General features: G+C 58.9%; 113 protein-coding genes and 1 tRNA gene (2 of these 114 cut by a window edge). 67 read left to right on the forward strand and 47 right to left on the reverse strand.

The window, feature by feature from the left end; genetic code table 11:
* Positions 1–166, forward strand: partial view of a hypothetical protein gene (locus AB7M22_RS02940; protein ID WP_454185192.1) — the 3' portion only. Its footprint begins 278 nt before the window's first position; the window shows 166 of its 444 coding nt (coding positions 279–444); the start codon falls outside the window, past its left edge; it ends in the stop codon at positions 164–166.
* 74 nt (positions 167–240) lie between these two features.
* Here the strand turns inward: AB7M22_RS02940 and AB7M22_RS02945 are convergent, their stop codons facing one another.
* Genes AB7M22_RS02945 through AB7M22_RS02965 form a run of 5 tightly spaced genes read right to left on the reverse strand, consistent with a single transcriptional unit; the run spans position 241 to position 5615 of the window.
* The gene (locus AB7M22_RS02945; protein WP_454185193.1) at positions 241–1281 is read right to left on the reverse strand and encodes an AbrB family transcriptional regulator; all 1041 of its coding nucleotides are present in this window, start codon (positions 1279–1281) and stop codon (positions 241–243) included.
* Positions 1274–2788 carry a tripartite tricarboxylate transporter permease gene (locus AB7M22_RS02950; RefSeq protein ID WP_253437722.1) on the reverse strand — a complete coding sequence of 505 codons (1515 nt, stop codon included), beginning with the start codon at positions 2786–2788 and terminating at the stop codon, positions 1274–1276. Before AB7M22_RS02950 ends, AB7M22_RS02945 begins: the two co-directional genes overlap by 8 nt.
* A 1-nt stretch (position 2789) precedes the next feature.
* Positions 2790–3248 carry a tripartite tricarboxylate transporter TctB family protein gene (locus AB7M22_RS02955; protein WP_454185194.1) on the reverse strand — a complete coding sequence of 153 codons (459 nt, stop codon included), beginning with the start codon at positions 3246–3248 and terminating at the stop codon, positions 2790–2792.
* A gap of 58 nt (positions 3249–3306) precedes the next feature.
* Complete coding sequence (locus AB7M22_RS02960) at positions 3307–4284, reverse strand: Bug family tripartite tricarboxylate transporter substrate binding protein (RefSeq protein ID WP_007898608.1); 978 nt, start codon at positions 4282–4284, stop codon at positions 3307–3309.
* Between the two features lie 38 nt (positions 4285–4322).
* A complete protein-coding gene (locus AB7M22_RS02965; RefSeq protein ID WP_427627286.1) occupies positions 4323–5615 on the reverse strand; it encodes an OprD family porin in 1293 nt (430 codons plus the stop codon).
* A gap of 235 nt (positions 5616–5850) precedes the next feature.
* Between AB7M22_RS02965 and AB7M22_RS02970 the strand changes: the two genes are divergently transcribed.
* Positions 5851–6522 (forward strand): response regulator, encoded by a 672-nt coding sequence (locus AB7M22_RS02970; RefSeq protein ID WP_007898613.1) that lies wholly within the window; start codon positions 5851–5853, stop codon positions 6520–6522.
* A complete protein-coding gene (locus AB7M22_RS02975; RefSeq protein ID WP_454185195.1) occupies positions 6515–7903 on the forward strand; it encodes a sensor histidine kinase in 1389 nt (462 codons plus the stop codon). Before AB7M22_RS02970 ends, AB7M22_RS02975 begins: the two co-directional genes overlap by 8 nt.
* Before the next feature lie 91 nt (positions 7904–7994).
* Here AB7M22_RS02975 and AB7M22_RS02980 read toward each other — a convergent pair whose 3' ends face one another.
* Together AB7M22_RS02980 and ygfZ are read right to left on the reverse strand one after the other, a co-directional pair.
* A complete protein-coding gene (locus AB7M22_RS02980; RefSeq protein ID WP_008014843.1) occupies positions 7995–8816 on the reverse strand; it encodes an HDOD domain-containing protein in 822 nt (273 codons plus the stop codon).
* Between the two features lie 35 nt (positions 8817–8851).
* Positions 8852–9793 (reverse strand): CAF17-like 4Fe-4S cluster assembly/insertion protein YgfZ, encoded by a 942-nt coding sequence (gene ygfZ, locus AB7M22_RS02985; protein ID WP_454185196.1) that lies wholly within the window; start codon positions 9791–9793, stop codon positions 8852–8854.
* Positions 9794–9941: 148 nt separating this feature from the next.
* On the opposite strand from ygfZ, the gene AB7M22_RS02990 reads away from it, so the two are divergent.
* Complete coding sequence (locus AB7M22_RS02990; protein ID WP_007898624.1) at positions 9942–10196, forward strand: FAD assembly factor SdhE; 255 nt, start codon at positions 9942–9944, stop codon at positions 10194–10196.
* The gene (locus tag AB7M22_RS02995; protein ID WP_454185197.1) at positions 10180–10632 is read left to right on the forward strand and encodes a protein YgfX; all 453 of its coding nucleotides are present in this window, start codon (positions 10180–10182) and stop codon (positions 10630–10632) included. Before AB7M22_RS02990 ends, AB7M22_RS02995 begins: the two co-directional genes overlap by 17 nt.
* Here AB7M22_RS02995 and nadB read toward each other — a convergent pair.
* Entirely contained in the window at positions 10601–12217 is a 1617-nt protein-coding gene (nadB, locus tag AB7M22_RS03000; RefSeq protein WP_454185198.1) for an L-aspartate oxidase, read from the reverse strand. The genes AB7M22_RS02995 and nadB overlap by 32 nt on opposite strands.
* A gap of 557 nt (positions 12218–12774) precedes the next feature.
* Here nadB and rpoE point away from each other — a divergent pair.
* From rpoE to AB7M22_RS03020, 4 genes are all read left to right on the forward strand, one after another.
* Positions 12775–13356, forward strand: coding sequence for an RNA polymerase sigma factor RpoE (gene rpoE, locus AB7M22_RS03005; protein WP_003172477.1), 582 nt, complete (start codon positions 12775–12777; stop codon positions 13354–13356).
* 30 nt (positions 13357–13386) lie between these two features.
* A complete protein-coding gene (locus AB7M22_RS03010) occupies positions 13387–13974 on the forward strand; it encodes a sigma-E factor negative regulatory protein (RefSeq protein ID WP_007898648.1) in 588 nt (195 codons plus the stop codon).
* 8 nt (positions 13975–13982) lie between these two features.
* Complete coding sequence (locus AB7M22_RS03015) at positions 13983–14945, forward strand: MucB/RseB C-terminal domain-containing protein (RefSeq protein WP_454185199.1); 963 nt, start codon at positions 13983–13985, stop codon at positions 14943–14945.
* A 247-nt stretch (positions 14946–15192) separates the two neighbouring features.
* Entirely contained in the window at positions 15193–16623 is a 1431-nt protein-coding gene (locus AB7M22_RS03020; protein WP_454185200.1) for a DegQ family serine endoprotease, read from the forward strand.
* 77 nt (positions 16624–16700) lie between these two features.
* Here AB7M22_RS03020 and AB7M22_RS03025 read toward each other — a convergent pair whose 3' ends face one another.
* Complete coding sequence (locus AB7M22_RS03025) at positions 16701–18134, reverse strand: M48 family metalloprotease (RefSeq protein ID WP_048394060.1); 1434 nt, start codon at positions 18132–18134, stop codon at positions 16701–16703.
* 98 nt (positions 18135–18232) lie between these two features.
* Between AB7M22_RS03025 and AB7M22_RS03030 the strand changes: the two genes are divergently transcribed.
* Positions 18233–18472, forward strand: a complete 240-nt coding sequence (locus tag AB7M22_RS03030; RefSeq protein WP_007898654.1) for a sulfurtransferase TusA family protein — start codon at positions 18233–18235, stop codon at positions 18470–18472.
* Between the two features lie 31 nt (positions 18473–18503).
* A complete protein-coding gene (locus tag AB7M22_RS03035; protein WP_008014855.1) occupies positions 18504–19574 on the forward strand; it encodes an AI-2E family transporter in 1071 nt (356 codons plus the stop codon).
* Positions 19575–19709: 135 nt separating this feature from the next.
* Here AB7M22_RS03035 and AB7M22_RS03040 read toward each other — a convergent pair whose 3' ends face one another.
* Together AB7M22_RS03040 and AB7M22_RS03045 are read right to left on the reverse strand one after the other, a co-directional pair.
* The gene (locus tag AB7M22_RS03040) at positions 19710–20183 is read right to left on the reverse strand and encodes a peroxiredoxin (protein WP_454185201.1); all 474 of its coding nucleotides are present in this window, start codon (positions 20181–20183) and stop codon (positions 19710–19712) included.
* 10 nt (positions 20184–20193) lie between these two features.
* Positions 20194–20754, reverse strand: coding sequence for a glycine cleavage system protein R (locus AB7M22_RS03045; RefSeq protein ID WP_007898662.1), 561 nt, complete (start codon positions 20752–20754; stop codon positions 20194–20196).
* Positions 20755–21080: 326 nt separating this feature from the next.
* Here AB7M22_RS03045 and dapA point away from each other — a divergent pair, with 326 nt between their 5' ends.
* From dapA to AB7M22_RS03075, 6 genes are all read left to right on the forward strand, one after another.
* Positions 21081–21959, forward strand: a complete 879-nt coding sequence (gene dapA / locus AB7M22_RS03050; RefSeq protein ID WP_007898664.1) for a 4-hydroxy-tetrahydrodipicolinate synthase — start codon at positions 21081–21083, stop codon at positions 21957–21959.
* Between the two features lie 17 nt (positions 21960–21976).
* Positions 21977–23092 (forward strand): outer membrane protein assembly factor BamC, encoded by a 1116-nt coding sequence (gene bamC / locus AB7M22_RS03055; protein WP_008014180.1) that lies wholly within the window; start codon positions 21977–21979, stop codon positions 23090–23092.
* 4 nt (positions 23093–23096) lie between these two features.
* Entirely contained in the window at positions 23097–23855 is a 759-nt protein-coding gene (locus AB7M22_RS03060) for an MBL fold metallo-hydrolase (protein ID WP_007898669.1), read from the forward strand.
* Positions 23856–23883: 28 nt separating this feature from the next.
* Complete coding sequence (gene purC, locus AB7M22_RS03065) at positions 23884–24597, forward strand: phosphoribosylaminoimidazolesuccinocarboxamide synthase (RefSeq protein ID WP_007898671.1); 714 nt, start codon at positions 23884–23886, stop codon at positions 24595–24597.
* A gap of 83 nt (positions 24598–24680) precedes the next feature.
* A tRNA-Ser gene (locus AB7M22_RS03070) sits at positions 24681–24770 on the forward strand.
* Between the two features lie 342 nt (positions 24771–25112).
* The gene (locus AB7M22_RS03075; RefSeq protein ID WP_008014182.1) at positions 25113–25304 is read left to right on the forward strand and encodes a YegP family protein; all 192 of its coding nucleotides are present in this window, start codon (positions 25113–25115) and stop codon (positions 25302–25304) included.
* 57 nt (positions 25305–25361) lie between these two features.
* Here AB7M22_RS03075 and AB7M22_RS03080 read toward each other — a convergent pair whose 3' ends face one another.
* The gene (locus AB7M22_RS03080) at positions 25362–25568 is read right to left on the reverse strand and encodes a hypothetical protein (protein WP_007898673.1); all 207 of its coding nucleotides are present in this window, start codon (positions 25566–25568) and stop codon (positions 25362–25364) included.
* Between the two features lie 237 nt (positions 25569–25805).
* On the opposite strand from AB7M22_RS03080, the gene AB7M22_RS03085 reads away from it, so the two are divergent.
* The gene (locus AB7M22_RS03085; RefSeq protein ID WP_007898674.1) at positions 25806–26732 is read left to right on the forward strand and encodes a LysR family transcriptional regulator; all 927 of its coding nucleotides are present in this window, start codon (positions 25806–25808) and stop codon (positions 26730–26732) included.
* A gap of 57 nt (positions 26733–26789) precedes the next feature.
* A complete protein-coding gene (locus tag AB7M22_RS03090) occupies positions 26790–27155 on the forward strand; it encodes a 5-carboxymethyl-2-hydroxymuconate Delta-isomerase (RefSeq protein WP_008014186.1) in 366 nt (121 codons plus the stop codon).
* A gap of 17 nt (positions 27156–27172) precedes the next feature.
* Here the strand turns inward: AB7M22_RS03090 and AB7M22_RS03095 are convergent, their stop codons facing one another.
* Together AB7M22_RS03095 and AB7M22_RS03100 are read right to left on the reverse strand one after the other, a co-directional pair.
* On the reverse strand, positions 27173–28087 hold the full coding sequence (locus AB7M22_RS03095) for a LysR family transcriptional regulator (protein ID WP_454185202.1): 915 nt from the start codon (positions 28085–28087) through the stop codon (positions 27173–27175).
* A gap of 309 nt (positions 28088–28396) precedes the next feature.
* Complete coding sequence (locus AB7M22_RS03100) at positions 28397–29332, reverse strand: LysR substrate-binding domain-containing protein (RefSeq protein WP_454185203.1); 936 nt, start codon at positions 29330–29332, stop codon at positions 28397–28399.
* Positions 29333–29507: 175 nt separating this feature from the next.
* On the opposite strand from AB7M22_RS03100, the gene AB7M22_RS03105 reads away from it, so the two are divergent.
* From AB7M22_RS03105 to AB7M22_RS03130, 6 genes are read left to right on the forward strand one after another with little or no spacing between them, the layout of a single operon-like run.
* Entirely contained in the window at positions 29508–30125 is a 618-nt protein-coding gene (locus tag AB7M22_RS03105) for a thermostable hemolysin (RefSeq protein WP_007898678.1), read from the forward strand.
* On the forward strand, positions 30122–31690 hold the full coding sequence (locus AB7M22_RS03110; RefSeq protein ID WP_454185204.1) for an AMP-binding protein: 1569 nt from the start codon (positions 30122–30124) through the stop codon (positions 31688–31690). The genes AB7M22_RS03105 and AB7M22_RS03110 overlap by 4 nt, the downstream gene beginning before the upstream one ends.
* Positions 31665–32546, forward strand: a complete 882-nt coding sequence (locus tag AB7M22_RS03115; protein ID WP_454185205.1) for a TauD/TfdA family dioxygenase — start codon at positions 31665–31667, stop codon at positions 32544–32546. Before AB7M22_RS03110 ends, AB7M22_RS03115 begins: the two co-directional genes overlap by 26 nt.
* A 9-nt stretch (positions 32547–32555) precedes the next feature.
* Positions 32556–33683, forward strand: a complete 1128-nt coding sequence (locus AB7M22_RS03120; RefSeq protein ID WP_454185206.1) for an aminotransferase class III-fold pyridoxal phosphate-dependent enzyme — start codon at positions 32556–32558, stop codon at positions 33681–33683.
* The gene (locus tag AB7M22_RS03125) at positions 33661–35001 is read left to right on the forward strand and encodes an aspartate aminotransferase family protein (protein WP_454185207.1); all 1341 of its coding nucleotides are present in this window, start codon (positions 33661–33663) and stop codon (positions 34999–35001) included. Before AB7M22_RS03120 ends, AB7M22_RS03125 begins: the two co-directional genes overlap by 23 nt.
* A gap of 2 nt (positions 35002–35003) precedes the next feature.
* Complete coding sequence (locus AB7M22_RS03130; RefSeq protein ID WP_454185208.1) at positions 35004–36419, forward strand: amidase; 1416 nt, start codon at positions 35004–35006, stop codon at positions 36417–36419.
* Between the two features lie 6 nt (positions 36420–36425).
* Here the strand turns inward: AB7M22_RS03130 and AB7M22_RS03135 are convergent, their stop codons facing one another.
* On the reverse strand, positions 36426–37337 hold the full coding sequence (locus AB7M22_RS03135; protein ID WP_454185209.1) for a DMT family transporter: 912 nt from the start codon (positions 37335–37337) through the stop codon (positions 36426–36428).
* Between the two features lie 56 nt (positions 37338–37393).
* Positions 37394–38581, reverse strand: coding sequence for a cyanate transporter (locus tag AB7M22_RS03140; RefSeq protein ID WP_454185210.1), 1188 nt, complete (start codon positions 38579–38581; stop codon positions 37394–37396).
* Between the two features lie 477 nt (positions 38582–39058).
* On the opposite strand from AB7M22_RS03140, the gene AB7M22_RS03145 reads away from it, so the two are divergent.
* From AB7M22_RS03145 to AB7M22_RS03170, 6 genes are all read left to right on the forward strand, one after another.
* A complete protein-coding gene (locus AB7M22_RS03145) occupies positions 39059–40441 on the forward strand; it encodes a glutamine synthetase family protein (RefSeq protein ID WP_008014204.1) in 1383 nt (460 codons plus the stop codon).
* Positions 40442–40607: 166 nt separating this feature from the next.
* Complete coding sequence (locus AB7M22_RS03150; RefSeq protein WP_454185211.1) at positions 40608–42257, forward strand: phosphoethanolamine transferase; 1650 nt, start codon at positions 40608–40610, stop codon at positions 42255–42257.
* A gap of 73 nt (positions 42258–42330) precedes the next feature.
* Complete coding sequence (locus AB7M22_RS03155; RefSeq protein WP_454185212.1) at positions 42331–42993, forward strand: class I SAM-dependent methyltransferase; 663 nt, start codon at positions 42331–42333, stop codon at positions 42991–42993.
* A 123-nt stretch (positions 42994–43116) separates the two neighbouring features.
* Entirely contained in the window at positions 43117–44250 is a 1134-nt protein-coding gene (gene rnd / locus AB7M22_RS03160) for a ribonuclease D (RefSeq protein WP_454185213.1), read from the forward strand.
* Positions 44247–44540 (forward strand): YcgL domain-containing protein, encoded by a 294-nt coding sequence (locus AB7M22_RS03165; protein WP_007898694.1) that lies wholly within the window; start codon positions 44247–44249, stop codon positions 44538–44540. Before rnd ends, AB7M22_RS03165 begins: the two co-directional genes overlap by 4 nt.
* 117 nt (positions 44541–44657) lie before the next feature.
* Entirely contained in the window at positions 44658–45590 is a 933-nt protein-coding gene (locus AB7M22_RS03170) for a D-2-hydroxyacid dehydrogenase (protein ID WP_454185214.1), read from the forward strand.
* 146 nt (positions 45591–45736) lie between these two features.
* Here AB7M22_RS03170 and AB7M22_RS03175 read toward each other — a convergent pair whose 3' ends face one another.
* The gene (locus AB7M22_RS03175; protein WP_454185215.1) at positions 45737–46330 is read right to left on the reverse strand and encodes a nitroreductase family protein; all 594 of its coding nucleotides are present in this window, start codon (positions 46328–46330) and stop codon (positions 45737–45739) included.
* A 277-nt stretch (positions 46331–46607) separates the two neighbouring features.
* On the opposite strand from AB7M22_RS03175, the gene AB7M22_RS03180 reads away from it, so the two are divergent.
* Together AB7M22_RS03180 and AB7M22_RS03185 are read left to right on the forward strand one after the other, a co-directional pair.
* Positions 46608–47057, forward strand: a complete 450-nt coding sequence (locus tag AB7M22_RS03180; RefSeq protein WP_454185216.1) for a YcgN family cysteine cluster protein — start codon at positions 46608–46610, stop codon at positions 47055–47057.
* Between the two features lie 92 nt (positions 47058–47149).
* Complete coding sequence (locus AB7M22_RS03185; RefSeq protein ID WP_454185217.1) at positions 47150–48379, forward strand: hypothetical protein; 1230 nt, start codon at positions 47150–47152, stop codon at positions 48377–48379.
* Between the two features lie 130 nt (positions 48380–48509).
* Here AB7M22_RS03185 and AB7M22_RS03190 read toward each other — a convergent pair whose 3' ends face one another.
* The 4 genes from AB7M22_RS03190 to AB7M22_RS03205 form a co-directional block, all read right to left on the reverse strand.
* Positions 48510–48887 carry a YgaP family membrane protein gene (locus tag AB7M22_RS03190; RefSeq protein ID WP_454185218.1) on the reverse strand — a complete coding sequence of 126 codons (378 nt, stop codon included), beginning with the start codon at positions 48885–48887 and terminating at the stop codon, positions 48510–48512.
* A 92-nt stretch (positions 48888–48979) separates the two neighbouring features.
* Positions 48980–49450, reverse strand: coding sequence for an RNA methyltransferase (locus AB7M22_RS03195; RefSeq protein ID WP_007898701.1), 471 nt, complete (start codon positions 49448–49450; stop codon positions 48980–48982).
* A 209-nt stretch (positions 49451–49659) separates the two neighbouring features.
* Positions 49660–50031 (reverse strand): YajD family HNH nuclease, encoded by a 372-nt coding sequence (locus AB7M22_RS03200; RefSeq protein ID WP_007898702.1) that lies wholly within the window; start codon positions 50029–50031, stop codon positions 49660–49662.
* A 50-nt stretch (positions 50032–50081) separates the two neighbouring features.
* Positions 50082–50768, reverse strand: a complete 687-nt coding sequence (locus AB7M22_RS03205; RefSeq protein WP_007898703.1) for a spermidine synthase — start codon at positions 50766–50768, stop codon at positions 50082–50084.
* A 96-nt stretch (positions 50769–50864) separates the two neighbouring features.
* Here AB7M22_RS03205 and AB7M22_RS03210 point away from each other — a divergent pair, with 96 nt between their 5' ends.
* Positions 50865–51155: a hypothetical protein gene (locus AB7M22_RS03210; RefSeq protein WP_032836252.1), complete on the forward strand. Its 291-nt coding sequence runs from the start codon at positions 50865–50867 to the stop codon at positions 51153–51155.
* On the opposite strand, the gene AB7M22_RS03215 is transcribed toward AB7M22_RS03210, so the two are convergent.
* Positions 51152–51625, reverse strand: coding sequence for a cyclic nucleotide-binding domain-containing protein (locus tag AB7M22_RS03215; protein WP_454185219.1), 474 nt, complete (start codon positions 51623–51625; stop codon positions 51152–51154). The genes AB7M22_RS03210 and AB7M22_RS03215 overlap by 4 nt on opposite strands.
* A 193-nt stretch (positions 51626–51818) precedes the next feature.
* Positions 51819–53873, reverse strand: a complete 2055-nt coding sequence (locus AB7M22_RS03220) for a S9 family peptidase (RefSeq protein WP_454185220.1) — start codon at positions 53871–53873, stop codon at positions 51819–51821.
* 290 nt (positions 53874–54163) lie between these two features.
* On the opposite strand from AB7M22_RS03220, the gene AB7M22_RS03225 reads away from it, so the two are divergent.
* Genes AB7M22_RS03225 through AB7M22_RS03235 form a run of 3 tightly spaced genes read left to right on the forward strand, consistent with a single transcriptional unit; the run spans position 54164 to position 56027 of the window.
* On the forward strand, positions 54164–54661 hold the full coding sequence (locus AB7M22_RS03225) for an MFS transporter (protein WP_454185221.1): 498 nt from the start codon (positions 54164–54166) through the stop codon (positions 54659–54661).
* A gap of 32 nt (positions 54662–54693) precedes the next feature.
* Positions 54694–55470 carry a class II glutamine amidotransferase gene (locus AB7M22_RS03230; RefSeq protein ID WP_007898710.1) on the forward strand — a complete coding sequence of 259 codons (777 nt, stop codon included), beginning with the start codon at positions 54694–54696 and terminating at the stop codon, positions 55468–55470.
* A gap of 14 nt (positions 55471–55484) precedes the next feature.
* Positions 55485–56027 carry a DUF2937 family protein gene (locus AB7M22_RS03235; RefSeq protein ID WP_454185222.1) on the forward strand — a complete coding sequence of 181 codons (543 nt, stop codon included), beginning with the start codon at positions 55485–55487 and terminating at the stop codon, positions 56025–56027.
* A gap of 98 nt (positions 56028–56125) precedes the next feature.
* Here AB7M22_RS03235 and AB7M22_RS03240 read toward each other — a convergent pair whose 3' ends face one another.
* Positions 56126–57040: a LysR family transcriptional regulator gene (locus AB7M22_RS03240; protein WP_454185223.1), complete on the reverse strand. Its 915-nt coding sequence runs from the start codon at positions 57038–57040 to the stop codon at positions 56126–56128.
* Between the two features lie 147 nt (positions 57041–57187).
* On the opposite strand from AB7M22_RS03240, the gene AB7M22_RS03245 reads away from it, so the two are divergent.
* The 4 genes from AB7M22_RS03245 (at position 57188) to AB7M22_RS03260 (ending at position 60926) form a co-directional block, all read left to right on the forward strand.
* Complete coding sequence (locus tag AB7M22_RS03245; RefSeq protein ID WP_454185224.1) at positions 57188–58471, forward strand: MFS transporter; 1284 nt, start codon at positions 57188–57190, stop codon at positions 58469–58471.
* 78 nt (positions 58472–58549) lie between these two features.
* Positions 58550–59302 (forward strand): 5-oxoprolinase subunit PxpA, encoded by a 753-nt coding sequence (locus AB7M22_RS03250; protein WP_008014644.1) that lies wholly within the window; start codon positions 58550–58552, stop codon positions 59300–59302.
* Positions 59299–60003 carry a 5-oxoprolinase subunit PxpB gene (pxpB, locus tag AB7M22_RS03255; RefSeq protein ID WP_454185225.1) on the forward strand — a complete coding sequence of 235 codons (705 nt, stop codon included), beginning with the start codon at positions 59299–59301 and terminating at the stop codon, positions 60001–60003. The genes AB7M22_RS03250 and pxpB overlap by 4 nt, the downstream gene beginning before the upstream one ends.
* Entirely contained in the window at positions 60000–60926 is a 927-nt protein-coding gene (locus AB7M22_RS03260) for a 5-oxoprolinase subunit C family protein (protein WP_454185226.1), read from the forward strand. The genes pxpB and AB7M22_RS03260 overlap by 4 nt, the downstream gene beginning before the upstream one ends.
* A gap of 116 nt (positions 60927–61042) precedes the next feature.
* Here AB7M22_RS03260 and AB7M22_RS03265 read toward each other — a convergent pair whose 3' ends face one another.
* The 3 genes from AB7M22_RS03265 to AB7M22_RS03275 form a co-directional block, all read right to left on the reverse strand.
* Positions 61043–62221, reverse strand: a complete 1179-nt coding sequence (locus AB7M22_RS03265) for a vWA domain-containing protein (protein WP_454185227.1) — start codon at positions 62219–62221, stop codon at positions 61043–61045.
* Positions 62222–62234: 13 nt separating this feature from the next.
* On the reverse strand, positions 62235–63080 hold the full coding sequence (locus AB7M22_RS03270) for an AAA family ATPase (RefSeq protein WP_007898718.1): 846 nt from the start codon (positions 63078–63080) through the stop codon (positions 62235–62237).
* A 143-nt stretch (positions 63081–63223) separates the two neighbouring features.
* Positions 63224–64300 (reverse strand): DUF748 domain-containing protein, encoded by a 1077-nt coding sequence (locus AB7M22_RS03275; RefSeq protein ID WP_454185228.1) that lies wholly within the window; start codon positions 64298–64300, stop codon positions 63224–63226.
* A gap of 127 nt (positions 64301–64427) precedes the next feature.
* On the opposite strand from AB7M22_RS03275, the gene cysK reads away from it, so the two are divergent.
* The 3 genes from cysK (at position 64428) to AB7M22_RS03290 (ending at position 68081) form a co-directional block, all read left to right on the forward strand.
* Positions 64428–65402, forward strand: a complete 975-nt coding sequence (gene cysK, locus AB7M22_RS03280; RefSeq protein WP_008014630.1) for a cysteine synthase A — start codon at positions 64428–64430, stop codon at positions 65400–65402.
* 319 nt (positions 65403–65721) lie between these two features.
* Positions 65722–66660 (forward strand): aspartyl/asparaginyl beta-hydroxylase domain-containing protein, encoded by a 939-nt coding sequence (locus tag AB7M22_RS03285; protein WP_454185229.1) that lies wholly within the window; start codon positions 65722–65724, stop codon positions 66658–66660.
* A gap of 557 nt (positions 66661–67217) precedes the next feature.
* Positions 67218–68081, forward strand: a complete 864-nt coding sequence (locus AB7M22_RS03290; RefSeq protein WP_454185230.1) for a DMT family transporter — start codon at positions 67218–67220, stop codon at positions 68079–68081.
* A 110-nt stretch (positions 68082–68191) separates the two neighbouring features.
* Here the strand turns inward: AB7M22_RS03290 and AB7M22_RS03295 are convergent, their stop codons facing one another.
* Complete coding sequence (locus tag AB7M22_RS03295) at positions 68192–69100, reverse strand: DMT family transporter (protein ID WP_454185231.1); 909 nt, start codon at positions 69098–69100, stop codon at positions 68192–68194.
* Positions 69101–69228: 128 nt separating this feature from the next.
* Here AB7M22_RS03295 and aceK point away from each other — a divergent pair, with 128 nt between their 5' ends.
* The 7 genes from aceK to AB7M22_RS03330 all read left to right on the forward strand — a co-directional run bounded on the left by aceK (position 69229) and on the right by AB7M22_RS03330 (position 80347).
* Entirely contained in the window at positions 69229–70950 is a 1722-nt protein-coding gene (gene aceK / locus AB7M22_RS03300) for a bifunctional isocitrate dehydrogenase kinase/phosphatase (RefSeq protein WP_454185232.1), read from the forward strand.
* A 193-nt stretch (positions 70951–71143) separates the two neighbouring features.
* The gene (hrpA, locus tag AB7M22_RS03305) at positions 71144–75055 is read left to right on the forward strand and encodes an ATP-dependent RNA helicase HrpA (RefSeq protein WP_454185233.1); all 3912 of its coding nucleotides are present in this window, start codon (positions 71144–71146) and stop codon (positions 75053–75055) included.
* Between the two features lie 306 nt (positions 75056–75361).
* A complete protein-coding gene (locus AB7M22_RS03310; protein WP_007898729.1) occupies positions 75362–76483 on the forward strand; it encodes a beta-ketoacyl-ACP synthase III in 1122 nt (373 codons plus the stop codon).
* A 169-nt stretch (positions 76484–76652) separates the two neighbouring features.
* On the forward strand, positions 76653–77267 hold the full coding sequence (locus AB7M22_RS03315) for an RNA polymerase sigma factor (protein ID WP_429424890.1): 615 nt from the start codon (positions 76653–76655) through the stop codon (positions 77265–77267).
* A complete protein-coding gene (locus tag AB7M22_RS03320; protein WP_007898731.1) occupies positions 77261–77497 on the forward strand; it encodes an anti-sigma factor family protein in 237 nt (78 codons plus the stop codon). Before AB7M22_RS03315 ends, AB7M22_RS03320 begins: the two co-directional genes overlap by 7 nt.
* Positions 77498–77729: 232 nt before the next feature.
* Positions 77730–79073: an OprO/OprP family phosphate-selective porin gene (locus AB7M22_RS03325; RefSeq protein ID WP_454185234.1), complete on the forward strand. Its 1344-nt coding sequence runs from the start codon at positions 77730–77732 to the stop codon at positions 79071–79073.
* Between the two features lie 149 nt (positions 79074–79222).
* Entirely contained in the window at positions 79223–80347 is a 1125-nt protein-coding gene (locus tag AB7M22_RS03330) for a GNAT family N-acetyltransferase (protein WP_454185235.1), read from the forward strand.
* A 20-nt stretch (positions 80348–80367) separates the two neighbouring features.
* Here the strand turns inward: AB7M22_RS03330 and aqpZ are convergent, their stop codons facing one another.
* The 3 genes from aqpZ to AB7M22_RS03345 form a co-directional block, all read right to left on the reverse strand.
* Positions 80368–81066, reverse strand: coding sequence for an aquaporin Z (aqpZ, locus tag AB7M22_RS03335; RefSeq protein ID WP_454185236.1), 699 nt, complete (start codon positions 81064–81066; stop codon positions 80368–80370).
* Positions 81067–81346: 280 nt separating this feature from the next.
* The gene (locus AB7M22_RS03340; RefSeq protein ID WP_454185237.1) at positions 81347–81952 is read right to left on the reverse strand and encodes a pyridoxamine 5'-phosphate oxidase family protein; all 606 of its coding nucleotides are present in this window, start codon (positions 81950–81952) and stop codon (positions 81347–81349) included.
* 18 nt (positions 81953–81970) lie between these two features.
* Positions 81971–82456, reverse strand: a complete 486-nt coding sequence (locus AB7M22_RS03345; RefSeq protein WP_454185238.1) for a GNAT family N-acetyltransferase — start codon at positions 82454–82456, stop codon at positions 81971–81973.
* A 141-nt stretch (positions 82457–82597) separates the two neighbouring features.
* On the opposite strand from AB7M22_RS03345, the gene AB7M22_RS03350 reads away from it, so the two are divergent.
* From AB7M22_RS03350 to AB7M22_RS03360, 3 genes are all read left to right on the forward strand, one after another.
* Complete coding sequence (locus tag AB7M22_RS03350; RefSeq protein ID WP_454185239.1) at positions 82598–83023, forward strand: YybH family protein; 426 nt, start codon at positions 82598–82600, stop codon at positions 83021–83023.
* A 100-nt stretch (positions 83024–83123) separates the two neighbouring features.
* Positions 83124–83468 (forward strand): YciI family protein, encoded by a 345-nt coding sequence (locus AB7M22_RS03355; protein ID WP_454185241.1) that lies wholly within the window; start codon positions 83124–83126, stop codon positions 83466–83468.
* A 76-nt stretch (positions 83469–83544) separates the two neighbouring features.
* Positions 83545–84780: an RNA polymerase sigma factor gene (locus tag AB7M22_RS03360; protein WP_454185242.1), complete on the forward strand. Its 1236-nt coding sequence runs from the start codon at positions 83545–83547 to the stop codon at positions 84778–84780.
* Positions 84781–84903: 123 nt separating this feature from the next.
* Here AB7M22_RS03360 and AB7M22_RS03365 read toward each other — a convergent pair whose 3' ends face one another.
* Positions 84904–85758 (reverse strand): LysR family transcriptional regulator, encoded by an 855-nt coding sequence (locus AB7M22_RS03365; RefSeq protein WP_427625484.1) that lies wholly within the window; start codon positions 85756–85758, stop codon positions 84904–84906.
* Positions 85759–85847: 89 nt separating this feature from the next.
* Here AB7M22_RS03365 and AB7M22_RS03370 point away from each other — a divergent pair, with 89 nt between their 5' ends.
* Entirely contained in the window at positions 85848–86285 is a 438-nt protein-coding gene (locus AB7M22_RS03370; protein WP_454185244.1) for a multidrug/biocide efflux PACE transporter, read from the forward strand.
* A gap of 153 nt (positions 86286–86438) precedes the next feature.
* On the opposite strand, the gene AB7M22_RS03375 is transcribed toward AB7M22_RS03370, so the two are convergent.
* The 4 genes from AB7M22_RS03375 to AB7M22_RS03390 form a co-directional block, all read right to left on the reverse strand.
* Entirely contained in the window at positions 86439–87161 is a 723-nt protein-coding gene (locus AB7M22_RS03375; RefSeq protein WP_007898747.1) for a TylF/MycF/NovP-related O-methyltransferase, read from the reverse strand.
* Positions 87158–88024 (reverse strand): 2OG-Fe(II) oxygenase family protein, encoded by an 867-nt coding sequence (locus AB7M22_RS03380; protein WP_008009875.1) that lies wholly within the window; start codon positions 88022–88024, stop codon positions 87158–87160. The genes AB7M22_RS03375 and AB7M22_RS03380 overlap by 4 nt, the downstream gene beginning before the upstream one ends.
* 246 nt (positions 88025–88270) lie before the next feature.
* Positions 88271–89887 carry an inorganic phosphate transporter gene (locus AB7M22_RS03385; protein ID WP_454185245.1) on the reverse strand — a complete coding sequence of 539 codons (1617 nt, stop codon included), beginning with the start codon at positions 89885–89887 and terminating at the stop codon, positions 88271–88273.
* 237 nt (positions 89888–90124) lie between these two features.
* Positions 90125–91147 (reverse strand): transporter, encoded by a 1023-nt coding sequence (locus AB7M22_RS03390; RefSeq protein ID WP_008071907.1) that lies wholly within the window; start codon positions 91145–91147, stop codon positions 90125–90127.
* A 274-nt stretch (positions 91148–91421) separates the two neighbouring features.
* Between AB7M22_RS03390 and AB7M22_RS03395 the strand changes: the two genes are divergently transcribed.
* On the forward strand, positions 91422–93047 hold the full coding sequence (locus AB7M22_RS03395; RefSeq protein ID WP_454185246.1) for a methyl-accepting chemotaxis protein: 1626 nt from the start codon (positions 91422–91424) through the stop codon (positions 93045–93047).
* 111 nt (positions 93048–93158) lie between these two features.
* On the forward strand, positions 93159–93590 hold the full coding sequence (locus tag AB7M22_RS03400) for a hypothetical protein (protein WP_454185247.1): 432 nt from the start codon (positions 93159–93161) through the stop codon (positions 93588–93590).
* Here AB7M22_RS03400 and AB7M22_RS03405 read toward each other — a convergent pair.
* The 3 genes from AB7M22_RS03405 to AB7M22_RS03415 form a co-directional block, all read right to left on the reverse strand.
* Positions 93587–94765 (reverse strand): GAF domain-containing sensor histidine kinase, encoded by a 1179-nt coding sequence (locus tag AB7M22_RS03405; protein WP_454188755.1) that lies wholly within the window; start codon positions 94763–94765, stop codon positions 93587–93589. The two genes, AB7M22_RS03400 and AB7M22_RS03405, sit on opposite strands and share 4 nt — an antisense overlap.
* Before the next feature lie 160 nt (positions 94766–94925).
* Positions 94926–95231 (reverse strand): PepSY domain-containing protein, encoded by a 306-nt coding sequence (locus tag AB7M22_RS03410; protein ID WP_007898755.1) that lies wholly within the window; start codon positions 95229–95231, stop codon positions 94926–94928.
* A 204-nt stretch (positions 95232–95435) separates the two neighbouring features.
* The gene (locus AB7M22_RS03415; RefSeq protein WP_454185248.1) at positions 95436–96563 is read right to left on the reverse strand and encodes a glycerophosphodiester phosphodiesterase; all 1128 of its coding nucleotides are present in this window, start codon (positions 96561–96563) and stop codon (positions 95436–95438) included.
* A gap of 235 nt (positions 96564–96798) precedes the next feature.
* Here AB7M22_RS03415 and AB7M22_RS03420 point away from each other — a divergent pair, with 235 nt between their 5' ends.
* Positions 96799–97125: a DUF2025 family protein gene (locus AB7M22_RS03420; protein ID WP_454185249.1), complete on the forward strand. Its 327-nt coding sequence runs from the start codon at positions 96799–96801 to the stop codon at positions 97123–97125.
* A gap of 146 nt (positions 97126–97271) precedes the next feature.
* Here AB7M22_RS03420 and AB7M22_RS03425 read toward each other — a convergent pair whose 3' ends face one another.
* The gene (locus AB7M22_RS03425; protein WP_454185250.1) at positions 97272–97988 is read right to left on the reverse strand and encodes a CTP synthase C-terminal region-related (seleno)protein; all 717 of its coding nucleotides are present in this window, start codon (positions 97986–97988) and stop codon (positions 97272–97274) included.
* Between the two features lie 15 nt (positions 97989–98003).
* On the opposite strand from AB7M22_RS03425, the gene AB7M22_RS03430 reads away from it, so the two are divergent.
* Entirely contained in the window at positions 98004–98945 is a 942-nt protein-coding gene (locus tag AB7M22_RS03430; RefSeq protein ID WP_454185251.1) for a LysR family transcriptional regulator, read from the forward strand.
* 6 nt (positions 98946–98951) lie between these two features.
* Here AB7M22_RS03430 and AB7M22_RS03435 read toward each other — a convergent pair whose 3' ends face one another.
* Complete coding sequence (locus AB7M22_RS03435) at positions 98952–99497, reverse strand: DUF1003 domain-containing protein (RefSeq protein WP_454185252.1); 546 nt, start codon at positions 99495–99497, stop codon at positions 98952–98954.
* 141 nt (positions 99498–99638) lie between these two features.
* A complete protein-coding gene (locus tag AB7M22_RS03440) occupies positions 99639–100247 on the reverse strand; it encodes a TetR/AcrR family transcriptional regulator (protein ID WP_008009893.1) in 609 nt (202 codons plus the stop codon).
* A 215-nt stretch (positions 100248–100462) separates the two neighbouring features.
* On the opposite strand from AB7M22_RS03440, the gene AB7M22_RS03445 reads away from it, so the two are divergent.
* A complete protein-coding gene (locus tag AB7M22_RS03445) occupies positions 100463–101539 on the forward strand; it encodes an MBL fold metallo-hydrolase (protein ID WP_008009895.1) in 1077 nt (358 codons plus the stop codon).
* Between the two features lie 113 nt (positions 101540–101652).
* The gene (locus tag AB7M22_RS03450; protein WP_454185253.1) at positions 101653–103164 is read left to right on the forward strand and encodes an amidase family protein; all 1512 of its coding nucleotides are present in this window, start codon (positions 101653–101655) and stop codon (positions 103162–103164) included.
* Positions 103165–103235: 71 nt separating this feature from the next.
* Here AB7M22_RS03450 and AB7M22_RS03455 read toward each other — a convergent pair whose 3' ends face one another.
* From AB7M22_RS03455 to AB7M22_RS03465, 3 genes are read right to left on the reverse strand one after another with little or no spacing between them, the layout of a single operon-like run.
* Positions 103236–103556 (reverse strand): helix-turn-helix domain-containing protein, encoded by a 321-nt coding sequence (locus tag AB7M22_RS03455; RefSeq protein ID WP_454185254.1) that lies wholly within the window; start codon positions 103554–103556, stop codon positions 103236–103238.
* The gene (locus tag AB7M22_RS03460; RefSeq protein WP_454185255.1) at positions 103553–103912 is read right to left on the reverse strand and encodes a type II toxin-antitoxin system RelE/ParE family toxin; all 360 of its coding nucleotides are present in this window, start codon (positions 103910–103912) and stop codon (positions 103553–103555) included. Before AB7M22_RS03460 ends, AB7M22_RS03455 begins: the two co-directional genes overlap by 4 nt.
* A 46-nt stretch (positions 103913–103958) precedes the next feature.
* Positions 103959–104276, reverse strand: a complete 318-nt coding sequence (locus AB7M22_RS03465; protein WP_454185256.1) for a helix-turn-helix domain-containing protein — start codon at positions 104274–104276, stop codon at positions 103959–103961.
* A gap of 338 nt (positions 104277–104614) precedes the next feature.
* On the opposite strand from AB7M22_RS03465, the gene bglX reads away from it, so the two are divergent.
* Entirely contained in the window at positions 104615–106843 is a 2229-nt protein-coding gene (gene bglX, locus AB7M22_RS03470; RefSeq protein WP_454188756.1) for a beta-glucosidase BglX, read from the forward strand.
* Positions 106844–106962: 119 nt separating this feature from the next.
* On the opposite strand, the gene AB7M22_RS03475 is transcribed toward bglX, so the two are convergent.
* On the reverse strand, positions 106963–107730 hold the full coding sequence (locus tag AB7M22_RS03475; RefSeq protein WP_454185257.1) for an AraC family transcriptional regulator: 768 nt from the start codon (positions 107728–107730) through the stop codon (positions 106963–106965).
* Between the two features lie 112 nt (positions 107731–107842).
* On the opposite strand from AB7M22_RS03475, the gene AB7M22_RS03480 reads away from it, so the two are divergent.
* The 5 genes from AB7M22_RS03480 (at position 107843) to AB7M22_RS03500 (ending at position 110898) form a co-directional block, all read left to right on the forward strand.
* Complete coding sequence (locus AB7M22_RS03480) at positions 107843–108661, forward strand: sulfite exporter TauE/SafE family protein (RefSeq protein ID WP_454185258.1); 819 nt, start codon at positions 107843–107845, stop codon at positions 108659–108661.
* Between the two features lie 71 nt (positions 108662–108732).
* Positions 108733–109101, forward strand: a complete 369-nt coding sequence (locus AB7M22_RS03485; protein ID WP_007898793.1) for a hypothetical protein — start codon at positions 108733–108735, stop codon at positions 109099–109101.
* Between the two features lie 115 nt (positions 109102–109216).
* Entirely contained in the window at positions 109217–110404 is a 1188-nt protein-coding gene (locus tag AB7M22_RS03490; protein WP_454185259.1) for a hypothetical protein, read from the forward strand.
* 69 nt (positions 110405–110473) lie between these two features.
* Positions 110474–110668, forward strand: coding sequence for a T6SS effector amidase Tae4 family protein (locus AB7M22_RS03495; RefSeq protein ID WP_238543572.1), 195 nt, complete (start codon positions 110474–110476; stop codon positions 110666–110668).
* On the forward strand, positions 110665–110898 hold the full coding sequence (locus AB7M22_RS03500) for a hypothetical protein (RefSeq protein WP_454185260.1): 234 nt from the start codon (positions 110665–110667) through the stop codon (positions 110896–110898). The genes AB7M22_RS03495 and AB7M22_RS03500 overlap by 4 nt, the downstream gene beginning before the upstream one ends.
* A 44-nt stretch (positions 110899–110942) precedes the next feature.
* Here the strand turns inward: AB7M22_RS03500 and AB7M22_RS03505 are convergent, their stop codons facing one another.
* Positions 110943–111062: the end of a hypothetical protein gene (locus tag AB7M22_RS03505; RefSeq protein ID WP_454185261.1), read on the reverse strand. Its footprint extends 870 nt past the window's final position; the window shows 120 of its 990 coding nt (coding positions 871–990); its start codon lies beyond the right edge, outside the window; it ends in the stop codon at positions 110943–110945.

Here is a 111062-nt window from a genome sequence, read left to right on the forward strand (position 1 = left end):
GGGCGAGGAACAGGAGTTGTACGGGGCTGTAAGTGGAAAAATCAAACTTACTGTCAATTCTGAAGGCACTCATTTCGAGGCCGAGGATTTTCACTTCGTAGCCCGTATAGGAAGTGCCGGCAAGACTGCTGAGCTCTTCTTGGGGAAATTCAATATCTTGTTTTGAAATTCAAGAAGTGCTCCAAGGCAATAATTCTCCAAGAGTGGGGCACTTCTTTTATTTAACTAAAAACAAAATCCTCATTGCCGTTCTGGCTCCCGGTTCCAATACCGAAACAACGGCTCCGCCAGAAACAATACAAACAACAACCGCATCACCTGCATCGCCGTCACCAACGGTACCGACAATTGCAGGGTTTCCGCCGTCAAACTCATCTCGGCAATCCCGCCGGGCATCATGCCCAAGGTCAGCGAACGCAGATCCAGCTGAGTCAGCGCACTCAAACCCAATGCCGCCAGGGTTGCGATCAACATGGTCAACACCGTACCCAGCAGGGTTCGGCCCATGAAGGACGGTGCCCGCCGGAAGAACTGCCGATTGAAGTGACACCCCAACCCGCTGCCGATCAGCCACTGGCCGATCTGACTGCCGCCGTTGGGCAGTCCGATGTGCAGGTCCCAACCAATGCTCACCGCCGCACTCACCAGCAACGGTCCGAAAAGCCACGGATTGGGCTGGCGCAGACGTTGCCAGATCCAGGCGAGCAGGGCGCCCGCCGGGAACAGAATCGCCAGCCAGCGCCAGTCGACGCTGCCGGCATGGGCGATCGGCGTACCGTCGCCCAACAGATACTTGAAGGCCGCCGGCACACACAGCACCACCACCAGCACCCGCAAACTCTGCCCCGCCGCGACACGGCTGAGCACCGCGCCGTTGCGCGCGCCGAGGTTGACCATCTCCCCGGAGCCGCCGGGCATGCTGGAAAAGAATGCGGTGGCGCGATCTTCCCCGGTGCGCCGCATCAACCAGACCCCGACCACCGCGGACAGGCTGGTGACCAACGCACCGAAGAAGATCAGACCGAAGTGGCTCAACACCTGCTCCATCACCACCGGGGTGAAGTGCAGGCCGATGCCGATACCGACGACCCACTGGCCGCACTTGCGTCCGCCAGGGATTTCCGCCAATTGCCAGGGAGTCAGGCAGCGCACCAGGATGATCGCCAACAACGAGCCGACCATCCACGGCAGTGGCCAACCGATCTGGCTGGCGAGGTAACCGCCCAGCAGACCGACCAGCGGTGTTCCCCACCAGCTTTTGAACGGGGTGCGATCAGACATCGGCGATAGCGCGCCGGGCGACCGAACGTTTGCGCCAGATACGCAGGATAGGCACCAGCAGCATCACTGCGATCAACGCCCAGACACCCATGGTGATCCCGCTGGACCAGAGAATTTCCAGTGAACCGTTGGAGATCGACAAGGCGCGACGCAGATTCTGTTCCATCAACCCACCGAGAATGAAACCCAGCAGCACGGGCGACAACGGGAAGTCTAGCTTGCGCAGGATGTAACCGAAGATGCCGATACCGATCATCAGGAACAGGTCGAAGGTGGTCGCATGTACCGCGAAGACGCCGATGGCGGTGATGATCGCGATCATCGGCACCAGCGCCCAGTTCGGCACGGCGAGGATGCGGGTGAAGATACGGATCATCGGAATGTTGAGGATCACCAGCATGATGTTGGCGACAAACAACGAGGCGATCAGGCCCCAGACGATGTCCGGTTGCTGTTGGAACAGCAGCGGGCCCGGCGTGATGTTGTACAGCGACAGTGCGCCGATCATCACCGCAGTCGTACCCGAACCTGGCACACCCAGCGTCAACATCGGCACCAGCGCGCCGCAAGCCTCGGCACCGATAGCGGTTTCCGGGGCGGCGAGACCACGTTTGTCGCCCTGCCCGAATTTGCCGCTTGGGCCCGCGATGCGTTTTTCGGTCATGTAGGCCACGGCGCTGGCCAGCGTCGCGCCGGCACCGGGCAGCACGCCCATGATGAAACCGAGCACGCCGCAACGCATGTTCACCCAGAACACCGAGGCGGCTTCCTTGAAGTTGAACATCATGCGACCGGTGGCTTGGAACGCTTCCTGACCGCGGTGGGTTTTTTCCAGCAGCAGGAGAATTTCACTGATGGAGAACAGGCCCAGTACCAGCACCACAAACTGAATACCGTCAGTGAGGTGGATGTTGTCACCGGTGAATCGATAGACGCCGCTATTGGCATCAATGCCGACGGTCGACAGGAACAGGCCGATCAGCGCGGCGATAAAGGTCTTCAGTGGTCGATCGCCGGCCATGCCACCGAGACAGACAATCGCGAACACCATCAGGACGAAGTATTCCGCCGGACCGAAGGCAATCGCCCACTTCGCCAGAATCGGTGCAAACACCACCATCCCGCAGGTCGCGATGAAGGCGCCGATGAACGAGCTCCAGGCCGACAGCGACAGTGCAACCCCCGCCATGCCTTGACGCGCCATCGGGTAGCCGTCGAGGGTGGTCATCACGGTGGACGCTTCCCCCGGAATGTTCAGCAGGATCGAGCTGATCCGGCCGCCGTACTCGCAACCCAGATAGACCGCCGCCAGCAGGATCAACGCCGACTCCGGTGGCAGGCCCAGGGCGAACGCGATGGGGATCAACAGCGCCACGCCGTTGATCGGCCCCAGGCCCGGCAGCAGGCCGACGACGGTGCCGATCAGTGTGCCGCTGAGTGCGGTCACCAGGTTGTAGGGCGTTAATGCGACGCCGAAGCCGTGACTCAAATAACCAAGCGTATCCATATCAGTTCTCCAAAACGTCAAGCAGGCCCAAAGGCAGCGGGACGTCCATGACTTTGTCGAACAGCAGGTACAGGCCGATACTCATCAGGCTGATGATCACCGCGCTCGGCAACCAGCGTCCGCCGTACAGGCGCGCCATTGGAATGCCGATCAACATGCTGCTGAGGATGAAGCCCAAGGGTTCGAACAGACCGGCGAAGATCAGCAACAACAGCACGCAAAGGCCAATCTTGTGCAGGGTCTCGCGATCCATCGGTGGATCGTCAGTCGTGTGGATGATCGGCGACGGGCGAAATACCATGTAAACCAGCCCCAGCCCCATCAGGCCCAACATCAATAACGGGAAGGCGCGGGGACCGATGGGTTCATAGGAAAACGGCGCCTGATAGGGCCAGGCCATCAGTATCAGGCACAGACAGGCGAGCAACAGCACCGAAGCAAAAATGCGTTGTATGAGCATGAGGAACTCCTAGGCCACGACCCCGAGAACCAGGGTCGTGGCCGCTAGACAGAGGCGATCACTGGATCAGGCCGAACTCTTTGGCCAGCACTTTGTAGTCCGCGACCTGCTTCTTCACGTAGGTGTCCAGCTCCGGGCCGGTCATGGCGAACGGGAACAGTTCACGCTGATCGCGCAGCTTGGCGAAGTCCTCGGAGGCCAGCAGTTTGTCGAAGGCGTCTTTCCACCAGGCGTAGTCTTCGTCGCTGACTTTTGGCCCGAGGTAGAAGCCGCGAACCACCGGCCAGACGATGTCGTAGCCTTGCTCTTTAGCCGTCGGAATGTTTTTCATTTCCGGCTCATCCAGACGCTTCTCGGAGAACACCGCCAGCAGGCGCATGTCGCCGCTCTGAATGTGTGGCATGGAGTCGGAGATGTCGGTGCTGCCGACCTGGATGTGGCCACCGAGCAGGGCGGTGGCGATTTCACCACCGCCTTCGAGGGCGACATAACGCAGGTCGCGCGGGTTGATCCCGGCCGCCTTGGCGATCAGTGCGGTTTGCATCCAGTCCTGGCTGCCGACGGTGCCGCCGGAACCGATCACCACTTTGCTCGGATCTTTCTTCAGCGCCTGAACCAGATCGTCCAGGGTCTTGTAAGGCGAATCGCTTTTCACCGCGATGGCGCCATAGCTGGTGCCAACAGCGGCCAGCCAACGAACGTTGGTTTCATCGAAACGACCGAACTTGCCTTGCGCCAGGTTCAGCAGCGAACCGCTGGACCACGCCACCAGCGTGCCGGCATCGGCAGGACGCTGGGCGACCACCGCGTTATACGCCACCGCGCCGACACCGCCGGGCATGTAGGTCACGCGCATCGGTTTGGTCAGCAGTTTTTCGTTCACCAGCGCGCTTTGCGCCAGTTTGCAGGTCAGGTCGAAACCGCCGCCTGGCGAGGCCGGGGCGATGCATTCCGGACGTTTCGGTTCGGCCATCAATTGGCCGGCGAACAGCATGACGCCAGCGGCCAGAGCAACTTTACGCAGTGATAGGTTCATTCAAGTCTCCTTGGGATTTTTGTTATGGACGTACTGAATTACCAAAGTGCAACGCTATAGCTCACCAGCAGACGCACTTCATCGGCATCGCGGGCGGAGTAGTTGGAACGGTAGGTGGCATTGCGCAGGCGTACGGCGACATCTTTCAGGGCGCCACTTTGTACGACGTATTTGATCTCGGTGTTGCGTTCCCACTCTTTGCCTTCATCACCGTTCTTGAGCTTGATGTTGTCACCGCTCAGGTACCGGCTCATGAAGCTCAGGCCCGGAATACCGAGTTTGGAGAAGTCATAGTCGTAACGCGCTTGCCAGGAGCGTTCTTCGGCGCCGGCAAAGTCGTTGATCTGCACGAAGTTGACCAGGTACGGATCGCTGCCATCGACGTAAGGGAAAGCGCTGTCACCGGACATGTGCTGATAGCCGGCGCTGAGTTTATGCCCGTTCAAGGCGTAGCTCACCAGACCGTTCAGGGATTTGTTGTCGATCTTGCCGCCCCGGGCCGCGCCCTCGTCGTCACTGATGGCCAATCGCAGATCAGTGCCGAACGTGCCGGGGCCGAACGGTTGCGACGCGACAACGCCGAGGAAGTGCTGGTTGTAGACTTCATCGAGCTGAGCGAAGTGGTAGCTGCCGGTGATTTTGTCGGTGAACTTGTAGTCCACGCCGCCAAAGTCAAAGTGCTTGCCGGCCACGGTACCGGCGAAGCGGCTGTTCTTGTTGTTGAGGGCGATGTCCTCGAAGTCGGTGCTGTCGCGGTCCTTGGCTTTCTCCAGACGCCCGCCGGTGAAGGTCAGGTTCTTGATCTCTTTGGAGGTCAGCAGGCCGCCTTCAAAGGTCTGCGGCAGAATGCGCCCGTCGTTGGGTTTGAGGATCGGCAGTTCCGGAATCAGGCTGCCGATTTTCAGTTCCGTGGCGGAGATTTTCACTTTGCCGGTCAGGCCGAGCTTGGAGTACTCGTCAGCCGCGCGACCGTCGTCATGGGTCGGCAACAGGCCGGTGCCGGTGCGATCCGGACTCGAATCGAGTTTTACCCCAAGCATGCCCAGTGCATCGACACCGAACCCCACGGTGCCGTCGGTGTAACCCGATTGCAGATTGAGCATGAACCCCTGGGCCCATTCGTCACGCTTGGATTGCTGGGCGCTGGTACCGTCGCGAAAGTCGCGGTTGAAATACATGTTGCGGGTTTCAAAGGTTGCCGTACTGTCTTCGAAGAAGGCAGCCTGGCTCAACGGCGAAAAGCCGGCGAGGGCGGCGGCACTGGCAAGGGCGGTGTGGCTGAGGCGGGAAAAACGAGCAGGCGGGCGAGCCTGAAGCTGCATGGACAGCATGGTGACGTACTCCGTTTATTGTTCTTATTGGCGAAAACGCTTCGAGGCGTTTTTCGTAGCGCTATGTGCGGTAGCGCACGGCAGTCGAAACTGTCCGTGGCTGGACTCTAACCGGCCAACCTTTCGCTAACCTTTCAGCTGACTTTCACGGTTTTCGGGCTTCACAGCGACGGATGCGGCTGTAAACTCCGCGCCAAAGAATGGCGTCGACCATCCCTGAATGAGGTAAAGATCCATGCGTGTTCTGCTCGTCGAAGACCACCTGCAGCTTGCCGAAAGTGTCGCCCAGGCGCTCAAGAGCACCGGCCTGACCGTGGATGTGCTGCACGACGGTGTGGCAGCCGACCTGGCCTTGAGCAGCGAGGAATACGCCGTGGCGATCCTCGATGTCGGACTGCCGCGCATGGATGGCTTCGAAGTGCTGGCGCGCTTGCGGGCCCGGGGCAAGAACCTGCCGGTGCTGATGCTGACCGCCCGCAGCGACGTCAAGGATCGGGTCCATGGCCTGAACCTTGGGGCCGACGATTACCTGGCCAAACCCTTCGAACTGACAGAGCTCGAAGCCCGGGTCAAAGCCTTGCTGCGCCGCAGTGTGCTCGGCGGTGAACGCCAGCAGCGTTGTGGCGTGCTGGCCTATGATCTGGACACCCGGCGCTTCACCCTCGGCGAAGAATTGCTGACCCTGACCTCCCGTGAACAGGCGGTGCTCGAGGCCCTGATCGCCCGTCCCGGTCGGGTGATGAGCAAGGAGCAACTGGCCGCCCAGGTCTTCGGCCTGGACGAGGAGGCCAGTCCCGATGCCATCGAAATCTACGTTCACCGCTTGCGCAAGAAACTCGACGGCCAACCGGTGGCCATCGTGACCTTCCGCGGCCTTGGTTATCTGCTGGAAAGCCGCGATGCATAAGCTCAGCAGCCTGCGTTGGCGGTTGCTGTGGAACCTCGCGCTGCTGTTGGTGGTGTTGATGCTCGCCAGTGGTTTGAGCGCGTACTGGAACGGTCGCGAAGCCGCCGACACCGCTTATGACCGGACCTTGCTGGCCTCGGCGCGGACCATCGCCGCCGGCCTGTCCCAGCGCGATGGCAGCCTCAGCGCCAACGTGCCTTATGTGGCCCTCGATACGTTCGCCTACGACAGTGCCGGGCGAATTTTTTACCTGGTCAACGACATCAACCAGAATCTGATCTCGGGCTATGAAAACCTGCCGGCACCGCCGCCGGGAACGCCGCGCACCGATGATTATCCGGCGCTGGCGCGTTTCTACAACGCCACTTATCAAGGGCAGAACGTGCGAGTGGTCAGCCTGCTCAAAGCGGTCAGCGAGCCGAACATGAACGGCATGGCGGAAATCCGCGTGGCGGAAACCGATGAGGCACGGGTCCGCATGGCTCGCAGCCTGATGGCTGACACGTTGTTGCGTCTGGGTATGCTGGCGATCGGTGCGTTGCTGCTGGTGTGGTTCGCGGTCAGTGCGGCGCTGCGTCCGCTGGAGCGCTTGCGCACGGCGGTGGAAGAGCGTCAGCCCGATGACTTGCGGCCCTTGCCGTTGGTGGAAGTGCAGCACGAGTTGGGGCCGCTGGTGCGTGCGCTCAATCACTTTACCGAGCGTTTGCGCGGACAGTTCGAGCGCCAGGCGCAGTTCATCGCCGATGCCGCTCATGAATTGCGTACTCCGTTAGCGGCGCTCAAGGCACGACTTGAACTGGGGATGCGGTCGAACGAACCCGAAACCTGGCGCAGCACCCTGGAAACCGCCGCCCAAGGCACGGATCGCCTGACCCATCTGGCCAATCAATTGCTTTCGCTGGCACGGGTCGAGAATGGCGCCCGGGCAATCGCCGAGGGCGGTGCGCAGTTGCTCGATCTCAGTCAGTTGGCCCGTGAGCTGGGCATGGCCATGGCGCCGTTGGCCCATGCACGTGGCGTGGCGTTGGCGCTGGAAGCTGACGAACCGGTGTGGCTGCGCGGCGAGCCGACGCTGTTGAACGAACTGTTGAGCAATCTGGTGGACAACGCATTGGCTCACACGCCGCCGGGCGGCAATGTGATCCTGCGGGTCATGGCGCCAGCGGTGCTGGAGGTCGAGGACGATGGCCCGGGAATTCCCCTTGAAGAACGGGATCGGGTGTTTGAGCGTTTTTATCGGCGTAACGAACAGGTGGCTGGATCGGGGTTGGGATTGGCCATCGTCGGCGAGATCTGCCGCGCCCACCTGGCACAGATCAGCCTGCACGATGGCGAGCAGGCAGGGCTGAAGGTGCGGGTGAGTTTTATTGCGGGGGAGTGATGGTGTTTGTTATGGCCTCTTCGCGGGCAAGCCTCGCTCCTACAAAATATATACGATGCTTTTGTAGGAGCGAGGCTTGCCCGCGAAGCTCTTAGTAAAACATCGACCGCGACTCTTCCAGATCCTTGCACATCGCCTTGTTCTCCGGATCAATCCCCAGCTTCTTGAAGGCCGGTACGCTGAATGGATCAATACGGGCCAGTGGATGATCGGTGTCCTTGTGGCAATACAGGCTGGCCACTTGCACCAGATCGACATAGTCGACCCGCTCCGATTGCCGCTTGAAATCCAGATACAGCCCCGGCAATTGCACCAGCATTTCCGGAAACTCCCAGACCCTGAGCAATTTATCGCCGAGCAGCGGATGAATCCGGTCGATCACATGGTTGAGGCTGACCGGGTCAGACAGCAATTCATAGTGATCTTCGGCGTAGGTCAGGATCGGCAATACACCAATCTGATGCACAAGCCCGCCGAGCGCTGCTTGATCGGGCTTGAGTTGCGTATAACTGCGGCACAACGCGTAGCTGACACCGGCGATTTCCAGGCTTTTGCGCCAGACTTCGCGCATTTTCTGTTCCACCACTTCGGAACGGGCGTTGAAAATCTGTTCCATCACCAGGCCGATGGCCAGGTTGCTGCTGTAATTGACGCCCAGCCGGGTGATGGCCGTGTGCAAATCAGTCACTTCCTGGGTCGCGCGCAGCAACGGGCTATTGACCACTTTGATCAGGCGCGCCGACAGCGCGGTATCGCGGCCAATCACTTTGCTCAGTGTGCTGACACTGATTTCCGGGTCTTCGGCGGCCTTGCGAATCTGCAGGGCCACTTCCGGTAACGTTGGCAGAACCAGGTCATCGTTATCGATGGCCTCAACCAAATCCTGTTGGACCTTATCCGCCAGCTCGCTCATTTCTTTTCTCTAGGGTATTGCGACAAGTACTGCTGTCAACGCTGGATTTCGCGATCACGATCCAGTTGGTAAGGCAGGTCGAGCAGATGCAGGCCCGGACCTTCGAGTGCGCCAAGGTGCAGGTTGCCATCTTCTGCAGCTTCGGCTTGCAGCACGGCCAGGAGTTCAATGTTTTGACCGGCGCGGGCGGCCAGCACCACTTCACCGATCGAACTGCCGTGGGTCGGGGAGAACAGTTGGGTACCAGGCTCCGGTAATTCGCTGGCCTCCAGTTGCAGGCGATACAACCGGCGCTTGAGCTTGCCCAGGTATTGCATGCGCGCGACGATTTCCTGGCCGGTGTAGCAACCTTTCTTGAAACTCACGCCACCGACGGCTTGCAGATTGAGCATCTGCGGGATGAACAGCTCGCGGGTGCTCGGCATGACCTGCCCGATCCCGGCGCGGATCTGGCCCAGCAGCCATTGATTCAGTTCACCTTCGGCCAACACAGCGGACAACTTGCCCTTGATGGTGTCGGCTTGATCGGCGCGAACCCAGAGTTCAGCGCGATCCGGCGAGACGCGAAGGGCGATCAGGCCGTCATTGCGCGCGACACTGTCGGTTTCTGCCGGTAGTTCCAGGCCCAGGCTGGCCAGTGCCGCATCGCCATGCTCAAGGCCAAAGCGAACCCAGCTGGCACTTTCATCGGTCAGTTTCGATTTGGAGAACACTGCGTACTTTTTCAGGTCCGCCAGTTGCGGCTCCAGCAGCTCGCTGGCCATCGCCATGAGCACGCCGTCGCCTTCCAGCAAAATGCGGAAACTCGACTGCATCCGGCCTTTCTGCGTGCAACGCGCGCCAAGGCTGGCCTGGGTGTCGCTCAGGTAATTAAGGTTGCAAGTCAATTGGCCTTGCAGGAATTTGCCGGCATCCGCGCCGCGTACCGCGAGAACGCCTTCGTGAGACAGGGTGCAGAAAAAAGCAGAATCGGCCATGGGTCATCGCAGGGTAAAGAGTCCGAGGGACATCATAAGGGGGCGCCCATGAAATGGGTAGTTCACAAAGGATCGATGGGGGCGACCAAAGCCGACTGTTCGAGCGGGCCCGGGGCTGTATACTTGCCGCCTATTTGAGGAGCGCTCCATGGTCGAAGATGTTGAACTGAATCGCCTCTACTGGCACAGCCGCCGCGGCATGCTTGAGCTTGACGTGTTGCTGGTGCCGTTTGTGAAAGAGGTTTACCCGCACCTCAACGAAGTTGATCGCGCATGCTACGTCAGGCTGCTCGAATGCGAAGATCAGGACATGTTCGGCTGGTTCATGGAACGTGCCGAATCGGAAGATCCGGAGCTTCAGCGCATGGTTCGCATGATCCTGGATCGTGTCCAGCCCAAGTAACGCGTTCGAATGCCGCTGGCATGCCTCACGGCAGTTGCTGGCGGCCTATCTTCTGGCCCAGCTGTTCGCGCTGGGTTCGTTGTTTCTTCTTTCCCTACCGGTCTGGGCCAGTTTGCTCGGCGCGTTTTGCTGTCTGGCTCATGGCGCTTGGGCATTGCCGCGACAGATTCTGCTGACACACCCGCAGGCGTTTCGCGGCTTGCGTCGCGATGCCGATGGCTGGCAGTTGTGGAATCAGGCGGTGGGTTGGCAGCCCGTGCAGCTGCGGCCGGACAGTCTGGCGTTGCCATTGATTGTGGTGCTGCGTTTTCGTCTGCGCGATGAGCGACGGGTCAGGGCGATCTGTGTGCCGCGTGATTCGCAGGCGGCGGATGTGCACCGACGCCTGCGGGTTCGGCTCAAGTTCAGTCGGCGTAGGTGGGCGGCACCAGAATAGTGTCCAGGGCGACCGGCAGCATGTTCGGGTAGTCGAGGGTGTAATGCAGGCCCCGACTTTCCTTGCGCTCCATGGCTGACTGGATCATCAGCTCGGCTACTTGCGCCAGATTACGCAGCTCGATCAAATCCCGGCTGACCTTGTAGTTGCTGTAGAACTCGTCGATTTCATCCAGCAACAGACGCACCCGGTGCTGGGCCCGTTGCAAGCGCTTGTTGGTACGCACGATGCCGACGTAGTCCCACATGAATCGCCGCAGTTCGTCCCAGTTGTGCGCAATGATTACGTCTTCATCGGAATCGGTGACCTGGCTCGCATCCCAAACGGGCAGGGCAGTCGGAACCGACACTTCTGGCAACTGCTCAAGAATGTCCGCCGCAGCCGAACGGGCGTAAACGAAACATTCCAGCAGCGAGTTGCTGGCCATGCGGTTGGCGCCATGCAGGCCGGTGAAGCTGGTTTCACCAATCGCATACAGGCCCGGCACGTCGGTGCGACCCCGCTGATCGACCATCACGCCGCCGCAGGTGTAGTGCGCTGCGGGTACCACCGGGATCGGTTGCTTGGTGATATCGATGGAGAATTCCAGGCAGCGCTCATAGACCGTCGGGAAGTGCGTCTTGATGAAGTCTTCAGGCTTGTGGCTGATGTCCAGGTAGACGCAGTCGATACCCAGGCGCTTCATCTCATGGTCGATGGCGCGGGCAACGATGTCCCGTGGTGCCAGCTCGGCCCGTGGGTCGAAGCGCTGCATGAAGCGTTCACCATTGGGCAGCTTCAGGTGGCCACCTTCGCCGCGCAGGGCTTCGGTGATCAGGAAACTCTTGGCTTGCGGGTGATAAAGGCAGGTGGGATGGAACTGGTTGAACTCCAGGTTCGCCACCCGGCAGCCCGAACGCCAAGCCATGGCGATGCCGTCACCGCAGGCGCCATCGGGGTTGCTGGTATAGAGGTAAACCTTTGCCGCGCCGCCCGATGCAAGGATCACGAAACGCGCGCCGTAGGTGTCGACTTCACCGGTGCCGCGGTTGAGCACATAGGCGCCGAGGCAACGGTCGCCTTCAAGGCCCAGGCGCTTTTCGGTGATAAGATCGACCGCGACCCGCTGCTCCAGCAGTTCGATGTTGGGACGCTGCTTGGCCTGATCGAGCAGGGTTCTGAAGATCGCCGCCCCCGTCGCATCGGCGGCGTGGATGATGCGCCGATGGCTGTGACCGCCTTCGCGGGTCAGGTGAAACTCGAAACCACCGTCTTCGGTGCCGGACTGTTCATCGCGGGTAAAGGGCACGCCTTGGTCGATCAGCCATTGAATCGCCTCTCTGCTGTGCTCGACAGTAAAGCGCACAGCGTCTTCATGGCACAGGCCACCGCCGGCGTTGAGGGTGTCATCGACATGGGATTCGACAGTGTCAGTGTCATCCAGAACGGCAGCGACACCGCCCTGGGCCCAGAAGGTTGAGCCATTGGCGAGGTCGCCTTTGCTCAATACGGCGATGCGCAAATGACCGGGCAAGGTCAGCGCAAGGCTCAAGCCGGCAGCACCGCTGCCAATTACCAGAACATCGTGTTGAAACTGTTGGCTCATTTCAGGATTCCGCTCAAAGCGACCCGGGACGGGGTTGGCGCAAGACAGCTGGATCGGCGAGTCAAGACAGCCACACAGCCCACTAGTATATAGAGGGGGGGAGCGGCACAATAGCCGGGCTCACATGGCATTGTGAAACTACTGTGACGGAAAAGGCTGGGCGCTTCGTCGGAAGTTTTTTTGACGGCTTCGGCGACAGGGCAACTGTATCGTGGATTTAACAGTCTTTTTCTCTTCACAGTTGCACAATGCCGGTTTCGGGCAGCTATAAATATGGAACTTTTGCCAAAGGCCCAAGATCAATAGACGGTTGCCTGAAACAAGGGACAGTGTCGGCTTCGGTGCGGGACTTGCGGTTGGGTCCTTGCTGATGAATCCGATGACAAGATTATTCGCGCAGCCGGGTTATCCCGCGCTGCGCTTTTCGTGCGTGCCAAATCAGAGCGCGCAGGAAACTTGCTTGGAGGGGGAGAACTTTTGCGAAAAGCCCGAGTCTATGTTTGCAAGTCTGGTCGTTCAGTAATGCAAGCCTCCTTCGAGCTTATCGAGGAGTGTTCATGCTAACCCAGGAAGAGGATCAGCAGCTGGTCGAGCGCGTTCAACGCGGCGACAAGCGAGCTTTCGATCTGCTAGTGCTGAAATACCAGCACAAAATTCTCGGGTTGATCGTGCGGTTCGTGCACGACACCCATGAAGCCCAGGATGTCGCACAGGAAGCCTTTATCAAGGCATACCGTGCACTTGGTAATTTTCGCGGAGACAGCGCGTTTTATACGTGGCTTTACCGCATCGCCATCAACACGGCGAAAAACTATCTGGTTTCACGCGGCCGTCGGCCGCCGGATAGCGATGTCAGTTCCGAGGATGCAGAGTTCTACGATGGCGATCATGGCCTCAAGGATCTCGAGTCGCCAGAACGTGCATTGCTGCGGGATGAGATCGAAGGCACCGTCCATCGAACCATTCAGCAACTGCCAGAAGATTTGCGTACGGCTTTAACTTTACGTGAATTCGATGGTCTGAGTTACGAGGACATTGCCAGCGTCATGCAGTGTCCGGTGGGTACCGTGCGCTCCCGGATTTTCCGCGCCCGGGAGGCCATCGATAAAGCCCTGCAGCCGTTGTTGCAGGAAAACTGAGACAGCGGCGACAGCCAAGAGAGGAACGCCATGAGTCGTGAAGCCCTGCAGGAATCGCTGTCCGCAGTGATGGATAACGAAGCGGACGAATTGGAATTGCGTCGGGTGTTGAATGCCTTCGACGATGTTGAAACCCGCGATACCTGGGCTCGTTACCAGATCGCTCGGGCAGTTATGCACAAGGACCTGTTGCTTCCTCGTCTGGACATCGCTGCGGCAGTCTCTGCTGCGCTGGCTGACGAAGCCGTACCGGCAAAAGCCTCTCGCGGTCCATGGCGCAGCCTGGGTCGTCTGGCAGTCGCTGCTTCGGTGACGGTTGCCGTGCTGGCGGGTGTTCGTCTGTACAACCAGGACGAGATCGCCGGTGTCGAGCTGGCCCAGCAATCCAGTCAACCGGGTTTGACCGCTCCTCAGGTCAAGGGGCCCGCTGTATTGGCAGGCTACAATGAGAGTTCGGAAGCCACTGGCCCTATGGCCAACGGCGTATTGCAAGGTCAACCAGGCTGGCACGATCAGCGTCTGCCAGGTTACTTGCGCCAACATGCTCAACAGGCTGCATTGAAAGGTACTGAGAGCGCTCTGCCTTACGCTCGTGCAGCAAGCCTGGAAAACCGTTAAGGAGGATCATGCGCGCCATACCTCTACTTACGCTTCTGCTCAGTGGCTGGTTTGTTGTTCCAGCCCACGCCGATGAAGCCCAGGACTGGCTGAAGCGTCTGGGACAGGCGGAGCAAACGCAGAGCTTTCACGGTACTTTCGTCTACGAGCGTAACGGTAGTTTCTCTACCCATAACATCTGGCATCGCGTCCAGGATGGCAAGGTCCGCGAGCGTTTACTCCAGCTCGACGGCTCGGCACAGGAAGTCGTGCGCATTGATGGGCATACTCAATGCGTTAGCGGCACCCTGATAGCAGGGCTGGGGGACTCACCCAACTCCACCGCTCGTGCACTCGATCCACAAAAGCTAAAGAATTGGTATGACCTTGCCGTCATCGGCAAGTCGCGTGTGGCCGGGCGTTCGGCAGTGATCGTGTCGTTAAAGCCTCGCGATCAGCATCGCTACGGTTTTGAGCTGCATCTGGACAAGGAAACCGGTTTGCCGTTGAAGTCATTGCTTCTCAATGACAAAGGGCAACTGCTGGAGCGGTTCCAGTTCACCCGACTGGATACTGCCGAGTTGCCTTCCGACAGCGATTTGCAGGCAGGTTCTGATTGCAAACCCATTGCCCTCGACAGTGACAAGGCTTCCGCCGTCAAAACTGCGCAGGTCTGGCATTCGGACTGGTTACCGCCAGGTTTCGAACTGACCAGCAGTACCTCTCACAAGGACCCGGAGACCAAAGCCCAGGTCAACAGTCTGATGTTCGACGACGGTCTGGCCCGATTCTCGGTATTCCTCGAGCCGTTGAATGGCGCAACAGTCACTGATACGCGCACCCAACTGGGGCCAACCGTCGCTGTCTCCCGGCGATTGACTACACCGCAAGGCGAGATGATGGTGACCGTGGTCGGTGAAATACCGATTGGCACCGCCGAACGGATTGCGCTGTCCATGCGCAACGATGCCGCGGCTACCAGCAAACAGTGAGCTGATCAGCCATGCTCGCCCATCAGGGGCTGGTTGGAGCGGGGATCGGTAATGGCTGTCGCGCCATTAATGTCTCGAAATGTTTTGCCGAGCATTTTCATTTGCAAATATCCCGAAAATTTTTTATAGGTCAGAGCCCCCTCGGCTCTGGCCTTGTTTGTTGTTCCCGGAACAAAAATACCGGCGTATCGTTTCCGGTGTTCCTTGCTCCATATCGCTTAACCATGCTCGTCGTAACGGGAGCCGTATGTCGATACCACGCTTGAAGTCTTATCTCTCCATTTTTGCCACCGTGCTAGTGCTCGGTCAGGCGGTCGCTGCGCAAGCGGTCGAGTTGCCTGACTTCACGCAGTTGGTCGAGCAAGCCTCGCCCGCGGTGGTCAACATCAGTACTACCCAGAAGCTGCCGGACCGTAAGGTGTCCAGCGAACAAATGCCTGACCTTGAAGGCTTGCCGCCGATGCTGCGCGAGTTCTTTGAACGGGGCATGCCGCAGCAGCCGCGTTCCCCCCGTGGCGATCGTCAGCGTGAAGCCCAATCCCTGGGCTCGGGCTTTATCATTTCGTCCGACGGTTACATCCTGACCAACAACCATGTGATTGCCGATGCCGACGAAATTCTCGTGCGTCTCGCCGATCGCAGTGAGTTGAAGGCCAAGCTGATCGGTACCGATCCGCGCTCTGACGTCGCTTTGCTGAAAATCGAAGGCAAGGACCTGCCGGTTCTGAAGCTTGGCAAGTCGCAGGACCTGAAAGCCGGTCAGTGGGTCGTGGCCATCGGTTCGCCGTTCGGCTTTGATCACACGGTGACCCAAGGTATCGTCAGCGCCATCGGCCGTAGCCTGCCGAACGAAAACTATGTGCCGTTCATCCAGACCGACGTGCCGATCAACCCGGGCAACTCCGGTGGTCCGCTGTTCAACCTGGCCGGTGAAGTGGTCGGCATCAACTCGCAGATCTACACCCGTTCCGGCGGCTTCATGGGCGTGTCGTTCGCGATCCCTATCGATGTGGCGATGGACGTTTCCAATCAGCTGAAAAGCGGCGGCAAAGTCAGTCGTGGCTGGTTGGGCGTAGTCATCCAGGAAGTGAACAAGGATCTGGCCGAGTCGTTCGGTCTCGAGAAGCCGGCCGGTGCGCTGGTGGCTCAGATCCAGGATGACGGTCCGGCTGCCAAGGGCGGCCTGCAAGTGGGCGACGTGATCCTCAGCATGAACGGTCAACCGATCGTCATGTCCGCCGATCTGCCGCACTTGGTGGGCGCGCTGAAGGCTGGCTCGAAAGCCGATCTTGAAGTGATCCGCGAAGGCAAGCGCAAGAACGTGGAGCTGACCGTAGGCGCTATCCCTGAGGAAGGCAAAGAGCTGGAAGCCCTGCCTAAATCCAGCGTCGAGCGCAGCAGCAATCGCCTTGGTGTTTCCGTGGCCGAGTTGACCGAAGAGCAGAAGAAAACCCTCGACCTCAAGGGTGGCGTGGTTATCAAGGAAGTTCAGGACGGTCCTGCTGCCCTGATCGGCTTGCAGCCGGGCGACGTGATCACTCACCTGAACAACCAGGCGATCAGCTCCTCCAAGGAGTTCACGGACATTGCCAAGGCGCTGCCGAAGAACCGCTCGGTGTCGATGCGGGTTCTGCGTCAAGGTCGCGCCAGCTTCATCACCTTCAAACTGGCTGAATAAACCGGTTGTCGGCTGAATAAAAAACCGCCTCGAAAGAGGCGGTTTTTTTGTACCTGGATTTTTTGTTTCTGAAGCGCTCAGCCCATCATGTCCTTGACCATGCGCTCCTGCTCCATCAACTCACGTTGCCGTGCATCGATCCGCGATGACAGCGGGAAGTTGCTGCCAGCCTTGCGCTTGGCGAAGTCCAGTTGCTGGATTGCCTGGCGATAGTCGCCGACCAGCGCAAAGTATTCTGCGCGAGCCTGATGCAGGCCGATGATGTTGCCCGACAGGCCGCGAGTCTCGGCCACCATGTACCAGACGTCCGGATCATCGGGCCGGCTCTTGAGCAGGTTCTCCAGCGCTTTTTCCGCATCGGCCGCTCGATTCTGCTTGAGCAGCAGGTCGACACGCACCTGATTCAGCGGGTAGTTGCCGGGGTATTGAGTGAGCATCCGGTCGACCCGTGATTGAGCATCGGGCAGACGATTATTGGTGATGTCCAGATCGACCTGCGCCAGGTTGTAGATGATCTCGTTCGGCGATTTGGCCAGCAGCAGCTTGAGGTTCTCGCGAGCCTCATTCAACTGGCCGCCCTTGATCTGGGCGATCGCCAGGCCATAGCGCGCGACGTCGTTTTTCGGGTTTTCATCGAGTTGAGCCCGAAAGCGCTTGGCGCCCAGGCCCGGGGTTTCTTCATAGATCAGCTGCACGCGCGCCCGAATCAGCTGGTAACGCATGCTGTCTTCGATACCGCCCGGCTTGGCCTGTTCGGCGCGGTTGCGGGTGTCGGCGATTCGCGATTCGGTCACCGGGTGAGTCAGCAAGAACTCCGGTGGCTTGGCGTCGAAGCGGTACTGGCGCATCAGCCGTTCGAACATGGTCGGCATCGAACGCGGATCGTAACCGGCCTTTTCCAGATTCATGATGCCGATACGGTCGGCTTCCTGTTCGTTCTGGCGCGAGAAGCGTCGTTGTTCCTGAATCGCCGCCGCCTGAGTGCCGGCAATGGCCGCGATCCCGGCATCGCCTGCACCGGCCGCGGCAATCACGATGCCGGCCAGCAGCGCAGCCATCATGGGCACTTGCATGCGTTGCGAAGCTTCAACACCGCGTGCGAAGTGACGCTGCGACAAGTGAGCCAGTTCGTGGGCCAGTACCGAGGCATATTCGCCCTCGGTCTGGGCATTGAGGAACAAACCACCGTTGACGCCGACGATCCCGCCCGGTGCGGCAAAAGCGTTGAGCTGCGGGCTGTTGATCAGGATGAACTCCAGGCGCCGGTCATTGACCTGGCTGGTTTCCACCAGCCGATAGACGCTGGATTCGACGTAGTCCTTGAGCTGCGGATCGTTGAGCTGCGACACCTGACTGCGCAACAGCGCCAGCCATGCACGGCCCAGTTGGTGTTCCTGTTGTGGCGAGACGATGGCAGAACTGGCGTCACCGAGTGACGGCAAGTCGTCGGCGAAGCCCGGTGAGGCGAGCAGGCAAGCGAGCGTCAGCAGGGTAGGGCGCAAAAAAGTCATGCACAAAGCCTTAGTCGACAAAGACCTTACTGTAGCCGGACACTACGCTTGGGACCAGATATTCTAAGCTGCTTAACCCCCTGCTCCGGAGTGATTCGATGACTGACGCTGTAACCCACGACGCCGAGCTGGACGCCAGCGGTCTGAATTGTCCGTTGCCATTGCTCAAAGCCAAACTGGAGCTAAACCGACTGGCCAGCGGTGCGGTACTCAAGGTGATCGCCACCGATGCAGGTTCCCAGCGCGACTTTCGCACCTTTGCCCGATTGGCCGGTCATACCCTGCTTCGTGAAGAAGATGAGGCGGGCGTTTACCGCTATTGGTTGAAAAAAGCCTGAAACCTGCTGCGTTCGTTTCTAAGGATTATTGATGTTCAAAGTGTTACGCGACTGGATTCAGCGCTATTTCTCGGATGAAGAAGCTGTGGTGCTGGCGGTGCTGCTGTTTCTGGCATTTACCGCGGTGCTCACCCTGGGTGGAATGCTCGCGCCAGTATTGGCCGGTATGGTGCTGGCGTATCTGATGCAGGGGCTGGTGGTGACCCTCGAGCGCCTGCGCGTGCCGGGTGGCGTGGCGGTGGGGCTGGTTTTCGCGTTGTTCATGGGGTTGTTGCTGGTCTTTATCATCGTCGTGGTGCCACTGCTCTGGCATCAACTGATCACGCTGTTCAACGAATTGCCCGGCATGCTCGCCAAGTGGCAGTCGCTGCTGTTGCTGCTGCCTGAGCGCTACCCGCACCTGGTGTCGGATGAGCAAGTGCTGCAGGCGATCGAAGTGGCACGGGGCGAGATCGGCAAGTTCGGCCAGTGGGCGCTGACATTCTCGCTGTCGAGTCTGCCGCTGCTGGTGAACATCATGATCTACCTGGTGCTGGTGCCAATCCTGGTGTTCTTCTTTCTCAAGGACCGGGAGATGATCGGCCAGTGGGTACGCGGTTATCTGCCGCGCGAGCGGGCGCTGATCACCCGGGTCGCCCAGGAAATGAACCGGCAGATCGCCAATTACATTCGCGGCAAGGTCATCGAAATCTTCATTTGCGGTGGGGTGACTTACATCGCGTTCGTGGCGCTGGGGCTCAACTATTCGGCGCTGCTGGCGTTGCTGGTGGGTGTGTCGGTGGTAGTGCCTTACGTCGGGGCGGTGGTGGTGACCGTGCCAGTGCTGCTGATTGCGCTGTTCCAGTGGGGCTGGAGCGATCAGTTCATCTATTTGATGGCGGTCTACGGGATTATCCAGACGCTGGACGGCAACGTGCTGGTGCCGCTGCTGTTCTCGGAAGCGGTCAACCTGCACCCGGTGGCGATCATTTGCGCGGTGCTGTTGTTTGGCGGGTTGTGGGGCTTTTGGGGCGTATTCTTTGCGATTCCCCTTGCGACGCTGTTCAAGGCCGTGCTGGATGCCTGGCCGCGCAAGGAGCCGATGGTGGCGCCGCTGCTCTAATTGTCAGCCTTGAGGGCCTCTTCGCGGGCAAGCCTCGCTCCTACGGGATCGAGGTTTGCCGCAGGTTTGTGCTCGACGCCGAACCTGTAGGAGCAAGGCTTGCCCGCGAAGGCGTCCGAACAGACGCCCAAACAATCAGGCCTTGTTCAGCGCCTGAGCAGCAGCCAAAACCGCATCCACATGCCCCGGCACCTTCACGCCGCGCCACTCCTGACGCAGTACGCCGTTCTTGTCGATCAGGAACGTGCTGCGATCAACGCCCATATATTCTTTGCCGTAGAGCTTTTTCAGCTTGATCACGTCGAACAGCTGGCACAGCGCTTCTTCTTTGTCACTGATCAGCTCGAAAGTGAACGCCTGCTTGGCCTTGAAGTTCTCATGGGATTTCAGGCTGTCGCGAGACACGCCGAAGACTTCGGTATTGGCGGCTTTAAAGGCGTCAAGCTGATCACGAAAACCCTGACCCTGGGTGGTGCAGCCCGGTGTGCTGTCCTTCGGATAGAAGTAAATCACCACTTGCTTGCCTTTGAGGCCCGCGAGGCTGACGGTTTGCCCGCTGGTGGCGGGTGCTTCGAAGTCGGCAACCGGTTGGTCGATGGCTACGGCCATGAAAGCTTCCTTACATTGGGTTTTGTGGGCGCCACGGTTCAATCAGTGCGTCCAGGTTCATGGCGTCGGCGAAATCCAGGAACTGGTCACGCAACCAGCTGATCTGGGTGCCGGCCGGCAAGGTCACGGTAAACGTGGCGTTAAGCATGGTGCCGCCTGTCTGCGGGGCCTGATAGGTGTCGCAGGTCAGGTTCTCCAGCTCGACGTTGTGATCCATGAAGAACTGGCACAGCTCGTTGATGATGTCCGGGCGGTAAGCCGAGCTGACGTAGGCAACGTACGGCAGGGCCTGGGGACGGTTCTCCAGGGCAGCGCTGCGGACCACGTTAACGGTGAAGGCGTGCCGTTTGGCCAGCACTGGCAGGCTGCCTTCGAGGCGCGCCAGGGCGTCCCAGCTGCCGGAGATTTCAAGGATCAACGCACTGCATTCGCCATGACGCGTCAGGCGAGAGGTGACCACGGCGCAGCGGTTTTCATGGCTGGCGCGGCACAGGACGTTAGTCAGCTCCATGGGGTTGGCGCCGAGGGCACTGATGACAAGGAATTGTTCGCGAACTGTGGGGGTGGACATGCAGCATTCCTAAAGCGATGAGCGGTCGATACTTTTATAGGCTTTTTTTACCGGGACGAGCCTGCGGATGCGAATTCAGAAAACCCGGCCGAAGGTTGCAACGTGCTCCAGTATGGCAAGAGCGAGGGGTGGCAACGCTGGATCGGGGCTTGTGATGCCGAAAATGGAGGCTGGAACGCGGCGTACGAGCTTATCAGTACCGATCAAAGTCTGAAGGGTAGCGAAAAGCAGCGCCAAGGGGAATGGCAGCAGCGCAGTACTTCGCTTGTACAAGCATCTTGGCGCCAGTACCATTACCGCTCTCTTTTTCCGGCAGGAGCGGTTGCATGATTGCGGGCAGTATGGTGGCACTGGTCACACCCATGGATGCACAGGGTCGTCTCGACTGGGACAGCCTGAGCAAACTGGTGGACTTCCACCTGCAAGAGGGCACCAACGCCATCGTGGCGGTCGGCACTACAGGTGAGTCGGCCACGCTTGACGTGAACGAGCACATCGAAGTGATTCGTCGCGTGGTTGCCCAGGTTGCAGGGCGTATTCCGGTGATCGCCGGTACGGGCGCCAATTCGACGCGCGAAGCGATCGAACTGACGACCAACGCGAAGAACGCCGGCGCCGATGCGTGCCTGCTGGTAACCCCTTATTACAACAAGCCGACGCAAGAAGGCCTGTACCAGCACTTCAAGGCCATCGCCGAAGCCGTCGACATCCCGCAGATCCTTTACAACGTGCCGGGCCGTACCGCATGCGACATGCAGGCCGAGACGGTAATCCGCCTGTCGACCGTGAAGAACATCATCGGCATCAAGGAAGCCACGGGCGACCTGCAGCGCGCCAAGGACATCCTGGCCGGCGTGAGCAGCGACTTCCTGGTTTATTCCGGTGACGACGCGACCGCGGTCGAGCTGATGCTGCTCGGCGGCAAGGGCAATATTTCGGTGACCGCCAACGTTGCACCGCGCGCCATGAGCGAGTTGTGTGCCGCGGCCATGGCCGGTGATGCCGTCAAAGCCCGGGCGATCCACGAAAAACTGATGCCGCTCAATAAAACCCTGTTTATCGAATCCAACCCTATCCCCGTGAAATGGGCACTGCATGAAATGGGCTTGATGCCGGACGGTATCCGTCTGCCGCTCACCTGGCTCAGTGCTGCCTGTCACGAACCGCTGCGGCAGGCCATGCGCCAGTCCGGCGTCCTGGTTTAATTGAGGAAGTACTACGCATGAAGCGATTGGCCGGACTTTCCGCACTTGCCTTGATTATCTCCAGCACCAGTGGCTGCGGATGGATCTGGGGCCCGGAAGGTTATTTCCGTGACCGTGGTAGCGACTACCTGGAAGCGCAACAGACTGCACCGATGCAACTGCCACCGGACGTCAGCACCGCCAAGCGTCTGGATCCGCTGTTGCCGATCCCGCGCAACGTGGCTGACGACACCGTCAAGGGCGAATACATCGTGCCTCGTCCGCAGCCGTTGTCGGCAGCGGCTGATGCCAGCGACTACACCTTGCAGAAGAGCGGCGATTCGCGTTGGGTCATGGCCCAGCACCCACCGGCCGAAGTCTGGCCCGTGGCCGTGCAGTTCTTCCAGGACAACGGTTTCCGTCTGGACGAGCAGCGCCCACAAACTGGCGAATTCACCACCACCTGGCAGCGTTCCGACGAACTGTCCGCAGCGATGGCCAAGCGCCTGAGCGCAGCCGGTGTCGGCGCTGACAGTGAAAGCCGTGTGCGGGTACGTATCGAACCAGGCGTTCAGCGCAACACCAGTGAAGTCTACGTGGTCAGCGCCGAGCGTCCTGCCGGCAGCACCGCCAATGTGGATTTCACCAATCGTTCGGTTAACACCGGCCTGGACGCAGCACTGGTCGACGACATGCTCGCGAGCATGAGCCGTACTTCGGAGAAGGGCGGTTCGGTCTCCATGCTGGCCTCTCGTGATTTCGATACGCCAAGTCGTGTCAGCCTGACCGAAGATGGCAGCGGCAACCCGGTGCTCAACGTCGGTTCCGATCTGGATCGTGCCTGGTCGAGCGTCGGTCGTGCGCTGGAACAGGGCGAATGGCGTGTTGAAGACATCAACCGCAGCCTGGGCCTGTACTACATCAACCTCGCCGAAAAAGCCGAGAAAAAGGACGAGAAGCCAGGTTTCTTCGGCAGTCTGTTCGGCAGCAAGCCGGACAAGGAAGAAGTTGAAGCCCGCGCCGAGCGTTATCAGGTTCGCCTGAGCAAGGTTGGCGAGAACGTGCAAGTCACCGTCGAGAAAAACATCAACACCGTGGCGCCAGCAGACGTGGCGCGTAAAGTGTTGACCGTGATTCAGGACAACCTGGGCTGATCACATGCGTTTTGCCGTTCTCGGCAGCGGTAGCCAAGGGAACGGCACGCTGATAGCCAGCGATGACACGTATGTACTGGTGGATTGTGGTTTCTCCCTGCGAGAAACCGAAAAACGCCTGCTGCGACTGGGTGTGAACCCTTCGCAGCTGAGCGCGATACTCGTGACCCACGAACATGCCGACCACGTGCATGGCGTGGGTTTGCTGTCTCGGCGTTACAATCTGCCTGTCTACCTCAGTCGCGGGACCCTGCGCGGGATGCGCAAACCGATTGAACCCGCAGGCTTTCTGGCTGGCGGCGAGCAACTGCAAATCGGCAACCTGAGCATCGGCGTCATTGCCGTGGCCCATGATGCACAGGAGCCGACACAATATGTCTTCAGCGACGGTCAGCGGCGTTTCGGCTTGTTGACCGACCTGGGCTCATATTGCAACAAGGTGCTGGACGGCTATCGGGACCTCGATGCATTGATGATCGAGTCCAACCATTGCCGTGACATGCTGGCTCGCGGTCACTACCCGTACTTTCTCAAGCAGCGGGTGGGCGGTGAATTGGGACATTTGAACAACCATCAGGCGGCATTCCTGGTGGCCGAGTTGGGCTGGCAAGGCCTGCAACACCTGGTCCTGGCCCATCTGAGCAGCAAGAACAACCTGCCGCAGCTGGCCCGGCAATGTTTTGTCGACACCCTCGGGTGCGACCCGGACTGGCTGCAACTGGCCGATCAAGATTCAGGGCTCGACTGGCGACACATCGCCTAGCCCACCTACTTAGCAAGCGGAGCCCATCATGGAAAAACGTGAAGAACTCTACCGCGGCAAAGCCAAATCGGTTTACAAGACCGACGACGCTGACCGCTTGATCCTGCTGTTTCGCAACGACACCTCGGCGTTCGACGGCAAGCGCATCGAGCAGCTCGACCGCAAAGGCATGGTGAACAACAAGTTCAACGCCTTCATCATGCAGAAACTCGAAGCAGCCGGCGTGCCGACCCAATTCGACAAACTGCTGGGCGACAACGAATGCCTGGTGAAGAAGCTCGACATGATCCCGGTCGAGTGCGTCGTGCGTAACTACGCCGCCGGCAGCCTGGTCAAGCGTTTGGGCGTCGAAGAAGGTATGAAGCTCAACCCTTACACCTTCGAACTGTTCCTGAAGGACGACGCCAAGGGCGACCCGTTCATCAACGAATCCCACGTCGTGGCATTCGGTTGGGGCACCGCCGAGCAACTGGTTCGCATGAAAGAACTGTCGCTCAAGGTCAACGAAGTCCTGAGCAAACTGTTCGACGACGCCGGCCTGCTGCTGGTCGACTTCAAACTGGAATTCGGCGTTTTCTCCGACGGCTCCATCGTCCTGGGCGACGAGTTCAGCCCGGACGGCTGCCGTCTGTGGGACAAGGCCACCGGCAAGAAAATGGACAAGGACCGCTTCCGTCAGGGCCTCGGTGACGTCATCGAAGCCTACGAAGAAGTCGCCAACCGTCTGGGCGTACCGCTTTAATCGACGCAAGCATCTGATAGCACGGAAAAATTTCGCTTAGGGGGTTCGCTTCCGGCAAAAGTGTTGTTATGATGCGCGCCGTTGGAGAGATGCCAGAGTGGCCGAATGGGACGGATTCGAAATCCGTTGTACCTTCACCGGTACCTAGGGTTCGAATCCCTATCTCTCCGCCATTACATAGAAAAAGCCCCGTAGCTGAATAAGCTACGGGGCTTTTTCGTTTGTGCAGATTTTTCCGATCGGCCACTTTCGGGTTCGTCCCAACTTTTTCCCGGGTTTTTGGTGTCGGATATATCAGCACAGCAACGTAAGAAAAATATGCCTGTTCACGAGAAAAATGCCTCCACCGAGTCGCTTTAATTACCACCCCCTGTGTTTGTTGATCGCTTCACGAATCAAGGGGCTATCTTCGAAACATCCCCTGACATTGAAAGACATTGCCTCAAAAATTCCTCATCTACTCTGGTTTCGCAGGTCACTGATCTGTCGTAATCAGCAGTCGCAAGGAGCGATCAATGTATTTTGAGATTTACAGGCAAACCCGTGGTATCGCACAAACCGGCAAGGGCCAATGGCGCTGGCGTTTGCGGGCGGGGAATCATGAAACGATTGCCAGTGGGGAGGCTTACGTCAACAAATCTGATTGCGTGCATGCCATCAGTTTGATCATAGGGACTCACGATCAGACCCCGGTCAGGGAAATATAAGCTCGAGGGCGACGAAGCTGCTCGATGGGAGCAGCTTCGTTTTAAAACCGGGCGGTCTTACGGTTGTGAGTGGCCCAGTTTTCTTTTGATCAGGTCGTAGACTTCCTTGTGGGTGGAGTTGTTCAGGGCGTTGTTCTTGCAGGCCAAGGCCAGGAACGTTTTAACCTCTTCCTTTGCGTGAGGGTAAAGGCCTGCGACGTAGTCGGCTTCATGAACCTGGGTGCAGTTGAAGTGTTTGTCGTCTTTTGCTTTATCTCTAGCCATTGCGAGGCTCCTTTGAGTTCAAATGGTTTTCGGTGGTCAGGGTCGTTTTGCCCCAAACGTTGCTGAGCTTAGGAGCGCTATCGCTTCCTGCCAGACGAACGATGAAATCAGGAGGGGGCTGTAGGACGTAGCCGCTGTCTGCATTTGGATTAAACGCAAACTGCTTGAGTCGCATAGACGCCGATTACGACACCTCCCTAAACTGTCATCCAAGTCTTGGGGATCGGGGGGCAATGGATGAATCGCAACGAACTGCGCAAGGCCGACATCAATCTGATGGTGGTGTTCGAGACATTGATGCTCGAACGCAACGTCACACGGGTGGCGGAGAAGCTGTTCCTCGGTCAGCCGACCATCAGTGCGGCGCTGAACCGCTTGCGGACGATGTTCAACGATCCGCTGTTCATTCGGGTCGGCCATCGCATGGAGCCGACGGCGCGGGCCGAGGAAATTATTCTGCACCTGTCACCGGCGCTGGATTCCCTGTCGGTGGCCTTGAGCCTGACCCATGATTTTGATCCGCTCAGCAGCACCATGACGTTTCGCATCGGGCTGTCGGACGATGTCGAGTTCGGCCTGTTACCGCCGCTGCTGCGTGCTTTGCGTCAGGAAGCGCCGAAGGTGGTGTTCGTGGTCCAGCATGTCGACTATTGGCGCATTCCCGACCTGCTGGCGTCCGGTGATATCACCGTTGGTATCAGCCAGACCCGCGGCCTGCCGGCCAACGCCAAGCGCAAATTGTTGCGACACATCCAGCCCAGTATTTTGCGCGCAGACGCCTCGGACACACCGCTGACCCTTGATGAATATTGCTCGCGGCCGCACGTGCTGGTGTCCCATACCGCGAATGTCAGTGGCTACGCCGATGAATGGCTGGCGGAGATCGGTCGTACACGCCAGGTAGTGCTGTCCGTTCCGCAGTACAGCTCGTTGCCGGCCTTGCTCGCCGGCACCGATCTGATCGCCAGCCTGCCGGATTACACGGCTGAAGCGATGGCCGCGTCCGGCCAACTGTTCAAGGAGCCGTTTCCGTTCAAGACGCCGACCCTGGACCTGTCCATGGTCTGGCTCAGTCATGTCGACAGCGATCCGGCCGAGCGCTGGCTGCGCTCGCGTCTGGAAGCGTTCATGAGTGAGCGTGCGACTCTTGCGCCGCCCCAGTGAGCAGGGCGGCTCTGTGTTATATGTACGACCTTTCTGCCAATCTTCAGGAGCCCCGTTATGCCCCACCTGCACATGGAATACACCGCCAACTTGCCCGAGTTGAATGCCGATCTGGCGTTGATGCGACTCAACAATGCGTTGATGGCTTCCGGTCAGTTTGCGGCCGAGTTCGATATCAAGAGCCGTGCAGTGAAGGTCGAGAGCTTCAAGGTTGGCACCGCATTGGGCGAGCGGGCTTTTGTGCATATCAAGCTGGCACTGTTGAGCGGGCGTTCGGCGGAGATCAAGAAGCAGTTGTCGCAAAGCCTGTTGGCAGTGTTGCAGGACTTGTGCGAATGGCCGGCCAACGTAGAAGTGCAGTTGTGTGCGGAAATTCTGGATATTGATCGCGAGTCCTACACCAAGACTGCCATCGGCCTCTGACAGCCAAGGTCTTGGGTTCAGAGCAAACCCTGTTCTGCGCAGGCTTTGACCACTTGCTCGCGAAGCCAGGTATTGGCGCTGTCCTGGTCGCTGGCTTCGCTCCATTGCATGTCGAGGGTAAATCCTGGCAAGCCCTTTGGTGCTTCGCAATGACTGAATACCGCGTCATTGGTCAGCAGCGTTTGAATGCGCCGCGGTAGCGTCAGGATGAGGTCGGTGCCGGTGATCATCTTGAGGGCTGCCCTGTAGCTATTGGATCGCGCGATAAGCTGTCGTTTGTGATCGACCCTGTGGGTGTCGAAGGTCTTGTGTGGAGAGAGCACGTGACGATGTTCAATGAACGATCGCAAACTTGGGCGTAATTGCGGCGGGGTTGCGCGTTTATCGAAGACGTAAACCAGTTCGTCTTCAACCAGCCTCCGGGATTTTAAGCCAGTATGGCTGTGTTGAAAGTCGTGACCGAAGCAGATCACCAGATCGAGACTGCCATCGCGCAGTTCATCGGCGGGGAGGGCGGTATCGAGTTTTTGCACATTGACGATCACTGGCAGGTTGGCGAAGTCGAAGTTCCTCAACAGCCGCGGCAGTACCATCAGTTCGAAGTATTCCGACGCGCCAATGTTGAAGGTGACGGCTTTTAGAGTCGGATCAAAGGCTTGAGCTCCGGAATGGCAGAAGTTGATGCCTTCCAGAATCTTCAGCACATGCTCGTACATGGTGGTGGCTTTGTAGGTTGGACGCATTCCTGATCGGGTGTTGATGAACAAATCATCTTTGAAGCCGGTGCGCAGTTTTTTCAGCGAATAGCTGACGGTGGACTGGCTGACCCCGAGGGTTTCGGAGACGGCGGTGACGCTGCTTTGTTCATACACGGCGACGAACACCATGAGGTCCTGCATATCAAGTTTTCTAAGTAAATTGCTGTTAAGCATCTGCCCCATCCCGATGAACTCCCTGTTCTGTTTTGAACGCGATCTATCCATAAGAGGATAACGGAACGATAGTGCCAGGAGAATGCCTTGTAGGAAGCTTCATTGTCAGATGTGGGACACAGCGTGTAGGTAACACGACCTACACATTCAATCGCTGGCCTGAAGGGGGGCTTTCCGGGATTTTCTGGATCAGCGCGGACTGCTCGAAGGTGATCTGTATCGAGTGCCAGGCGCTGAATATCCCACCGGCCAAGCGCTGAAGTTACGCCCAGACACTTGGCTGCGGTCGGTCAGTAAAGTGAAGTCTTATTACAGCAATCCGTCTTGCGCGCACACGCTGACAATTTGTTCGCGAAACCAGTTATTGGCGCTGTCTTGACCTGGCTTCTCGTTCCACAACATGTCCAGTGTGAAGTTTGGTAAACCCGTCGGTGGTTTGCAATGGCTGAATCTGGCTTCATTACTGATCAGCATCTGGATGCGCCGAGGCAGAGTGAGAACAAAATCGGTTCCGGGGATCATGTTGAGTGCCGCAACGTAACTATTAGCTCGTGCGACAATTTGGCGGGTGTAGTCCCATTTGCTGAGCCAGCCATCCACCATGTTGGTGTCTGAAGTCCATGGAGTCGGGAAGATATGCTGGCGTGCGACAAAGGTGTCCAGGTTGAACTCGCCCTCTGGAGGCGCAAAGTCTTTATCGACAACGCAGACCAGGTCATCTTCCAGCAGTACTTGTGATTTCAAGTTTTTAGCACTGCGATGGAAATTGGGGCCGAAACAAATTACCAGATCGAAACGGCCATCCATAAGTTCATCGTTAGGGATGTCTCTGTGGAATTTCTGGATATTTACAATGACCGGAAAACTACTGCCGATAAAGCGTTTCAATAAGTTTGGAAGTATAAGAAGTTCAAAATACTCAGGTGCGCAAATATTAAAAGTGATCTCTTTTTGCGCTGGGTCGAATGAGTGTAGTCCGGAGTGGCATATGTTTATGCTCTTCAGGATTTTGAGAACATGGCTGTACATCGTGGCGGCTTTGTGTGTTGGCCACATGCCATTGCGGGTATTGATGAAGAGCTCGTCGTCGAAACTCGTACGCAGTTTTTTCAAACAGTAACTCACCGTGGACTGGCTGACGCAAAGGGTTTCGGAGACCTCGGTGACGCTTCTTTGTTCATACACAGCCACGAAAACCATAAGGTCTTGCATATCCAGTTTTCTTAGCAGATTGCTATTAAGCATAAAGGTCCATCTCGGTGAAAATCCATGTGTGTCACGTTACGTCGTGTTTTGTGACAAGGTTGTTTATTTATATATTAGTGGAAGCAATTGGTTTTTTAAATAGTCTGTCGGAAATTTCCTCAATATATTCTCGTTCCACTTTAGAGAGAACCCTGAGCAGGGATAGGAGGGCGAAGTGTTGGTACGAGTCACGGAAAGCCAAACGCCGTTATGGATGCAGGCGACTGAAGTTGTGAAAGAAAAATTCCGCAGCTCTTATAAGGCATCCGTAGAACCGAGCCCGCAGTATTTTGCGGTCACCCAGGACAGTGAGGAACGGATTCTTTCTTGCGCCGGTATAACTTTTGCGGATGACCGCACACTTTTCTCGGAGCAATACCTGTCGCAACCGATAGAAACGATTCTGTCCCAGCGTTTTGAAAAGATGATTGATCGGTCAGTTATTGCTGAAATAGGCAGTTTGATTTCTCATCATCTGACGGCCGGAATGATCATGGTCAACATGGTTCCGTTGTTGGCCTGGTGCATGGGGGCTCAATATTTGCTCTGCACCGTTACGCCCCGGGTCCGGAAAATGATGGAAAGTTGCCAGATCGATTTCGAACCACTACTCACGGCCGACCCTCAGCGTCTGGCCGACGATGGTGGCAAGAACTGGGGTACCTACTACTCGAAATTACCTGTCACCGGTTTTATCCGCGTGGACCCGAAACGTTCGCGATTCGCCGCTATGACCCTCGGTACTTTGTTCACCCAGTTGCCGAACAATTTGCCGACGAGGGCGCAGTCATGAGCGGTCGTTTCATTGCGGACCTGCGGCTGGCATTACAGATCAATCGTCAGAAGGTCTGCGCAATCGATTGTGCTCCGACCGGCCTGGAACACGCCGCTGTCATGACCTATGGCGAGCTGGAGTCCCGGGCGCTGAATCTGGCGGCAGAACTGCAGCGGCGTTTCGACACGGCGGCTCATGGCGATCACGTTGTGCTGGGGATTGCGACGCGTAACAGCAGTGACTGGTTGATTGCCGATCTGGCTTGCCTGTTTGCCGGAATTACCGCATTGCCTTTGCCGCTGGCGTTCAGTCAGTCCCAGGCCGAGCACCTTGCCGAGCGTTGTGACGGGTTTCTGGTGGATGCCGCAGGCGAGCGGACACTGGCTGAGCGGTGGCGGCTGGATTTTCCCGACAGCCGCCTCAGACGTATCGACGAACCTGCCCTCGAGCAGCCGTTGTTGCGAGAGCCGGACGGCGATAGCGCATGGATCTGCAAAATCATTCACACCTCGGGGACTACCAGCCGGCCCAAAGGCGTGCGCCTGAGCACGGCGGCGGTGGGGGCGGTGTTGACTTCCCTGCGCCAGTGGATGCCGGTCGATGCCCATCGCAGCTATCTGTCACTGGTGCCATTGAGCCTGCTGCTGGAGCAAGTGACCGCCGCGTATTTACCGCTGCTGGCCGGTGGGATCGTGCATTTCCTGCCTGAAGGCGAGGCGCTGCTAGGTGAGCCGGGAACGTCACCGCAGCGTTTGATCGAGTGGATCCTGCGGGTCGAACCGACGGCCTTGACGGTACCACCAGTGATGCTCAATCGCTTTCACGAGCTATTGACCGAAGGCGGCGTGCAGGGTGAGCGCCTGTCTCGTTACCTGCATTCGGGGGTGCATATCACGTGCGGCGGCGCGGCCGTCAGCATCGATATCCTGCATGCCCTCGCCGAGGATGGTATTGCGGTGTTCCAGGGTTACGGGCTCTCCGAGAACGCCTCGGTCGTCAGTATGAATACCTTGCAGCACCAACGTCTGGGCAGTGTGGGCAGGCCGTTGCCGCATGTTCAGGTGCGCATCGGCGCCGACCAGACCATTGAGGTCAAGAGCAGTTCGTTGTTCAGCGGCTACTCGGGTAAAGACCCTAGCGCCTGTTCGATGTCCGACGATGGCTGGATGGACACCGGGGATCTGGGGGAGCTGGATGCTGATGGCTTTCTCTATGTTCGCGGTCGCAAGAAAAATGTGATCTGCCTGCCCAATGGCCGCAATGTCAGCCCGGAACAGGTCGAGCTGGAATACCGCGAATATCCCGGTGTGCGCGATGCCGCTGTGTTTTTCGATGAGGCCCATGGTCTGGTGGCGTTGCTGTGTGTTGAGTCGGCACCGGATCGCGATGAGCTGGCCAGCTGGTCAGCACGGCGCTTTTCCGACATCGAGCGCCCGAGCCACCTGTGGTTACTGACCAAGGACGATCCATTGCTCGAGCAACTCTACACCGTCACCGGCCGTCCCAAACGCGCCGATATCGCTACTGTTTTCGCCAATCTGCAAGGGAATGCATCTGATGAACACACCTGCCTATCACTGTGAAAGCCCCGACATATCCATTATTGAACCGCGCCATTTCGCAAGCCTGGGCAAGGCCGAGCTGTACGAGTTGCTGGGGCATTACGGTGTCGTCCTGTTACGTAACTGCATCCACAATGCCGAGGATTTCAGCGCCTATGTGAAGCAGAACAGCTCGCGGCTGAGCCTCGACCCGGCTCGCGTCATGGTCGGTGGAGCCGCGCAGTTGGTTGATGCGGGGCGCCAGGCGATTGGTCTGCATTGCGAAAATGGTAACTCACCGTTCTGGCCGGACATCACCTGGTTCTATTGCCAGGAAGCGCCGCGCACAGGCTCGCAAACCACCTTGTGCGACGGAGAGAAAGTACTGGCGAAGCTGTCATCCGCCTGCCGCACATTTTTCGAGGACAACCCGATTCGCTACAGCCGCACCGTTGCCGGCGACAAATGGCGTCGGCTGGTTTGCCACTATTCGCCAGCGCTCTCGGACCCGGCGGCGGTCAGGATCGAAGATCTGATGCAGATCATCGGCGACGATCCGCAGACACAGATCTCCTTCAATGCGTTTGATGATTCGATTCATTACGCCTTCAGTACCCCGGCGATTCTGGTCTCCGAATTCAGCCAGCGTCCGGCGTTTGCCAACAGTATTCTCGGGCCGTCCTTCAACTATGAAGTGCCAGTGATCGATACATCGTCCGGGCTGCCCATTCCCGGCGAATTCCTGCACGAAATTGCCGAGGTTTCCGCGCAATACACCTACCCGGTCGGCTGGCGTGACCATGACATGGTGATGATCGACAACCGTCGGGTAATGCATGGTCGTGAGGCCATCGTTGACGAGCGCCGCCGTATCTTCAACGCCCTGAGCTACCGCTGAGACTTATTCATGAAGACCAATAACAATCAGATCATTTCAGGTCAGTACGAGACGTATATCGACGGTGACGGTCGCCAGATAATCGATCTGGCCGGCGGGTTTGGCTTTCAGGTGCCGGCGGTAATCGACGCGGTCAGCCTTCAGGCGCAAAGCATGGGGCTGTCGAATCGAGTGCTGATGTCCGACCCACTGATCGCTTTGTGCCGGCGCTTGGCCGAGCTGCTACCGCAGCCGCTGGTCAGCTCTTATGTGTGCAGCTCCGGCGATGAAGCATTCGAAGGCGCCTTGAAACTGTGCAAAGGCCTCAAGCCCAAGGGCAACACCATTGTTGTTGTCCAGGGCGGTGACTATGGCTCGCTGAGTTACGGACGTTGCCTGAGCACGCCGCAAAACTATCTGCAGATGCAGCGTTTCCTGGGCTTCGAGCTCGTGGCGATCAGGTATGTCCGCGACCTGGATAAAGTGGACTGGAACGATTGCTTCGCAGTTTGCCACACCAGCACCGTGATTGATGGAGACGGTCGCTTGCGCCTGATAGAGCAGGTGCTACTCGATCACTTGTATGTCGCGGCGGCCAATGCGTCGGTGCCGGTCATCGCGGTCGACGTGCAGAGTTGTCTGGGGAGCCTGGGCACGCTGTTTGGTTTTCAGCGTTATCGCAATACCCCGGACATTGTGGTGTTGGGCGGCCCACTGGGCGGCAGTGCGATTCCTGTCGGCACCTATACCTGCAGCGAACAGATGGCCTATCAAGTCTATGGTCGCAGCAGCCCGGCGAAACATGGCAGCACCACGGCCGGCAATCCGATGGCCTGCGTGGCCGCCATGGCAGCACTGGATTACGTGCAGGCACACGACTTGCCCAGGGAATGCCTCAATAACGGCCAGATACTGGCGCAAGCGCTCGCCTCATTCGGCGCTGTCGCCTGCGGTGCTTGGGTCAGCCTGCCGCTGCCAGCCGACCTCAAACCCGCCGAATTGTGCGAGGAGCTTTATCAGCGTGGCATCTATGTCAGTGCTCCCCGTGGCCGCGAGTTGATTCTGCGTTGCCCGATCACCGCACGAGCCGAACACATCCAGCGCGCATCCCGGATCCTCAAGGAGACTTTAAGCCATGTCCTTAACCCTATCGCATGAACAACTGCTGGATGATTGCCAGCAGTATTGGAGTGCCTCGGCGGCCAAGCTCTATCGTCTGGGTAAAACCAGCGTCGAAAAGGACGCCGATGGCATCTATGTCACCGACCATGCCGGCAAGCGCTTTATCGATTGCGCCTGCAGCTATGGGGTGTTCATCGTCGGCCATCGTAATCCGATGGTGCGTGAACAGGTGCAGACCCAGTTGAACCAGATGGCCTGGATTCCGGAGGGGCGGGTGCATCCGCTGCAAGGCGCATTGTCCGAGCGCCTTCGGAATCTGGTACCGGGAAATTGGGGGGATGTGCAGTTTATGGTCTCGGGTGCCGAAGCCATCGAACAGAGCATGCGTTATGTGCTCAAGGTGAAGCCGCACCGGCGTGGAATCGTGGTAATGAGTGATTCCTATCACGGCAAGACGCTGGCGGCGATGAGCATTCTTGGGCAGAAACAGCACCATCGCAGCTACGGCACCGCGGCCTCGGAAGTGACTTATGTGCCGTACGGTGACTTCGCCGCCTTGCAGAGAGCGGTGGGCGAGGGTGTGCGTGCGGTGTATGTCGAGCCGATTCTGGGGGGCGCCCACTTACAGGTTCCGCCTGTGGGTTACATGGCGAACATCCGCGCCCTGTGCGATGCCACTGAGACCTTGCTGGTGGCCGACGAAATCCAGACCGGTTTCGGCCGCTGTGGCAAGTGGTTCGCCGTGCAGTATGACGACATCGTTCCGGACATCATGATTCTCTCTAAAGGCCTGACGGGCGGTTACACCTCGTTTGCCTGCGCGATGTACAGCTGGCGACTGGCCACGCAATACCCTCTGAGCGAGATCGAGCCTGATCAGCGGACCAATGGCGGGCATCCGGTGGCGTGCGCCTCGGCGTTGGCCGCTATCGATTACATCGAGCAGCACAACCTGGTCGAGCAATCACGGATCAATGGCGGTTTGCTGCGCCATGGCCTGCAACGGCTGGCTCAGCGTTATCCGCAGATTGTCGAGGATGTGCCCGGTGTCGGCCTGATGACCGGCCTGCGCTTGCGCGGTTCGGTCTACGAAGCGCTGATGAGCATGGAGTTGGGCAAGCGTGGCGTGCATGCCGGGCATTCCATGAATGAAAAAGCCGCGCACCCGGTTCTGCGGTTTTACCCGCCGCTGAACATCACACCCGAAGCGCTTCGGCATGTCCTGACGATGACCGAGGAAGCCCTTGAGGCAATCGCCCAGCGTCCGAAGCTGGCGGTCAAGGCGTTTTCTCTGGTGGTCAGAAACATGTACCACATCCCCAACAAGCTACTGCGCAGCAAAGGGAAGCGCTGAGTATGTTCAATCCCGATACTTTGACCCTGCGCGAAATGGCCGGTCTGCTGCGCCGCGGTGTGCTGACCAGTGTCAACTTGCTGGAGTTCTACCTGCAGCGTATTGCCGAACGCAATCCGCAGATCAATGCCCTGATTCAACTGGAGTCTGTCGACGAACTGCGTCGACAGGCCCGGGAGGCCGATGAGATGGCCCGCATCGGAAAGATTCGTGGCCCTTTACACGGCATCCCCATGACCATCAAGGACGTCTGCCATGTGCGCGGCTTCCGAATGTCGCGAGGCCTGAAGGAGTTGCTGGGCGAGGCCAGTCAGGAGGATGCCACGGTCGTTGCCCGGCTTCGCCAGGCGGGTGCGATCATCCTTGGGATCACCAATGTTCCCGAGTTGTGCATGGCGTTTGAAACCGACAATCTGCTGTACGGCCGCACGCTCAATCCCTATGACGGGCAGCGCTCGGCCGGTGGCAGCAGTGGCGGGGAAGCGGCAGCCATCGCGGCCGGTTGCTCGCCGGCCGGGCTGGCTTCGGATGCTTGCGGCAGTGTGCGGATTCCGGCGCATTTCAACGGTATCTGCGGCATGAAACTGACTCAGGGGCGCGTGCCGTTGACCGGCCAGTTTCCCTATGATCGCTCCGGGCTGTTTCATCTGACGTCGGCGTTTGGCGTGATGGGGCGTTATGTCGACGATCTGGCGTTACTCGGGCAACTGATCAGCGGCCCTGACGGTCACGATCCGGACACCGTCGATGTGCCGTTCGTCGACAGCCCGCCGCTGGCCCAATTGCGTGTCGCACTGTCCTGGGAGTCCACCAGAACCCGGGTGAGCCCGGCGGTGAAGCAGGTTCTGCAACGGGTCGAGAGTTGCCTGAGCAGTGTGGTGGCGCAGGTTACACCGACGGCTCCGCAGATGCTCGACGAGGCCTGCGATGTGCTCTGGCGCGTTTTTATCACGGGCGCGGATGCCGGGCGCGGCTGGAAGCGTCTGTTCCAGTCCATGGACAAACAGACCTGTACGCCTGCCACCACAGGGTTGATTCGCTTGAGCGAAGAGGTCGAATTGAGCGTGGATGAAATGAAGCGCGACTGGATTCTGATCGATACGTTTCGCTATCACCTGGCGAAGTTTTTCAATCAGCACGATCTGTTCATTTGCCCGGTATTCCCGGACGTGGCGTTCGCCCATGGCGAGTCTTTGCAGGATCGTGATCGCTATTGCTTTGTGTTTCCGTTCAGCCTCTCCGGTTCACCGGCGGTGGTCATTCGCGCCGGGCATGATCCTGTCAGCGGGATGCCGATCGGCATCCAGATAGTTGGCCCGCACTGGCAGGAAGAGCGGCTGCTGGCCGTGGCCAATTTCCTTGAGCGCGAACTGGAGCGCTGGAGGCCGGTGGCCCCGTTGGACGCAGTCACTCTCTGAAGGATCTCAAGCCGTAACGGTTTTGGCGTTACGGCTGGTGATCACCAATGCCAGCATGCCGATACCCACCAGCACGGCACCGGTGACTTCTATCAGCACCGGTTGCTGTCTGAGCCAGAACCAGTGAAACAATGTGACAAACAAGGTGTTCAGGTAGACATAGGAAACCACCGTTGACGGTGAAATCACCCCGATTGCCCGATGCAGCAGCCAGAATGTCCCGAGGGTGCCAAACAGCGCCAGGTATACAAGCCAGAACATATCGCTCGACGACAACTGCGCGCCGCTGCGCCAGCCGCCGTTAAACAGACAGAACACAAATAGAAACAGCGAACCGAAAAGCATGTTCCAGAAGGTCATCGCCACCGGGTCACGTCCCTTCAAACTCTTGGCCTTGAATCGCTGGCTCAGTGGCGAATAGAGCGCCATCGCCAGGCAGCCGACCCCGAAGACCAGTACTGGGTACAACGCGGGCAGTTTGCCCGGAGCCGCCCCTTTGAGCGTCAGCAGCAGGGCGCCGATTGCCGCAATCGACATCGGCAACAATCGGGTCTTCAGACTCCTACTCGGCAGCAGGACTACCTCAAAGAACAACGTCATCAGCGGCACCAGCGTGTACAGCGTCGCGGTATTGACCGCAGTGGTGTAGCGCAGTGCTTCAAACAGCGAACCAAAATACGTCGCCAGCAGCAGCCCAAGAACCGCATGGGCCAGCAGGCCTTTGGCCGAGATCGGTGAAGTGTTTTTCAATAACAGCAGCGGCAAGAACATCAAGGCTGACAACAACAAGCGCAGCCCGGTCAACAGGATTGGATCTATAGATTGGCTGACCTCTGCCGCCGCAAAGAAAGACGATGCGATCAGCATCGCCCAGATCAGCATGCCCCAGTGAGCTTCTGCAAAACCGACTTGTTTCATGAGTTCCTTTCCCTGCGTTTGATCGGACCTCCTACGAAAAGCAGGACCTTGGAAGACTATTGGATATGCTGCGCGTATTGCCTTGGGTTGAAGCGCAGCACCATTACAATCATCATCGCCATCACCGCTGTGAGTGACCACCAGGCCCATTCGAAGCTACCCAATTGGTCGCGAATCATCCCGGCAATCAGCGGCGAGAGGCCCGCGATCAGGTAACCGATGCCTTGCACAAAGGCCGTCAGGCCGCCGGCACGACGCGGGTTATCCAGGTGATCAAGGGACACGATCAGGCTCATCGGGAACAGACCGCCAATGCCCAGGCCCAACAGGCACGGCCATAGCAGGCTAAAGCGTTCCGGGCTGAGGATCAGGCCGCAGAAGCCGGCCATGATCAAGGCCAGCAGAACGACCAATACCAGACGCTTGTCCTGGCTGCGGTTGGCAATCGCGGGTGTTATCAGCCCGGACACAACTTCCATGGCCGTGAGAAGCCCCAGCAATAAGCCGGCATTCTGTTCACTCCAGCCTTTTTCCACGTAATACGGGGCTAGCCAGGCCAGTACACAGGTGTAGGAGGCCGTGCCCAAACCGAAGAAAATCGCCAGCAACCAGGCCCGTGAGTTACCGACGAAGGACTCCTGGCGCCCCATCGGCGCCGCCGGCAATGGCGCGATTGCCGAGTGCTGGGCAAGCCAGAAGGCCAGGGCAACCAGCGTCAGTAGCGCCCAGATTGCCAGCCCCATCCGCCAACTACCGGTTTGCGCCAGGACGAAAGGCGAGAACGATGCTGCAATCGCCGCTCCGCCCATGATCGAGGTGACATACAAACCCATGAACAGCGAAACGTTGTCGCTGAAGCGTGACTTGATCAGCGCCGGCATCACCGCCTGAATGAGGGCGATCCCCAGCCCGGCCAATACCGCGCTCAGGATCAACTCAAGGGTGCTGTCCAGGTACAGCCGCGAAACCGTGGCCACACCGATGATCAACAAGGACAGGATGATGGTGCGGTGTTCGCCAACCCGTTGCGCAATGCGCATTCCCAGGAACATCGCCAGGCCCATCGCCATGACAGGCAGCATGGTCAGCAGCGAGGCGGTACTGAAACTTAATGGAATATCCCCGCGAATGGCCGACAACAACGGCCCGACAGCGGCCATCGAAGGCCTCAGGTTCAGTGCCACCAATACCACGCTGACCATCAGCCATCCGGCATAGGAGCTTGTAGTACGAACGTTTTCCATAACGGAACCCCAAATATACAAGGTTGTGATTAGGCCGCTCCAAGCCTGCAGGGGCAAACTGAAAAGTCGCTGGCACTATCGAGAAATTAGGTTGGTTACCGGGAGGAATGTTTAGCCAATCTGCAACCAAGGTTCATCAAGTCTGGATTTAACGGCTTATCCGCCCGTGTGACGCTGCTTTGCATCTGTTTACTGCGGTCTTTTCCATGGACGTCTGGCTGATCGGCATCAAACACGAGGGGGCGTCTGGTGCCGCTTCAAGCCTTCAACCACGTCGTCTATACAGACCTGCCAGCGCGCCAATCCTGTCTGCACTCCCTTCTGAACTGGCCTTCTGGGCACTGTGGCACTGCCGCCACGCACGCCCGCCGGATTCCTGCATGTCCCGTTGATTGTTCTAACAGGTCCCGCGCTGTGCGCCGGGATCAAACCGGCGGCGCCTGCGCGTTTGCCTGACGCGGATAGACGAGAATTCCCATGAGCTGTGCCACGACATCCTTCGCCACGAAAGAAGAAGCCCTGTCCTTCCTGGAACATCATCCGGATATCGAGATGTTCGAGCTGTTCATCCTCGACAACAACGGTGTGCCACGGGGCAAGTTGCTGCATCGCGATGAACTGCTGGCGGTGTACGAAAGCGGGCGGCCGCTGCCGAGTACCATTCTGGGGCTGACCATCAATGGCGATGACGTCGAAAATTCCGGGCTGGTCTGGGACGTCGGTGATATCGATTGTCGGGCCTACCCGATCAGCGGCAGTTTGCAGCGTATGCCGTGGCGATTGATTCCCACGGCGGCCGTGCAGGTCAGCATGCATCCAAAGGAGGGCATGCCCGCGACCATCGCCGACCCACGGCACCTGCTGGCCAAGGTCATCGAAGGCTTGCAGGCCGACGGTTATTACCCGGTGATGGCGGCGGAGCTGGAGTTCTATTTGCTGGACCAGCAGCGCGATAGCAACGGTCGGCCGCAGCCGGCGCGGGATGTTGATGGCGGGCGACCACGCGCCACGCAGGTCTATGGCTTACGTGAACTGGAGCAAATCGAGCCGTTTCTGGCCGACCTCTACAGCGCCTGCAAACTGCAGGGTATTCCAGCGCGCACGGCGATTTCCGAATACGCGCCGGGGCAGGTGGAAATCACCCTCGAACACCGCACCGATGCGTTGCAGGCGATGGATGAAGCGGTGCGCTACAAACGGCTGGTCAAGGGCGTGGCCCACAAACATGGGATGGCGGCCTGTTTCATGGCCAAGCCTTTTGATGATCTGGCCGGCACCGGCATGCACATGCACGTCAGCCTTGCGGACAAGGATGGCAATAACCTGTTCGCCAGCGAAGCCCCGGACGGCACGCCGCTGCTTAAACAAGCGGTCGGCGGAATGCTCAGTACGTTGCTCGATTCATTGCTGCTGTTCTGTCCGAACGCCAACTCGTACCGTCGCTTCCAGACCAACAGCTACGCACCATTGGCGGCCACCTGGGGCGTGGACAACCGCACCGTGAGTTTGCGGGTGCCCGGCGGGCCGGCATTCTCCCGACATATCGAGCACCGCATCTGTGGTGCCGATGCCAACCCCTATCTGGCGGCTGCGGCGATCCTGGCCGGCATTCATCGCGGCATCCGTGAGCAGATGGACCCTGGTGCACCGGTCGAGGGCAATGGGTACGCCCAGGCCACGGAGTTGTTGCCGACCGACTGGTTGACCACGTTGCGAGCACTGCAAGCGTCGAACTGGGCGCGTGAGGCCTTCGGCAGTGAGTTTCTTGGCGTGTATCTGGCGGTGAAACGTGCCGAGTACCGGCAGTTCATGGGTGAAGTCGGTGAGCAGGACTGGCGCTGGTATCTGCATCAGGCCTGAAACTAGCCTCCATCGTTGAAAGTTTGGGCCTAATACCATGAGCCAACTAATCGTTGGCTTCTTTTTCACGAAAAATTGATGGTTGGCTGCTTAAGATTTGTGTTGTCGCGGTAAATGAAATTTTCACATTTGCCGCGGGCACTTCTTTCAGGAACAGCCAATCATCATGTTGAAGTTCAAAGCCGTGCGCCCCGAATGGGTGACGTTGATTGCCAGCGCCTTTTTATTGGCAGGGTTCAATTCAGTTCTCTGGCAACACCTCTTCGATATCACCGCTGCAGACGGTCAAGGCATCACCATGCGTGTCGCGTTCGGGGTGATGATCCTGGCGGTCTTCAACATTGTGCTGACCTTGCTGGCATTCCGGTTTGTGATGAAGCCCGTGTTGACGCTGATCTTTTTGGTCAGTGCAGGCGTGGCTTATTTCATGAGCCAATATGGTGTGCTGATCGACGCCGGTATGTTACGTAACTTTGCAGAAACCAATGCCACGGAAGTGCGCGACTTACTGTCCGTGAAATTGTTTGTTTATATTGCGCTTCTCGGAATATTACCGTCGTGGTTGTTGTGGCGGATCCCCGTCAATTACCGTCGCTGGCACCGTGAGTTATTAAGTAAAGTGTTGGTGAGTGTCGCATCGGTTGCGGTGATCGGTGGTGTCGCCCTGGTCAACTATCAAGGTCTGTCGTCGTTGTTTCGCAATCACCATGAGTTGCGCCTGATGGTGGTGCCAAGCAACTACATCGGTGCCTCGCTCGGCTATCTGCGCGAGCAAGTAGTGTCTGCCCGGCAGCCCTTCATCAATATTGGTGAAGACGCTCGGAAAAACCCGATCTGGCAAACCCACGGCCGTAAATCCCTGACGGTGCTGGTGGTGGGCGAAAGTGCCCGGGCCGAGAACTTCGGCATCCTGGGTTATAACCGCGACACCACACCCAAACTGGATAAAGAGGCCGGCCTGATTGCCTTCACCGATGTGCATTCTTGCGGTACGGAAACGGCCGTGTCGGTGCCCTGCATGTTCTCCAACATGGGCCGCAAGGATTACAACGCCAGCAAGGCGAAGAACGAGGAAGGTCTGCTGGACGTGCTCAAGCACGCCGGTCTCGAGGTGATCTGGCGCGATAACCAGTCGGGCTGCAAAGGCACCTGCGATCGGGTCACTGTCGACGACGTGAGTAATCTGAAAGACCCGGTGTTGTGTGCCAATAGCGAGTGCCGCGATGAAATTCTCCTGCAAGGTTTGCAGCACTTCATCGACACGCTGGATAAAGACACCGTGCTGGTACTGCACCAAATGGGCAGTCACGGTCCGGAATATTTCAAGCGCTACCCTAAAGAGTACGAACACTTCACCCCAGTGTGTGAAAGCAATGCACTGAACAATTGCAGCCGCGAAAGTATCGTCAATGGCTACGACAACACGTTGGTGTACACCGACCACGTGCTGTCGACCCTGATCGATCTGTTGCGCAGCAATCAGGATAAAGTCGATACCGCGATGCTTTATCTGTCGGACCACGGCGAATCGCTGGGCGAATACAACCTGTTCCTTCATGGCACGCCTTACATGCTGGCGCCGGAACAACAGAAGCATGTAGCGATGCTGGCATGGTTCTCCGACAGCTATCAAAAGTCGTTCTCGGTGGACACCCATTGCCTGCAACTGAGTCGTGAAAAGCCCTTGAGCCAGGACAACCTGTTCCATTCGATGCTCGGCCTGCTGGAAGTCAACAGCAAGGTCTACGACCCGCAGCTGGACATGTTTGCCGGATGCCGCGGTGCAGTGATCGACGGTGTGCTGGCCAAAGAATGAGTGAACCGACCTTTTTTTCACGTAGCGACCGCTAACCTGCGGCGTCTGAAACGTCCTACAAGAGCCATTGCACATGTCCGCGTTGCCCCCATCCGCCATAGAACTCGAGTTCGCCCGGCGCTACGACCAGGAACATGCCCGCGTCTGCCTTCAGTCGCGACCGCATGGCCTGGCGGGGCGTTTGACGTTCTGGCGCGACGAGCAACTGGTGCGTAACGCGCTTCAGGTCGCTGGCGAACCGGGATTGGTTCTTGATGTAGCCTGCGGTGCCGGGCGCTTCTGGTCGATACTGGCCGAGCATGCGAATCGGGTGATTCTTGCAACCGATCCGTCTCAGGACATGCTCGATCACGCCCGCACCCACCATCCGCAGCAGCTGCTGGAACGGATCAAGACCTTTCAGAGTTCAGCCTTCACCATCGGTTTGTCGGAGAACGCGGTTGATTGCATTTTTTGCATGCAACTGTTTCAACACATCACCAGTCCCGAGCATCGGTTGGCCCTGCTGGGCGAGTTCCATCGGGTCAGTCGCGACACCGTGATTGTGGCAGTGCGGGTTGATGCACATTTCAAACTGCGCCGATCGGGTGTGGAAGGCGCACAGGCCCAGCCACAGGCGAGCAAGGCCGAGCTTGAGGCCGAGTTCAGGCAGGCGGGTTTCCACTTGCTCAGCCATCAGGACTTCCTGCCGGGTTGTGCGCGGATGCGGGTCTACGTGCTGCGTAAGGGCAGCTAGTCTCCTCCTGTCAGACTATTCTTGCGGTTCAGCAGGTATTTTCGCTAAAGCTCTTGTTCAGTGAATGCGCGGAAATCGCCGGGGGCGATATATACTGCGCGCCATTCTTCAAGGGAGAGCCGTGTGGCCATCGATATTCACTGGATTCGCGACAACGATAGCCTCGGTCAGTTTTGTGCCGAGTGGCAGCAGCTGCCATTCGTTGCCCTCGACACCGAATTCATGCGGGTCGACACCTTTTACCCGATCGCAGGCCTGCTGCAGATCGGCGATGGCGTACGCGCTTACCTGATTGACCCGCTGACTATCGACAATTGGCAGCCATTGGCCGCGTTGCTGGAAAACCCGGCCGTGGTCAAAGTCGTGCATGCGTGCAGCGAAGACCTCGAAGTCCTGTTGCGCCTGACCGGCAGTCTGCCGGCGCCGCTGTTCGACACCCAACTGGCCGCCGCTTACCTGAACCTCGGTTTTTCCATGGGCTATTCGCGGCTGGTGCAGGAAGTGCTCGGCATCGACCTGCCCAAGGGCGAGACCCGTTCCGACTGGCTGCAACGTCCACTGTCCGACACCCAGATCAGCTACGCCGCCGAAGATGCCTTGCACTTGGCGGAAGTTTTCGTACAGCTGCGTCCGAAACTTTCTGACGAAAAATACGCCTGGGTCCTGGAAGACGGTGCCGAGCTGGTGGCCAATCTGCGTCGCGAGGTCGACCCGTATGAGGTCTATCGCGATGCCAAACTGGCCTGGAAGCTGTCCCGTGCCCAACTCGCCGTGTTGCGTGAACTTTGCGCCTGGCGCGAACGCGAAGCCCGTGCCCGCGATCTGCCGCGCAACCGCATCGTCCGTGAACATTCCCTGTGGCCGTTGGCGCGCACGCAACCGGACAACCTCGGCGCGCTGGCGAAAATTGAAGACATGCACCCGCGTACCGTGCGTCAGGACGGCGAATTTCTGCTTGATCTGATCAAGCGCTCTGGCAGTGTGTCGCCTGATCAATGGCCACCGGCGGTGCCGGAGCCGTTGCCGGTGGACGCCGCCACGCTGGTCAAACAACTGCGCGCGATTGGCCAGGCCGAAGCCGAACGCCTGAACATCGCGCCAGAACTGATGCTGCGCAAGAAAACCCTGGAAGCGCTGCTCAAGAGCGGCTTCCCCAATGGTCCTTACCAATTGCCTGATTCGCTGCGTGGCTGGCGCCGCGAATTGATGGGCCAAGCGCTGCTCGACAGCCTGGCCACCGCCGGAGAACAGCCTTGAAACGTATTTGCTCCATCTATCGAAGCCTGAAGAAAAACGAGATGTACCTCTATGTGCTCAAAAGCGATGCACTGGAGCGCGTTCCGGAAAGTCTGATGGCGGCCTTCGGCAAACCGCATCACGCTTTCGATCTGGTGCTGACGCCCGAGCGCAAGCTGTCGCGCGAAGACATCACTGTGGTGCTGGAAAACCTCGAGAAGCAGGGTTACCACCTGCAAATGCCGCCGGCTGAAGACGAATACATCGAGCATCTGCCGGAAGAATTGCTGCGACGCAACGACCCGATGTAATCGAGACAGGCTCTGTTCAGAGCCTTTATGAACACTGGAATGATTTTGGCGATGGCCAGGGCGATGGAGTGATACTCCGTCGGCGGCCGTCTGCACTGTTTTTGAAAGGTTTGAACCATGCGCGTTCTGATTGCTGAACACGACCACCCTGTGTATGCCCAACTGCTGCGTCAGGCAGCGCCTGATCTAGAAGTACTGACCAGCGGTGACTCCGCCGAACTGGCCCGTCAGGCTGCCGATTGCCAGGTCTGGCTCGGTCAGCCGGACCTGCTGGCGACGCTGTTGCGTCAGGGCCACACGCCGGCATGGCTGCAGTCGACCTGGGCCGGCATCACGCCGTTGCTGGCCGACGGCCTGCCACGGCACTATCGCCTGACTCGCGCGGTAGGGATTTTCGGTCAGGTCATGGCCGAATACGTACTGACTTACATGCTCGGCCACGAGCGCGAAGTACTGGCGCGCCTGGTCAGTCAGGTCGAGCGCAAATGGGACAATCGCCAGGGTCAAAGCCTGGCCGGACGCAAGGTGTTGATCGTCGGCACCGGTGACATCGGTCAGACCGTGGCGCAGTTTCTGCTGCCGTTTGGCGTCGAGTTATATGGCATCGCCAGCGAAGCCCGCGAGCAGACGCCGTTTGTCGAAGTCGGCGCGCTGAGCGACTTGCCGCGTCTGGTCGGTAAGGTGGATTACGTGATCAATCTGCTGCCGAACACCCCGAATACTCACGACCTGTACGACGCCGCACTGTTCAAGCAGTTCAAGCCGACCGGGTTGTTCATCAACGTCGGGCGCGGCGTGGCGGTGGTCGATGCGGATCTGGTGGAAGCCTTGAAGGAAGGGCATCTGGCTGGGGCCGTGATCGACGTCTGCCGTCAGGAACCGCTGCCGCAACGCCATCCGTTCTGGACCGCGTGGGGCCTGCTGCTGACGGGTCACAGTTCGGCACCGACTTCGCCATCGATGATGGTGAAGTTGTTTGTCGAAAACCTGCGGGCGTATCAGGCGGGTGAAGCGTTGCGCGGGGAAGTGGATTTCAATCGGGGGTATTGAATTCACGCCGATCAAAATGTGGGAGCGGCCTTGTGGCGAGGGGGCTTGCCCCCGTTGGGCTGCGCAGCAGCCCCAAAATTGCTGATGTATCACAGATCTTGTGAGTGCTGCGCACTCAAACGGGGGCAAGCCCCCTCGCCACATGGTTAGAGGGTGAAATCCCCCTCGGCTGCCAACTCGCTCAGCGGACGACGCGGGCTTGGCTCTTCGCGAGCTTGCAGGTACTCGGCCAGCGTCGCCTTGTCACCCAGCTTGCCGATCGCCACCGCCGCGTGCAGCGCATAGCCCTCAGGAATATTCAGCTCTTTGCGGGTCAGGTCCTGATCGAAGCCGGCCATGCCGTGGGTGTGCCAGCCGCTGATGCTCGCTTGCAGCGCCAGGTGGCCCCAGGCCGAACCGGTGTCGAAGGTGTGCCACAGCGCTGGTGTTTCTTCAGTGGCGCCAGGTACCGCGAAGGTGTTTTTCGAGACGACGATCACCAGCGCCGAGGCGTGCTGCGCCCAGCTGCGGTTGAACTCGTTCAGCAGACCCAGATAACGCTCCCAGTTCGGCGTGTCGCGACGCGCATACAGAAACCGCCAAGGCTGCGAGTTGTACGCCGATGGCGCCCAGCGCGCGGCTTCAAAGAAGCTCAGCAGGGTCTCGACGGGAATGGTTTCGCCGGTGAACGCGCGGGGCGACCAGCGATCAGTGAACTGAGGGTGAATGGCGTAGTCGGCAACGCGTGGATTAGCACTCATCAAGAGATTCCTTTACGTTTGAAAGTGAGGGTCGTCTGAAACCTGCGGGCGCAGTTGAGCTGAGCGATGAGGTTTTTCGAGAGCCTGGGTAGTTCACCTGAATGCAACGCGGTTGAGCGTTAATGGCATTTGAGCATGGCTCCTTGTGACGGCAAAGTTACTTGGGGGCGTTGTAACTGACAAGTTCCGTTGTACCGGCAGTCGCCAATGCTTGGCCCGCCGGTGCCTTGGCACTAGACTGGCGGCCTTTTCACCACCTGATGTTGATGCTTGAGCCATGGCCGCCAAAGTCGAACCGTTCTGGATACGCAAAACCCTCGATCAACTTGATCAAGAGGAATGGGAATCGCTGTGCGATGGTTGTGGCCTGTGCTGCTTGCAAAAACTCGAGGACGAAGACGACAACTCCGTCTACTACACGCGTATCGCCTGCAAACTGCTGGACCTCAAAACCTGCCAGTGCACCGATTACCCCAACCGCCGCGACTTTGTGCCCGATTGCATTCAGCTCACGCCGGGCAAGGCCGATCAGTTCAAATGGCTGCCGCCGACCTGCGGTTATCGACTGGTCAGCGAAGGCAAGGATTTGCCGCTCTGGCATCATCTGGTGTGCGGTGATCGCGAAGCGGTGCATCACGAACGTATTTCCCAGTCTGGGCGCATGCTCGCCGAGGGCAGCGTGGCCGAAGACGATTGGGAAGACCATCTGATTTTTCGTGCGGGTTAATTCATTGCCACACAATTGGTGGTGATTACAAGAATTTGGGGCCGCTACGCAGCCCGGCGCGAGCAAGCTCGCTCGCCACACTAGGAGTGTGTATGGCTGTGGGAGTGCGCCTGGCGTTAGCCTTTGGACTTTTGGCCCTGAGTTCGCCCGTGTGGGCGGCGAAGAAAGTCGATCTGGATTATCACGTGCGCCTGTTGCCGCAAAGCGATCAGGCCGAAGTGCGCCTGACCCTGGCCCAAGGCTCGGCGGTGCGCAGTCTGGATTTCGACTTGGGCGATGGCAGTCACTACAGTGATTTCAAGGCCGATGGCCAATGGCAGCTCACACCGGGCAAACAGGCCCGTGGTGTCTGGCGCCCAACCGCCGACAAGGCCAGCCTGACCTACCGCGTGAGCATCAGCCATGGGCGCAAGAGCGGCAGCTTCGACACCCGCATGACGCCGAACTGGGCGCTGATGCGTGGCGATGACCTGGTGCCTGCGGCCAAACTCGATCAGCAGGACGGCATCGAATTGGTTTCACGCCTTGAATTCGAATTGCCCAGCGGTTGGAAAAGCGTCGAAACCGCCTGGCCGCGGATTGGCAAGAGCAAGTTCCGGATCGATAACGTCTCGCGCCTGTTCGACCGTCCCACTGGCTGGATGCTCGCCGGCCACCTCGGCAGCCGTCGCACGCGGCTGGGGGAAACCGAAGTCACCGTCGCCTCGCCACAGGGGCAGGGCATGCGCCGCATGGACGTGCTGACGCTGCTGACTTTTGTCTGGCCGCAATTGCAGGCAGTTTTTCCGCGTCATCCCGGCAAGTTGCTGATTGTCGGCGGCAACGACCCGATGTGGCGCGGCAGCCTGGGCGCCCATGACTCGATCTACCTCAATAGCCGTCTGCCGCTGGTCAGCGAAAGCGGCACCAGTGCGCTGGTGCGTGAATTGGCTCAGGTGTTCGGGCGGATCAACGACAGCCAGCGCAGTGACTGGATCAGCGAAGGGTTTGCCGAGTACTACGCCATCGAACTGGTGCGCCGCGCAGGCGGCATGAGTGATGAGCGGTATGAAAGCCTGCAAAGCAAGTTGGTCAAGGACAGCCAGAAGGTCAGCACGTTGCGCGGTGAGCAGATCAATCCGGCGCAGGTGGCCAAAGCGGTGGTGTTGCTACAGGAACTGGACCGCGAGATTCGCCTGAAAACACGCAACAAGCGCTCGCTGGATGATGTGCTGCGTGGGGCGATGCATTTGGAAAGTGTGGATACCAAGGAATTCATTCAGCTCGCGCAAAGCGTTATTGGCGAGTCTTCCAAGGTGCTTGATACCGGGTTGCTTCAGTAATACCGCCTTCGCGAGCAAGCCCGCTCCCACATTTGATCGTCGGTGTATAGAAAATATGTACCCGACATAGAACCCATGTGGGAGCGGGCTTGCTCGCGAATAGGCCCTAATCTCCACTGCAATTTTTGGATCAAACCCCCGCTTTCGGCGACTTCAAAGAATCATTGCCCGTCACGGTTGCGGTATTGGTCGCCGCTTGCGCATTCGCCTTCAACCGGCTCAACTCTTCCCCGGCGCGCTCGATTCGCGCACGTGCGTTTTCCATGTCCTGACGGTTCTTTTCCAACAGTCTTTTCGCCGAGCAATGCCCGGTGATTCCCCGGGCGAGGGCGATGCCGCCGATGGCTATTTCAATCAATCCGAATACGCCGCCGCGTCGCAGACCTTTGCTTAGCATGACCACGCCACCCGCCAGGGAGCCTGCGCGTTCCCAACCATGAACGTTCTGTTCGGAAGGGCTCTGGAACGGGGTGGTTTCGATACGTTCTACAGGATTGAACTCGCGCATGATCTGTCTCCAGGCAGGGAAGGGTTGCTTCAGCAATCGATATTTAGCTGACTGCCTGGGCGAGCGGCTTGTTCCATCGAATATGCGGCAATTCAGCGGAATTTCGGGCCCGAACGGGTGTTGTTGCCCTTGGCCATGCGGTCGTACAGCACGACGTTGACGGTGGCCGCCAGGTTCATGCAGCCGGTGGTCGGGATGTAGACCACGTCTTCGCACCACTCGCGAATCTCTTTATCCAGCGAGCCGTCTTCGGGGCCGAAGATGTAGAGGGCGCGATCCGGGTGAGTGTATTCCGGCAGCGAGCGGGCGCCGTCGACCAGTTCCACGGCGACCGGGACACAGCCCAAGGGCAGGATTTTCTTCAGGTCGTCGATGCCGATCAGCGGGATGTCGTAGTGGACTCGCTTGGTGTCAGTGACGAAATCGGCGGCGCGTTCATAGCGCTTGCCGGTGTAAAAAACCGACGCCACGCCATAGCAGCCGGCGGCGCGCATGACCGAACCGACGTTCTCCGGTGATTTGGGGTTATACAAACCAATGCAGCTGTACCGTTTGTCTGCCACGAGCGGGGTGCCTTCGGGGAAAAAACGGCGATTATACGGGGATTGGGGGAGGGGTGTTCAGTTTGGAGATTGGTGGTGCCCGGACAAATGCTATCGCGGGCAAGCCCGCTCCCACAGGGGACTACGGGGTACACAACATCTGTGCTCACCGCCAATCACTGTGGGAGCGGGCTTGCCCGCGATGGGGTCGGTTCAGGCGCTGAAAATCTTCAGTCTTCTTTCTTCATCAACCCCGCCAACGCCGCAAACGGGTTGTGCGTCGCCTTGGCAATCTTCGGCGTACTCAGCGAGCCTTCATCGAAATACTGCTGATCGGTATAGCGCGAGTGTTCGTTGTCATGGCAATACAGGCACAACAGCTCCCAGTTCGAGCCATCCTGAGGGTTGTTGTCGTGGTTGTGGTCGCGGTGATGCACGGTCAGTTCGCTCAGGCGTTTGCCGGAGAACTCACGGGCGCAGCGGCCGCATACGTGCGGGTACATCTTCAGGGCTTTGTCGCGGTAACCCATTTCCTTGTCGCGCTGGTTGTCGGCAAGGATGCGGTCCAGCTTTGACGTGTTGGTTGGGGTGGACGAACTCATGGGTTCACCTTTGTAAAAAAGACTGATGACGGTTATGACGTGAGTTTAGCTCAGCCCTTGAGCTTTTCGGCAATCCAGATGGTGTGGCGGGTGCCCTTGTTGCCATGGGCGAAGACTTGCACTTCCTCGGCCTTGAAGCCGGCTTTTTTCAGCTTGTCGGAGAACTGCCGGTCGGCGCTGGCCGACCACACCGCCAGCACGCCTTTTGGCCGCAGGGCCTTGGCGCAGGCACTCAGGCCGCCGGCGGAGTAGAGCCAGCTGTTGGCCTTCTGGGTCAAACCTTCGGGGCCGTTGTCGACGTCAAGCATGATCGCATCGAAACCTTGCGGCTCGGCCTGCAGCACTTTGGCCACGTCTTCCATACGGATCACGGTGCGCGGGTCAAGCAGCGGGTTACCGGCTTTCTCGCCCAGCGGCCCGCGATTCCACTCCACCACGCCGGGCACCAGTTCGGCGACCACCACTTCAGCCGTCTTGCCCAAATGCTTGAGCGCCGAGGCCAGGGTGAAGCCCATGCCCAGGCCACCGATCAATACCCGCGAATTCGGCCGGCCGGCAACTTTGCGGCAGGGGATTTCGGCCAGGGCATCTTCGGAGCCGTGCATGCGGGTGTTCATCAACTGCCCGCCGTCGCCACCCTGAATCTTGATGACGAAGTCCTCGCCGTATTCGAACAGGCACAAGGCACCGCCGTTTTCAGGGATGGGGGTGGTGTCGAGCAGAACGAAACGTTTCATGGGGCGCTCTTGAGGAGAAATTGACAGATGGAGGAAGGCAAACACGCGCAGTTGGGAGTAGCCTGCAAAAAGACCACAAGGCTAACGGAGCCATTGATGAAGCGCACCATTCTAACGGTCATTGCCTTGGCCGCGCTCTCGATAACTGCAGTGCAGGCCCAGGAACTGCAAACCATCCCCACCAGCCCTGTGCCGATGCCCGGTTCACCCGGCACCGCCACTCCGACGCCGTATCCGCAGATCACCCCGACCAGCGTGCCCAAGGCCGGCACCGGCAGTGGCGGAGCACCGCTGTTGCCGCCGATCGAAATGCCCAATCCACCCAAGGATCAGACTTTACCGGGCCTTGAACCGAGCACGACGAAAATCAAAACGCCGGGAGGCTAGACCTGTTGCGAGAGCAATTGCCCGTCGGCCATGCGCAAGCGTTTGGAGAGGGAGACGGCGAGGGCGCGGATGATCTTGGCGGCGATTTTCGGCGCGTCGTTGAGCATCTTTTCCAGGGAGTCCTTGCCCAGGTTGAGCAACTGGCAATTGCTCGCGGCCACGCAACTGGCTGAGCGTCGTTCACCGTCGAGCACAGCCATTTCGCCGAACGCCCGACCGCTGCGCAAGGTGGCCATGGTCACTCGTTGCCCGTCGCTGTTGGTCTTCTGCACCGCGACCTGGCCAGTGTGGATGATGCACATGAAACTGCCGGCATCGCCCTCATGGAAAATCTCTTCGCCTTCGGGAATGGTGCTGATGCTGAAGTAACCCGAAGCCGCCGCGAAGTCTGCCGGCAGCAGTTGATCGAACAGGCCGCAGTCCATCAGCCAGTCGCGAATTTCGTTGTTCAGTAAGGTCGGTTCTGACATGTCGTCACGGTCTTTTTTGTGTCTGTGTCTGTTCCAGTCACCGCCCCCTTGTAGGAGCGAGGCTTGCCCGCGAAGAGGCCCTGACATTCAACATCAATGTCGGCGGTGATAATGCCTTCGCGGGCAAGCCTCGCTCCTACAAGGGATCGCGCCCAGTGTCTGGTGTTAAGACCGGTACACCGGGCCAAGTTCCTCAGGCGATGCCCAAAACCTTGAAAACAAATGCGTATTCGAGGGCTACATCACGTAATCCCTGATAACGACCGCTCATCCCGCCATGCCCGGCACCCAATTCGGTCTTGAGCAGCAGGGGATTGGTGTCGGTTTTGGTCGCGCGCAATTTCGCCACCCACTTGGCCGCTTCCCAGTACTGCACGCGACTGTCGTTGTAGCCGGCGATCACCAGCGTTGCCGGATAGGCTTGCGCGGTGACGTTTTCGTACGGGGCGTAGGCCTTGATCCGATCATAGACGTCCGGCTCTTGCGGGTTGCCCCACTCGTCGTATTCCGTGATGGTCAGCGGCAGCTCCGGGTCGAGCATGGTGTTAAGCACGTCGACGAACGGCACTTCGGCAATCGCTGCACCGAACAGCTCCGGCCGCTGATTGAGTACCGCGCCAATCAACAGGCCACCGGCGCTGCCACCGCTGATCGCCAGCTGCGACGGGGTGGTGAAGGCGTTGGCGATCAGGTGTTCGGCGCATGCGATAAAGTCGCTGAAGGTGTTGTGCTTGTGTTCCTGCTTGCCGGCGCGGTACCAGGCTTCGCCCAGCTCACCGCCACCGCGTACGTGAGCGATGGCAAACGCCATGCCGCGATCCAGCAGGCTCAGGCGCGCGTGAGAGAACCACGGGTCGAGGCTTTCGCCGTAGGCGCCGTAACCGTACAGATAAAGCGGTGTCGGCTTGCCGAGGAACTCGCGTTTGACCACCAGGCTGATCGGTACTTGCGTACCGTCCGGTGCCGTCGCCCACAGCCGCTGGCTGACGTACGCGTCGGCGTCGAACGGGCCGAGCACCGGGGTTTCCTTGAGGACTTTCTGCTCACCGGTGGTCAGAATCAGTTGGCGGATCTGCGCCGGACGGTTCAAGGCTTCGTAGCGCAGACGAATCCTGTCGCTGACAAATTCCAGGCTGTTCTGCACGTGCAGGCTGTAGGCCGCGTCCGGCAATTGCACGCGATACGGCACCAAGTCCCGTGGGCGCACTTCGATGATCGGCAGGCCACCTTCGCGCAGGCTCAGGGTCATGGCCTCGGCGTTCAGGCTCATGCCTTCGAGCATCACGGTGTCGCTGTGGGGAATCAGGTTCTGCCAGTCGGCTTCGGTCGGCGCGACGCCGGTATCGACGGCCTGGTACAGGGCGAAGTTGATGCCGTCGCGGTTGGTGCGGATCAGCCACGTCCACTCGCCATCGAGTTTGCCGTGGTCGACATCGTACTCATGATCTTCGACCCTCGGCGCCAGGCAGGTGAAGGCCTGATGCGGCAGCGAGGCGTCGAGCACCCAGACTTCGCTGGTGGTCTTGCTGCCCAGCGATAACAGCAGTTGCCGTTCGGAGCTTGAGCGGTAGCAATGCAGGAAGAATCGGCCGTCTGGCTCATGGAACACTTCTTCGGCCGCGGTGCCGTCCAGCCGGTAGCGGAACAGTTTGTGCGGGCGATGGGTGTCGTCGAGTTCGCCGAAGAACAGCGTCAGGCTGTCATTGGCCCAGGTCATGCTGCCGTCGCAGTCCTGGAACTCCAGTTCGCTGACGCGGCCGCTGGATAATTCCTTCACGAACAGCGTGTAAATCTCTTCGCCGCTGGAGTCGATGCTGTAGGCCAGACGCTGGTGGTCCGGGCTGATGCTGAACGCGCCCAGGGAAAAGAAGCCGCCCTTGGCCAGCACGTTCGGATCAAGCAGCAGTAGTTCCTGGCTTTCGTCGATCTGCAGGCTGCCATCGGCCGGACGCGGGCAGCGGTAGTGACGGGCGTACTCGTCGCCAGCAGTGGTGCAGGTGTAATACAGGTACGGACCCCAGGGCGAGGGCAGCGATAGGTCGGTTTCGAGAATCCGTCCCTTGATCTCTTCGAACAGGGTTTCACGCAGGCCGGCCTGATCGGCGGTTTGTGCCTCTTGATAGCGGTTTTCAGCTTTCAGGTAATCGAGCACCGCGTCGGTGTCGCGCTCCTGCAGCCAGGCATACGGGTCGGAACCGTCGGCCTTGTGGGCAATCGGAGCGCTGTTGACGTTGGCGGATAGGGGCATGAATGGCTCTCGAACAAAGTACGGAATAGGGGCTTCGCAACCTGTGGGAGCGGGCTTGTGGTGAGGGGGCTTGCCCCCGTTCGGCTGCGAAGCAGTCGTAAACCAGACACCGCGTTACTGACTAAGAGATCGCGGTGACTGGTTTCAGGGTCGCTTTGCGACCCAACGGGGGCAAGCCCCCTCGCCACAAAAGCCCGCTCCCACAGGGGCTGTGTCTTGCCCGACTGGTATTGGGACAAGCCTGGCGTGCGAAAAGTCGTTACTATAAGCGCCTCTTTGCCTGCCTTGCCATGGACACCATGACCGAGAACGACTATCTGATCGCTTGGGGCCTCTATGCCTTTGCCGCTTTAGGCTGCCTGTTGGTGTGGATGCGCATCACCCGCTGGATGTGGCGTTGGCTGCGTGAGCCGCTGCGGCTGCTGGTGGCGGTGTTGCTGTTCAGCCCGACCATCATTGACCCGGTGAAAGAAAAGGTCGCCCCGGCCATCGCCATTACGGCCCTCGACTTGCTGTTCAAGGTCGGCAACAACGCCTGGCGCGCGGTTTCCGATCTGTTCATGTACGGCATGATTGCCTTCGGCATTTACCTGGTGTTCGTGGCCATCCGTTTTCCTATCGAGCGCGCCTCCAAGGCTCGCAAGGAAAAGGCCGCTGCCGCCAAGGCCGCGGCGCGGGCCGACGAGCCTGATGACGATCAGCCTTTCGGCGGTGCCGGCGATGATCGTTACGGCCGGCCACCGGTGCCGAGCAACCCTCAGCGTTTGCGGGTCGAACCGCGTCTATAACCGTGCCCCTGCATTGAATCGAGAGTCCGAGCATGTGTGAGTTATTGGGCATGAGCGCCAATGTCCCGACCGATATCGTGTTCAGCTTCACCGGGCTGATGCAGCGCGGTGGCCGCACCGGGCCGCACCGTGACGGCTGGGGCATCGCTTTTTATGAAGGCCGTGGCCTGCGGCTGTTCCAGGACCCGGCGGCGAGCAGCGAGTCGGAAGTGGCGAACCTGGTGCAGCGCTATCCGATCAAGAGCGAAGTGGTGATCGGGCACATTCGCCAGGCCAACGTCGGCAAAGTGTGCCTGTCCAACACTCATCCGTTCGTGCGCGAGTTGTGGGGGCGCAACTGGTGTTTCGCCCACAACGGCCAATTGGCCGATTTCAACCCGACCGCCAGTTTTTACCGCCCCGTTGGCGATACCGACAGCGAAGCGGCATTCTGCGATTTGCTCAACCGGGTACGTGCAGCATTCCCCGAGCCGGTAGAGATCGAAGCACTGTTGCCGGACCTGGTGGCCGCCTGCGCCGAGTACCGTAGCAAAGGCGTGTTCAACTGCTTGCTCAGCGACGGCGACTGGCTGTTCTGCTACTGCTCGAGCAAACTGGCGCAGATCACCCGCCGAGCACCGTTCGGCCCGGCGCGTTTGAAGGACGTCGATGTGATCGTCGACTTCCAGGCCGAGACCACACCCAACGATGTGGTTACGGTGATCGCCACCGAACCCTTGACCGAAAACGAAACCTGGACCCGCTACGAACCGGGCCAATGGAGCCTCTGGCGACGCGGTGAATGCGTCAGCCAGGGCAAGACCGAATAAGGATCTATCCCCCAATGTTGCTCAGTTATCTACGGCTGGTGTTATTCGCGGCGGGCCTGTTGATCGGTGTCCAGGTGCCTGGGTTCATCAATGACTATGCCAAGCGGGTCGAGGCGCATCTGATCGAGGCGCAGACCGGTTTGAGCGGTTTTCAGGGCACCGCCAATCAGTTTTTCAAGGGTGACATGCAGGCGCTCGTGGCCCATTACCGGGCTAGCGAAGACCCGATCTTTCGCAGCGATGCCGACAGCCTGAGCACCTTGCTCACCCGTCAACTGGCCCTCGACAAGCAATTCCAGGCCATGCAGGGCCCGTGGTACATCCGCGTCCTGCAAGTGGCCCTGGCCGCCGACCCGGATATTCGCAAGGAAACCTGGAGCAGCTACAGCTACCAGATCCTGCTGACGCCGGAAGCGATGATCTGGGGCATGAGTGGCGCGTTGCTGCTGTCGTTCGGCATTGAATGCCTGTTCCGACTGATCGACTGGGTGGTGCTGGGCGGCAAGCGTCTGCGCCAGAGCCGGCCGATCGAAGAGCGGGATTTGCGCGGGTTGTAAAAAAAGATCAAAAGATCGCAGCCTTCGGCAGCTCCTACATTGGGATGGCGTACACCCTGTAGGAGCTGCCGAAGGCTGCGATCTTTTGATTTTGATCTTCAACGACTCAAAACGATGTAACCCTCACCCACCTTGCGCGCATACCCCTCCAGCACTTGCTGACACAGCGTCACAATCTCCTCGACCCATTCCACGCCAACCCGCCACGACACCACCACCTGCAAATTCGGCGGCCGCTGATCGATGGCCAGCAAGGTCAATTCCCCCCGCGCCAATTCCTCGGCCACCAGCACTGGCGGCAGCGCGCCGATGCCGAAGCCGTCGCGCAGCAAGCGGGTGATCGCCGACACTGAGTTCACACAGTTCAGCCGTGGCGCCATGACCCCGTTGGCCTGCATCAGGCTCAAGATGTCCTGATGGGGGCGGGAGTTTTTCGAATAGGTAATGATCCGCTCCCGCGCCAGATCGGCGACACCCGAATACTCCCGGTTGTAGATGGAATTGCTGGCCACGATCCAGCCCATCGGGTGACTCGCCAGCTCAAGGCTGCGCACGCTTTCCTGACGCAACAGGTCGGTTTGCAGGATCAGATCGAGAAAGCCTTTTTGCAGCTGATCGCAGAGGTTGAGCGCGGTATCGGCCACCAGTTCGATTTCCACCAGCGGGTAGTGATCCATCATTTGCGCCACCAACGGGCTGAGCCAGGTGTGGATCACGGTGTCCATAACGCCGATCCGGACCCGCCCGACCTTACTCGAACGCGTCTCGATCGACTGCTTGAGCGCCTGCATCGTGTCCATCATCTGCTCGGCGTATTCGAGCACTTTCAGGCCTTCGGGCGTCAGGCTCACGCCGCGAGAATCGCGCAGAAACAGCTTCACCCCCAGCTCACTTTCGAGCACGGCAATGCGGCTGGAAATCGACGCCTGGGTGGTGAAGAGCTTGTCTGCCGTCAGGCGAAAACTCTTGAGTCGGGCGACCCAGACAAAGGTCTCGAGAAACTTCAGGTTCATGGGATCAACTTTTTCTTATGCCTTGGCCGGGTTTTTATTAGTTGGACGCAGCAGGGCCAAGCGTCCAAAAATCGACACATCCGGTTCCCACGATAGGCGTCGTCGGGGTTCAGAACAATACCAATAAAATTTGCACGGAGACTTGTCATGAGTGCGCCCGACACCCTCGTTCCCAAAGCCACGGCTCGCCCGGGACCCTTCGATTGGTACCACAACATCAACAAGCAGGAACGTCGTACGTTCTGGAGCTGCAAGATCGGCTATGGCCTGGACGGCATGGACACCCAGATGCTCAGCTTCGTGGTGCCGACCCTGATTGCCATGTGGGGCATTACCACTGGCGAAGCCGGGCTGATTCACACCAGCACCCTGATCGCCTCGGCCATCGGTGGTTGGGTGGCGGGGATTCTCTCTGACCGCATCGGTCGGGTACGCACTCTGCAACTGACGGTGCTCTGGTTCGCCTTCTTCACCTTCCTCTGCGGCTTTGCCCAGAACTACGAACAACTGTTGATCAGCCGCACGTTGATGGGCTTCGGTTTCGGCGGTGAATGGACCGCCGGCGCGGTGCTGATGGGCGAAGTGATTCGCGCCAAGGACCGTGGCAAAGCCGTCGGCATGGTGCAATCGGGTTGGGCGTTGGGTTGGGGGCTCACGGCGATTTTGTATGCGCTGCTGTTCTCGGTGCTGCCGCCGGAAGACGCCTGGCGGGCATTGTTCATCCTTGGCATCGTGCCGGCGGTTTTCGTGATCTTCGTCCGCCGCCTGGTCAAGGACCCGGAAATCTACCGCGAAGCCAAAGCCAGGCAAGAGCCAAGCAACCCGGCCAAGTTCTACGAGATCTTCGCCCCGGGCATCCTTTTCACCACGATCCGCGCTTCGATCCTGACCACTGGCGCCCTCGGCGGTTACTACGCGATCACTTCCTGGCTGCCGACGTTTCTGAAAAACGAACGGGGCTTGAGCGTACTCGGCACCGGTGGTTATCTGGCGATGGTTATCGTCGGGTCCTACGTCGGGTACGTGATCAGCGCGTATTTGACTGACATCCTGGGTCGTAAAAAGAACTTCATTCTGTTCGCGGTCGGCTCGTTCACCATTGTTCTGCTGTACACCCAATTGCCGGTCAGCAACGGTGTGATGCTCTGGCTGGGTTTCCCCTTGGGCTTCTTCGCTTCGGGGATCTTCAGCGGCATGGGCGCGTTTTTGACCGAGCTGTTTCCGACGCGCATACGCGGTTCGGGCCAGGGTTTTTGCTACAACATCGGTCGGGCGCTGGCGGCATTGTTCCCGCTGTTGATCGGCTTGCTCAGCCAGAAGGTGCCACTGAGTGTGGGAATCGGAGCTTTCGCGGCGGTGTCTTACGGGGTAGTGATCCTGGCGGCCCTGAGCCTGCCGGAAACCCGTGGCAAGCAACTCGACGCTCAATAACCGAATATCCGGTAACTGATAATCTGAGGGGCATATGTCCTTCAGTTAAGAAGATAAAAGCCTACAGGAGTGTTCACCGTGAACCGCCTGCTATTGAACTGCGACATCGGCGAGAGCTTCGGCCACTGGACCATGGGTCTGGACGCCGAGGTCATGCCCTTCATCGACTGCGCCAACATCGCCTGTGGTTTCCACGCCGGCGACCCGAGCATCATGCGCAAGACCGTCAGCCTGGCCCTGAGCCACGGCGTGCAGATTGGCGCTCATCCGGCCTATCAGGATCTGGTGGGGTTCGGTCGCCGATCCATGGCTTACACCGCCCAGGAACTGCAGGACCTGTTGCATTACCAGATCGGCGCCCTCGATGGCATCTGCCGGGCGCAGGGCGGGCGGGTGAGTTACGTCAAACCCCACGGCGCGATGTACAACGACATGATGGCCAACCCGGCGCAACTGCGCGCGGTGATTCAGGCTGTGGCGGCCTATGACCGGACGCTGCCATTGATGCTGATGGCGACCCGCGACAACAGTGCCGCGCAGCAACTCGGCGATGAGTATGGCGTGACGTTGTGGTTCGAAGCCTTCGCCGATCGCGCTTACGACAGCGCCGGCATGCTGGTCTCGCGGCAACTGCCGGGAGCCGTGCATCACGATCCCGAGAAAATCATTGAACAGGCGCTGATCATTGCCCGCGGTGGCATGCTCACGGCCAGCGATGGCAGCGCCTTGCACTTGCAGGCCAATACCTTGTGCGTACACGGCGACAACGCCAGTTCGGTGGCCGCCGTGCAGCGCATTCGCGAAGCCTTGAATCAGCAGAGTGCATCATGAAGCCACGGGTAGAAGTGGTGGCGCTGGATTGCCTGATGGTGCGTCTGTTCGATGAAATCAGCGAGGCCAACATGCCGTGGATGCTCGCCGCCAGCGAGCGTCTGCGAGAAGCGTTCGCCCGTCATTTGATCGATCTGGTGCCGTCCTACACAACGTTGATGGTGCATTACGATCTGACGGCGCTGAGTCCGGCCCAGGCGCGAGAGTTGATCGCTGAAGCCTTGATTGATCTGTCGCCCAACGCTCGGGCCAGCGGTAAATGCCATGTGTTGCCGGTCTGGTATGACCTGAGTGTCGGTCCGGAATTGAACCTGCTGTCTCAACGCAGCGGATTGGCGGTGGAAGAGGTCATCCGTCGTCACAGCGAGCGCGAGTATCAGGTGTTCGCATTGGGCTTCGCACCGGGGTTTGCCTTTATGGGATTGGTGGAGGAAGTGTTGGCTGCACCGCGTATGAATACTCCGCGCAAAAAAGTGGCTGCCGGCAGTGTTGGTATCGCCGAACGCCAGACGGCGGCTTATCCGGTGGTGTCCCCTGGCGGCTGGAACCTTATCGGCCGTACCCCGGCCAAATTGTTCGACCGCGAGCGCGACGGCTACAGCCTGATGCAACCGGGCGACACCGTGCGCTTCGAAGCGGTCAGCCATGCCGAGTTCATCAATCTGGGCGGTGATGACACGCCGTTGGAGGCCCTGGCATGAGCCGACTGACGATTGAAGCAAGTACACCGCTGTGCCTGTTGCAGGACGCCGGGCGGTTTGGCGTGCGGCATCTGGGCGTGACCCAGGGCGGGGCGACGGATTGGCGATCGATGTCGTGGGCCAATTGGCTGCTGGGCAATGGCCTGGATGCAGCGGTGATCGAAATCACCCTCGGCGGGTTCAGCGTGGTGGCCGAAGAGGATTGTGTGCTGGCGCTGGGTGGCGCGGATCTGGGGGCGCAAATCGATGGCGAGGTGTTGGCGCCGTGGCGCAGTTTCAGGCTGAACAAAGGTCAGCATTTGCAATTCACTCAGCCGCTGCTTGGCGCTCGGGCTTATTTGGCGGCCCCGGGCGGATTTGATGCGCCAAAGGTGTTGGGCAGTAGCGCAACGGTGGTCCGTGAGGAGCTCGGTGGGCTGGATGGCATGGGGCGGGCGTTGGCCAAAGATGCGCAGTTGAGTTACTCGGGGAGCTCGCTGCTACTGCTGCGGGAGTTGGCGCCCGAACAAGTGCCGGATTTCAAACTCGATGCGCCGCTGGACCTGGTGCTCGGTGCACAGATCGGCGAGTTCAGCGGGCAAAGTCTGTTCGATGCGTTCAACAGCGTCTGGACCCTCGACAGTCGCGCCGATCGCATGGGTATTCGCTTGCTGGGAACGGCGTTGCAGTATCAGGGCAAGCCGATGATTTCCGAAGGCATCCCGCTGGGCGCGGTCCAGGTGCCGCCGGACGGGCAGCCGATTGTGCTGCTCAATGATCGGCAGACCATTGGTGGTTATCCGCGACTGGGGGCGTTGACGCCGTTGGCATTGGCGCGATTGGCGCAGTGTTTGCCGGGGGCGAAGGTGCGGTTGAAGCCGGTGGTGCAAGACGTCGCTCATCGCGAACACGTCGAATATTTACGCCGCTTTTTAGGCCGCTAAAGCATCGCGGGCAAGCCCGCTCCCACAGGGTAGATGGTGCTCACAAAATGTGTGAACAACGCTAATCCTTGTGGGAGCGGGCTTGCCCGCGATGGCGTCAGTCCAGACAACAGAGATTACTTGGACAAAAACCGCATCCCTTCCTCCAACCCCCGCAATGTCAGCGGGAACATCTGGTCATCAATCAAATCCCGCACGATGTTGGTCGATGAGGTATAGCCCCAGGTGTCTTTCGGGTACGGGTTGATCCAGATGAGCTTCTTGTACTTTTCCTTGAAGCGCTGCATCCACACGTAACCGGCTTCTTCGTTCCAGTGCTCGACGCTGCCACCGGCCTGGGTGATTTCATAGGGCGCCATGGCGGCGTCGCCGATGAAAATCACTTTGTAGTCGGCGCCGTACTTGTGCAGCAGGTCCTGGGTGGCGGTGCGCTCGGAGCTCCGGCGCATGTTGTTCTTCCAGACCGATTCATAAATGAAGTTGTGGAAGTAGAAGTACTCCAAGTGCTTGAACTCGGTCTTGCAGGCCGAGAACAGCTCTTCACAGATCTTCACATGGGCGTCCATCGAGCCGCCGATGTCGAACAGCAACAGCAACTTGACGGTGTTGCGGCGTTCCGGACGCATCTGGATGTTCAGCAACCCGGCATCGCGAGCGGTGTGGTCGATGGTGCCGTCGATGTCCAGTTCTTCCGCCGCACCCTGACGGGCGAATTTACGCAGGCGCCGCAGGGCAACCTTGATATTGCGGGTGCCCAGTTCGACCGAATCATCGAGGTTCTTGTACTCGCGCTGATCCCAGACTTTGACCGCTTTACCTTGACGCTTGCCGGCATCGCCGACCCGAATGCCTTCCGGGTTGAAGCCTCCGGAACCGAACGGACTGGTGCCGCCGGTGCCGATCCACTTGTTGCCGCCGGCATGGCGTTCTTTCTGTTCTTCCAGGCGCTTCTTGAACTCTTCGATCAGCTTGTCCAGGCCGCCGAGGGACTGGATCGCGGCCCGCTCTTCATCGGTCAGGGAGCGTTCGAATTCCTTGCGCAGCCAGTCTTCGGGGATCAACGCCTGGAGGTGATCGTCGAGCTTTTCCAGGCCATTGAAGTAGGCAGCGAACGCCCGGTCGAACTTGTCGAAATGCTTTTCGTCCTTCACCAGAATCGCCCGCGACAAGTAATAGAACTCGTCCATGTCGGCGAAGGTCACGCGCTGTTTCAGCGCGTTGATCAGGTCCAGCAGCTCACGCACCGAGACCGGTACCTTGGCGGCGCGCATTTCATTGAACAGGTTGAGCAGCATGGCGATCAGCCTCTTAGCGGGTGCCGCGACGGCTCATGAACGCCAGGCGCTCAAGCAATTGCACGTCTTGTTCATTCTTCACCAAGGCGCCTGCCAGTGGCGGAATGGCCTTGGTCGGATCGCGCTCGCGCAGCACCGCTTCGCCGATGTTGTCGGCCATCAGCAGTTTCAACCAGTCCACCAGTTCGGAGGTCGATGGCTTTTTCTTCAGGCCCGGCACCTTGCGTACGTCGAAGAACACGTCCAGCGCTTCGCTGACCAGGTCTTTCTTGATGTTCGGGTAATGCACGTCGACGATCCGCTGCATCGTGACGCGATCCGGGAAGGCGATGTAATGGAAGAAGCAGCGGCGCAGGAAGGCGTCCGGCAGCTCTTTCTCGTTGTTGGAGGTAATGATGATGATCGGGCGCTTCTTGGCCTTGATGGTCTCGTCGATCTCGTAAACGTAGAACTCCATCTTGTCGAGTTCTTGCAGCAAGTCGTTGGGGAACTCGATGTCGGCCTTGTCGATTTCGTCGATCAACAGGATCACCCGCTCTTCGGACTCGAAAGCCTCCCAGAGCTTGCCCTTCTTCAGGTAGTTGCGAACGTCGTGAACCTTTTCCGTGCCCAGCTGCGAGTCTCGCAGGCGGCTGACCGCGTCGTACTCGTACAGGCCTTGATGCGCCTTGGTGGTGGACTTGATGTGCCAGGTAATCAACTTGGCGCCGAAGGACTCGGCCAGTTGCTCGGCGAGCATGGTCTTGCCGGTGCCTGGCTCGCCCTTGACCAGCAGTGGCCGTTCCAGAGTGATGGCGGCGTTGACCGCCAGCTTCAGGTCATCGGTGGCGACGTAGGCCTGGGTGCCTTCGAACTTCATCTGCTAATCCTCGAACGGTAACGCCGACCTGAACGAAGCAGGGCGGGGCGCAATAATTGTAGTACCCGACTATAACGCGGTGCCCGGTCGACTGTGAACGCAGACGGCTTATTCAGTCTCTGAATGGGGCGTCACATCTTGACTCATCCCGCATCCGGCTTGGGTCGTTCGTACTGGGCATTGAACGCCTCGATGAAACCATTACGCAAAATCTGCAAAAAAGCCTCGAATGCGCTGATATCTCGTTGATGCACGCTGCCTCTGAGCTGGACGCGAGTGGCGAACTGGTTTTTCGGCTGGTTCTTCAACACATTCTCGGTACCCCCGACGAGTGCTTCCCAGATGGAGCGAAAAATCCCTTTGTCTTTGTTTTCCACGTCCTGCTGCCAATTGAACACATCGACGTCGCGCAATAGCGGCTTGATGTAGCCGGTGAGTTGGCCCTTTTTAGCTTCGGCTTCGATGACCACATCTCCATGGCCGGCATTGAAGTCGAACTTGCCGTAGGCCGAGGCGAAGTCGTTCATGCGTTTGAGTTCAAGGTCCTTGGCGCGCAGGCGAAATTCGAAGTCCTGGAAGTCGCTCAGCGGATCGAAGGTCGCCGTGGTTTCCAGTGGTGCATGCCCCAGCAATAGAGCCTTGCCGTCGAATCGGGCATCGCGTTTGCCTTTGGTGTCGACTACGTTGGTCAGGTTGTAAATGCTGGCATTGACCTGAGTGGCATTCATGTTCACGGGCGGTTTTGAATTGAAGTTTCGGAAGGTGACCCGCCCGTCGTTGATCCGCACTTCGTTCAGGGTAATCGGCAGCAATTTTTCCAATTGTGCCCGCCAGTCGGTGCCCTCACCGGTCTGGGAGTTTTTCTTGTTGGCACCGCCGTCGACGAAGTTCACCTCGGGTTTGTCGAACTGCGCCTCGGCCACCACGGCGTGGTCATACCAGAGCGAGTGCCAGCTGACGGAGAGGTCAATCAATGGCGCGTTGACGAAAGGCACGGGAACCTTGCCATTGACCTTGACGATTTTCAGTCCATTGATTTTGTAGGCGCCGCGCCACAGGGCCAGGTCTACGTCGGTAATCTGCCCGCGGTAGTCACCCATGTTCGCCAATCTTTCGTTGAGGTAATCGCGCACCACGTAGGGCAGGGCAATGTGCAGGGCAACCAGCAGCAGAACGAGGCCGGCGAGGGTCCACAGGGGCCAACTGTATCGACGCTTCATGGCGGCAAATCTCTGGCGGTATAAAACGATTGACTGCTGGGGTAAGCGGACGTTCGACTGACTGGACGACCAAGGGCAACAGGCATACCTTGGAGGGCTAAATTCAACGCTGTACAAGGACCCAGCCATGAGCCGTATTTTCGCTGACAACGCCCATTCCATAGGCAATACGCCGCTGGTGCAGATCAACCGCATCGCCCCGCGCGGTGTCACCATCCTGGCCAAGATCGAAGGGCGAAACCCCGGTTATTCGGTCAAGTGCCGGATTGGCGCGAACATGATCTGGGACGCCGAAAGCACCGGTAAACTCAAGCCCGGCATGACCATCATCGAACCGACGTCGGGCAATACCGGCATTGGCCTGGCATTTGTTGCCGCTGCCCGTGGTTATCGGTTGATGCTGACCATGCCGGCGTCCATGAGCATCGAACGACGCAAGGTGCTCAAGGCCCTGGGTGCCGAACTGGTGTTGACGGAACCGGCCAAAGGCATGAAAGGCGCGATCGAGAAGGCCGCCGAGATCCTCGCCAGTGATCCATCGACCTACTTCATGCCGGGGCAGTTCGAAAATCCGGCCAACCCGGCCATCCACGAAAAAACCACCGGGCCGGAAATCTGGAACGATACCGACGGCGCAGTCGACGTACTGGTGGCGGGCGTCGGAACGGGTGGAACCATCACCGGGGTTTCGCGGTATATCAAGAATACCCAAGGCAAACCGATCATCTCGGTGGCCGTGGAGCCGGTGGTGTCTCCAGTGATCACCCAGGCGATGGCGGGTGAAGAGATCAAGCCGAGCCCTCACAAAATCCAGGGCATCGGCGCTGGTTTTGTGCCGAAGAACCTGGACCTGTCGATGGTCGACCGGGTCGAACTGGTCAGCGACGATGAGTCCAAGGCGATGGCCCTGCGGCTGATGCAGGAAGAAGGGATTTTGAGCGGTATCTCGTGCGGCGCTGCCATGGCGGTGGCTGTACGGCTGGCCGAAACCCCGGAAATGCAGGGCAAGACCATCGTGGTGATCCTGCCCGACTCTGGCGAGCGCTACCTGTCGAGCATGCTGTTCAGTGATTTGTTTACCGAACAAGAGAATCAGCAGTAACATTTTGCGAGCTTCGCAGCCAAACGAGTAGGAGCGAGGCTTGCCCGCGAAGAACGATGACGCGTAATACCTGAAAAACCGCGGTGCATTCTTCGCGGGCAAGTTGGATCGCCGCACCGCTCGCTCCTACAGGTTCTGCGGTTGATTCAGGTCAGCCCCCGTTCAGGGACCTTGTGTTAATAAGTGTTTATTGCGTAATCCTTAACACTGAATGTTGAGTTATGCGGGTTTTTCCCGAGGCCGGTAGTGTTTATCATGGCCGACTGCCACGTCGGGTGAATGGCGTTGTGCAAAGTTACCTACTATCAAGGAGTTGTAGATGAGCTTTTCCTTTGTCGCGAAGGCTTCGGTGTTGTTGCTGTTCCTCGGCAGCACGCTCTATGTGCACTTGCGTGGCAAGGCGCGTTTGCCGGTCCTGCGCCAGTTCGTCAACCACTCGGCTCTGTTTGCACCCTATAACGCCTTGATGTACCTGTTCTCCGGCGTGCCATCCCAACCTTACCTGGACCGCAGCAAGTTCCCGGAACTGGACGTGCTCAGGGACAACTGGGAAGTTATCCGCGACGAAGCCATGCACTTGTTCGACGAGGGCTACATTCGCGCCGCCGAAAAGAACAACGACGCCGGTTTCGGTTCGTTCTTCAAGAAGGGCTGGAAGCGTTTTTACCTCAAGTGGTATGACAAACCCCTGCCATCGGCCGAAGCCCTGTGCCCGAAAACCGTGGCGTTGGTCAGCAGTATTCCCAACGTCAAAGGCGCCATGTTTGCGCTGCTGCCCGGTGGCAGTCACCTCAACCCGCATCGCGATCCGTTCGCCGGTTCCTTGCGTTATCACTTGGGGCTGTCGACACCAAACTCCGATCATTGCCGCATCTTCGTCGATGGTCAGGTCTATGCCTGGCGTGATGGGGAAGACGTGATGTTCGATGAAACCTACGTGCACTGGGTCAAGAACGAAACCGAGCAAACCCGGGTCATCCTGTTTTGCGACATCGAGCGACCGATGAGCAACCGCCTCATGACCGGTATCAACCGCTGGATCAGCGGCTTGCTGGGGCGCGCCACTGCACCCCAGAACCTTGACGATGAGCGCGTTGGCGGGATCAATCAGGCCTATGCCTGGAGTAAGAACTTCAGCGACAAGTTCAGCGGTGTGGTCAAACAGTGGAAGCGTCGTAATCCCAAGGCTTACCGCGTACTGCGGCCGGTACTGGCGGTGGTGGTGTTGGCGCTGTTGGGGTATTGGCTGTTTGGGTGAGACCGATTACTGAGCGACCTGTGGCGAGGGGGCTTGCCCCCGTTGAGTCGCGAAGCGGCCCCAAAAAACAGCGATCCCATCTCTTTCAGAACCAATGCAATGCCTGGTTTACGACTGCTTCGCAGCCGAACGGGGGCGAGCTCCTCGCCACAGGGATCGTGTCAGGCTCCTGTTTCTCGGCTCTGACGTTAACTCATTGCAATCCATGTCACACGCTGGTTATAGTCGGCGCACGGTGGTTTCCTGAACCACCCCTTCACCCATCAAAAAAGATCAGCCCATGCCAGCGTCCCCCATCAATTCGGTAGTCGATTCAGCGGTCAACGCTGGCGTCGTGCCGTGCGGGAATCAGCAGCCTGCGCAGATCAGTCATTACCCCCCACCTGTCAGTAGCACGCCGGTGTGCGCAGTCGTATCACCGCCAGGCGTTGGCTTCTCGGGCTGATCAGCTTTTTTCTGCTGTTCCCATGCCCGTCTGAAAAAGCGCCCGCCTGAAAAAAACTACTGAATTTCAGCTTCGGCTGAGTTGGCTTTTTGCCTGACTACAGGTGGTATTCATGTTTGTCCTTTCGAAAAAATCCGCGCTCGCGGCGGCGTCCACGAGCCTGTTCGTTTTGCTGTGGAGCAGCGGGGCGATCTTCTCCAAATGGGGCCTGACCCATGCATCACCCTTTGCCTTTCTGCTGATTCGCTTCGCCATCGCCCTGTGCGGGTTGGTGCTGCTGGTGCCGTTGCTCAAGTTGAAACTGCCCAAGGGTGGCAAGCCGATGTTGTATGCGATGGCCACGGGTGTGGTGTTGCTGGGCGCTTATCAGATTTTCTATCTGCTGGCCCTGGACCTGAAGGTCACCCCCGGGGTGATGGCAACCATCATGGGTGTTCAACCGATCCTTACTGTGGTGATCATGGAGCGTCAGCGATCAATCAGTCGCCTGTTCGGTCTGACGCTGGGGCTGACCGGTTTGATCATGGTGGTTTACCAAGGCATCGGACTGGCTGGCATGTCACTGGCCGGGATGCTCTTCGGTTTGTTGGCGCTGGCGAGCATGACGTTCGGTTCGATCATGCAGAAACGCATCACCGACAATCCTCTCGGTACACTGCCGGTGCAGTATCTGGCGGGGTTGTTGCTCTGCGGGATCTTCGTGCCATTCCAGACGTTTCACATCGAACACAGCATGGGGTTCATCGTGCCGGTGTTGTGGATGGGGCTGGTGGTATCGGTGCTGGCGACGCTGCTGCTGTATCGACTGATCGCCCGGGGCAATCTGGTGAATGTCACCAGCCTGTTCTACCTGGTGCCGGCGGTGACGGCGGTGATGGATTACCTGATCTTTGGCAACCGACTGGCGATGTTGAGCCTGCTGGGGATGGTGCTGATCATCGTCGGCCTGGCATTCGTGTTCCGTAAGAGCGCTTGAAACCGAAAGGCCGCTCCAGGCACAGCCCCTGCACTGGATCTTTGTCGTAACACCGATCCAGTGTAGGAGCGAGGCTTGCCCGCGAAGGCGTCATCCGCAATCCCACATCACTACCTGGCAACCACCCCGGGCGCCTTCACCACCGCCGGCTTCAACACCAGCCACAACGCCACCGCAATCAACACTCCGCCATAAAGGTGCGCCATCGACAGCGGCTCATCCAGCAACAGCGCCCCCCACAATACGCCGAATGGCGGGATCATGAAGGTCACGGTCATCGATTTCACCGGGCCGATCGAGCTGAGCAAACGGAAGTAAATAATGTAGGCAAAGGCCGTGCAGACCAAACCCAACCCCAGCAACGACAGCCAGACACTCCAGCCACCCCAGCTCGCCGGTGGCTGGCTGATCACGCTATAGCCAAACAGAGGCAGTAACAACAACGTCGCGCCCAGCATGCTGCCGAGGGCCGAAAGGCGACTGTCGAGGCCACCGGCATGGTCGAGCCAGCGCCGGGCGAGGAACCCGGCAAAGCCGTAGCAGGTGGTGGCCATCAGGCACGCGAGTGCGCCCATCAGCAGTTCCATGTTGAACGCCACCGGCCCTGCACGGGTGAGGATGCCGACGCCGAACAGTCCGAGAAACACCCCGCCGAGCTTGGCTGCAGTGAGTTTTTCATGGAAGAACAATCCGCCGATCAGCACACCCATCAGCGGCGTGGTGGCATTGAAAATCGCCGAGTAACCGGCCGGCAACACCTGGGCGGCCACGGAATAGAGGGTCGCTGGAATCCCGGAGTTGATCAGCCCGAGCAGCATCACGGTTTTGAGTTTGCCTTTGAAATCCCAGCTGATGCGCATCAGCCCGAGGATTACCAGCAACCCGACGGCGGCAATCGACACGCGAAAAAAAGCAGTGGGGATTGTGCCAATCACTGGGGCAATAACGCGCATGAACAGAAAACTCGCACCCCAAATGGCGGCAAGCGACAACATACGCAGGATATCGACGGGGTTCACAGCACTTTCCTTCCTTGATTGGCGCGCAAGTGTCGCGTCAGTCGGGGCACAAGGCAATGGTTGCGTTGCGTCACACAGGGCCACTAAGCTCAGGCTCCAACGATAAGAACAGCCGCCGAGGTCTCACTATGCCGCAGCAATGGCCAGCCGCCGACATCGCCCGAATGATCCTCGACGGCTTTGACGATTACCGCGAGCACTTCCGCCGGATCACCGACGGCGCCCGGGCCCGTTTCGAGCAGGCTCAATGGCAGGAGACGCAAGTCGCGTCGGCGGCGCGGATCAACCTCTACGAAGAAAAGGTCGGCGAAACGGTAGGGAGCTTGCATGCTTCGTTCGAGACCGATGTGCTGATGGACGTCAGCAACTGGCCGCTGGTCAAAAGCGCTTACATCAGCCTGATCGACCTGCGTTTCGACGATGAACTGTCCGAGACCTGGTACAACTCGATCTTCTGCGGGCTGTTCAGCCACGACCTGATCAGCGACGGCTGCATGTTCATCCATACCACACGGCCGAGCCTGCGCCGGGCCCGGGCCGCGCAAACCCGCACCTACAAGCCGCAGGGGCAGTTATCCGGCATGCTCACGAGCATCTTTGCCGATTACCGCTTCAGCGAGGAGTACGCCGATTTACCCGGCGACCTGCGTCGCCTCGAAGCGCAGTTGCGCGAGAACCTGCCGGATTGGGTCTGCAAGGATCCGGAGCTGAGCGTCGAGCTGTTTTCCTCGGTGCTTTACCGCAACAAGGGTGCCTATCTGGTGGGGCGCATTTACACCCCGGACGAGCAATGGCCGCTGGTGATTCCGCTGCTGCACCGCGAAGGCCGGGGCATCCAGATCGATGCGCTGATCACCGACGAGGCGGAGGTGTCGATCATCTTCTCCTTCACCCGTTCGTACTTCATGGTTGATGTGCCGGTGCCGGCGGAATTCATCGGTTTTCTCAAACGCATCCTGCCGGGCAAGCACATCGCCGAGCTGTACACCTCGATCGGTTTCTACAAGCATGGCAAGTCCGAGTTTTACCGGGCGCTGATCAATCACCTGGCCAACACCGACGATCAGTTCATCATGGCCCCCGGCGTGCGCGGCATGGTCATGAGCGTGTTTACCCTGCCGGGCTTCAACACCGTCTTCAAGATCATCAAGGACCGCTTCTCACCTTCGAAAAACGTCGATCGCGCCACGGTGATCGAAAAGTATCGCCTGGTGAAAAGCGTCGACCGGGTCGGGCGGATGGCCGACACCCAGGAGTTCGCCGACTTCCGTTTCCCGTTGAGCAAGTTCGAGCCGGCATGCCTGGAAGAATTGCTTGAAGTGGCCGCTTCCACGGTATCGCTGGAAGGCGACACGGTGCTGATTCGCCACTGCTGGACCGAACGCCGGATGACGCCGTTGAACCTCTATCTGGAACACGCCAACGAGGCGCAGGTTCGCGAGGCGCTGGAGGATTACGGTCTGGCGATCAAGCAACTGGCGGCGGCGAACATTTTCCCCGGCGACATGTTGCTGAAAAACTTTGGCGTCACCCGTCACGGTCGTGTGGTGTTTTATGATTACGACGAGATTTGCTTCCTGACCGAAGCCAACTTTCGCCACATCCCGCAACCGCGTACACCGGAAGACGAAATGGCTTCCGAGCCTTGGTATTCGATCGGGCCACTGGATGTGTTTCCCGAGGAGTTTCCACCGTTTCTGTTTGCCGATTCGGGGCAGAGAAGGTTGTTCGATCAGTTGCACGGTGAGTTGTACAACGCCGATTACTGGAAGAGTTTGCAGGAGGCTATTCGGGCGGGGAAGGTGATCGACGTGTTCCCGTATCGGCGCAAGGGCCTCGATAACGAGTAGCCCACACCTGACACTGATCGTTCCCACGCTCTGCGTGGGAATGCCTCCCCGGACGCTCCGCGTCCGCTCTTGGGACGCAGAGCGTCCCTTGCTGCATTCCCACGCAGAGCGTGGGAACGATCACACACCCGCAATCGCTGCCAAATCTGCGACAATCCGCCCCCTGCGCCACTAGACGACTTTTGCGTACCTGATGACTGACGAATCGCCTTCAATCGACAAACTGCTGAAAAACCTCGATCACGCCATGCTCGCCGACCGCCACCGGCTGCGGCGGCAGTTGCTTGAGCTGCGCAAGAAACCTGACGAGGCCAAGCTGGCCCAGTGGGTGACGCGCACGCAGGCGTCTTGCGATCAGGTGTTGGCGCGGCGCGCCAGCCTGCCGGTGATTCGTTACGACGACAGTCTGCCAATCGCCGCCAAGCGCGACGAAATCAAGGAAGCGCTGCTCAAGCATCAGGTGCTGATCATTGCCGGCGAAACCGGGTCGGGTAAAACCACCCAGTTGCCGAAGATCTGCCTGGAAATCGGCCGCGGCCAGCACGGCCTGATCGGCCACACCCAGCCCCGTCGAATCGCCGCCCGCAGCGTAGCGAGCCGGGTCGCTGAAGAATTGGCGACGCCGTTGGGCGCGTTGGTCGGTTATCAGGTGCGGTTCGAGGATCAGAGCGATTCCAACACCCTGATCAAATTGATGACCGACGGCATCCTGCTGGCGGAAACCCAGAACGACCGTTACCTCGAACGCTACGACACGATCATCGTCGACGAAGCCCATGAACGCAGCCTGAACATCGACTTCCTGCTCGGTTACCTGAAAACCCTGCTGCCGCGTCGTCCGGACCTGAAAGTCATCATCACCTCGGCCACCATTGACCTGGAGCGTTTCTCCAAGCACTTCGATGATGCGCCAATCGTCGAAGTCTCCGGTCGCACCTTTCCGGTAGAAACCTGGTATCGCCCGCTGACCCTGGAGCAGGACGAGGAGGGCAACCGCGTCGAGGATGACCTGACCGTGGATCAGGCGATTCTCGCCACCCTCGACGAGATTGCCGCGTTCGAACGCAGCGAGCGCAAGAGTCCCGGTGACGTGCTGGTGTTCCTGCCCGGCGAGCGCGAGATTCGCGACGCCGCCGACATGCTGCGCAAGGCCCAGCTCAAACACACCGAGATTCTGCCGTTATACGCGCGGCTGTCGCCGGCCGAGCAGCAGCGGATTTTCCAGTCTCACCCTGGACGTCGCGTGGTACTGGCGACCAACGTCGCCGAAACCTCGCTGACGGTGCCGGGCATCCGTTACGTGATCGACAGCGGCACCGCGCGCATCAGCCGTTACAGCTACCGCGCCAAGGTTCAGCGCCTGCCCATCGAAGCGATTTCCCAGGCCAGTGCCAACCAGCGTAAAGGCCGTTGCGGGCGGGTCGAACCGGGCATTTGCATCCGCCTCTACAGCGAAGAAGATTTCATCGGCCGCCCGGAATTTACCGACCCGGAAATCCTGCGTACCAACCTCGCGGCGGTGATTTTGCAGATGCTCCATCTGCGCCTCGGCGAGATCACCGATTTCCCGTTTATCGAGCCGCCGGATGGCAAGGCCATCAGCGATGGCTTCAACCTGCTGCAAGAACTCTCGGCGGTGGACCGCAACAGTCAGCTGACGCCGCTTGGTCGCCAACTGGCGCGGCTGCCGGTGGACCCGCGCATGGGCCGCATGCTGCTGGAAGCGGCGAAACTGGGCAGCTTGCAGGAAGTGCTGATCGTTGCCAGCGCCATGTCGATTCAGGACCCCCGCGAACGTCCGCCGGAGCGTCAGCAAGCGGCCGATCAGGCTCACGCGCAATGGAAGGACGTGGATTCGGACTTCGCCGGGCTGGTCAATCTGTGGCGTGGTTTTGAAGAACAACGTCAGGCGTTGACCGCCAGCCCGCTGCGCAACTGGTGCCGCAAGAATTTTCTGAATTACCTGCGCCTGCGCGAGTGGCGCGACTCCCATCGACAGTTGAGCCTGATCTGCCGCGACATGCAGCTGAGCCTCAACAAAGAACCGGCGGACTACCCGAAACTGCACAAAGCCGTGCTCTCCGGATTGCTCAGCCAGATCGGCCAGAAAACCGAAGACGGCGATTACCTCGGTGCCCGTCAGCGGCGCTTCTGGATTCACCCATCCTCCGGCCTGGGCAAGAAGCGTCCGCAATGGCTGATGACCGCCGAACTGGTGGAAACCACCAAGCTTTACGCGCGGATGGTCGCCAAGATCGACGCCGACTGGATCGAGCCGCTGGCCGGGCACCTGATCAAGAAAAACCACTTCGAACCCCATTGGGAGAAGAAGCGCGGTCAGGTCGTGGCCTTCGAGCAAATCACCCTGTTCGGGCTGATCGTGGTGGGTCGCCGACCGGTGCATTACGGGCCGATCGACCCGGTGGTGTCTCGTGAGTTTTTTATTCGCGAAGGTCTGGTGCGCGGCGAGATTCAATCCAAGGCCAAGTGTTTGGCTGCCAATGCACAATTGTTGGAACAGCTCGACGAACTGGAAGCCAAGGCGCGCCGCCGCGACATCCTCGCCGACGAAGAAACCTTGTTCGCTTTCTACGATGCGCGACTGCCAGCAGAGATTCACCAGACCGCAACCTTCGACAGTTGGTACCGGGTCAACAGTCAGAAAGACCCACAGCTGCTGATCATGCGCGAAGAAGACGTGCTGGCTCGCGAAGCCAGCGAAGTCACCGCCGCGCATTATCCGGACACCCTGCACATCGGTGATCTGGAACTGGCGCTGAGTTATCACTTCGAGCCCAACCATCCTCGCGACGGCGTGACCTTGCGCGTGCCGGCGCCGCTGTTGCCGATGCTGCCGCCGGAGCGTCTGGAATGGCTGGTGCCGGGCGTGATCGAGGCCAAGTGCATTGCGCTGGTGCGCAACCTGCCCAAGGCCCTGCGCAAGAATTTCGTGCCGGTGCCGGACTTCGTCAAAGCCGCGTTGCAGCGCATCACGTTTGCCGAGGGCTCGTTGCCTCTGGCGCTGGGCCGCGAGTTACTGCGCATGACCGGCGCGCGGGTCAGCGATGAAGCCTGGGCCGAAGCCTCGCAGCAGGTCGAAAGTCATTTGCGGATGAACCTGGAAATCGTCGACGGTCAGGGCAAGTTCCTCGGCGAAGGCCGTGACTTGGCCGAGCTGACCGCACGCTTTGCCGAGGCGAGCCAGGCTGCGTTGGCGGTGCCGCAAACGGCGAAGAGCCAACAGCCGGTGGAGCCGAAAGTCTTTGCCGCCGTGGCCGAAAAAACCCAGCAGAAAATCGCCGGGCTATCGATGACGGTGTATCCGGCATTGGTGGAAGAGGCCGGCACGGTCAAGGAAGGTCGATTCTCGACCCCGGCCGAAGCCGAGTTCCAGCATCGCCGGGCCTTGCAGCGCTTGCTGATGCAGCAATTGGCGGAACCGGCGAAGTTCCTGCGCGGCAAGTTGCCGGGGTTGACCGAGTTGGGCCTGATGTACCGCGACATGGGGCGAGTCGACAGCCTGGTGGAAGACATTCTGCTGGCCAGTCTCGATAGCTGCATTCTCGACGGCGAAGACCCATTGCCGCGCGATGGCGCCGGGCTGGCGTCGCTGGCCGAGCGCAAACGCGGTGGCTGGACCGAGCACGCCGAACGGTTGGCGAAGCTGACGCTGGAGATTCTCAAGCATTGGCACGGCCTGCAAAAACGCTTCAAGGGCAAGATCGACCTGGCGCAAGCCGTGGCCCTGAACGACATCAAACAGCAGCTCAGCCATCTGGTGTATCCGGGGTTCGTGCGTGAAACGCCGATGCTGTGGCTCAAGGAGTTGCCGCGTTATCTGAAAGCGGTCGAGCAGCGCTTCGAGAAAATCGGTGCACAGGTACAGCGGGATCGGGTCTGGAGCGGCGAGTTGTCCGGCCTTTGGGCCCAATACCAGACCCGCGCCAACAAACACGCCCAGGAAGGCAAGCGCGATCCGCAGCTGGAACTCTATCGCTGGTGGCTGGAGGAATACCGGGTCTCGCTGTTCGCGCAGCAATTGGGGACCAAGGTACCGATCTCCGACAAGCGCCTGAACAAGCAATGGAGCCAGGTCGAACCTTGATCCTGTGGGAGCGGGCTTGCCCGCGATGGCGGTCTGCCATTCGACATGGATGTTGAATGTGATGGCCTCATCGCGGGCAAGCCCGCTCCCACACGTATGCTGTTGCTCTTGCAAAAGGCGCCAAAAGCCAGCGTTTATGGCAAACTTCGCGCCTATAAACGCCAGTCCCGCGGTTTTGAGCCTTCACGGGCCCGGGCGGATCGGAATAAAGCGATGCCAGGTTTGCGTCCGGACCTGGAATAGACCCTTTGTGTGTTGGTACGTCGGTGCCAGCGCTTTCTGCCTGAACGGATTAGAGAAACGACCATGCATAACGTCGTCATCAGCGGCACCGGCCTGTACACCCCGGCCAACAGCATTTCCAATGAAGAGCTGGTGCAGTCTTTCAACGCTTACGTCGCGCTGTTCAACGCCGACAACGCCGACGCCATCGCGCGCGGCGAAATCCAGGCATTGACCGAATCCAGCGCAGCGTTTATCGAAAAGGCGTCTGGCATCAAAAGCCGCTTTGTCATGGACAAGGAAGGCATCCTCGACCCGCAACGCATGGCACCACGCTTGCCCGAGCGCTCGAATGACGAGTGGTCGGTGCTTTGCCAGATGGCCATCGGCGCGGCCGAGCAAGCCTTGCAGCGCGCCGGCAAGACCGCCGCTGACATCGACGGTGTAATCGTCGCCTGCTCCAACCTGCAACGCGCCTATCCGGCCATCGCCATCGAAGTCCAGGAAGCGCTGGGCATCCAGGGTTTCGGTTTCGACATGAACGTCGCCTGTTCCTCGGCGACTTTCGGCATCCAGGCTGCGGCCAACAGCGTGCAACTGGGCCAGGCTCGGGCGATCCTGATGGTCAACCCTGAAGTCTGCACCGGTCACCTGAATTTCCGCGACCGCGACAGCCACTTCATCTTCGGCGACGCCGCCACGGCAGTGATCATCGAACGTGCGGATCTGGCGACGTCCAAGTACCAGTTCGACGTGGTCAGCACCAAACTGCTGACCAAGTTCTCCAACAACATCCGCAACAACTTCGGCTTCCTCAACCGCGCTGCGGAAGAGGGCATTGGTGCCCCCGACAAGCTGTTCGTCCAGGAAGGCCGCAAGGTGTTCCGCGATGTCTGCCCGATGGTCGCCGAGCTGATCGCCACGCACCTGGAAGAAAACCAGCTCAACGTCAGCGACGTGAAGCGCTTCTGGCTGCACCAGGCCAACCTCAGCATGAACCACTTGATCGTCAAGAAGCTGCTGGGCCGCGAAGCCACCGAAGAAGAAGCCCCGGTGATTCTCGACACCTATGCCAACACCAGTTCGGCTGGTTCGGTGATTTCGTTTCACAAGAATCAGGACGATCTGGTCAGCGGTTCGCTGGCGGTACTCAGCTCGTTCGGCGCCGGTTACTCGATTGGCAGCGTGATTCTGCGCAAGCGCTGAATTTGCCTGAAAAGACGCCTGAAAAGACGCCTGAAAAGATCGCAGCCTGCGGCAGCTCACAGGATTGGATTTCAACCCGCTATCGTGGTTGGATACGATCGATATGTAGGAGCTGCCGAAGGCTGCGATCTTTTTCTTGTGTCCCCATTCATTCGGATAAGAGGCATCAATGGCTGCCGCTGACGACGCTCAACTGCTCGAACGCCTGCTGGCGGGCGAGCAGAGGGCTTTCAAGGAACTGGTCAGCACTTACCAGAGCGCCATGCGCGCGGTGGCCTATGCCATCGTCGGCAACCGACACGTCGACGAGGTGGTACAGGATGCCTGGCTGTCGGTGGTGCGCAATCTCGGCGGGTTCGAGGGGCGTTCGAGCCTCAAGACCTGGCTGCTGACCATCACCGCCAACTCGGCCAAGAGCCGCTACAAGCAAAACCGCCGGGAAGTGCTGCTTGATGACCTGCCGTCGCCTCACGGCACGCTCGATGACGATCGTTTTTCATCGACTGATGGTCACTGGCTGGTGGCGCCATACGCCTGGCATCAGGACACGCCAGAGGCCCTGTTGACCGAAAACGAGCTGCGCGAATGTCTGGAGCACACGCTGCTCAGCCTGTCGGAACTGCAAAGCAGTGTTTTGCTGTTACGCGAACGACAAGGGCTGGAGCTGGAGGAGATCTGTAATCTTCTGGAGATCTCGCTCTCCAATGTTCGTGTGCTGCTGCATCGGGCACGGTTGAAGGTCTTTGCGACCGTGGAGCATTTTGAGGAAACCGGCGAATGTTGACCTGCAAGGAACAAGTGGCGCGCTCCAGTGATTATCTCGATGGCCAGTTGAGTTTTCGAGAGCGACTGATGGTGCGGCATCATTTGATGTTCTGCCCCAATTGCCGACGGTTCATTCGGCAGATGCGGTTGATGCAGGCCACCCTGAAAGTGATGCCCGAGCCGCCTGTGCCTGATCTGGATGCGCTGGCTGAACGGCTTGCCAACGAACATCTAAAGAACAAACCGTAGTTTTCCCGCCCGTAACATACCCCTTCAGCCGCTCTGGTTTGCGGCTTGCAGCTGATCTTTTGTGGCTGTTTTTCTGTTATTTCAATTCGAAGTAAAAAAGTTCCCCTGTCATAAAATCTTTATCTATCAGCAACCCGGCTGAAATACCCCGCCTCCAAGATTCCCTCCCAACACAAGCGGGCCAGACCCGCGTGTTTCCAAGCTACAGACCACCAATTAGGGGAACTCTTCGATGATCCGTAAGCACTTCGCCGGTTTTGCCGCCAGCGCATTGGCCATGGCAGTAACCGCCCAGGCTTTCGCTGGCACCGTCACCACTGACGGCGCCGATATCGTAGTCAAAACCAAGGGCGGCCTCGAAGTCGCCACCACCGATAAAGAATTCAGCTTCAAACTCGGCGGTCGCTTGCAGGCTGACTACAGCCAGTTCGATGGTGTCTACACCCGAAACGGCGATACCGCCGACGCTGCCTACGTCCGTCGTGGCTTCCTGGAACTGTCTGGTGTGCTGTACACGGATTGGGCTTACACCATCAACTACGACTTCTCCCACAACAGCGGTGATTCCGACAACGGTTACTTCGACGAAGCGTCGTTGGCCTACAACGGCTTCAAACCGGTCTCGATCAAAGTCGGTCGTTTCGACCCGGACTTCGGCCTGGAAAAAGCCACCAGCTCCAAGTGGGTCACTGCGCCAGAACGCAACATGGCGTACGACATGGTCGATTGGGCGAACAGCCACCAGAATGGCCTGGGTCTGCAAGCCTCCAGCACCTTCGCTGATTCGTTCTACGCTTCCGCCGGCGTGTTCAGCAAAGACACCGACGATACCGATGGCAACAGCGTTAAACAGGTCAACGGCCGCTTTGTATTCGCGCCGATGCATGACGCCGGCAACGTGCTGCACTTCGGTGTGAACGTCGCGTCCCGTGATGTCTCCGACACGGCCTTCGATTCGCGTTATCGCACCCGCATGGGCATGCGTGGCGTCGAAACCCTCGGCGGCAACGATGCCGGTACCAACGGCAACCGTCCGGTGCTGGGCGGCAGTTCCACTTCGCCTGCCGGCTCTTATGACCGTGACGACGCTGTCGGCCTGGAAGCCGCATTCGCCATGGGCCCGGCCTCGATCCAGGGTGAATACGTCGCCCGCAAGACCAAGGCCGATGCCAGCAACGTTGAAGACATCAAGGGTCACGGTTTCTACGTTCAGGGTGCTTATACCCTCACCGGCGAAGCACGTGGCTATAAAGTCGGCAAGTTTGACGCAATCAAACCGGCCAACAAATCCATCGGCGCCTGGGAGCTGTTCTATCGTTACGACAGCCTGACCGTCGAAGACGACAACATCACCACGGCCAGCCTGACCCGCGATGTCGGCGATGCCGAAGCCAAGGTGCACACCTTGGGCGTCAACTGGTACGCCAACGAAGCGGTAAAAATCACTGGCGCCTACCTCAAGGCCAAGACGGACAACGTGACCAATGCCACTGCGGCCAGCGGTACTACCCCGGCACGTCGTACGGGTGATGACAGCGGTGACGGCTTCGTGGTCCGCGCTCAATACGTGTTCTAAATTGCAGTAAACGCTGTACGAGCTCTTTCTTCATCCGTTAAAGCTCCTCTCGTTTAACCCCGCTTCGGCGGGGTTTTTTTTGTTTCGGGTTAGGCAATCAGATAAGCGATACTCGTCCCATCTGTAGGAAATGATGGTCGGGGATACTGATGCCGCTGCAACGTCTGGAAAGTCTGTCCGAAATCGCGCCGCACACCTGGGACGCGCTGGTGCCGGAAACTCAGCCGTTTCTGCGACATGCCTTTCTGAGCGCGCTGGAAGACAGCGCCAGCCTCGGCCCGCATTCCGGCTGGCAGCCCGAGCATCTGTTGCATGTTGAAGGTGATCATCTGATCGCCGCACTGCCCAGTTACCGCAAATGGCATTCCTACGGCGAGTACGTGTTCGACCATGGCTGGGCCGAAGCCTGTGAGCGTGCCGGCATCGACTACTACCCCAAGTTGTTGACGGCGGTACCGTTCAGCCCGGTCAGCGGGCCGCGATTGCTGGCGGCGACGATCGAGGACGGTTTCGAACTCCTGCGGAGCCTGCCGGGTTACCTTGAGATCGAAGGACTCTCCAGCGCCCATATCAACTTCACCGATCCATTCACCGACGCGGCATTGGCCGAACAACCTGGCTGGTTGCAGCGCATTGGCTGTCAGTATCACTGGCAGAATCGCGGCTATCGGGATTTTCAGGACTTCCTCGACGCCCTCAGTTCGCGCAAGCGCAAGCAAATGCGCAAGGAGCGTGAACAAGTGGCCGGGCAGGGCATCGACTTCGAATGGCTGGAAGGGCGGCAACTGGATCAGGCGCAGTGGGACTTTGTGTATGCCTGCTACGCCAATACCTACGCGGTGCGTCGGCAATCGCCGTACCTGACGCGAGAGTTTTTCAGTCTGCTGGCCGAGCGTATGCCGGAATCGATTCGTGTGGTTTTGGCTAAACAAGGCTCACGACCGGTGGCCATGGCCTTCAGTCTGGTCGGGGGCGACAGCTTTTATGGTCGCTACTGGGGCTGCCTGTCAGAGTTCGATCGCCTGCATTTCGAGACCTGTTTCTATCAAGGCATGGACTACGCGATTGCCAACGGCTTTCAACGTTTTGACGCCGGCGCTCAGGGCGAGCACAAGTTGATTCGTGGCTTTGAGCCGGTGATCACCCATTCCTGGCATTACCTGCGCCATCCGGGCTTGAAGTCGGCGGTGAAAGACTTCCTTGAGCGCGAACGTGTCGGGGTCATGGGGTATGCAGAAGAAGCGAAAACCGCCTTGCCCTACCGACAAGGCTGATCTTCGCGTTATGCCCCTTGTCAGCTGTCTTCTTTGCCCAGCCAGCGATACATCACACCGCCGATGACCGCACCCAGAATCGGCGCCAGCCAGAACAGCCACAGTTGTTGAATCGCCCAACCGCCGACTATCAGCGCCGGGCCCGTGCTGCGGGCCGGGTTGACCGAGGTGTTGGTGACCGGAATCGAGATCAGGTGGATCAGGGTCAGCGCCAGGCCGATGGCGATGGGTGCCAGCCCGGCCGGGGCGCGTTTGTCGGTGGAACCGAGAATGATCAGGATGAACATGGCGGTCATCACCAGTTCACTGACAAACCCCGCCGCCATCGAGTAGCCGTCGGGCGAGTGTTCGCCGTAGCCATTGGACGCAAGGCCGCTGGCCAGTTCGAAGCCGGGTTTGCCGCTGGCGATGAAGTACAGCAGAGCCGCTGCGATGATCCCGCCAATCACTTGGGCGATGATGTAGGCGGGCAGTTCTTTGGCAGGGAATCGTCCGCCGACGACCAGCCCGACCGACACCGCAGGGTTGAGATGGCAGCCCGAAATGTGGCCGATGGCGAAGGCCATCGTCAGCACCGTCAAACCGAATGCCAGGGACACCCCCAGCAAACCGATCCCCACGTTTGGAAACGCCGCCGCCAGGACCGCACTGCCGCACCCCCCTAACACCAACCAGAACGTTCCCACCAATTCTGTAGCCGAGCGTTTGAACAAAGACATAGCGAATTTCCCTGTCGAGATAACACTGTCGTTGTGCATCCGGCAGATGGACTACAGAACCATCTCCAGAACCTTGGCTGAGTACAGCAGGGTTTTTATGAAATTCCAGTGACCATAAAGACCGCCGGAGCCTGTGCCTAAAGGGTTGTGGCGGTTATCGCAGATCCAATGTGGGAGCGGGCTTGCTCGCGAAGGCGGTCTGTCATCCAACATTGATGTTGAATGTGATGGCCCTTTCGCGAGCAAGCCCGCTCCCACATTGAATGGTGGTGTCAGGTGATCAGTAGAGGCTATCCCGCACTCTCGCCGGTGCTTCCCGGTCATACGCTTCGGCATCGAACTGCCCGTCGTTCAGGCGCTTGTGAAACGCCCCGGCGGTCGGCAGGGCAGAGCGTTCGAGGTGTTTGTGCGGGTTCCACAGATCCGAACGCACAATCGCTTTCGAACAGTGAAAATACGCCGCTTGCACCGTCACCAGCATCACCGTGCGCGCCGGTTTGCCGTTGACCGCAAAACTTTCCAGCAACTCGGGCTCGGCGCTGATCTGCGCCGTGCCGTTGACCCGCAGTGTCTCGCCGATCCCCGGGATGATGAACAGCAGCGATACTCGCGAATCGAACACGACATTGCGCAGTGTGTCGATCCGGTTGTTGCCCGGTCGATCCGGAATCGCCAGCGTGCGTTCATCGACGATCCGCACGAAACCCGGCGTATCGCCACGCGGCGAACCGTCCATGCCGTCGGGGCCGACCGAGCTGATTATCACCAGTGGCGAGGCGCGGACCATCGCCTGATAGTCCTCGTTCAGAAACGGGATCTGCTTGCGCACCGCGCGGTCATGGGGCAGGCCGTAGATCGCTTCCAGCGCTTCGATTGAATTCAACATCGTTCATCCCTCTACGAATCAGAAAACCAGCCCCATGCGCCGTTCGTAACCGATCCGGCCCTTGTACGCTTCGCCGCTGTCGACAAAGCCAAATTTGGCATACAGCGCGATGGCCGACCCATTGTCCGCATCCACCGACAACTCCAGCCCTTTGATTTCCGGCCAGGCCTGGCGCGCAACCTCGGGCAGGGCTTGCAGGCAGGCTTTGCCATAGCCTTTGCCCTGGGCGCGGCGATCGACTTGCAGGGCGTGCAGGGTGGCGCTGTGTTCATCGGCCCAGGCCGGCAACACCGGCGGGCGCTTGAGCAGCAGGAAAGCCACCGGAACATCCTCCACCAATAGCGCAAAGCCTTTGACGCCAGGGCCTGGCTTGGACAGCAAGGTGTGCAACGCACCATGAATGTCGCCGGAGAATTTGATTTGTTCGGCGTGGATTTCGATGGCCTCGACCTGTTGGCGCTGCAGGGCGTTCAGGCTTTCGTAAGGCACGAGTCGGGCAGTCACTGGAGTGTCCTTTTTCCAACGGAAATGAGCCTCGGATTCTAGCGAATTTGCCCCCATGGATTATTTTTATTTCGGCTGTCGATTTGGCATTTCGCCAGACGACTAAGGGTGTCTTCAACAAAAAAACCACGGAGAACCATCATGAATGCTCAGACACAAATCCATAACCTGATCGAGAACTACCGCCAGGCGGTCATCGCCAAGGACGTGGAAAAGGTCATGGCCCTGTACGCCGATGACATCGTTTCCTTCGATGCTGTCAAAGCCCTGCAATTCAAGGGCAAGGCGGCCTACCGTGCGCATTGGCAGGAATGCATGGAGATGTGCCCGGGCCCGCACATCTTCGAGTTCCACGAGATCGACATCGTGCCGTCGCAGGAGGTCGCTTTCGCGCACTGGCTGGCGCATTGCGGTGGCACCAATGAAAAGGGTGAAACCCAGGCCTGCTGGATGCGCGTCACCGCGTGCTACCGCCAGGAAGCGGGGCTATGGCAGATCGTTCACGAACACTGGTCGGCGCCGTTCGACATGACAAGCGGCGCGGTACTGTTCAACCTGGAACCCTGATCGTCGGGCTGATCGTCGGGAAAGGGCGCCAAAATGCCAATCCGCAGCCATAGTTGATCCGTTCGATCAGGGCACAGTCCCCAAGAAATGGAGAGCCCCCATGAAGTATTTATGCCTGGTCTACAGCAACGAGCACGAGTTGCACTCGCGGCCCGAAAGCCCCAATGACGCCGAGTGCATGGCCTACAGCGAGTCGATCCAGGGCAGCGGCCGGATGATCGCCGCCGAAGCGCTGGAGTCGGTGCAGACCGCGACCACCGTGCGCATGCGCAACGGCAAAATGTCGGTCACCGACGGCCCGTTCGCTGAAACCAAGGAGCAGCTGGCCGGCTTCTACCTGATCGATGCCAAGGACCTCAATGAAGCCATCCAGGTCGCCGGCAACATCCCGGCGGCCCGGGTCGGCTGTGTCGAGGTGCGGCCCGTTCGCCAGCTCAATCCCTGAATAACCGTCACAACAGGAGTTCTTTCATGAGTCCGCAACCCGTGCAACGAAAGCCCGCTGAAGGCATGCCGGACTGATGCCCGGCGAGTCGGTACGGGCGCGAGTCGAGCAGGTCTACCGCGAAGACTCGCGGCGGATTCTGGCGACCCTGATCCGTCTGCTCGGCGATTTCGACCTCGCCGAAGAAGCGCTGCACGAGGCGTTCTTCGTCGCGGTCGAACGCTGGCAGCGTGACGGTGTGCCGGACAGTCCGCGCACCTGGCTGGTGTCCACCGGGCGTTTCAAGGCCATCGATGTGTTGCGTCGGCGTGCGCGTTTTAATGCGTCCCGGCCGATGTTGATCGCTCAACTGGAAGAGCTGGAGCAGGCTGACTGGAGTGATGAAGATGTGGAAGACGATCGCCTGCGGCTGATCTTCACCTGTTGTCACCCGGCATTGGCGGCGGACGCTCAAGTGCCGTTGACCCTGCGCGAAGTCTGTGACCTGACCACCGAAGAAATCGCCCGGGCCTTTCTCTCGGCGCCGGCCACCATCGCCCAACGCATCGTGCGGGCCAAGGCGAAGATTCGTGACGCGAAAATCCCCTATCAGGTGCCCACCCTGACGGAACTGCCTGAACGTCTCGACAGCGTGCTGAGGGTGATTTACCTGGTGTTCAACGAAGGCTACTCGGCGTCTATCGGCAACGAATTGACCCGCGAAGACCTGACGCGTGAAGCGATTCGTCTCGGTCGGTTGTTGATGGAATTGCTACCCGAGCCGGAGGTGATGGGGTTGCTGGCACTGATGCTATTGCACGAATCCCGGCGCCCGGCCAGGACCTCATCGAGCGGTGAACTGATTGTGCTGGATGAACAGGATCGCTCGTTGTGGGACGCCGAGCTGATTGCCGAAGGTTGTGCATTGGTAGAGCGGGCGCTGACGACGCGGCGTTTCGGGCCTTATTGCCTGCAAGCGGCGATTGCGGCGGTGCACGCCGAAGCACCGACGGCGGCGGAGACGGACTGGCCGCAGATTGTCGGTTTGTATGACGTACTGCTGCGTGCCGTGCCGTCGCCGGTGATCGAACTCAACCGCGCGGCGGCGCTGGCCAAGCGCGATGGCCCGCTGGCCGGGTTGATGTTGATCGAAGGAATTCTGGCGCGGGGCGAATTGATGGATTACCACCTGGCGCACTCGGCGCGGGCAGAGTTTTGCCGGCAGTTGGGGAGGGTGGAAGAGGCGCGAGCGGCGTATGAGCGGGCGCTGGAATTGACGCAGCAGGTGCCGGAACGGCGGTTTATCGAGGGGCGGCTGCGGGCGTTGGAGTGATGTGATCTTGCGGGCCCCTTCGCGGGCAAGCCTCGCTCCTACAGATTCGGGTCGAATCGCAAAGGTGTGATCGCCTCAATCCTGTGGGAGCGTGGCTTGCCCGCGATAAGGTCCGCAGGACCTTCATTCAAGCATCTTGCCAAGTAGCCAACTCCCCGCCGGCCCCGGCGGGTGCAGCCGCGACCACAGCGCATCGACGCACACCGGTTTCGGCCAACCGCGCACATTCAGTTCCACCAGTGAGCCGGCCCCGAACCGCCCCACCAACCAGCGGGGCAGTGGCGCCCAGCCGAACCCGCCCTGGGCCATTTCCAGCAACATCAGATAACTTGGTGCCGACCAGACGCGCCCCTTCGCCCGGCTTTCGTACGGATTGACGATTGTCGCCAGACGCAGCTCACGGTGCTGTTGCAGCACGTCCTGATCGATTGCGTTCAGCTTCGCCAACGGGTGCGCATGGGACACGAACAGGGCGATTTCCGTGCGCTCGTCCACCGTTGAACTGACCAGGTCTGGTGGGTAGCTGTCCTGCATCTCGGCGAAGGCGACATGCGCTCGACCGCGTTGCACCAGTGCCACCAGGTCATCACATTCAGCGATCAGGCATTCAAGTTCCAGGTCTGGGTAACGCTGCTCGAAAGCACTGAGCGCCGCTTCAAAACGGTCGGACTGATAGGTGTCGGAAATCGCCACGGTCAGCTTCGGCTCGACGCCTTGGGACAGCTGGCTGGCGGTCATTTCCAGGCGGCTGGTGGCGGCCAGAATCTCCTCGGCCCGCTGCAACATGACGTGCCCGGCCGGGGTCAGGCTCGGCTTGCGGCTGCTGCGGTCGAAGAGGACAAGGTTCAGGTCGATTTCCAGGCTGGCAACCGCGGCGCTGATGGTCGACTGACTGCGACCGAGCTTGCGCGCCGCGGCGGAAAACGAGCCTTGAGTCGCCGCCTGGACAAACGCCAGCAGCACTTCGTGGGAAGCCATGAACTATCGCCTTGATCGATGGTTATTGGTTATGAAGTATCGGCGTGATGACGGATCATGGCAACCATAGTCACTCAGGGAGTCTGGCCATGAACGCCAACAAATCCATCACTGAACGAATTTTCCAGGCCATCGGTTTCGAACTGCTGGCGATATTGATCTGTACCCCGCTACTGGCCTGGGTCATGGACAAACCCATGCTGGAAATGGGTGCGGTAACCATGGCCATTGCAGCCCTGGCCCTGGCTTGGAACGTGGTCTTCAACGGCCTGTTCGACCGCTTGCTCAAGCGCTTTGCCATTGTGCGTAACGCTTGGGTCCGCGTGGTGCATGCGCTGTTGTTCGAAGGCGGGTTGGTCGCGTTCGGCGTGCCGTTGATTGCCTGGTGGCTGAAGGTCAGCCTGTGGCAGGCGTTCCTATTGGACATCGGCGTACTGCTGTTTTTCCTGCCGTACACCTACGTCTATCACTGGGGTTACGACGTGGTGCGTGGGCGGTTGATGGTGCGCAGGGCTTGCGAGGTTTAAAAGCAAAGATCGCAGCCTGCTCATCCAATCCACAACCGGACCTGCCTTTGTAGGAGCGAGGCTTGCCCGCGAAGAACGATAACGCGGTCATTCGGTTAAACCGCGGTGCCTTCTTCGCGGGCAAGCCTCGCTCCTACGGGGGCGGGTTATGTGTCAGACGTGGAAGTAACCCACGCACGAATCGAACGGCAGGCGCTTGAGTTCGATCTTGTTCAGGTCGAGTACTTCGCGCAGGGCTTTGGTTTCGCCCGGGAAGTTGCGGTAAGCCACTTCGTCCAGTACCACGATCGCGCCTTTTGGCATGTACGGCAGGAAAGTTTCCAGCGCGACTTTGGTCGACTCGTACAGGTCGGTGTCGAGGATCAACATCGCCACCACCAGGTCCGGACGGGTCTGGACCCACTCAGGCACGGTCTTGACGATGTCGCCTTTGACCAGCTCGCAGCGCGGGATACGGTTGACCGGGCGCAGCAGGTCGTTGGCGTCGATCATGTCCTGGATCAGCGACTGGTCGGTGTCGGAGAACATGGTCTCGTTGACGTCTGCTGGGTCTTCTTTCTTGTCGATGCTCTGGAAGCCTTCGAAGGTGTCGAAGCCGATAATCGAACGGTTGATCGCGTAGGGTTCCAGGATCATCGACAGGTGCATGTAGAGCATCAACGAGTTGCCCTTGTACACGCCGCACTCAATGATCGCGCCCGGGATTTCGGCGACTTTCTTGAACAGCTCCATGCGCGACAGAGCAGCGGTCACGCCGATGCGGTTGGCGAAGACGAACGGCGCGTCGGCCACGTACTCGGCATCGACCCGTTTCAGGACATTGGCACGGGTTTCGTTGTACTGGGCCTCGGCAGGTGTGATGCGACGCTTGGTCATTGGTCAATTCCTTGGAAATTCGAAAAGTCGTGGGCGTGGAAATAGTCTTTGAAACCGGCGCCGACGTCAGGGCAGGCGCTGTCGACGTTGATCGCGCCGCGCTTGTGCTTGAGGTCGTCGAGGTGCATCAGGCGGAAGTCCACGCTGAAGCGGGTTTGTTCGGTGTGATTGGCGACCGTGCCGTGCAGATGCGAGCCGGAGAAGATCAGCATCTCGCCGGTATTGCCGGCGATGCGCATTTCAGACGCGGTGTTGATCGCCTCCAGTGGCACCGGGTGCACGCGGACTTCCTCTTTGAGGTTGTCCTTGGCCTTGTGCCGCTGGTTATTGATCCAGTCGTTGAGGCTCCATTCGCTGGAGGTGTTCTTCACGGGCACGTCGAAGTAGCCAGCGTTGATCATCATGGTCTGGTCGGGGCGAATGGTATGCACCGGCATCCAGGTATTGATCTGGCAATCGACGCTGCCGTACCACGTGTCGCGATGTGGCTTGTAGGCGTAGCTGACACCGGCGTGCAAGTAGTCATAGTTCGGCACCACGCGAATGCGCGGCACGTCGAAAATGTACTCACGCGGGTCGACACCGATCTCGTCGATAAACGACAGGATCAGATCCTTGGCGCGCTGGCTGTTGGTGAACTGGCCTTTGAGGCGCGTCACCAGTACCACGAATTCTTCCACCGGCATCAGCGTGTGCAGCGCCTGGTGATTGGTCTCGCCGTCGAAGGCGGCGGTGATGCTTTCCTGGGCGAACGCACACAGCTCTTTGGCGGCGCGCAGCTGAGTGTTCAGGAAGATGTCGCCGGCGTAGATGGCTTCTTTAAAGTCAGCTTTGTGCTGAAGCTGATTGATATACAGATTCACGATTCCACTCCTGAATGCATCGAGTCTCTTATGAGTCGGCCACACGTTAGCAAACTGAAGTGCAATCCGGCGGGTAGTGGATCAATAAAGGCGCAATCCCCTGAATTTGCGACGAAATGCTTTCGCCGGGCAAAAAAATCCCTGTAGGAGCGAGGCTTGCCCGCGAAGGCGTCTTCACATTCAACGATGATGTTGACTGTTAGACCGCTTTCGCGGGCAAGCCTCGCTCCTACAGGTTCTGTGTGGTCAGAACAGCTTGGTGAACAGCCAGTAAAGACTGCCCGACAACACAATTGCCGCCGGCAAGGTCAGCACCCAGGCCATCAGCAGGTTGCGGATGGTCTTCATCTGCAAGCCACCACCGTTGGCGACCATGGTCCCGGCCACGCCTGAAGACAACACATGGGTGGTCGACACCGGCAGGCCGAACATGTCGGCGGCGCCGATGGTCAGCATCGCCACGGTTTCCGCCGAGGCGCCTTGGGCGTAGGTCAGGTGCGTCTTGCCGATTTTTTCGCCGACCGTCACCACAATGCGTTTCCAGCCAACCATGGTGCCCAGCCCCAGTGCGATGGCCACCGCGATTTTTACCCACAGCGGAATGAACCGTGTGGCGTTGTCGATCTGTTGCTTGAACAATTGCAGCTTGCCGGTGGTGTCGGCGTCGAAGTTGCCGACCTTGTTCTTGTCCATCAGGCGAATGGTTTCACTGGTCAGGTACATGTCGTTACGCACGTTGCCCATCGCTTCGGCCGGGACTTTCGACAGCGAGCCATACCCCTTCACTTCGTTACCGATGTGGCCCGCCAGTGCGGCGAGGGCGGGGATCAATTGCGGCGTGGCTTCCTTGCTGCGCATGTAATCGGTCAGCACTGGGCGTGGATCGGCGGGTGCCGGCAGTGGCGAATTTTTCATCAATGCTTGCTGGGTGACTTCGGCCACTGCGGCGAACTGCAGGGACTGATCCGCTGGCATGGTCCGGTTCAGTGCATACGCCATCGGCAGGGTACCGACCAGGATCAGCATGATCAGGCCCATGCCTTTCTGGCCGTCGTTGGAGCCGTGAGCGAAGGACACACCGGTGCAGGTCAGAATCAACATGCCGCGAATCCACCACGGTGGCGCAGTGTCGCCCTTCGGCGCCTTGTACAGCGCGCGATTTTTGACGAAGGCGCGCAACGCCAGCAGCAATAGCGCAGCAAAGGCGAAGCCGATCAGCGGCGACAGCAGCAACGCGTAACCGACTTTGGTCGCCTGAGCCCAATCCACGCCACTGGTGCCGTCACGGCCGTGCATCAGGGCATTGGCCACGCCGACACCAATGATCGAGCCGATCAGGGTGTGCGACGAAGACGCCGGCAAACCCAACCACCAGGTGCCGAGGTTCCACAGGATCGCGGCGATCAACAGCGCGAAGATCATTGCAAAACCGGCGGAGGAACCGACTTGCAGAATCAGCTCCACCGGCAGCAAGGCGATGATGCCGAACGCCACCGCGCCGCTCGACAGCAAGACCCCCAGGAAGTTGAAGAACCCGGACCAGGCCACGGCGAAATTCGGCGGCAGGGAGTTGGTGTAGATCACCGTCGCCACGGCGTTGGCGGTGTCGTGAAAGCCGTTGACGAACTCAAAGCCCAAGGCAATCAGCAGCGCGACACCCAACAGCAGAAACGGCGTCCAGGTGGTGACCACCGTGCCGAGTTCGCTCATGTCGTGCATCAGGCTGTAGGCGGTGAATAACAGCCCACTGCCCAGCACCGCAAAGAACATCACGATAGTGAGCAGGCCGGGTTTTTTATCGAGCTGCGGCTTGGCGCTGCTGGCGGGAGCCTGGGCAGCGCTGGTGAAGGAAGGCGTAGCCATGCCGGATAATCCTGAGCAGAGAAGGAGTATCGGTCATGATCGTTGCTAAATATTACAGAGAGGCTGCGCTGGGTCAGTGTTTGGTTTTTTTTGCGATGCCGACGATCACACAATCCCCATAGGAGCGAGGCTTGCCCGCGAAGGCGTCTTCACATTCAACGATGATTTTGACTGTTAGATCGCCTTCGCGGGCAAGCCTCGCTCCTACAGGGACGGGGATGGTGGGGATGGTCGTGATCAATAATCCTGCCGCTTGCGAAACGCCCAGCGCCCGGCAATCAGGGTAAACGTCGCGACCAGCGCCACCAGGATCCAGAACCCCTCCGGATCACCGGAAAGCGGCACGCCGCCGACGTTCATGCCGAAGAAGCCGGCGATGATGTTGATTGGCAGCGCCAGCACCGTGACCACGGTCAGGGTGAACAGCGTGCGGTTGCTCTGTTCGTTGAGGTTGGCGGCGATTTCTTCCTGCAACAGCTTGATCCGTTCACCGAGGGCCGTGAGGTCGTTAATGATCAGCGCAAACTCCTCGGTGGACTTGCGCAGCTCCTTGACGTCCTCCTTCTGCAACCATTGCGGCGGGCGATTGAGCAAGCGCAGCAACGAGCCCGGCTCCAGCGCCAGCAAGCGTTGCAGGCGCACCAGCACGCGCCGATTGGCGCCCAGTTCGGCGCGGTTGGTCGACAGGCGCGAAGACAGCAACTCATCTTCGATCTGATCGACACTGAGGCTGGTCTTGCGCACGATCTGCGTCAGCACTTCACCCTGATCGCGCAACAAATGCACCAGCAACTCCAGCGGTGAGCGAAAGCATTCACCGGCCTTCACCGAAGAGCGCAGCTTGTCCACCGAGTGCAGCGGTTGCAACCGCGCACTGACGATCAGCCGACTGCGGGCACAGACCCACAGCGTCGAGACATCCGAGGAGACCATGCTGCTGAGGTTGAACACCACGTCGTTGACCACCGCCAGCAACGCCGAATCGACGTGTTCGATACGCGTCGAGCGGGAGCCTTCGTGCAGCGCTTCGAAAAACTCATCGGGCAATGCCAGATGGCTTTTCATCCAGCGCTCGCACGCGGCATGGGCCAGGTTCAGGTGCAGCCAGAGGAACTCATCACTGTCGTCCGGTTGTTGCAGGCAGTGCAGCGCCTTGGCCGAGTCGATCTCCCGGCCGCGCTCGCCGGGGCGAAAACTGAAACCGTAAAGCAGGCCGAACAGGTCGGAATCGCGATGGCGTTGGTCAATGCTGTGGTTCATGAGGTCTCGCTGTGAGGAGGCGCCTGTCGCAGGTTTCACAGGTTCACTTGAGCCCCATCATCGCAACGTATTTTGAAGGTTTTGTGACAGTTGAATGGCGCCGGAAATCCGTCTCCTACCGATGGTCGGAGAGCGCTCAAGAAAGGCTCTGGCACGCCGATGACGCTGATGTAGATCTTTCGATTCTGGTGGTGAACCAGCGTCGCTGACAGGGATGTCCAGACATCTGCATGCCACTTGGGCGTGCCTTATCCCTGTCATGAGATATCACTCGATGTTTTTGCAAAAATCCCTGAGAGCGCAAATCCTCGCCCTGTTGAGCGGCAGCCTGTTGGCGATGTTGCTGATCGCTTTGGCTTGCTTTCACTTCCTGTCCAATGGCGTTCAGAACTACGCGAACCTGATTGAAGGTCCGTTGCACACCTCGCAATTGATCGATGAGGCCAACCTGCAATTCAAGGTGCAGGTTCAGGAGTGGAAGAACGTTCTGCTGCGCGGCAAGGAACCTGCGAACCTGGACAAATACTGGAAGCAGTTCGAGGACGGTCAGCGCGACGTGCAGGGCATCCTCGGTGAACTGGCCGGGCAAAAGGGCATCGAGCCGCAACTCAAGACCCGCATCGAACGCCTGCGTGAAGAGCATCGTGCATTAGGCGCGGCCTATCAGAAGGGCCGTGATGCCTACGTGGCGGCCGGTGCCGACCCAGCGGCCGGCGACAATGCGGTCAAAGGCGTGGACCGTGCCGCCAGCGAACAGATGAATGAACTGGTCAGCGAACTGCGCAAGCAGAGCATCGAGCAATCGAAGCAGATCAGCGCCAGCGCCGATCAGACGGTGTTGCTGGGGCTCATGGTGATGCTGGTGTCGGGTCTGCTGATTGGCTTGTTGAGTCTGTGGCTGGTCAACCGCAACCTGGTGGAGCCGATCCGCAAGCTGATCGACTATGTGGCACAACTCAGCCAAGGGCGCTTCGCCGAGCGCGTGGCCAGCACCCGTCAGGATGAGTTGGGCAACCTGGCCAGGGCCGCCAACACCTTGCGCGATTTCCTCGCCGAAACCTTCAGTCGTTTGCAGCGCAGTGCGACGGACCTGGACAGCGCCAGCGGCGAGCTGAATTCGATTGCCGGCCTCATGGCCAGCGGCACCAACGAGCAGTTCACCCGCACCGATCAGGTGGCCACGGCGATGAACGAAATGTCCGCCACCGCGCAAGAAGTAGCGCGCCACGCAGCCGACGCGGCACGTGCGGCCGATGATGCCGACCAGTCCGCCCAGCAGGGCGAAAAAGTCATGCAGGGCACCATTCACACCATCACCCAAATGCGCGGCGAAATCGCCAACACCGCCACGGTCATCCGTCGCCTGGAAGCCGACAGCGGACGCATCGGTAAAGTGCTGGAAGTGATTCGCGGCATCGCCGAACAGACCAACCTGCTGGCGCTCAACGCCGCAATCGAAGCGGCCCGTGCCGGTGAAGCCGGGCGTGGTTTTGCGGTGGTCGCCGATGAGGTGCGCAGCCTGGCCCAGCGCACGGCGGCGTCGATCATCGAGATCAACCAGATCATTCAAACCGTGCAAACCGGTGCGGTGGACGCGGCCCAGGCTATCGAAAGCGGTCAGTCGCGCAGCGAAGAAAGCGTCGAGCAAGTGACCCAGGCCGGCGCCATGCTCGAGCGCATCACCCATGCCGTGGAAGCCATTCGCGACATGAACCGCCAGATCGCCACCGCCGCCGAAGAACAGACGTCAGTGGCCGAAGACATTTCGCGCAACCTCACCGAAATCACCAGCATCGCCAGTACCAACCTGGACAACGTGCAGCGCACCGAAGCGGCCAGCCACAATCTGCATGGCTTGTCGGGGCAGTTGAATGAAGTGACGGCGCGGTTGAGCGCCTAGTGAAATGGGCTGTGTATCGGTTCGGTTACCGAATCGGTACACAGTCACTCTCAAGTTCGTGCCGCGCCCGTCGATGACGGATTTACCCAAACTCCACATTGGATAAATCCCATGGTCAGCATCAGCTCCGTTTCGATCAATCAGACCCTGTCGACCTCTTCAAGCAAAGTCGCGATCAACGACAGCACCGAAGACACTTCAGTCGCAGCGACGGCTGAGGCGTCCAGCGATACCACCAAGGTTGCCGCTGGCGGTGCACCCGAGTCGAGCGACAGCAGTTCCAGCAGCGAATCCGATACGGTGAAACAACTGCGCAAGCAGCTCGCCGAGCTGCAAAAGCAATTGCAGGAACAACAGCAACAACTGCAAGCAGCCCAGGCCAAGCAAGACAGCGCCGAAGCCAAAGCAGCGAACGTTGCGGCGGCTCAGTCGCAGGTTGTGGCCACTTCAGCTTCGTTGCAGACGGTGACGGCGGCGTTGTTGCAGGCGTTGCAGGACGAGGGCGGCAGTACGTCGGGTTCGGTGGTCAGCACCACCGCTTAAGTCGGTGAGGGCAAGCTGAAGGTGAACGTCGTACCCTGTTGCTCGGTCGATAGCACCTGCAGTTTCCCGCCATGGGACTGCGCAATCTGACTGGCAATGTACAACCCCAACCCGAGGCCGACCTGCGGTGTTCCGCCGGCTGGTTTCGAGTAGGGCAGGAACAGATGCGGCAGCGCATCTTCGGCAATCAGCCCCTGGTTTTTTACGCTCAACACAAAGTGTCCTTCCTTGACCTGCGCACTGACCTCGACCGGGCCGTCGGGAGTTCCGTGGACAACGGCGTTCGCCACCAGATTGGATAGCAATTGCGCGACCCGTTCGCGATCGCAATGGATGTTGCTCAGGTCGCCAATCGACGACTGAATGATGCGTTTTGGGTGAATGCTCTGGATCTCGGAAATCACATGCCGCAATGCGTCCGCCAAGTCCGGGCACGGCTCAATGTTCACCGGGATGCCTCGGCCCAGTGAACCCCGCGCAAAGTCCAGCACATCGTCCACCAGTTTGGTCGCCCGTCGAGCGCTGGTGAGGATGTGCCGGGCCCGTTGCTCGTTCGCCGGATCGGAGACTTTGCGCAGGAGCATTTCGGCGCCGGCGCTGATGGAAAACAAGGGGTTGCGCAGGTCATGGCCGAGCACGGCGATGAATTGTTCACGCATTTCGGCGGTTTGGCGTTCCTTGATCAGCGCCGTTTCGGTCCGTTGCAGGTTTTCTTCGGCCTCGATCTGGAGCGCGAGCATCCGGGCGAACGACTCCATGGTGCTCTGGATCGTGCTGGACTTGAGCTGCGCCGGATTGGGATCAAGGGCACAAATGGTGCCGAAAAAGCGCCCGTCAGTGCGAAAAATCGGGACGGCAATGTAGCTTTCGAATTGATAGGTCTGAGGCGTGTGGTGATCGCGGTAGAGCGGATCTTCACTGGCCTTGTCGATCACTACCGAGTGGTGGCCCTGGCGAATTTCGTTGCACAGGGTGGACGCCAGGTCCAGCTCATCGCCGACCTGCAAACCGAAATTCAGTCGATCAAGCACCGCGCAGGCAGTCCAGGCCTCTTCGGTAACACGGGCCACCGCTGCGAACCGCAAACCGGTCAACTCACTGATCACCTGAAGAATCGCCGGCACCGCGCTGATCCGGCTGATTGTGGTGATGTCTGCTGCCGCTGTTTGCCCCATATCCTTGGTTCTCTGCTTCAACATGCCGAATGGTTTTGAGGGATTCTAGCGGGCTTGCGCGAATTGTCGCGGCTTCGTTCGTCGCCTCAGTCAACGGCCAGACGCCGAACGCAAAAAAGCCGCACGACCCGAAAGTCGTGCGGCTTTTCTTGCAGTTGAATCATGTGTCTTGTTTGTTGCTCAGAACCTTGCCGGTAGTGGCATCGAAGTCCACGTCCCACTCGGTGCCGTCAGCCCTGCGCAGTTCAACTTCATATTCGTAGCCGTTGAAGTGGTTATCGAGGTCGGTGTCGGTGATTGTGGCACCCGGGTGCAACTTCAGGGCGGCCTGGTTCAGTTCTTCCAGGGGTTTGATCTTGCCACTCTTGACCAACTCAGGGATCTGGTCGACGCGAACGTCTGCCTGGGCCAGGCCAGCGGTGAGGGTCAGGGCAGCAGCGGTGAACAGGGCAGTTAAGGTTTTCATGAAGTTCTTTCCTTGGATGAGCTGTTTAAGTGGCGTCAGGTTAACCAGCGCAACTTAATTCACCCTTAATTGACTGTGGCGTCAGCTTAAAAGCTTCGCGGGCAAGCCTCGCTCCTACAGGTTTGTGGTACGCCACGATATTGTGGTCGCCACGTAACTTGTAGGAGCGTGGCTTGCCCGCGATGCAGGCGCCACGGTCTCGAATCAATACCCGTTGTTCTGCAACAACTGCGCAACGCTCGCCGCCGCCGGACGTTTATAGAACTTCAGCAGTTCGCTGGCGCGGTTGGTGAAAATGCCGTCGACGCCGGCATCCGCCACCTTCTGATAATCCACCGCTTCGTCGATGGTGTAGACGTGCACCAACAAGCCCTGATCGTGGGTGTACTGGTTCATCCACGGTTGCACCAGGTCCGAATAGCTCTGATCGCCACCCTTGGTCAGTGCGGCCGAAGGGCCGGTGCCGATTGCGCCCTGGGCCTTGGCGTACTCGACCCATTGCTGGAACTCGGCTTTGTTCTTCGGTTCCTGTTTGGCGTAGTAGGTGGCTTTGTCCTTGTCGCCGGACTCGGAGAACGTCACTTTGGATTTCGGCTCGATGCTGCCTTCACCGACCCACAGCAGCAGGATTTTCGGCACTTGCGGCATTTCCTTCTCGAGCAATTCGAGGCTGCTCTTCTCGAAGGTTTGCAGCACCACCTTGCCTTTACCCTGGCCGACCGCCAGTTCGCTCTTCGCCAGTTTCGAACCGACCGGGCTCAGCCAGCCGCGATCCTGGAGTTTCTCCTTGAGGTCGCGCTCGATACCGGGAAACTGCTTCGGCTCTTTGGTTTCGATGTACAGGCCAGGCTTGTGCAACGGATTGCCTTGGGCGATATCGATGATTTCATCCAGGGTCAGGATCTTCAGACCTGCATAAGACGGGCGCGCGCGATCCGGGTAAGCGCTGTTGAACCAGCTGCCGGCATCCAGGGTTTTGAGTTCGGCGATGGTGAATTCGTTGGCCAGGCTGTCCTTGCGCTCTGGGAACTTGGTGGCGACGTCGGTGGTGCGTTGCAGGTTGTTGTCGTGCAGGGCGAACAACACGCCGTCCTTGCTGCGTTGCAGGTCCATTTCCAGATAGTCGGCACCCAGGTCGCGAGCCAGTTTGTAGGCTGCTGCGGTGGATTCCGGTGCATCGAAAGACGCGCCACGGTGAGCGATCACCGCCGGGTGCGGAATGCCCAGACGGGTCGCCAATGCCGTGGGGCTTGGCTCGTTGGCGGCCTGTGCCTGGCCGAGGCCGAGCATCAGGCTCAGCAGCAGGGCGCTCTTGGTGAAGGTGACAGGCATGGTCGAAGTCCTTTTGCGATGGGTTTTCAAAGACGTATCTTTTAGCAACTGAGCGCCGCTTGCGCTATCGCCAGACCGACATAAACGTGTTTAAAGGAGTTTTTTCAGCGCTTTTGTGCGGTTCTTTGCAGTACTCTTGGCCCCGGCAATTTCCCCGGCAGAGGGAAACCCGTTCGCTTGCCCTGCGTGTAAACCATTGATCACCGGTCCTTTGCGACCTTTTGTGAGGTTTATCATGCGCATCACTTCCCAGCTCATTTGCCAGGCCGCCGACCAACTCAAAGGCTTCGTCGGCCTCAATCGCAAGACCGGCCAGTACATCGTGCGCTTCAGCGAAGACTCGTTCGGCATGGACGTGGCTGATGACGGCATCATCCCCACCTGTGAATTCGTCTGGGCGCCTGGCCCCGAGCAGACCATGACGCTCAAGCGAGAACTGATCCAGTTGCTGCTGGACCAGAACATCGACGACCGGATCAACATCACCGAGCCGTTGCGGGTGTATATGAATCGGCGGGAAGTGCCGCAGATTACGGCGGTGAGGAGTTTGGTGCGAGGTTGAGGGTTTTGTGGTGTCAGGTCGGGCCTCTTCGCGGGCAAGCCTCGCTCCTACAGTGGATCTTATGCGTACACAAAATCTGTGAACGCCCGAGATCAAATGTGGGAGCGGGCTTGCCCGCGAAGACGGCCTCCAGAACACCGCATCATTTACTGTTTGAACGCATATGCCCGCGCACAGGCCTCGATCAACGCCCGGACCAACGGCGGCAGAATACCCTTAAGCGCGGCGCGTTCCGGTTGGAACAGCGTTGCGACAAAGAACGGGTGACCTTTTAGCTCCACCGCCCGCAGCCCTCCCGTCGAATCGTGGCCCACCGCGTGCAACTGTTGTTTCAGTAGCTCCCGTTCAAACTCAGGATTCACTCCATAACGGCAGCGATATCCCTCGCGAATTTCAGCGTTTTCGTACGCCTTGGCGATCAACGAGCCTTCAACCAAATGAATGCTGTCGACGGCTTCCACCAGCGAACAGGTCAGCGGCGTGAGTAACGCCCGTGTCGCATCGGGCGAGGTCTCGCCGTGTTCGGCATCGCTCCAACCCAGAACGTTGCGGGCGAATTCGAGTACCGCATGCTGAAAACCGCCGCAAGTGCCGAGGAAAGGTCGCTGCTGCTCGCGGGCAAAACGGATCGCCCGTAACGCGCCGTCCATATCGCGATAAGGGCTGGCGGGCACGCACCAGAAACCATCGAAGTCATCCAGTGGCGTCTCGGCGTTGATGCTGTCGGTGGCCAACCATTGAAACTGTATGTCTTGGCCTGAGTGTTCGGCGGCCATGCCGAGGGCGACGGGGATGGCTTGGTGGGCGGTGACCTGTGGGTCGTGATCGCCGATCAGGGCGATGCGGATGGCGCTGGTTTCCATGAGTGATCTCGACGCTTGTTGATTCCTGGCACCCACTATAGATTGGCGTTCACGCAATCAATATTGGCGTTATCCCAAGTGATCAATGCACCAGCGCACTATCGACTGGACTACCCGGACCTGTCCCTGATCCTCGCCCTGGTGCGCGGCGGCTCTCTGGCCCGGGCATCGGCATTGTTGAAAGTCGATGTCTCGACGGTGTTTCGCGCCGTCCGCCGACTGGAAGCCGCGTTGGGCCAGCAACTGTTTGAAAAGAGTCGCGCCGGTTACCTGCCGACCACGCTGGCGCAGACCCTGGCCGAGCAGGCTGAGCGCGCCGAACAAGCGCTGGAGGCGGCGCGCATTGGCGTGGAGCAGGGCGGTGAAGTCATCAGCGGCACTGTGCGCCTGACCTGCACCGATTCAGTCCTGCAAAGTTTGTTGTTGCCGTCACTGGCGCGGTTCATGCCGTCTTACCCGGCGCTGACCATTGAACTCTGCACCTCCAACGACTTTGCCAACCTCAGCCGTCGCGATGCCGACATCGCCTTGCGGCTGACCCGCACACCGCCCGAGCATTTGGTTGGCCGGCGGCTGGCGGATATTTCCTACCGGGTCTGCGCCAGCGCGGCCTATCTGCAATCGGTTGATTCCCACGACCTGGCCTCATTGACCTGGATCGCTCCGGACGACTTCCTGCCCGATCACCCCACTGTCGCCTGGCGTCGTCAACAATTGCCTGGCGTGGCACCGGGTTATCGCTGCAACAGCATGTTGTCGGTGACCGAGTTGGTACGGGCCGGGCTGGGTGTCGCGGCGTTGCCGGACTTCCTCATCGGTGATGGACTGCAACCGTTGACCGATCCCTTGCACGGTTACGACACCGCGCTGTGGTTGCTCACACGCCCAGACTGCCGCGCATTGCGCTCGGTGGTGACGTTGTTCGATGAGTTGGGGCGGGCGCTGAAGTTGCCTTGAGTCGGATCACGCCTTCGGCGGCTCTTTGCCTACGAAGTGTTGATGCATTTCCGACGTCAGGCTTTCGATCCGCTCGGTGAGGGTCTTGGTGATTTCGGTGAGCCGGGTGTTTTGCTCCAGCAGCGCCATTAGTTGCGCGGTGTTTTGCGCGGCCTGGGCCTGACGTTCGCTGTTGGCCACGGCCAAGGCTTCACGATGTCGCGCATCGGCGTCTGACTGGGCCTTGTCCCGCGCCGCCTGACGCGTCTGGGCCAGCAGAATCAGCGGTGCGGCATAGGCCGCTTGCAGGCTGAACGCCAAGTTGAGCAGGATGAACGGGTACACATCGAAATCGGTCACGCCGGATAAGTTCAGGCAAATCCAGACCACCACAATCAGGGTCTGGGCGCCGAGAAAAGTCGGCGTGCCGAAGAATCGCGCAAAGGCCTCGGCGCGCAGGGCAAAACGGTCGGTACCGAAAGTAGGTGCCAGATGAGCGTGAGGGCGATGGAAGCGCAGGTGATCGACGGGGCCGGTGGGTTCGGTTTCGGTTTCGCGGGTCGGGGTGCTCATGGTGCTCTCTGCATGGCCGCTGGGACTGAGGCTCACTATAGCCCCGGCGCCAGTTTCATTCTGAAACACATTTCGGTGTTTCTACTCAGAGCGATCGGTCAGCGATAAAACCGCAGACATTGTCATTTTTTGCAGCTCGATTCAGAGCTCATAACAGGCCAGGAACATGTCTAGCGCCGACTCCACGACGGTGTGCTGCATCTCGGGCGACAAACCTGGCTGGCCCATGGAGATCTGCGGCCAGAACGCAAAGGACTTGAGCAATCCATGGATCTGTTGCGCGGCGAAGTCGGGTGCGACCGGTTTCAATAGGCCATCGGCCTGGGCTGCGCGAATCCACACGGTCAGGCTTTCTTCGCGCGCTCCCATCCGGGCGACCATGTTTTGCGCACGCTCGGGAGAATGGATGGTGGCGGCAATCGCCACCCGTGCCAGATCGAGGAAATTGTCATCGGCCAGCATCTGCAGTTTCGCCTGCAACATCAGGCGCAACTGATCGCGAAGGGGCAGGTCAGGGTGGTAGGACATTTCCTGTTCGGCCGTCGCCCGCGTCCATAATTGATTAAGGATTTCGGCGAACAACTCTTCCTTGCTCGGGAAGTGGTTGTACACCGTGCGCTTCGACACGCCAGCGGTGGCGGCGATCTTGTCCATGCTGGTGATGTCGAAACCGTTGGCACGGAATTCGGCAATCGCCGCCTGGATGATGGCTTCGCGTTTTCGGTCGGTGAGGCGCTGTGGAGCTGTCATAAATACGCTTAAGCAGGAAGAAATGGGGAACTACACTTGGTAGTTTACTTGTGATCAGCTTTGATGCAACCTTGAAACTACACTGTGCAGTGTAATGTTTCGTTAATCCTGCGCAGCGAAAAATAGAATCTCCGGCTGATGCGTGCATGCCTTGGCCATTTATCGTCCCAAACGGAAAACCGTCAATCGTGCGGTTTTTCTGGAGTCATTCAGTCATGGCCACTTCAACTTCTCCAGCGGATAACGCCTCAACGCCTCAAGCTTCACGACAGGCTCAGGGGCAGTACCGAAATCATGCGCCCGTAAAACGCGAAGGATTTCGCAAAACCGTGCGCATCCTGTGGAACTTCATCTTCCACAAACCGCGCGACACCCGGCCATCCGCCCCGGTCCCGGTGCAAACCCTGACCCAGGCTGCGTTGATCGCCGCGCCCAACCACAGCGTCTATCGCCTCGGCCATTCCACGGTTCTGCTGAAGCTGCGGGACAAATTCTGGATCACCGACCCGGTCTTCGCCGAGCGCGCCTCTCCGGTGCAATGGGCCGGCCCGAAGCGTTTCCACCAGCCACCGATCAGCCTCGAAGACCTGCCGCCGATTGAAGCGGTGATCCTGTCCCACGATCACTATGACCACCTCGATTATCAGGCCGTCCTCAAGCTGGCGGACAAGACCCGATACTTCCTCACACCGCTGGGTGTGGGCGACACCCTGATCAAATGGGGTATCGATGCCAGCAAAGTGCGCCAACTGGATTGGTGGCAGAGCACCGAGGTCGATGGCCTTCAATTCGTCGCGACACCTTCGCAGCACTTTTCCGGTCGTGGCCTGTTCGACGGCAACAGCACCCTTTGGGCGTCGTGGGTGATGATCGACGGCGACACGAGGATCTTCTTCAGCGGCGACAGCGGCTACTTCGACGGCTTCAAACGCATCGGCGAACAGTACGGTCCATTCGACCTCACACTCATGGAAACCGGTGCCTACAACGTCGAGTGGCCGCATGTTCACATGCAGCCCGAGCAAACCCTGCAAGCGCACATAGACCTTAAAGGGCGCTGGTTGCTGCCAATCCACAACGGCACCTTCGACCTGTCGATGCACTCCTGGTACGAACCCTTCGACCGCATTTTGGCGTTGGCCTGGGAGCGGAACGTGTCAATCACCACGCCGCAGATGGGCGAAGCGTTCAATGTGAAGTATCCGCAGCGTGGTCGTACCTGGTGGCTGGATCTGGAAAATGAGATGAAGGAAGAAGGGCGCATGGCTTGTAGCGGCTACAAGTCTGGATGAACTTTCGTACAGCCCTAGCTCCTTGTTGCTGACAGTCGTTTCCTACGGCTTCGGTAGGCTGTTCGACGAGTGAAATGACTCACTCGTGATTAGCCATAACAAGGACGTGTTACATGAAAGGCATTTTCAAAAACCGCATGACGGTGATGGCGCAGACCCTGCTGCTGTCGGTCGCAGGTTCCGCTTACGCGGATAACTCCGCGCTCGAATACGCGAGTGTCAGCGAACTCACTGCACGGATGGAACGTAACGAACTGACTTCCGCAGCACTGGTGAAACACCTGCAGGCGCGTATCGAAACACTGGATAAACAAGGGCCGGCGATCAACGCGATCATGGAGCTCAATCCTCAGGCCATCGAGATTGCGACGGCGTTGGACAAGGAACGTGCGGACGGAAAGGTTCGTGGTCCGCTTCACGGCATTCCGGTTCTGCTTAAAGACAACGTCGACACCGCAGACAGGATGCAAACGAGCGCGGGTTCACTGGCCATGGTCGGTCAACCCGCGGCAAGCGATGCGTTTGTCGTCAAGCAACTGCGTGACGCCGGCGCGGTCATTCTCGGCAAAACCAACATGAGCGAATGGGCATACGTTCGGGAAATGGGCTTGCCCCATGGCTGGAGTGGCCGAGGTGGCCAAGGGAAAAATCCCCACGTGTTGGGCGCCGAAATGTGTGGCTCCAGTTCCGGTTCGGCCGCAGGCGTAGCCGCCGGGTTTGCACCGCTGGCCATTGCCACCGAAACCAATGGCTCGATCACTTGCCCGGCCTCGGCCAACGGCGTGGTGGGTGTGAAACCGACACTGGGGCTGTTCAGCCGCTCCGGCATCATTCCGATCACACGCCTGCAAGACACTCCCGGCACCATGACGCGCACCGTTCGTGACGCTGCGCTCATGTTCAACGCCCTGCAAGGTGTCGATGCCACGGACGCCGCAACCGGCGACGCACCGGTGGGTATCGATTACACCGCATTGCTCGCCACGGACGCACTGAACGGCAAGCGAATCGGTTACCTGATCGAGTACACGGGGCCGAACGGCACCGTGCTTCATCCCGATGTTCAATTCCAGAAGGCCCTGACCACGCTGCAAGAACAAGGCGCTACTCTGGTGCCATTAAAAGTCCGGCTGCCGGACATTGACGGTTACTTCAACGCACTCATGGCGGGCATGAAACATGAACTGCCCGAGTACCTCGCCAGCCGCCCCGGGCTGCCGATCAAAACGCTTCAAGCGTTGATCGACTTCAACGAACTCAATCCGGGCGCTGAAGGCTACGGTCAGCAGATGCTTAAAGAGATCAACGAACTGGACATGACCCACGCGCAGGCGACTGAACGGTTCACGGCGTTCATGGCCGACTTCAAGGGCGCAATCGATGAGCAACTGACCGAGCACAATCTGGACGCCTTGGTCGCCGATGCCGATGGCTACTCGCAATTCTTTGCCGCAACGGCGGGCTACCCAGCCATCACACTCCCGTCGGGCATGAATGATGAAAATCTGCCCACCTCCGTGTTCTTTTACGGGCCGCGCTGGAGTGAACCTAAACTGCTGGCGCTGGCTTACAGCTATGAACAGGCTTCGTTAGCACGCCAGAATCCGGTGTTTAAACAGCAGTAAAGGGATGTAACCGGGCCAGTGAGTTTGTGGTGTCACTGGTCCGGAAGAGTGATTTTTTCTTGGTTAGCGCTTCAGGCAAAAACCACCTCAATTCGACCCTCTCTTCTTGAGCGTGGGGCCGACTTTACGACGATTTGCACGTCACGTCCGAGTAAGGAAAGGCATTCCATCATCTTGGCTTCACTGATGCCACGAAACTTTCCGCGCAACATTTCAGAAAGCTTGGGTTGCGACAGACCCAAGATTTCAGATGCTTGAACTTGGGTCAAATGACGAGCCTTAATGATCTCGCCGATCTTTGCAGCCAGTTGGGATTTGACTCGCATTTCATTGGCGTTGGGCGTCCTGAGGTCTTCATAGACGTTCCCGCTGCTTTCTTCGATTTCAATCATTTTCTGATTCCTTTTGCGTGATTCTGCGCCGCTTGAAATCTCTTTTTGATCAAATCGATGTCGCACTGCGCGGTTTTGATTCCCGTAGTCGACTTCTTCTGAAAACAGTGCAGAACATAAATGGCACTATCAAAACGAACGGTATAAACGGCGCGGTAGGTACACGTATCGAAGTCCTCGACCACCTCGAGTACACCAGCACCTCCAAAACCCTTTAGAGGCTTCGCGTCCAGATGTTTTGCACCGCTTTGTGCCAGATCAAGCGCGTAGCCAAAAACATCCTGTACATCGCTGGGCATTTGCTTGAGGTCTTTTTTACTGCTGCAAACCCACAAAAGTGACTTCCTTGTACTCATGCGAAAATATACCTATGTGGGAATAATCGTCAATCGATGATTTCTCTCACTCAACCATCGCATAATGCGCCCGCCCCACCGGATCCGGCGTCGACCCTTTCACATTCATCCCTCTGCCCGGTGCAAACCCCGGGAAGAACACCAGACCTTGCGACTCAAACCGATACGCCAATGCCAGCCGGGTGACATCCAGCACATCGCGTTCTGCCTCGAAACGCTGAATGGCGTCAACCGAAACCCCGGATTCCTCGGACAGCTCTTCAACACTCCAGCCCAGCATCGCTCGGGCCTGGGCGCAGTGGGCGGGGGTGAACTGGAAGAGGGCGATACGTTCCAGGGTGATTTTCATCGCAAGAGTGGCCATGGTGTTCTCCGGGCTCGAGAGTGCTGATTCAAAATGTACTGTGTTTTTGTACAGTTGTTTTGATCCCGGATCAAACTCATTTTTTTGATCGATTCTGTTTTTCGCTCCGGCAGGAGCCTGGGAGCGACTACGCTGTTTCTATGCGGGATCCTGAACGCTCACGGCTTTCAACTCCCGCAGCAGCAATGATTGAACGTCAGCTTTCTGATTTTCAGCACAAGGAAAGGTGGCGTTTATGACGCAGTGCGTCACAGCGTTATGCGGGGAAGGGAATCATGAAAAGACTACGTCTGCTATGTGCCCTGATTGGTTTTACAAGTCTGCCCGTCGTGGCTGATATGGCATCGTTGAGCAAAGAGGCCTTTGTCAGCAACCTGATAAATCAGATGACCCTGGAGGAAAAAATCGGCCAACTGCGGCTGATCGCTATTGATGAAAAGATGACGCCCGAAAAAATACGCGAAGAGATCGCCGCCGGGCGAATCGGTGGGACGTACGGTTCTGTGAGCCGCTACGTAAACCGCCCCATGCAGGACGCGGCTCAACAAAGCCGCCTGAAAATACCGATGTTTTTCGGCTGGGACGTGATACACGGCCATCGAACCATTTTTCCCATTGGCCTGGCATTGGCTTCCAGCTGGGATATTGGCGCTATCGAGTTGAGCGGTCGAACAGCGGCGAAAGAAGCCAGTGCCGACGGTATCGATCTGACCTTCGCCCCGATGATTGATATCGCCCGGGATCCTCGCTGGGGGCGCACCTCCGAAGGCTTCGGCGAAGACACCTATCTGGTTTCGCGCATTGCCAAGGCGATGGTTCAGGCCTACCAGGGCGCAAGCCCGAATGCACCCGACAGCATCATGGCCAGCGCGAAACACTTTGCGTTGTATGGGGCTGTCGAAGGTGGACGCGACTACAACAGCGTCGACATGGGCCTGGCCAGGATGTACCAGGATTACCTGCCACCCTATCGTTCGGCGATTGAAGGTGGCGCGGGGGCGATGATGGTGGCGCTTAACTCGATAAATGGTGTGCCAGCCGCTTCCAATGCTTGGTTGATGCAAGACCTGCTGCGCAAAGCGTGGGGTTTCAAGGGACTGGTCATCAGCGACCATAACGGGATAAACGATCTGGTTCAGCATGGTGTCGCGAAGAATCCCCGCGAAGCGGCCAGGCTCGCGATCAGGGCTGGCGTTGATATGAGCATGAACGACTTCTCCTATGGTCCGGAGCTATCGGGGCTGCTTGAGTCGGGTGCTATTTCCCAGAGCAATATCGATAACGCGGTGCGGGAAGTGCTGGGGGCCAAGTACGACATGGGGCTGTTCGAAGACCCTTACCGACGCATCGGCATTGCCAGTGAAGACCCTGCCGATAACAACGCCGAAAACCGTCTGCACAGAGCGCAGGCCCGAGAGGTGGCACGCAAGACATTGGTGCTGCTGAAGAATGAAAACGGGCTCTTGCCGTTAAAAAAAGAGGGCACGATCGCACTTATAGGCCCGTTGGCAAAAAGTACCGTCGACATCATGGGCAGTTGGTCTGCAAGCGGCGTGGCCGCGCAATCGGTGACGATCTACGATGGCCTGAAAAACGCGATGAACCAGGGCTCGCTGATTTATGCCCGAGGCGCCAATCTCGAGGAGGATCAGGAGGTCGTTAAATACCTGGAATACCAGGGCGTGTCCGAAATCGCGAACGACCCTCGTCCGGCAGCAGAAATGATTGACGAAGCGGTCAAGGCTGCACAGCAAGCCGATGTCGTGATTGCAGTGGTGGGCGAGCCCCGCAGTATGTCTCATGAAGCGGCCAGTCGAACCAGCCTCGATCTGCCTGGGCGCCAGAGTGAATTGATCACTGCCCTGAAAGCCACCGGCAAACCGCTGGTACTGGTCTTGATGAACGGCCGGCCACTGTCCATCGGCAAGGAGCAGAAACAGGCCGATGCAATTCTGGAAACCTGGTACAGCGGCTCCGAGGGAGGCAACGCCGTTGCCGATGTGTTGTTCGGGGACTACAACCCGTCCGGCAAGTTACCCATCACTTTTCCACGCTCCGTGGGGCAGATCCCGAATTACTACAGCCACTTGAACACCGGTCGCCCCTACATAGTGGGTGCGCTTCGCAACTACACCTCTCAATATTTCGATCAGTCCTATGGTCCGCTTTATCCCTTCGGCTATGGGCTGAGTTATACCGATTTCAGCCTGACCGACATGGCCCTGTCGTCGACCACGTTGAGCAAGACCGACAACCTCGTCGCCAGCGTCATGGTGAAGAATATCGGCCCGCGCGACGGCGAAACGGTGGTTCAGCTGTATATCCGCGATGTCGTTGGATCTGTCAGCCGTCCGGTCAAAGAACTGAAGAACTTTCAAAAAATCATGCTCAAGGCCGGAGAGGAAAAAGCAGTCCACTTCAGCATTGATGAGAACGACTTGAAATTCTTCAACGCCCAGTTGGAATACGCCGCCGAGCCGGGCGAGTTCCGGGTGCAAATCGGCCTGGATTCCCAGGATGTGAAGGAGCAGAGTTTTGAGTTGCTGTCAGAACAAGGCAGTGGCTAAGAACTTGTAGGAGCGAGGCTTGCCCGCGAAGAATGCACCGCGGTTTCTCAGGTATTACGCGTCATCGTTCTTCGCGGGCAAGCCTCGCTCCTACAGGTTCTGCGCTTGCCGCGAGCTCGCTATTTCGCCCCCTCCAACCAAACGGACGGTGCCTGCCCCAGCACGCGACGAAACATCGTCGAGAACGCCGCCGGGCTGTCATAGCCAAAATCCAGGGCAATCCGCGTCACCGGCGTGCCCACCGCCAGCCGCGCCAAGGCCAGCACCACACAGGCCCGCTGCCGCCATTGGCTGAAACTCAACCCGGTCTGTTGGCGGAACAGGCGATTGAAAGTACGCAAACTGATGTGCAACTGATCAGCCCATTGTTGCGGCGATTGATGAATGTTCGGATGCTGGAGAAACATCTGACACAACCCAAGCAGCCGCGCATCCAGGGGCAGCGGAATGTGTAACGGCAAGTGAGCACTACGGGCCAACTCGTGCAGCAGCAAGTCGATCAGCGCACCATCGCGCCCGGCCTCGTCGTACTCCAGCGCAACCTCCACCGCCTCCATCAGCAAATGCCGCATCAACGGCGAAACACTGATCACCTGGCAGCGATTGCCCAAATCAACCGCCCCCGGTTCGATGTACAAGCTGCGAGTGCTCACCCCCAACATCAACACCTCATGCGCCACCCCCGGTGGAATCCACACCGCCCGCTGCGGCGGCACCACCCAATTGCCGTCATGCGTACTCACCTGCATCACCCCGGTGGCGCCGTACAACAACTGCGCCCGCCGATGGGTATGGCGCGGCAACCGATGACCATCGGCGTAATCCGTGCCGATGGCCACCACCGAGCGTGGCGTAGCATCCAGCAGATCAATCGAAACATTGCGCATCGAGCGGTATCCAGCGGTTGGCGTAAACGCAAACATTATTGGCTGACTTGCTGAAGCGGGCCAAGCCCCATCGCTCTATCGTCGGCCACCCTCAACCAACGGACGATGCGCGATGTTCTTCTACCTCTTGCTGGCACTCTTCGGCTGCATGACCGGCGTCACCGCCGTGCTGTTCGGCTTCGGCGGCGGATTCGTCGTCGTGCCCTTGCTGTATCGCATGCTCACGGCCAGCCACGGCGCCGACGACCCCATCAGCCAATCGGCGATGCACATCGCCGTAGCCACCTCGACCTGCGTAATGATCGTCAACGCCCTGATCGCCACCGCAAAACACCGCCGCACCGGTAATCTCATTCGCCATTACGTGTGGCCGTTGGGCGGGTTCATCGGCCTGGGCGCGATCGTCGGAGCCGTTGCAGCGATGCGGGCGAGTGGCGAGTTGATCCGTTTTGCCTTCATCGCCTACCTCGGCGTGACGATTCTGGACTGCTTGTTCCGACGCGGTTTTCTCACACAGTCCGACGCCGTAATCCCACGGCGATTGGGCAGGGCAGAAATGTCTGGCAGCGGTGTAGGCATCGGCACCATCGCCACGTTTCTCGGCGTGGGCGGCAGCGTCATGACTGTGCCGCTGCTGCGGCGTTGTGGGCTGAGCATGTCCAAGGCGACGTCCATGGCCAATCCGTTGAGTCTGCCGGTTGCGCTGGCCGGAACGCTGACTTACATGGCGATGGCGGGGTTTACCGAGTTTGATCTGGGGTTGTGGTTTGTCGGTTATGTGGATGTGCTGGCGTTTGCAGTGCTGACTGCCGGATCGGTGCTAGGCATTCGGCTGGCCACGCCGTGGATCGGGCGGATACCGGATCGGGTGCATGCGCGGGTTTATATTGGTTTGCTGGTTTTGGTGATGCTGAGTATGTGCGCCAAGTGAGGTTGGAATCAGTCGGCTTACTCGCAAGAATAGGCCTTCGTACTGTTCAAGATTTCACGCAGGAGAATGTCATGCCGATCCTCGAAAGTGACTGGAAGAAATTCAAGGAACTGCGCAAGATTGCGCTCGATCGATTTTGCCAAGGTGTTCTTGCCGATGCCAAGACGATTGCACAACATGGTGCTCTTTCGGCACATGCTCGCTATGGGATGCTTTACGGCCTGATCCAGGATCGGAACAAGGACATGGCCCAGGCCTTTGACCATAACAGCCAATCCCGTTCCAGTGCGCTCAGAGGCTTGTGGTTGATGGTCATGCACGACTTGCTGACCGACGCCGAATTATCAGTTCTCAGCGAAGGTGCGCTGAACTACATCTCGGAGGTTGTTCGCCAACCCTATGAGCTTGAATGGGTTGACGAGATCGTGAGACAGGACTGATCTTCAACTGCAAGCTGCCAGCACCTTCTTAAGCCGCGGATTCTCGGACGTTGATTCACCATAATTCGCGGCAATATTTCGTGAGCAGACGCTCACTTCTTTCAAGGATGATTTGATGTTCAAAGGATTGCGCTTCGCCCCCTGCGCCACGTTATTACTCGCGTTCTGTTCGACAGCCGATGCCGAAGGCTACAATCGCGTCTTCACCGGCACCCTGGGCAAGATGCCGATCGTGCTGGAACTCAACACCAACCAGCCGGACGAAGTCACCGGCCGCTATTTCTATGAAAAGTACCATCGCGACCTGGAGCTGAGTGGCTCACTGCAAGAAGAGACCCTGACGCTAACCGAAGGCAGCAACCGCTACGGCGAAGACAAACCCCAGCCAACCCTCAAGCTGCAAGAAACGGCCAACGGCTGGCAGGGCGAATGGAAAAGCCACAAGGGCAAAGTCCTGCAAATGCAGTTGACCGAGGCCAAGCTGCCGGCACCGTCGGCGGACGCCTTACCCTTCATCGCCGCGCTGCCGAAAAGCGACCCTTACGAATATCTTCGCCTGCAAGGCTTGAAGCTCAAACCGGGCAAGAAAGAGTCCTTCATGGGTTATGACCTGCAATGGTGGACGCAGCCCGAGTCCAGTCTCTCCATGTTCAGCGTCGAGTCCGGCTACCCCAAAGCCGACCAACAGCGGATCAATCAGCAATTGTTGGAGCGGCTCTGGAGCGAAGTCATCAGCTATTACGGCTGTTTGCTGCAAGGTGGGCAATATGCCGAGTTCGACCAAGGTGTCACCCCCAAATTCCTATCGCCCGATGTGGTCAGCCTGAGCATCGCCACCAGCTACAGCTGCGGCGGCGCTCACCCGGATTTTGGCGATTCACCGATCAACCTCGACGTTCACACCGGTCATAGCCTGTCGCTGGACGACGTGTTGTGGGTTGGCAAAGGCAAGCCACTGCTGCACGCCGATCGCGACAGTGCGGGCGATACATCCTTGACCGAGGAAGAGGGCAACACGCGATTCACCTATCATCGCGAAGTGTTCGTACCGTGGCTGATCAAGCAATTCACCGCGCTGTACCCCGACGATATGCAGAAGCCGGTGGACGAGGACAGTTGCGACTACACCGACGAAAGCGTTTGGGGTTATTCCAACTGGCACTTCACCGCCAAAGGCCTGTACCTAGGCCCGTACTTCGCCCGCGTGCAACGCAATTGCGATGATCCGGGCTGGTCAGTGTTGCCGTACGCCGTGGTCAAGCAACATCCTGGCGCAGTCAAACTCGAATTGCCTCAGGACTAAGCCCTGGCCCGACGCCAAAAGATAAAGCCGAAGGACTTCGAGGATGATCTTGAAGGGCAGCAAGGCATCATTTTTTTCAAAGACTTCTGGCGCCGAGGAAGCGAGACCATCGGCAATCGCAGTGGCGATCATATCGACCTATGGAACGGGCGTAGACTAACGGACTGGCTGAGCTACCCTCGTATTCAGTTGGGGTTTTCCATTGAGGGCAGTTTCTCCGACTACCACGAGTCGAAGGAAATATGGTTTTGGAAGGTCATATGAAAATTGTTAAAGGGGCATTGTTCGTCATCCTTATGGTTGCCTTGGCCGTTGGGGCATTTAATTTGTTATTCATGGCAGTGTCTGACTACTTTGGGCCGTTCTACGAAAGTGAAGCGGACCAACGTCGGAACTTTGCAATTTGGCTTTTGGGTAATGCGGGGGTTGGGATGCTTTCGATTGTTATGGGGGTTGTTTTGTATCGGCGTCATCTGCGCAGAGCACGTGTTTGAACGACACGATGGCCGCCGTCCCGACGCAATATCAGCCACAGCGATTAGTTACCCGCCAACCCCGGTGCTTCACGAATGATGAAGTGATCCAGGTTTTCGATATTGGCACTGAACACCCCGAACGTCTGTTCGGGGTTTTTCTTGCTCGGCACTTGCTTCAACTC

It is taken from the genome of Pseudomonas sp. ADAK2 TE3594 (genome assembly GCF_053628675.1).

Bases quoted from the DNA above. Each gene is read 5' to 3' on its own strand.
- AB7M22_RS03275 (WP_454185228.1), bottom strand. From the start codon at position 64,300: ATGAAGCGTCGATACAGTTGGCCCCTGTGGACCCTCGCCGGCCTCGTT.
- AB7M22_RS03340 (WP_454185237.1), bottom strand. From the start codon at position 81,952: ATGTTGAATTCAATCGAAGCGCTGGAAGCGATCTACGGCCTGCCCCAT.
- AB7M22_RS03350 (WP_454185239.1), top strand. From the start codon at position 82,598: ATGAATGCTCAGACACAAATCCATAACCTGATCGAGAACTACCGCCAG.
- AB7M22_RS03200 (WP_007898702.1), bottom strand. From the start codon at position 50,031: ATGAGTTCGTCCACCCCAACCAACACGTCAAAGCTGGACCGCATCCTT.
- AB7M22_RS03445 (WP_008009895.1), top strand. From the start codon at position 100,463: ATGGCCACTTCAACTTCTCCAGCGGATAACGCCTCAACGCCTCAAGCT.
- AB7M22_RS02955 (WP_454185194.1), bottom strand. From the start codon at position 3,248: ATGCTCATACAACGCATTTTTGCTTCGGTGCTGTTGCTCGCCTGTCTG.
- AB7M22_RS03060 (WP_007898669.1), top strand. From the start codon at position 23,097: ATGCGTTTTGCCGTTCTCGGCAGCGGTAGCCAAGGGAACGGCACGCTG.
- AB7M22_RS03180 (WP_454185216.1), top strand. From the start codon at position 46,608: ATGGCCGCCAAAGTCGAACCGTTCTGGATACGCAAAACCCTCGATCAA.
- aqpZ (WP_454185236.1), bottom strand. From the start codon at position 81,066: ATGTCTTTGTTCAAACGCTCGGCTACAGAATTGGTGGGAACGTTCTGG.
- AB7M22_RS02960 (WP_007898608.1), bottom strand. From the start codon at position 4,284: ATGAACCTATCACTGCGTAAAGTTGCTCTGGCCGCTGGCGTCATGCTG.
- AB7M22_RS03125 (WP_454185207.1), top strand. From the start codon at position 33,661: ATGTCCTTAACCCTATCGCATGAACAACTGCTGGATGATTGCCAGCAG.
- dapA (WP_007898664.1), top strand. From the start codon at position 21,081: ATGATTGCGGGCAGTATGGTGGCACTGGTCACACCCATGGATGCACAG.
- AB7M22_RS03390 (WP_008071907.1), bottom strand. From the start codon at position 91,147: ATGAACCACAGCATTGACCAACGCCATCGCGATTCCGACCTGTTCGGC.
- AB7M22_RS03185 (WP_454185217.1), top strand. From the start codon at position 47,150: ATGGCTGTGGGAGTGCGCCTGGCGTTAGCCTTTGGACTTTTGGCCCTG.
- cysK (WP_008014630.1), top strand. From the start codon at position 64,428: ATGAGCCGTATTTTCGCTGACAACGCCCATTCCATAGGCAATACGCCG.
- AB7M22_RS03170 (WP_454185214.1), top strand. From the start codon at position 44,658: ATGCGCGTTCTGATTGCTGAACACGACCACCCTGTGTATGCCCAACTG.
- AB7M22_RS03155 (WP_454185212.1), top strand. From the start codon at position 42,331: ATGTCCGCGTTGCCCCCATCCGCCATAGAACTCGAGTTCGCCCGGCGC.
- AB7M22_RS03080 (WP_007898673.1), bottom strand. From the start codon at position 25,568: ATGGCTAGAGATAAAGCAAAAGACGACAAACACTTCAACTGCACCCAG.
- AB7M22_RS02975 (WP_454185195.1), top strand. From the start codon at position 6,515: ATGCATAAGCTCAGCAGCCTGCGTTGGCGGTTGCTGTGGAACCTCGCG.
- AB7M22_RS03315 (WP_429424890.1), top strand. From the start codon at position 76,653: ATGGCTGCCGCTGACGACGCTCAACTGCTCGAACGCCTGCTGGCGGGC.
- AB7M22_RS03100 (WP_454185203.1), bottom strand. From the start codon at position 29,332: ATGCTTAATAGCAATCTGCTAAGAAAACTGGATATGCAAGACCTTATG.
- AB7M22_RS03310 (WP_007898729.1), top strand. From the start codon at position 75,362: ATGCATAACGTCGTCATCAGCGGCACCGGCCTGTACACCCCGGCCAAC.
- AB7M22_RS03465 (WP_454185256.1), bottom strand. From the start codon at position 104,276: ATGGCCACTCTTGCGATGAAAATCACCCTGGAACGTATCGCCCTCTTC.
- AB7M22_RS03480 (WP_454185258.1), top strand. From the start codon at position 107,843: ATGTTCTTCTACCTCTTGCTGGCACTCTTCGGCTGCATGACCGGCGTC.
- AB7M22_RS03500 (WP_454185260.1), top strand. From the start codon at position 110,665: ATGAAAATTGTTAAAGGGGCATTGTTCGTCATCCTTATGGTTGCCTTG.
- AB7M22_RS03490 (WP_454185259.1), top strand. From the start codon at position 109,217: ATGTTCAAAGGATTGCGCTTCGCCCCCTGCGCCACGTTATTACTCGCG.
- nadB (WP_454185198.1), bottom strand. From the start codon at position 12,217: ATGAGCCAACAGTTTCAACACGATGTTCTGGTAATTGGCAGCGGTGCT.
- AB7M22_RS03205 (WP_007898703.1), bottom strand. From the start codon at position 50,768: ATGAAACGTTTCGTTCTGCTCGACACCACCCCCATCCCTGAAAACGGC.
- bamC (WP_008014180.1), top strand. From the start codon at position 21,977: ATGAAGCGATTGGCCGGACTTTCCGCACTTGCCTTGATTATCTCCAGC.
- AB7M22_RS03245 (WP_454185224.1), top strand. From the start codon at position 57,188: ATGAGTGCGCCCGACACCCTCGTTCCCAAAGCCACGGCTCGCCCGGGA.
- aceK (WP_454185232.1), top strand. From the start codon at position 69,229: ATGCCGCAGCAATGGCCAGCCGCCGACATCGCCCGAATGATCCTCGAC.
- AB7M22_RS02990 (WP_007898624.1), top strand. From the start codon at position 9,942: ATGGTCGAAGATGTTGAACTGAATCGCCTCTACTGGCACAGCCGCCGC.
- AB7M22_RS03330 (WP_454185235.1), top strand. From the start codon at position 79,223: ATGCCGCTGCAACGTCTGGAAAGTCTGTCCGAAATCGCGCCGCACACC.
- AB7M22_RS03265 (WP_454185227.1), bottom strand. From the start codon at position 62,221: ATGCTGCTCAACCTGTTCAATGAAATGCGCGCCGCCAAGGTACCGGTC.
- AB7M22_RS03075 (WP_008014182.1), top strand. From the start codon at position 25,113: ATGTATTTTGAGATTTACAGGCAAACCCGTGGTATCGCACAAACCGGC.
- AB7M22_RS03400 (WP_454185247.1), top strand. From the start codon at position 93,159: ATGGTCAGCATCAGCTCCGTTTCGATCAATCAGACCCTGTCGACCTCT.
- AB7M22_RS03225 (WP_454185221.1), top strand. From the start codon at position 54,164: ATGGACACCATGACCGAGAACGACTATCTGATCGCTTGGGGCCTCTAT.
- AB7M22_RS03085 (WP_007898674.1), top strand. From the start codon at position 25,806: ATGAATCGCAACGAACTGCGCAAGGCCGACATCAATCTGATGGTGGTG.
- AB7M22_RS03475 (WP_454185257.1), bottom strand. From the start codon at position 107,730: ATGCGCAATGTTTCGATTGATCTGCTGGATGCTACGCCACGCTCGGTG.
- AB7M22_RS03015 (WP_454185199.1), top strand. From the start codon at position 13,983: ATGCGCGCCATACCTCTACTTACGCTTCTGCTCAGTGGCTGGTTTGTT.
- AB7M22_RS02980 (WP_008014843.1), bottom strand. From the start codon at position 8,816: ATGAGCGAGCTGGCGGATAAGGTCCAACAGGATTTGGTTGAGGCCATC.
- AB7M22_RS03130 (WP_454185208.1), top strand. From the start codon at position 35,004: ATGTTCAATCCCGATACTTTGACCCTGCGCGAAATGGCCGGTCTGCTG.
- AB7M22_RS03190 (WP_454185218.1), bottom strand. From the start codon at position 48,887: ATGCGCGAGTTCAATCCTGTAGAACGTATCGAAACCACCCCGTTCCAG.
- AB7M22_RS03360 (WP_454185242.1), top strand. From the start codon at position 83,545: ATGCCCGGCGAGTCGGTACGGGCGCGAGTCGAGCAGGTCTACCGCGAA.
- AB7M22_RS03375 (WP_007898747.1), bottom strand. From the start codon at position 87,161: ATGACCAAGCGTCGCATCACACCTGCCGAGGCCCAGTACAACGAAACC.
- AB7M22_RS03210 (WP_032836252.1), top strand. From the start codon at position 50,865: ATGAAGCGCACCATTCTAACGGTCATTGCCTTGGCCGCGCTCTCGATA.
- purC (WP_007898671.1), top strand. From the start codon at position 23,884: ATGGAAAAACGTGAAGAACTCTACCGCGGCAAAGCCAAATCGGTTTAC.
- AB7M22_RS03220 (WP_454185220.1), bottom strand. From the start codon at position 53,873: ATGCCCCTATCCGCCAACGTCAACAGCGCTCCGATTGCCCACAAGGCC.
- AB7M22_RS03030 (WP_007898654.1), top strand. From the start codon at position 18,233: ATGACTGACGCTGTAACCCACGACGCCGAGCTGGACGCCAGCGGTCTG.
- AB7M22_RS03040 (WP_454185201.1), bottom strand. From the start codon at position 20,183: ATGGCCGTAGCCATCGACCAACCGGTTGCCGACTTCGAAGCACCCGCC.
- AB7M22_RS03355 (WP_454185241.1), top strand. From the start codon at position 83,124: ATGAAGTATTTATGCCTGGTCTACAGCAACGAGCACGAGTTGCACTCG.
- AB7M22_RS03270 (WP_007898718.1), bottom strand. From the start codon at position 63,080: ATGAAGTTCGAAGGCACCCAGGCCTACGTCGCCACCGATGACCTGAAG.
- AB7M22_RS03010 (WP_007898648.1), top strand. From the start codon at position 13,387: ATGAGTCGTGAAGCCCTGCAGGAATCGCTGTCCGCAGTGATGGATAAC.
- AB7M22_RS03025 (WP_048394060.1), bottom strand. From the start codon at position 18,134: ATGACTTTTTTGCGCCCTACCCTGCTGACGCTCGCTTGCCTGCTCGCC.
- AB7M22_RS03235 (WP_454185222.1), top strand. From the start codon at position 55,485: ATGTTGCTCAGTTATCTACGGCTGGTGTTATTCGCGGCGGGCCTGTTG.
- AB7M22_RS03450 (WP_454185253.1), top strand. From the start codon at position 101,653: ATGAAAGGCATTTTCAAAAACCGCATGACGGTGATGGCGCAGACCCTG.
- AB7M22_RS02970 (WP_007898613.1), top strand. From the start codon at position 5,851: ATGCGTGTTCTGCTCGTCGAAGACCACCTGCAGCTTGCCGAAAGTGTC.
- AB7M22_RS03045 (WP_007898662.1), bottom strand. From the start codon at position 20,754: ATGTCCACCCCCACAGTTCGCGAACAATTCCTTGTCATCAGTGCCCTC.
- AB7M22_RS02950 (WP_253437722.1), bottom strand. From the start codon at position 2,788: ATGGATACGCTTGGTTATTTGAGTCACGGCTTCGGCGTCGCATTAACG.
- AB7M22_RS03405 (WP_454188755.1), bottom strand. From the start codon at position 94,765: ATGGGGCAAACAGCGGCAGCAGACATCACCACAATCAGCCGGATCAGC.
- AB7M22_RS03215 (WP_454185219.1), bottom strand. From the start codon at position 51,625: ATGTCAGAACCGACCTTACTGAACAACGAAATTCGCGACTGGCTGATG.
- AB7M22_RS03260 (WP_454185226.1), top strand. From the start codon at position 60,000: ATGAGCCGACTGACGATTGAAGCAAGTACACCGCTGTGCCTGTTGCAG.
- AB7M22_RS03145 (WP_008014204.1), top strand. From the start codon at position 39,059: ATGAGCTGTGCCACGACATCCTTCGCCACGAAAGAAGAAGCCCTGTCC.
- bglX (WP_454188756.1), top strand. From the start codon at position 104,615: ATGGCATCGTTGAGCAAAGAGGCCTTTGTCAGCAACCTGATAAATCAG.
- AB7M22_RS03455 (WP_454185254.1), bottom strand. From the start codon at position 103,556: ATGATTGAAATCGAAGAAAGCAGCGGGAACGTCTATGAAGACCTCAGG.
- AB7M22_RS03135 (WP_454185209.1), bottom strand. From the start codon at position 37,337: ATGAAACAAGTCGGTTTTGCAGAAGCTCACTGGGGCATGCTGATCTGG.
- AB7M22_RS03425 (WP_454185250.1), bottom strand. From the start codon at position 97,988: ATGGAAACCAGCGCCATCCGCATCGCCCTGATCGGCGATCACGACCCA.
- AB7M22_RS03020 (WP_454185200.1), top strand. From the start codon at position 15,193: ATGTCGATACCACGCTTGAAGTCTTATCTCTCCATTTTTGCCACCGTG.
- AB7M22_RS02965 (WP_427627286.1), bottom strand. From the start codon at position 5,615: ATGCTGTCCATGCAGCTTCAGGCTCGCCCGCCTGCTCGTTTTTCCCGC.
- AB7M22_RS03415 (WP_454185248.1), bottom strand. From the start codon at position 96,563: ATGCCTGTCACCTTCACCAAGAGCGCCCTGCTGCTGAGCCTGATGCTC.
- AB7M22_RS03290 (WP_454185230.1), top strand. From the start codon at position 67,218: ATGTTTGTCCTTTCGAAAAAATCCGCGCTCGCGGCGGCGTCCACGAGC.
- AB7M22_RS03410 (WP_007898755.1), bottom strand. From the start codon at position 95,231: ATGAAAACCTTAACTGCCCTGTTCACCGCTGCTGCCCTGACCCTCACC.
- AB7M22_RS03435 (WP_454185252.1), bottom strand. From the start codon at position 99,497: ATGAGCACCCCGACCCGCGAAACCGAAACCGAACCCACCGGCCCCGTC.
- rpoE (WP_003172477.1), top strand. From the start codon at position 12,775: ATGCTAACCCAGGAAGAGGATCAGCAGCTGGTCGAGCGCGTTCAACGC.
- AB7M22_RS03460 (WP_454185255.1), bottom strand. From the start codon at position 103,912: ATGAGTACAAGGAAGTCACTTTTGTGGGTTTGCAGCAGTAAAAAAGAC.
- AB7M22_RS03035 (WP_008014855.1), top strand. From the start codon at position 18,504: ATGTTCAAAGTGTTACGCGACTGGATTCAGCGCTATTTCTCGGATGAA.
- AB7M22_RS03120 (WP_454185206.1), top strand. From the start codon at position 32,556: ATGAAGACCAATAACAATCAGATCATTTCAGGTCAGTACGAGACGTAT.
- AB7M22_RS03370 (WP_454185244.1), top strand. From the start codon at position 85,848: ATGAACGCCAACAAATCCATCACTGAACGAATTTTCCAGGCCATCGGT.
- AB7M22_RS03485 (WP_007898793.1), top strand. From the start codon at position 108,733: ATGCCGATCCTCGAAAGTGACTGGAAGAAATTCAAGGAACTGCGCAAG.
- AB7M22_RS03140 (WP_454185210.1), bottom strand. From the start codon at position 38,581: ATGGAAAACGTTCGTACTACAAGCTCCTATGCCGGATGGCTGATGGTC.
- AB7M22_RS03325 (WP_454185234.1), top strand. From the start codon at position 77,730: ATGATCCGTAAGCACTTCGCCGGTTTTGCCGCCAGCGCATTGGCCATG.
- AB7M22_RS03090 (WP_008014186.1), top strand. From the start codon at position 26,790: ATGCCCCACCTGCACATGGAATACACCGCCAACTTGCCCGAGTTGAAT.
- pxpB (WP_454185225.1), top strand. From the start codon at position 59,299: ATGAAGCCACGGGTAGAAGTGGTGGCGCTGGATTGCCTGATGGTGCGT.
- AB7M22_RS03395 (WP_454185246.1), top strand. From the start codon at position 91,422: ATGTTTTTGCAAAAATCCCTGAGAGCGCAAATCCTCGCCCTGTTGAGC.
- AB7M22_RS02945 (WP_454185193.1), bottom strand. From the start codon at position 1,281: ATGTCTGATCGCACCCCGTTCAAAAGCTGGTGGGGAACACCGCTGGTC.
- AB7M22_RS03150 (WP_454185211.1), top strand. From the start codon at position 40,608: ATGTTGAAGTTCAAAGCCGTGCGCCCCGAATGGGTGACGTTGATTGCC.
- AB7M22_RS03110 (WP_454185204.1), top strand. From the start codon at position 30,122: ATGAGCGGTCGTTTCATTGCGGACCTGCGGCTGGCATTACAGATCAAT.
- AB7M22_RS03230 (WP_007898710.1), top strand. From the start codon at position 54,694: ATGTGTGAGTTATTGGGCATGAGCGCCAATGTCCCGACCGATATCGTG.
- AB7M22_RS03320 (WP_007898731.1), top strand. From the start codon at position 77,261: ATGTTGACCTGCAAGGAACAAGTGGCGCGCTCCAGTGATTATCTCGAT.
- AB7M22_RS03385 (WP_454185245.1), bottom strand. From the start codon at position 89,887: ATGGCTACGCCTTCCTTCACCAGCGCTGCCCAGGCTCCCGCCAGCAGC.
- AB7M22_RS03115 (WP_454185205.1), top strand. From the start codon at position 31,665: ATGAACACACCTGCCTATCACTGTGAAAGCCCCGACATATCCATTATT.
- AB7M22_RS03095 (WP_454185202.1), bottom strand. From the start codon at position 28,087: ATGCTTAACAGCAATTTACTTAGAAAACTTGATATGCAGGACCTCATG.
- hrpA (WP_454185233.1), top strand. From the start codon at position 71,144: ATGACTGACGAATCGCCTTCAATCGACAAACTGCTGAAAAACCTCGAT.
- AB7M22_RS03440 (WP_008009893.1), bottom strand. From the start codon at position 100,247: ATGACAGCTCCACAGCGCCTCACCGACCGAAAACGCGAAGCCATCATC.
- AB7M22_RS03175 (WP_454185215.1), bottom strand. From the start codon at position 46,330: ATGAGTGCTAATCCACGCGTTGCCGACTACGCCATTCACCCTCAGTTC.
- AB7M22_RS03420 (WP_454185249.1), top strand. From the start codon at position 96,799: ATGCGCATCACTTCCCAGCTCATTTGCCAGGCCGCCGACCAACTCAAA.
- AB7M22_RS03240 (WP_454185223.1), bottom strand. From the start codon at position 57,040: ATGAACCTGAAGTTTCTCGAGACCTTTGTCTGGGTCGCCCGACTCAAG.
- ygfZ (WP_454185196.1), bottom strand. From the start codon at position 9,793: ATGGCCGATTCTGCTTTTTTCTGCACCCTGTCTCACGAAGGCGTTCTC.
- AB7M22_RS03285 (WP_454185229.1), top strand. From the start codon at position 65,722: ATGAGCTTTTCCTTTGTCGCGAAGGCTTCGGTGTTGTTGCTGTTCCTC.
- AB7M22_RS03365 (WP_427625484.1), bottom strand. From the start codon at position 85,758: ATGGCTTCCCACGAAGTGCTGCTGGCGTTTGTCCAGGCGGCGACTCAA.